Here is a 113,822-nt window from a genome sequence, read left to right as displayed (position 1 = left end):
GTCAGATCGCGCAAAGGCCAAACAACAGGCTGGGCGGGTGGTGACGCTAAAATTGAAACGAGCCGATCACACAGCCCTGACCCGGCGGCTCTCGCTCCGAGATGCGACACAGATGGCGGATGTCATCTACCGGACCGCGCGCGATTTACTGGACCAAGTTGGAAATCAGGGGCCCTACAGGTTACTTGGCTGTGGGATTTCCGATCTGGTGCCGGAAACTCAGGCAGATATCACAGGTGATCTTCTGGACCCACTGGCCACCCAACGCGCCAAAGCTGAACGCGCAACCGATAGTATACGCGAGCGGTTTGGGACGGATGCAATCCGCAAAGGCCGTGCATTGCGCTGATCCAACGCCGCCCCAATGGGGCTTTGCCCCAAATATCCCGGGGGAAGAGCAGGCAGCGCCTGTGATGGGGGTAACGCCCCTGCTATTCTGCAGCCAAGGGCATCTGTTCGCCGTTGATCCTAGAAATCTCGTCAATCACACTATCTAGCAAGGCCTTCAAAGCGGCAAAATTGCCATTGGGTTCTATTTTGTCCTCGTTCATATACAAGGCCCGATCTATTTCGACCTGCACAGCATGTTGCCGACGCGAAGGTCGTCCATAGGCCTGGGTAATATATGCTCCGGCAAACGGCGCATTACGAGAGACCGTCAATCCCGCCCCGATAAATGCCTCCTCTATATGATCCATCACATCCGCACTGGCAGCAGCGCCGAATCTGTCACCAAGGACCACTTCGGGCTTTTGCCCCCCGCAGTGTCCCATCGCTTCGATCGCCTCATGCGGCATCGAATGGCAGTCCACAAGGATTGCCTGTCCAAATTGTGTCTGCGCCTGCCGCAACAATTCCTGTAACGCTTTGTGATAAGGGTGCCAGTACCGATCAATCCGATTCTGAACCTCGCTTTGCGACAGCTTGCCGTGATAAATGGCCTGACCATGCGCAACCACTCGTGGGATCACGCCCAGTCCAGACGCCACTCGCGGGTTTTGTCTCTTCTGCTTTAACCCCTCAACCAGAGCCGGATCCAATTCGTCCGCCGCGCGGTTAAGATCAACAAAGGCGCGCGGTGCCAAAGCTGTCAAAAAGGGAACACCAAACGCCGGGGCCGAGGCAAAAAGTTGATCTACAAAGGCATCTTCCGAGCTGCGAATCTGATGCCTATTTAGAATCGTACGCGATAGGAAGGACTGCGAGTAGTCCGCGCCACTATGAGGAGAGGCAAAAACCACACCTGACTGCAGTTTTTTCGGCGAAAATACGTGAAAAACGGCTTTAGGCATCCTATCTCCAGTGCGTCAGGTTCAATAAACAGCATAGTGCGGAAATTTCTGTGGTCAAAAGCTCTTGCGCCCCTGCACGACTCCTTTTATAGACCCCTTCACCGGCGCGGACTTCCGCGCCCCATTAATTTGGGGCTGGACTAAACGCAGGTATTCATGGGCGCTTAGCTCAGCGGTAGAGCACTTCGTTGACATCGAAGGGGTCACAAGTTCGAACCTTGTAGTGCCCACCATGAATTCATTGTTTTGATCACAAGATCAAGACACCCGTAACCCAGGCGCTGGTTCGCGCCGCAGAACAGGAGATGGCCCATGAAGGTCAAGAACTCACTCCGCTCGCTCAAGAACCGGCACCGGGATTGCCGCATTGTGCGTCGTAAGGGTCGCGTCTACGTGATCAACAAAACTCAGCCTCGCTTCAAAGCACGCCAAGGCTAAGTTCTAGCGCCGCTAGACAGTTTCGAAAACCGCATCTTAGGATGCGGTTTTTTTGTGTTTACAGGTTCTGTTTCTTTTCCGATCAAATTAGTCAGTTTTTAATTGCATCCTCCGTCAGTTTCTATAATTGACTAAATCAGTCGGGAACATATCCCGGACAAATGATTTAAATTGGGACACGTTATGCTGAAATCTTCCACGATCCTCGCCTCGGCACTGACAGCCGCTGTCGCCACTACTGCTGCTGCAGAGGGTGAGCTGAACCTGTATTCGTCGCGCCACTACGACACCGACGAGCGCCTGTATTCTGATTTCGAAGACGCCACCGGCATCACCATCAACCGCATCGAAGGCAAGGCCGATGAGCTGATCGCGCGTATGGAAGCCGAAGGTGTGAACTCGCCTGCTGATGTATTGCTAACCGTCGATACCTCGCGTCTGGCCCGCGCAAAAAACGCTGGCATTTTGCAAGCCACAGACAGCGACACTCTGGAAGCCCGCGTTCCAGCCTACCTGCAGGACGTTGACAACCAGTGGTTTGGCTTCTCGCAGCGTGCGCGCATCATCTTTTATGACAAAGCCGACGTAACCAACCCTCCGCGCACCTATCTGGATCTGGCTGACCCACAGTACAAAGGCCAGGTTTGCATCCGTTCGTCGACCAACACTTACAACCAGACCCTGCTGGCTTCGATCGTGACCCACCACGGTGCCGAAGCCGCCACCAAATGGGCTGAAGGCGTTGTCGCCAACATGGCGCGTGCCCCTCAGGGTGGTGACACTGACCAGATGCGTGGCATTGTGTCGGGCGAGTGTGAAATCTCGGTTGCCAACACCTACTATTTTGCCCGTTCAATCCGCAAAGACGTCAAAGGTCTGTCGGCTGAGCGTGACATGATCGGTTGGATCTTCCCAGCGCAGGACGCCGAAGGCGCGCATGTGAACCTGTCTGGTGCCGGCGTTGCAGCCCATGCACCGAACAAAGACAACGCGGTGAAGTTCCTTGAGTATCTGGCCAGCGATCAGGCTCAGCAGTACTTCTCGGCTGGTAACGACGAATATCCAGCGGTTCCGGGCGTAGCCCTGTCCCCAAGCATTGCTGCTTTGGGCATGTTCAAACCGGATGATGTGAGCTTGGCTGAAGTGGCTGGCAACATCCCTGAAGCACAGAAGATCTTTAACCAGGTGGGTTGGGAGTAACTCTCCCTTCCCCATGGTTTCAAAAATTCAACAAGGCGCAGTCCAACTGCGCCTTGTTTGCGTTGGGGACATATCTTACCCAACTTGGCCACAAAATTTTTCACTTGCTCTGGCAGCGGTCACCGCGTGTAAAGTAACGCAATCGAACCACTCACGCTGACGTCGGGAAAAGGGGTTGGGACAATCATGCAGGTCAATCTGAATTCCACCCTCACCTGCCCACACTGCGGCCATGAAAAGACGGAAGAAATGCCGTCTGATTCTTGCCAGTGGTTCTATGACTGTACCAACTGTGCTGCAGTCCTGAAGCCACTACAGGGTGATTGCTGCGTCTTTTGTTCCTATGGTACCCGGCCCTGCCCGCCCATCCAAAAAGGCGACACCTGTTGCAGCTAGAGTGAACGCTAGCCGCGCCGTGCAACCTGACGACAGATCAGAATAACAGGCAACAGCCCTACGGCCATGATGACCAGTGATGGGACTGCTGCCCCCTCTAGTCGTTCATCCGAGGCTAATCGATAAGCCTGCACAGCCAGAGTGTCATAATTGAATGGCCGCATGATCAGGGTCGCGGGTAACTCTTTCATCACATCGACAAAAACAATCAAAAGCGCTGTCAGCAAACTAGGCGTCAGGATCGGCAGATGCACCCGGCGCAACATTCCAAAGGGCCCTTGCCCCAGCGAGCGCGCCGCTGCATCCATATTGGCGTGCATAGTACTTTGTCCGCCCTCGTAGGCGCCTAGGGCCGCAGCCAGAAACCGCACCATATAGGCGGCCACCAGCAACCAGATAGAACCCGTGATCAACAGACCGGTTCGGATTTCAAAATTTGCCCGCATCCATGCATCCAGCGTATTGTCGAACGCCGCAAAGGGCACCATCAAGCCCACCGCGATCACCCCGCCCGGAACTGCATAACCCAACCGCGCGGAATAGGCCGCTGCCGAGGCCAGCCGACCGGGCTGCAGCCGCAGATAGAAACCGATGCAAACCGCCGCACAAACTGTGAGGAGCGCAGCAACGGTCGCCAGTGTCACCGAATTTTGCAGAAGTGCGATATAGCGGCGGCTAAACAGGTTCTGTTCGGACTCCAACCCCATATTGACGAGAATCACCACCGGCAACAAAAAGCCCAACACCACTGGCGTCGCGCAAAGAGCCCAGGCAAACAGTGCCCGACTGCCGCTTAGCTCAGCTGGTGGCATTTTGGTGTGTTGTTTGCCCGCTTGGTGATAGCGTGCCTTACCCCGTGTGGCGCGTTCAATAACAGCCAGCATCAGTGCAAACCCCAGCAAGACCAGCGCCAACTGCGCTGCACCAGCGCGGTCGCCCATTGAAAACCAACTGGTATAGATGCCGGTCGCAAAGGTTTGTACGCCAAAATAGGACACCGTGCCAAAATCGGCGACGGTCTCCATGATCGCCAGCAATACACCCGATGCGATCGCTGGCCGCGCCATTGGAAGGCTAACGCGCCAGAAGGCTTGCCACGAGGTATTGCCCAGAGCACGCGCCGCCAGAAAGGCACCCGAGCTTTGCTGCAGGAACGCGGCACGCGCCAACAGGTAAACATAGGGGTACAGCACCAGCACCAACATCAGCGCCGCGCCCGCGGTTGATCGAATCTCAGGGAACCAATAGTCGCGCGGTCCCCAACCTGTGACCTGCCGCAAAGTGGTCTGTACGATACCTGGGTGATCCAGAATGAAGGTATAGGCATAGGCCAGAACATAGGCTGGAAAAGCGAGCGGCAGGATCAGTGCCATCTCAAAAAACTTTACACCAGCAAACCGGGTCATCGTCACCAGCCAGGCCGCGCCAACGCCGACCGAGAACGTCCCCAGTGCAACCAAAAGAACCAGCACCACGGTGGTGCCACTGTAGCGGAGTAAAACAGTATCCATCAAATGCGAGATGGTCTCTGTGCCGCCTGTCACTGCAGCAAGGGCCACCGCAACCATAGGCAACAGGCAGGCCAGCGCCACCGTCCAGGACAAGACGGAAAACACGCGGCTGCCACTTTTGTTGCCTCGGCGGCTCCCGTTAGGGGCATAAGTTTTGGTATCGCTCACGGCTGGATTGACCCGGCATTGTTGAATTACAGCCCTCTTATGCGACTATTTCGCTCGGAAACTCCAGATCGAAAGATCAGGGCAGACAAAAAGCCCCAGATGCAGACTACACCCGGGGCTTCTAATTCGATTGTTCCTGCGAATTAGTCGTACTTACGCTGATCCTCGATCACCAACCCATCTTTAGGCAGGCTGCCCGGGGCCACCACATCAACTCTGGCTTTCAACTTCAGAACGTCGATCACTGAACGGGCATAGGCCATGTCATCTCCACCAGATGCCTCGATCTGCACCGCCATCGCATCCATCTCGCCATCCCGAGAAACGATGACGCGTGCTTTGATGATCTCATCATGTTTTTCAACAAGTGCTGCCACCTGCTCCGGACGCACAAACATGCCTTTGATTTTGGTGGTCTGATCGGCACGGCCCATCCAGCCTTTGATCCGCATGTTGGTGCGGCCACAGGGGCTCGTTCCAGGCATCACCGCGCTCAGATCGCCCGTCGCAAAACGGATCAGTGGATAATCAGGGTTCAGCGTGGTGACGACAACCTCGCCAACCTCACCCGGGGCAACAGGCGTGCCCGTTCCCGGAGTGACAATCTCGACGATGACTTTCTCGTCGACGATCATGCCCTCCATCGCTGCACTTTCGTAAGCGATGTTGCCCAGATCCGCAGTGGCATATGATTGCAAGCAAGCGATGCCGCGATCAGCATATTCCTGACGTAAACTAGGGAACAGTGCCCCACCGCCAACGGCCGCCTTGGAGAAGTTGAGTTTGATCCCCATGGTATCAGCCTTATCCAGAATCACCTTCAGGTAATCCGGGGTCCCCGCATAAGCGGTAGCGCCAACATCGCGAGCCGCAGTAACCTGCAATTCGGTCTGGCCAGTGCCTGCCGGCAGAACGGTTGCGCCAACGGCGCGGGCGCCGCTTTCAAAGATCATCCCGGCTGGTGTCAGGTGATAACCAAAGCAGTTCTGCACCACATCGCCAGCCCCAATGCCACAGGCATGCAGGAACCGTCCCATGCGCCACCAATCATGGGTGATGCCACCGGGTTCATAAATCGGGCCGGGCGACTGAAAGACATGCGCAACGTTAGAGACTGCTATGCCCCCAAATGGCGGGTTCTCGTTCTGCCATTTGCTCAGTTCCGATTTGCGTAAAACGGAATACTGCGCAAGGTCCGAGAAGTCCTTGATCTCGGGGCCATCAAGATTACAGGCGTTTTTGGCAGCACGCGCGCGGCTGATCTGGTCGCGCAGAGCGTCCAATTGCGCCGCTGACCGTTCGTCCGCTGACCGCGTTTCAAGCGCATCAAAATAAGTCATTTCAGCACCAGTATCCATTAGCTGAGCCACCGTTTGCGGCGGCGATAAGAGCGCACATCGCGAAAGGACTTGCGGCCTTCGTCGGACATGCCCAGGTAGAATTCTTTGACGTCAGGGTTTTCGCGCAGCTCGGCCGCCGGGCCATCCATTACGATACGGCCCGATTCCAGAATATAGCCGTAATGGGCATATTTCAGCGCCATGTTGGTATTCTGTTCAGCCAGCAGGAAAGTCACGCCTTCCTGTTCATTGATCGATTTCACGATCTCAAAAATTTGCTCAACCAGCTGTGGCGCCAAGCCCATCGAAGGCTCATCCAACAGCACGGTTTCGGGGCGGCTCATCAGGGCTCGGCCCATGGCCACCATCTGTTGCTCGCCACCTGAGGTGTAGCCAGCCTGCGATTTGCGGCGCTCTTTCAGTCGTGGGAAATAGTTATAAACCATCTCAAGATCAGCTGCGATGTTGGCCTTACCATCGGCACGGGTATAAGCGCCGGTCAGCAGGTTTTCTTCAACTGTCAGGTGTTCGAAGCAGTGACGACCTTCCATCACCTGGATCACCCCTTGGCGTACCAGTGCGGCCGGGTCTTCTTCATGTACGTCCTGACCACGGTATTTGACAGACCCCTTGGTCACCTCACCACGCTCGGATCGCAGCAAGTTCGAAATCGCCTTGAGGGTGGTCGTTTTTCCAGCCCCGTTTCCGCCCAGAAGAGCAGTAATGCCCCCTTTGGGCACATTCAGGCTGACACCTTTCAACACCAGGATCACGTGATTGTAGATCACCTCGATGTTGTTGACCTCTAGCAAGGTCTCGGTCTGCACATCACTTGTTTTGGCTGCATCCAGCATCAGAACTTGTCCTCATCCGTTCCGGGTTAGATCCCGGATCTCTTGGCGGAGTTTGGTATGGCGGCGAACCGCCACACCAGTTTCGGTTGGATCCAGAGCACGCTCTGGATCCTGCCGTTTAGTTACAGTTTGGTGTGATCTTGTTTTCTGCAGCATAGGCACCGGAATCTTCGGCAACCAATGCACCAATCACGTCACCGTCTGTTGGTTTGAAGTCAGAAATCAGCGACCAAGTCTTGCTGGACGCATCCCACTGGGTCACACCAACCAGGCCAGGACCACCATGGTTTTCACAGGAAACGTTGAACGAAGGACCAAAGTTGGGCATGCCCAAATCAGCCATTTTCGCTTCGTTGATTTCCAGAGCTTCCATACCATCACGCATCATAGCAGCGTTGATGTCGGCAGTACCGTGGATGCCTTGGGCTGTCTTGGCGGCCTCGGCTGCAAGCATCGCTGCATACATACCGCGGTTATACAAAACAGTACCAATCTGATCGCCAGCGCCTGCTGCCTTGCCAGTATCGACCACATACTTCTGGATGTGGTGGAAGACAGGGAAGTCACGACCAACATTATGGAAGGTCAGCGCCTTATAACCATCAGCCGCATCGCCAGCAGACATCACGTCGTGCTCAGCACCGGACCACCAAACGCCGATGAAATTTTCCATTGGGAAGCGGATGTTCGCAGCTTCCTGAATGGCAACCTGGTTCATCACGCCCCAGCCCCACATGGTCACAAAGTCCGGACGCTCACGGCGGATTTGCAGCCATTGGCTTTTCTGTTCCTGACCAGGGTGGTCAACGGGCAGAGCCAACAGTTCAAAACCGTGTTTGGCGGACAGCTCTTCCAATGTCCGGATCGGCTCTTTGCCGTATGCCGAGTTATGGTAAACCAGAGCAATCTTCTTGCCCTTCAGATCGCCACCGTTGGATTCCAACAGGTAGTTCACAACGCCCGACGCGCCATTCCAGTAGTTGGCAGGGTAGTTGAAGACGTTCGAGAACACTTCACCATTGGCAGCCGAAGTCCGGCCGTAACCCATGGTGTGCAGCGGGATATTGTCAGCGGTCACTTTGGGGATCAGCTGATAGGTGATACCAGTCGAAAGTGGTTGATAAACCAGCGCGCCTTCGCCCTTGGTGGACTCGTAGCACTCAACACCTTTTTCGGTGTTATAGCCGGTTTCACATTCGATCAGCTTGGTCATCACGCCGCCGATGCCGCCATCGCGTTCGTTCAGCAGGGTGAAATAGTCAGCATAGCCATCCGCAAAGGGAATGCCGCCAGCAGCATAAGGGCCAGTACGATAGCTAAGCGATGGAAACACCAGGTCAGCCATTACGGGCCCGGCGGCCATCACGGCGCCGAGCGCCAGAGTGGTCAGTTTCAATTTCATCGGTATTAATCCTCCCATGGTATTATCCGATGTGGATGAAAACGGGGGCTTGATCTTATTATTCCCCCGCAGCTCAGATGCCTGCCCCGCTAGTGCGGGAAAGGCCAAAGTCGTAGTTTTTCTTTTGCGACACGCCATAGCTGTGCCAGACCGTGTGGTTCGACGATCAGGAACACAATGATCAATGCGCCGACAATAACCAGCTGAAAATGCGCAACGATATCTGTTGGCCAGCCCAGAACATCGACTCCAACAACCTTGAGCACCACCGGCAGCAGCACCAGGAAGGCGGCACCGGCGAAGGAGCCAAAGATTGAACCCAGCCCACCAATAATGACCATGAACAGCACCAAGAACGACTTGGTGATACCAAAGGCCTCGCCGACCTCCACCGCGCCCAGATAGACCGAAAAGAACAGCGCGCCTGAAATACCGATAAAGAAGCCTGACACAGCAAAGGCGGTCAATTTCGCCTTCAGCGGGTTCACTCCGATGATTTCAGCGGCGATATCCATGTCGCGGATCGCCATCCAGCTGCGGCCAATGGTGCCGCGTGTCAGGTTGCGGGCAACCAGCGCACAAAGGGTCAGGAAGATCAGGCTGAACATATAGGTCGCCCAAGCCGGTGCGTTGGGGCCAGTGATCAGAATACCAAACACGTCGCGCTCTGGAGCGCTGATCTGACCGGAGGCCGAATAGTTGTAGAACCACGGCACCCTGTTAAACAACCAGACCAGAAAGAACTGCGCCGCCAGTGTTGCCACCGCCAGATAGAATCCCTTGATCCGAAGGCTGGGCAGGCCAAAGACCACGCAAACAATGGCTGTCATGCCCCCCGCCAGCAACACGTGCACAAACATGGACACCTCGGGCATCATGGTCATGAACTTGTAGCAGGCATAGGCCCCCACCGCCATGAAACCACCGGTCCCCAGGCTAACCTGACCAGCATAGCCCACCAGAATGTTCAGTCCGATTGCGGCAATTGCATAGATCAGAAACGGCAGCAGGATCGCGTTGGCCCAGTAGTCATTGATAACAAAAGGCACCACCAGAAAGGCAATCGCCAGAACAGCATAGTAGCGGAACCGATCAAACTTGATCGGGAAGGTCTGGCTGTCTTGTTCGTAGGAGGTTTTGAAATCTCCGGCTTCACGATAGAACATGGCTTAGATGCTCCCCTGTTCCTGCGAACGGTTTAGATCCGCTGCATTATGTTGTTTCGTCTTTGATGCGGCTTTGCCTACGTTGGCAAAACAAGCTGCGAAGATCGGATCGCTTTTAAACCCTTTCAATGATCTTCTCCCCAAACAGACCCTGCGGACGGAACACCAGGAACAGCAGTGCCAGCACATAGGCGAACCAGTTCTCGGTTGCGCCGCCAACCAGCGGGCCAATCCAGAATTCGAACATTTTCTCGCCCACGCCGATGATCAAGCCACCCACAATGGCACCAGGGATTGAGGTGAAACCGCCCAGCATCAGCACTGGCAGCGCCTTGAGTGCGATCAGCGACAGCGAGAACTGCACGCCCGATTTTGTGCCCCACATGATACCTGCAACCAGCGCTACGAAACCCGCAACCGACCAGACCAGCACCCAGATAAAGTTCAGCGAAATACCAACCGACAATGCCGCCTGGTGATCATCCGCCACAGCCCGCATAGCACGGCCCTGCTTGGTGTACTGCGAGAACAGCACCAGCCCGACCACCAACAGTGCCGCAACGACAGTCGCCACCATGTCTAGATTGTCGATAAAGAAGCCGTAGAAGTTGTCACTGCCCAGACCGGCGGTCATATCTTCGATCCAGAACGAGCCACCCTGCGGCAGGCCAACATCCAGTTTCTTGATCTCCGATCCCCACATCAGGTCGGAAACGCCTTCAAGGAAGTAGGCCAGACCAATGGTCGCCATAAACAGAATGATTGGCTCTTGCCCCACCAGATGGCGCATTACCAATCGCTGTACCAGCCAGGCAAAGCCAACCATCACGCCCACTGTTAAAATGATCGCCAGGAAGGCAGGCACGTGCCAGCCAAAGTGATGGATCTCGGTGCCAAACACCGCGTTGATGATATGGCTGAACGGCACCTGGCCATTCATGATCCCCACCAGCGTCATCGCTGCAAACAGCGCCATAACGCCTTGGGCATAGTTGAAAATTCCGGAAGCCTTGTAAATCAACACAAAGCCAAGCGCCACCAGCGCATAGAGCACCCCGGCCATCAGACCGTTGATGAAAACCTCGGTGGCAAATAGAAACTGATCAGGCATCAGTACGTCCTCTCATGTCTGTCAGAAAATCAGTCACTCGACACCCCCAGATAGGCATCAATCACTGCCTGGTTGTTGCGGACTTCGTCCGGGGTGCCATCGCCAATCTTTTTACCGTAGTCCATCACAACCACCCGGTCGGACAGATCCATCACCACGCCCATGTCGTGTTCGATCAGGGCAATGGTGGTACCAAATTCGTCGTTCACATCCAGAATAAAGCGGCTCATGTCCTCTTTTTCCTCGACGTTCATGCCCGCCATCGGTTCATCCAGCAGTAGCAGTTTGGGTTCGGCCGCCAGCGCGCGCGCCAGTTCCACCCGCTTTTTCAACCCGTAAGGCAACCGCGCCACGGGTGTTTTGCGGATGTGCTGGATTTCCAGAAAGTCGATAATCTTTTCTGCAACTTCACGGTTGGCCACTTCTTCGGCCTCTGCCTTGCCCTTCCACAGGGCTTGCGAGAACAGACCCGATTTCATGTAGGACAGCCGCCCGGTCATCACGTTGTCCAGCACACTCATGCCTTCAAACAATGCGATGTTCTGGAATGTCCGCGCGATACCTTGCTGTGCAACCTCATAGGGGCGCATCTGGGGCCGCGGTTCGCCATGGAACCAAACTTCACCTTCTTGCGGCACATAGAACCCAGAGATCACGTTCAGCATTGATGATTTACCGGCACCGTTGGGGCCGATAATCGCGCGAATTTCTCCCTCACGAATATCAAAGCTGATGTCCTTGATCGCCACCACACCGCCAAAGCGCAGGGTGATATTCTTCATCTCCATCACCACGCCGCCGATTTTACGGCCGTCCGCAGTGGTATATCCGTCTTGCATATCCTTCACGACACCGCGTCCTTCATCTTTTCAGAAATACTTCCGCCGGAGGTATTATTGTGCCGCGCAGCGGCCCTCATTCCTGCGATGTTCATTCTGCTGCCACTTTCTGTGCCGCCACCGGCACCACAACGGCATCACCGATATCTAGCGTTGCACTGATTGCGCCTTTGCGGCCATCTTCATAGGTGACCTCGGTATTGGTCGAGATCTGCGCTGAACCGTCATAAAGGGCGGCGATAATGTCGGCGAATTTTTCCTCGACGATCCGGCGGCGCACTTTGCGAGTGCGGGTCATTTCGCCGTCATCCGCATCCAGTTCTTTATGCAGCACCACAAAACGATGCACCTGACAGCCAGACAGCATTGGATCTTCGGCCACGGATTTGTTGACCGTGGACACATGCTCGGCAATGCTTGCCAGCACTTTCGGATGACCCGCCAGCTCCTGATACGATGCATAGGCGATGTTGTTGCGTTCGGCCCAGTTACCGACCGCAGTCAGGTCGATATTGATGAAGGCAACACAGCGATCCTTACCGTTGCCGAACAGCACCGCCTCTAGAATGTCGGGATAAAACTTCAGCTTGTTCTCGACATATTTAGGGGCAAACATGCTGCCGTCGGCCATTTTGCCGACGTCCTTGGCCCGGTCGATGATCCGCAGATGTCCTGACTTGTCTTCAAAGAATCCAGCGTCACCCGTGGCGACCCAACCTTCGGCATCTTTGGTGTCCGCGGTGCTTTCGGGGTTTTTATAGTACTCAACAAAAGTGCCGGGCGAGCGATAGAAAATTTCGCCGTTGTCAGCGATCTTGATCTCTACGTCCGGTGCAGGAACACCAACTGTATCAGCGCGCACTTCGCCGTCAGGCTGCACAGTAATGAACACTGTCGCCTCGGTCTGACCATAGAGCTGCTTCAGATTGATACCCAGCGAACGGTAGAATTCAAAAATCTCAGGGCCAATGGCCTCACCAGCGGTATAACCAACCCGTACTTTGCCAAAGCCCAGCGTATCTTTCAGCGGACCATAGACCAGAAAGTCGCCCAGCGCATATTTCATCCGATCCATAAACCCGACAGGTTTACCATCCAAAATGGCCGGTCCTACTTTTTTGGCATGGGCCATGAAGTGATGGAACATCTTGCGCTTAAAGTTACCGGCATCTTCCATCCGGATCATCACGTTTGTCAGCTGGGTCTCAAACACCCTTGGCGGTGCGAAATAGTAGCTCGGGCCGATCTCCCGCAGATCGGTCATCATGGTTTCAGCGCTTTCCGGGCAGTTCACGCAGAACCCGGTCCAGTAAGCCTGCCCAACGGAAAAGATAAAATCGCCAACCCAGGCCATCGGCAGATAGGCTAGGATTTCGTCGTCCAACCCAAGCTTGTCAAACTCAGATGCGTTTTTGGCGCTTTCAATCACGTTACGATTGGAAAGCACCACGCCCTTGGGCTTGCCAGTAGTACCTGACGTATACAGCATCACACAGGTGCTGTCGTAGGTCAGCTCGTCACGACGTTTTTTCAGTTCAGGAATAAATTCATCATAAGCCGCGCGGCCCTGATCTTGCACATGGCTGTACTGGTGCAGTTGCGAGTGGTCGTATTTCCGCAACCCGCGTGGGTCGAGATACAGCAGATGTTCGAACTGGTGCAATTGATCCTGCACCTCGATCACCTTGTCGACCTGCTCCTGATCGGTAACAACAACAAAGCGCGCACCACAGTGGCTTAGCACATAGGCCATCTCTTCTGCGTTGGCGTCCTGATACAGGGGCACTGGGATCGCGCCGACCGATTGGGCGGCAACCATCGACCAATACATATAGGGACGGTTGCGGCCAATCACGGCGATAAAGTCACCCTTGTTGACGCCAAGGTTGATCAGACCAAGCGCCAAAGCCTCGATTTCTTTTTCCGCCTCAGCCCAGCTCCAGCATTGCCAAATGCCAAATTCTTTCTCCCGGTAGGCGGGTGAATGAGCGAACTGTTTCGCATTGCGTTGAAGCAGCGCCGGCAGGGACAGTAGTCCCTCGGCGCCCGACTGCGTCTGAGCCAATTTATTCTCCTCCCACTCCGGCCCTCCCGGCCGAACTGATCGCATTGCGCGATTCTGTCCCCGATTAGGGACGACACAATGATTGTCCGTCAACTTTTTCGTGAAGTTTTCCCAATTGTTACGAATTGTAACAGCCCGCCCGAGGCACTTGGCAACCTGCGCAATTCTGCCGCGCCCCCTTTGCCAAAGTGTTCAGCGGTGCTAGCCCTAGCGGCGGGAGATCAGGATGGACAAAGCCAACAAGCAAACAACCGCGATGACCATGGCCGGGCTGAACCTGATTGCACAGGCTCTGTCTATCTATGATGACGACTTGAATTTGGCTGTGTGCAACCGCCGGTTCCAAGAAATGTTTGCCCTACCCGATCATCTGGTCACCCCCGGCGCCCGTTTCGACGATACGATCCGGTTTATCGCACTAAGCGGCGAATATGGCCCCGTAGAAGATATCGACGACCTGGTACAACAACGGGTGGATCAGGCCAAAGATTTTGTCCCGCACTATCTGGAACGCGAACGTGGCAACGGCCAGATGATTTCCATTGAAGGTGCGCCATTGCCAAATGGCGGCTGGGTCACTGTTTACACCGATATCACCCATACCAAACAGGTTGAACATCTGTTGCGCGCCCGGTCCGAGGAATTGTCAGAGCAGGTGCTGGCCCACACTGAACAGCTTTCGGCCACCAACCGTGAATTGGCAGCGTCGAATAGTTCACTGGAAGAAATCAAAAGCCAACTAACCGAAATTGAGCGGCGCACCCGATTGACCACAGAAATGATGCCTGCCCATATCGCACACGTTGATGAGGATGGACACTACACCTACACCAACCGACGCCTGAGCGCGGTATTTCCCGGCCGACCCTCCAAGATCCTGGGTCTTCACATGCGTGACGCATTAGGCAGTTCAACCTACGCCCGGATTGAGCCTCACCTGCGCGCAGCCTATCAGGGTAAAAACCCGGTTTTCGAATTCACCGAAGACCACGGCAGTCACCGTATTCGTGTGGCCCTGACCCCCGACCCGTCGGGTGGGGTTTATATCCTGTCCATGGATATCACCGAAGAAACCCAAACCCGTGTTGCCTTGCAACAGGCACGCCGTCGCGAAATGGCGGCACAGATGACCAGTGGACTAGCGCATGACTTTTCCAACCTGCTCACCATCATTCTGGGAATGCAAAGCAAGCTAGAGAAATTGGGGTTACCCCCGGAGTCCGGCGATCTGGTGCAGGCCACATTGTCAGCGGCACGTCGGGGCGGACGCCTGCTGAACCGGATCGCAGATATGACCGGAAATCGTACCCTTCGGCCCCGCGCCACTGACATGCACGCACTGTTGCGTGAATTGAAAATTCTGGCCACGCCGTCCCTGCCGCAAGCAGTTGGATTGAGTGTATTGGATAACACTCCAGACCCGGCGGTCCTGCTGGATCCGGGAATGTTGCAAGACGCGCTGTTAAACCTGATCCTGAATGCCCGTGACGCCTGTGGGACAAGTGGCCAGATCACCGTCAGCGCCCACACTGTCGGTGAAACTTGGTTAGAAATCAGCGTCAACGACACCGGCCCAGGATTTTCTTCAACCGCATTGGACAAGGCACTGAACCCGTTTTTCACCACCAAAGGGGGCGAAGGGTCCGGGTTGGGCCTGCCGATGGTCTATGACACCGTAAAATTGGCAGGCGGCGATATGCACATCGGCAATACGGTCTCAGGTGCCAGCGTCACCCTGCGACTACCCTACCGCGCAGCCCCCGACGCCCGCGGCGGCCTCGCACTACTGGTTGAGGACAGCGAGGATTTGCGCGCAACATTCCGGGATATGCTGATTGATCTGGGATATTCGGTGATCGAGGCCACATCGGTTGACGAAGCCTGCGCGCTGGCCGCTGACTTGCCGGATATTTCTCTGATCCTGTCAGATATCCATCTACAAGGGGATGCAACCGGGCTGGACCTGTTGACCCGCATGCAAGGATCAGATCTGCCCTGCCTGCTGATGACATCTTTGCCGGCAAATGACCCACTGCACCAGACCGCGCTGCGACACGGCCCTGTCTTGCAAAAACCCTTTACCACTGACCAGCTCTCTGCGCTGCTCAACCCGGAGACCACGGCATGACCACGCCCCTGATCACCATTCTGGATGACGAGCCAGAAATTCGACGGATCCTGACCGATGCGCTGGATGAAGCTGGCTTTCGCACCCAGAGTTTCTCGCGAGCCCGCGAATTTGAGGCCTCACTGAAGCGGGTGACGCCTGATGTTTGTTTAGTAGATCTGTCGCTGCCAGATACTGATGGCTTAGCGCTTGTACATAGGTTGGCATTGGAACAGGGCGCGGCAGTAATCATCATTTCAGGCCGGGCACAGGTGCAGGACCGGGTCACTGGGTTGGAACTGGGCGCAGACGATTACATCACCAAACCCTTTGACCCTGCCGAAGTGGTGGCACGGGTCCGGGCAAGATTGCGCAGTGGACCGCGTCAAACCACGCAGTCAGGAAATACGGCCCAGTTTTCCGGCTGGACCGCCCATTTCGACCGCTACATGCTGGAAGATGACAAAGGCGAAGAAACACCATTCTCCCACGCTGAAGGCGAAGTCCTGCGATTATTCCTTGATAGCCCCAAGCGGCTGATCTCGCGAGCGCAGATGCAGGAAATGCTGGGCGGCGCTGCCGGGGACAGCTTTGACCGGGCGATGGATGTACGTATTTCACGGTTGCGGACCAAGCTGCGCGAAGATCCCAAAAATCCTCGCCTTATCAAAACGATCTACGGTGCAGGCTACATTTTCCTTGGGGATGTCAGCTGGAGTTGATTGGACCGTTGCAATGAGTGCCCCCTGAACTATGGTCAGACTGGACTAGTGTCAGCACCTTCAGGACAAAGGTATTTCTCATGCGCCCATTCAGCCGCCAGTTATTTGCAATCACTTTCGCGGCCTTGCTGTTCGGTGTTGCAAGCCCTTCGTTCGCGCAGACCAAACAGCCAAATATCATCTACTTGCTGGTCGATAATTGGGGCTGGGGTGACATATCCGTACAGGGAAGCACAGTTTCAACGCCTGTTATCGATGCCTTTGCCGCCGAGGGCACACGATTTTTGAATTTCAACATCGAAAATCAGTGCACTCCAACCCGCTCGGCTATCCATACAGGTCGCTTACCAATTCGCTCTGGAACCCAGAAAGTTGCAGCACCGGGTGAACCAGACGGGCTTGCCCCTTGGGAATACACCATCGCTGAGCTCCTTTCTGACGCCGGGTACAAAACTGCCCTGTTCGGAAAGTGGCACATCGGGTCCCAGGTTGGTCGCCACCCAAGCGATCAGGGCTATGACGAATGGTGGGGCATCAACGAAGGATCAAACGCTGCGGCCTATACCTCCACCCCGGAATTTGATCCCAAAGTTGCCGCCACGCCCCACTTTTGGGAGGGTAAAAAGGGCGCGCCGTCGTATGAAACCGAGCTCTACGACATCCCGGGCAAGACAACTTTTGACCAGAAAATTACAGATCGAGCTGTCGACTACATCCAGCGCACTGCCAATGGGGATGATCCGTTTTATCTCTATGTCGGGTTCACGCAATTTCACCCTCCGTGGGTGGTTCATCCAGATTTTGATGGGGTTTCGGGCGCGGGATACTATTCGGATATCAAATACGAAGTGGATCACAACATTGGCCGCATCTTGCAAACGCTTGAAGCAGTCAACGCTGCCGATGATACGATTGTCATTCTCACCGGAGACAACGGGCCGGGAACACTCCCGCAGGGTCTTGGCTATGCAACCGGAGAAGTCGGTGGGTCAACGGGCCCGTGGCGTGGCGCACTTAGCACCGGCTTTGAAGGCGGCATGCGGACACCGGGCATGATCCGCTGGCCCGGGCAAGTTCAGGCCGGTGTGGTCACCAACGAAATCATCTCGGTTCTGGACATATACCCCACACTTGCAACTTTGGTTGGCGAAGCGGGGCGCATCCCAACAGACCGTCCGATTGATGGTATTGATCAAAGTGCCTTTATCCTTGGCGAACAGGAGGTCTCCAATCGCGAGCACATTGTTACATTTGTCGGCGATGATGTGTTTGCCGTGAAGTGGCGGGACTTAAAGGTCCATTTTTTCACTGCTGAAGCGTCGTTCTCTGAGATCAAAAAGCACACTTTTCCGCAGGTTTATAACATCAAGGAAGATCCCAGTGAGCAGTTTGAGCTTTGGGGCAACGAAGGCTTTGCGCATGCCTGGGTTATGACGCCGGTGACTGGAATTCTCACGGACCTGACCAAAAGCATGGCCGCCTTTCCCAACATACAACCGGGGCAGGATTTCGATGGATATGACTAATCTTTCGCCTTAATCGCGAACGCTTCTCGTCAGACTTCTTTCGCAGAAACGGTGGAATTCAACACCTCCATGGCTTCTGGGACTTGCTGTCACGAATCGCCCACGTTACGATTCAAGGATGGCCACTTGTCTGCTCTACCGCCAGATCCCTGCACGGATCCCCCGTTTCTATCGCGTTGAACTGGCGATGAACCTCTTTTCTGAGGTCTCGGTTCTGCGCGAATGGGGTGTCGCCGGGCGCAATGGACAAAGTGTCATCAACAACTATGCAAATTTGCGCGACGCCTCAAAAGCGGCCGACCAGTACCGGAACCGCGCGTTGAAACGCGGTTATGCCAGAGCCTGAGCAGCCCCTGCCAAAACTTCTAGTCCCAGAACCAGGTCCGCCTCATCAGTGTCTTCGTCAAAGGCATGACTAATGCCGCCAATCGAAGGCACAAACAACATCGCAACCGGCATCACCGATGCCATGTTCGACGCATCATGCAAGGCACCGGACGGCATGCGACGCCACTGATTTGGGGCTGATTGCCCGGCGGACTTGATTAAGGCGTCCTGCAGACCTGCGTCCATCGCCACCGGCTCGATCCCCATCACCGGACCAAGCGTCACTTCAAGCCCGCGCTCTGTGGCGGTTTCCTTGGCCAAATCGTGAATGATCTGCTCCATTTGCTTTAATCGTGCGGCATCCTCGTCTCGCCATTGCATCGAAAAGGTCACCTGCCCCGGCACGACGGAGGAGGCATTCGGGTGAAGCGACACATGGCCGATGGTCCAGACTGTTGTTGGCGTGACCACATCTGCCAGTCGATTGTTCAGCATAGCATTAAAGGCTGACAGTCCCTGAAACGCATCCTGACGCAAATGCATCGGAGTGGTTCCGGCGTGGTTTTGTCGGCCTGAAAAACTGATCCGCATATCCCGGATACCAACGATATTGCTGACCACACCAATCCTATCATCACTTTGATCCAACGATGGGCCTTGCTCGATATGCATTTCAAGAAACCCGCTGAAACGATCATGGGGTAAAAAGGGCCCTGTCAGGTCAGCCATCCGCCCCCGCGCCTGAGCAAGTGTAAGCCCATCGTTGTCAGTAAACGCATCAGCCTGCTGTAGCGAGACGTTTCCCGACCAGACATCAGACCCCGTGGTCACACCAAAGCGGCCTTCTTCATCCTGAAAACTGACAACCGAAATCGGAGCAGCGCCGGCTTCTTTGGCAGCGCGGGCAATTTCCAAGCCCGCAATCACACCCAGTGCGCCATCCAGCCAACCTCCTTCGGGCTGGCTGTCGCTATGCGAGCCAATCAACAAGGAACGTTCGCCGCCAAGGCCAAACAGATTGCCAAGCGGGTCAAAATGCACGTCCAATCCTGCATCGGCCATACGTGAGGCAAGCCATTCCCGGGACGCAAGATCGGCATCACTATAGGCCTGCCGCACCACGCCCTTGCCAATACCCGAGGCCCCGAAGCTGCGTAGCTTGTGCAAATCGGCCAAAAATCTCTTAGCATTCACAGTCATATCCGGCCTCTTTTTCGATCACTTCAATCCGTTGTTTCATGACGGATTCCCTGTGGCAATGGCTACTCATCTACCAGACAAATTCAAAAGATGTGCAACAAACAAAACGCTCTCTTTCCACTGTTGCAAACCTCGCCTAAGACTTGCCAATCAGTACAGGGAACCGCCGCATGTCTCACATCACACTCATTCGTCACGGACAGGCCAACACCGGAGCCCGAGATGAGGACAGTTATGATAAGTTGAGCCCGCTGGGACACCAGCAGGCGGCTTGGCTGGGCGAGCATCTGAAGGCGAGTGACCTTCATCATACCCGCGTGTTCTGTGGCACTTTGACTCGTCACATTGAAACCGCTCAAGGCATGGGTGTCGCCAGTAACATCACACGCGACCCGCGGCTCAATGAAATGGAGTATTTCACACTCGCTCAGCTTATGGAGCAGCAGCATGGGCTCGAAATTCCCACCGAACGCGAAGGTTTTGTACAGCACCTGCCCCGTGTATTTGCGGCATGGCAAGCGAATGATATTGAAAACCCACCAGAGTCCTGGCGGGACTTTGAGAACCGCGTCAACGGTGCACTGACCGATATCGCCGCGGGGGACGGACCAGCATTGGTTGTAACCTCAGGCGGTTTGATTTCCATCGCGATGCGATTGGCACTGGGGCTGGATACGTTGGCGACGGCCAGAATGGCACTGGCGATCATGAACACCTCCATGCACCGCTTGCACCCAATTGATGGCCACCTTTGCCCAGTTCTGTTCAACGCCGTGCCACATCTGGACAATCCCAATCGCCATTTCGCTCAAACCCATCTGTAATTTCAACACCGTCTCAATATAACAAGGATTTAACATGCAACTGTATTACGCTCCTGGCACCATCTCAGTCGCTGTGGCTATTGCCTTGCAAGAGGCCGGACTTGAGCATGAAGCCATCAAAATTGATTTCTCCAAGAACGAACAGTCTTCGTCTGGATATGCTCAAATCAATCCAAAAGGACGAGTGCCCGCACTTGTTGTTGATGGCGGCATCTTGACCGAAACTGGTGCGCTACTGGAATACATTGCTGATCTAGTGCCACAGTCAAGCCTGCGCCCTTCCGACCCGCTGATGGCCTCGCGCATGCGGGAAGTCATGTTTTATCTCGCTTCAACCATGCATGTCGCGCATGCGCATAAAATGCGCGGTCATCGCTGGGCTGACCAGCCTTCCTCGCATAAAGACATGACCTCTAAAGTTGCCCAAACCATGACTGAGTGTTGCGCTTACATCACCTCAAACGGGCTGCGCGGCCCCTTTGTACTGGGTGATGAACTCAGTCTGGCGGATTGTTATCTCTACCTGGTCTGCACCTGGCTGAACGGCGACGGGGTTGCGCTTGACGACTTCCCCAAAATCAAATCATTCATGGCAGCAATGGAACAACGCGACTCGGTCCGCGCCATTTATGCGGCCGGCATGCTGTAAAGGACATGACTATGACACATCTCTGGGTTCGGGCTGAACAACGGCTCAACGAAGATCGGGTTGGCCTGACACCAAAAGGCGCCAAGGCGCTGATGGATGCCGGGATCAAAGTCACAGTCGAGGAAAGCTCGGTCCGTGCTATTCCATTGCAGGGCTATGTCGATGCGGGTTGCGATATTGCGCCGGAAAACAGCTGGCCACAAGCGCCGGCTGACGCCATCATATTTGGCCTAAAAGAACTACCCGAGGATGGAACACCGCTGCCGCACCGCCACATCATGTTCGGCCACGCGTTCAAGGGTCAGCATTCGGGCAAGGCGCTGCTGGATCGGTTCAAGGCCGGTGGCGGCACGCTGTATGATCTGGAGTATCTGGTCAGCGAAGATGGTCGTCGTGTCGCCGCCTTTGGCTATTGGGCCGGCTATGCAGGTGCGGCGGTTACCTTGAAAACCTGGGCCGCCCAGCAACATGGGAAAAGCTGCGGTTCCGTTGGTGTTTACCCCAACAAAGACAGCTTGCTGGCAGAACTCAGTGGCGAACTGGATGCGACCAAATCCGACCGCCCCAAAGCCATTGTTATCGGCGCGTTGGGACGGGTTGGCACCGGGGCAGCAGACCTGTGCGAAGCCATGGGCGTACAGGTCACAAAATGGGATATGGCTGAAACATCCTCCGGGGGGCCCTTCCCCGAGATCCTGAACCATGATCTGTTCCTGAACTGCATCTTTGCCCGCCCCGGCACCCCGGTTTTTGTCCCGCGCGACGCATTGACCACGCCACGTAAGCTGACCGCCATTGGCGATGTCGCCTGTGACCCGGATAGCGACTACAACCCGGTTCCGGTCTATGATCGCGCCACCACATGGGAGGAGCCTGCCCTGCGCGTGGCAAATGACCCTGTGCTGGATGTGATGGCGATCGACAACCTGCCATCGATGCTGCCTGTTGAAAGCTCCGAAGACTACGCCGAACAACTACTGCCATCTCTGCTGACGCTGGTTGATCTGGATGCAGGTGTCTGGGGACGCGCAGCAATGACTTTTGCAGAGCACACCAAAGACTAGTCAAACACGGCTTTGGCCGCTACAGCGCTTATGAACTTCATATGAGGGGGAAACACCCATGACCATCCACTGGTGCGGCACCGGCCTTTCGGCCATTCCCGGTCTGCGTCGCCTGCTTCAAGCAGGACATGACGTTGCGGTGTGGAACCGTACAACCGCCAAGGCAGAAGAAGCCGTTGGCGATCTGACTCAGAACATCCATGCTTTTGATATCGACAGCCTGGGTGCTCGCGTCGCCAAAGGCGATGTCATTGTCTCGATGTTGCCCGGCGACTGGCATGTGCAACTGGCAGAACTGGCCATCGCCAATGAGGCGCATTTTGTTTCGTCGTCTTATATCGCACCTGAAATGCGCGCACTGAACGACAAGGCCCGCGCCGCCAGTGTCGCCGTGATCAACGAAGTTGGCCTTGACCCAGGCATCGACCACCTGATGGCCCACGCCCTGGTGGATGACTACAAGGCCTCTGCAGCCTATGACGCCAGCAACGAAATCAGCTTTATCTCGTACTGTGGTGGCATCCCAAAGATCGCCAATGACTTCCGCTACAAGTTCAGCTGGTCGCCGCTAGGCGTACTCAAGGCCCTGCGCTCGCCGTCTCGCTCGATCCGCGACCACAAGCCACTGGATGTTGCGCGCCCTTGGGATGCGATCTCCAGCTACACCGCACCACTGCCCACACCGGAAAGCTTCGAGGTTTACCCAAACCGCGACTCGATCCCATTCATGCAGCAGTACGAATTTGGCGAGGACTGGTCAGTCAAGGAATTCGTTCGCGGCACCCTACGGCTCAATGGCTGGGCTGAGGCCTGGGATGGCGTCTTCAAAGAGGTCGAAACTCTGTCCGGACCAACCGGTGACTCACGGCTCAAGGAAATGTCAGACCAATTCTGGAACGACAACGCCTATGACGACGGCGAACCTGATCGCGTTGTGCTCTGCGTTGCGCTAAAAGCTGAAAAAGACGGCGCCGAGGTCTGGCACAAGACCTATGTGATGGATGCCTGGGGCAACGAGGACAGCACCGCCATGGCGCGCCTGGTATCGATCCCGGTTTCCTTTGCAATCGAGGCCGCGATGAACGGCCAGATCGATGCTGGTGTACACGCCGCCCCTAGCGATCCCAAACTGGTCACGCAGTGGATGCAAGAGATTGGCAAACTGGCTCAACATCTCCAGTTGATTGACCATCACGCATAAACCAACAAATCTGGGGCCTGCCAAATGTGGGCCCCGTTCCCCTGTTCATCTCGCCATAAATATCCCGGGGAGTTTGAGGGGCTGGCCCCTCAATTGCGCTGCGGTTACCGCCCATGGCCACGAGGCACGGACTACATTAGATCGTCTTCAACTTCATGTGCTGAAATTCCCAGCGCGTCCAAACCATTTTCCAAATGATCCGCCAAATGGGGTGAGCCCAACAGGTAATCGGCACAGGGGGTCGAAGCATCGCGTCTGGCTGTCAAAATCGCCTCTGCCAGATCTTCGGCAAAAAAGCTCTCGCGACCAATCCACATCACTGCAACCAACTCTGCCTGTTCATCTTCATTCAGACGATCAATAAAGGCCCGCAATTCACCTTCGGCCCGATGCAACTCTCGCGCCATCATCGCCACCTGTGCTACTTTACGGGCTGAAATTCCCAGCATGGCCCAGCTCCTTTTATCTGCATGGATTAAGCATAACAGATAAACCAGTATCCCGGTTAAACTTTGATCTGGAACAATCCAGTCGCGATGAATGATCTAGCCACGGCCGAAGATTTCGATGCCGCCACTGCGCCCGCGTAGCTCAGCGGCTGGCAGCGGGATCCACCCCTGCGACGCGGGCGCCACCGATGCAGCTTGCAACACTGCCGCAGAGACAATGATCCCCTGCTTCTCCTGCTTGGTCAGTTGCTCCAGCCGCGCCGCAATATTCACCGTGTCGCCAAACACCGTGTATTCCAACCGTTGCGGATCACCGACCACCCCGGAAAACACCTCGCCCCAGTGCAGACCGATCCCCACCAATACGGCGTCTTCACCTTTTTCCTGCCGGACATCAGACCAATTCGCCATGCTTTTTTTCAGCGCCGAGGCACAATCAATCGCCCGAGTTGCAGCCTCATCTCCTTCAAACAACACCATTGCAGCATCGCCCATGAACTTATCTATCATCCCACCACTGGCATCCGAGCATCCCTGAACGCGACTGCGGAAATCGGTAATGTAGCTGCCAACCTCTTGTGGATCCCGGCCCTGCGACCAACGGGTAAACCCCCGAATGTCGATGAACAAAACAGCCATATTCTGACGCTCACCGCGGCGCAGGTTGTCCAGGCTGGCCTCAGCAAGTCGATGGGCCAGCTGAGCAGGTAGATACCGCGTCAAATTGGCCTTTTGTTGGGCCTCGGTAATCGACCTGTGAACCAGTCGCCGGGTGCGCCAGGCTGCCACCACCAGAACAACGCCGCCAAGGGCGATCATGGTCACGCGAATGATATTGGGCGGGCCGGATAGCAGGATCTGCGCACGCTCTACTATGAATGGCGTCACCTCTTCTGGTTGCCACAGCGATAGTGCCGCCAAACCGACGGCAATCACAGCGACGCAGTAGGCCTGTAAATACGGGTTAAAGCGCAAAACCGTAAAGCCAAAGATCACGGGCACCAGCCAGGTTGGGGGCAGAATAAATGTCAACTCGCCCGGCAGGCCCGTGTTTGCCAATCCAACCCAGGCGTTGACCAACATGAATAGGCAATCCACCGTGACCAGCGGCCAGACCATCCAACTGCGAATGCGCCCTGTTCGCGCCATCCAGAGTGAGATCATCCCGACCAGCAAATAAGAGCTCATGGTCGCCACTGCAAAAACCCACTGCCTGCGCAGGTAGTTTTCCGGCGAACTGTTACTGCCCTTCACTGCCAGAAAGAACATCGCCAACAGGCCAAGGGCGACCGCAATCCGCAGCAGAGACACGACCTGCTCGGCTTCGACTTCAGCCTTCTTCAGCAGTGCGTTATCTGGCGCGAGTATGCTCATGTTTCAAATGGCCTCAGTGACACAATGGTTCTGCGGTATTTAGGAACGATTTCTCAAAAACCTAGAAAATTACTCGTCTCCCAACAGGTCTGTCACCTGTCGAGCATCACTTTCAACCTGCGCTGGGGTGTTTAGTTCGGATCCGCTCGAAACCACCCCCATGGCCTCGAATTTGCGAACCGAGGGTAGCACCCGCGCCTCCAGCGACCCGACCGCCTTGTTGTAACTGCTGACAGAGGACGACAATGACCGGCCGACCAAGGCCAGATTGTTCGAGAATGTGACCAATCGCTTGTACAACTCCTTAGCCGTGTCCTGCACTTCCAGAGCATTCTCGGCCATCTTTTCTTGCTGCCAGCCATAGGCAATGGATTTCACCAACGCCATCAGAGTTGTTGGTGTGGCGATCAGAACTTTGTTCTCAAACGCATATTCGATCAGCCCCGGATCCACTTCTGCCGCTGCTGATACAAAGGTCTCACCGGGGATGAACATCACCACAAAATCCGGCGTCTCACCCAGTGCATTTTGATAGGCCTTTGACGACAGCTGTTTCACATGGGTGCGCACATGCCGGGCATGGCGTGACAAATGTTCTTGCTGCAGTTCAGGCGTTTCAGCCTCCAGCGCATCCAGATATCCGTCCAATGGGGTCTTGGCATCCACCACGATGCTTTTGCCACCGGGAATGCGCACAATCGCATCCGGACGACGCAACCCGTCATCAGTGCCCAGCGATTTTTCCAGATCATAGTCTACATGCTCGGACATCCCGGCCATGTCGAACACCTGCCGCAGCTGCATTTCGCCCCAACGTCCCCGCGTTTTGGGGGCTCGTAACGCCTGCACCAGCTTGCGTGTCTCGCCGCCCAGTGCCGCTTGCCCGTCCGTCAGCGCCTTCACCTGCTCGCGAATGGCGCCATAGGCTTCGGTCCGGGCCTGTTCGATCTCTTTGATGCGATCACCAAATTGCCCCAGCTTTTCGTCCAAAGGCTTGACCAGACCTTCAATTGCGGCATGGCGCTTGGCCAGGTCCGCATCGGCTGTTTGGGAATGGGTTTTGAACCGCTCGCTGACCAGCGACAAAAAGTTCTCGGAGTTTTGTTTCAACACGCCGGAGGCCATGGTTGAAAACTCGTGCTTCAACTTTTGGTTCATCTTATCCAGCTCTTCAAGACGCACATCATGTTCACTTTTCAGCGCCCGCACTTCAGCCTCGGCCTGATGTCGCGCCGCAACCTCACCGTCGCGCAACTGTCGCAAGGCGGCAAGCTCTCCGTTCAGTTCCGGCACTCGCGCCACCTCTGTTTGCATCGAGGCACAGGCTTGGCGCAGCTCTATATTCTCGCTCCGCAGGTCCTCGACCACAGCGGCTTGTCTGCGCGCCACACGCCAAAGAACCGCGAACAAGACAGCTGTCACGGCAAACACCAATGCGGCGACGGGCCACAGGTTTGGATCAATTTGCACAGATGTGCTCCCTGTTATGAGCCTGGCCGCTTAGGTGCGGCCAAACAGCCGTTCAATATCGGCCAGTTTCAATTCAACATATGTAGGGCGACCATGGTTGCACTGGCCAGAATGCGGCGTCGCCTCCATCTCACGCAGCAAGGCGTTCATTTCTTCGCCGCGCATGCGACGTCCGGACCGAATCGAGCCATGACAGGCCACCCGGCTCAAGATCGCCTCGACCTTGGCCTGTACCAACTGGCTGCTGCCCTGATCATCCAGCTCATCCAGAATATCCTTGATCATCGCCTCGGCGTTGACCTCGCCTAAGATTGCAGGCGTCTCGCGCACGGCGACAGCCCCACCACCAAAGGGTTCAATGCCCAGCCCAAATTTGGCCAGCTCATCCGCGACTTCCAACAGCTTGGCGCTGTCATTGTCGCTCAGCTCGACAATCTCAGGGATCAACAAAGCCTGTGCGGCCACGCCATTTTCGGCCATCTGGTTCTTCAGCTTTTCATAGACCAAACGCTCATGCGCGGCATGCTGGTCAACAATCACCATACCGTCGGCGGTCTGGGCGATGATATAGTTCTCATGCACCTGCCCGCGTGCCGCACCCAGTGGCAGTTGCTCCACCCCGGGCGCGGTGGCCTCTCCCGCATCCGACGTGGGCCCCGGGGCTTCGACCAGTTGACCGCTATAGCTCTCGGCCAGATCAGCAAAGCCCATGCTGGGGGGCAAATCTGCCGGTCTCTGGGCGGCATAAGTTGCACCCCGTGCGCCCATTGACGGGCGATCCATCTGATAGACCCTTGGCGGCATCCCCTGGGTCTCTGGCGTCATTGCCCCCAGTGTTGCGCTGCCCACAGTTGTCGACGCACGATGCCCCGCCTCAGCCAAGGCGTGACGCAGTGCAGAAACGATTAACCCACGCGCGATGCCGGGATCACGAAACCGCACCTCGGACTTGGCAGGGTGAACGTTGACGTCCACCATTTCCGGGTCGCAGTCGATGAACAGCGCCGCCGCCGGGTGACGATCGCGGCTCAGGAAATCGAAATAAGCGCCGCGCAAGGCACCCTGCAACATCTTGTCTTTCACCGGACGGGTGTTGACGAATAGGAACTGCGCCACGGCTGCACCGCGTGAATAGGTTGGCAGCGCCGCATAGCCATACAATCGGATACCGTCACGGGTGGCATCGATTTTCAGCGCGTTCTCGGCAAACTCACGCCCCAGAACCGAAGCCAGCCGCCCGTGCAGCGCGTCGAACAGATCACCACTCAACGGATCAGCGCGAAACGTCACCCGCCCCTGTCCACCGCCCGAGACATCACGCAGGGTGAAGCCAATCGAGGGTTCCGCCATCGCCAGCCGCTTGATCACATCCGAGATTGCCTGCGATTCTGCCCGGTCCGTTCGCATGAACTTCAACCGTGCCGGAGTGGCATAGAACAGGTCTGATAGTTCCACCACAGTGCCGGATCGCAGCGCAGCGGGTCGTACCGCTTCCATCTTGCCGCCTGCTACTTTGATCATTGCCGCATCATGACCTTCGGCGCGACTGGTGATGCTGAGCCGTCCCACCGCCCCTAAACTGGGCAGGGCCTCCCCCCGAAAACCAAAGGTGTGGATGTTCAAAAGGTCTGACCCGTCGATTTTGGAGGTCGCATGCCGCGACAGCGCCAATGGCAGATCCTCGGGCGACATGCCGCACCCATCATCGGTGATGCGGATCAAGGTTTTGCCGCCATCCGCTATCTCAATACCGATCCGGGTTGCGCCCGCATCAATGGCGTTTTCCACCAGTTCCTTAACCGCAGAGGCCGGCCGTTCCACCACCTCACCCGCCGCAATCCGGTTGATGGCAGCGTCGTCCAACTGACGAATGACAGGACGTTCACTGTCGCTGATATGGGGGTCTGGCGTATTCATACCGCTAAATTTAGCAGAGGTGTGAGATTCTACCAGCCCAATAGAAGCCCGCGCCTACACGCCAACCGGTGCACCGCTGCGGGTTCGACACGGACCAAACCGCGCCGCGACGGCCAGAATAACGCCAGATACCGTGGCGATCATCCCCGCGGCGCTAACGGCATCTTGCGCACCCAGCCATAGGGGGCCGTAGCCAGCCAGCACATACCCAAAAACGGCAGACAGTACCGCAAAGCCCACGCTCCACGCGACTTGGCCTTCCAGCTGGTTCGACATCATGCGCGCCGCTGCGGGTGGGCAGATGAACATGGCAATCACGATGATGGACCCCACCGCATCAAAAGCGGCCACAGCAGCCACCGCTGCGGTGATCACCAGTGCCAAACCCAGTAGGTTAGTACGGATCCCCAGAGTGCGGGCAAAGCCCTCGTCAAAGGTCGAAATTTTCAACACGCGCCAAAACATGGCAATGAAGAGCGTGACCGCCAGCAGCGTCAGCGCCATACGTGGCAGTTCGACCGGCAGATGCGCCAGCGCTTGCACGTCCAGAAGTGACGACCAACCCACAGCATCCAACCAGATCAGGCTTTCCAGATTACCATACAGCGCGTGTTCCACATCCAGATGCACCGACGAGGTGTCGGTCTGCTCCAGCAGCAACACACCGCCAGCAAACATGGTGGTGAACACCACACCCATTGCAGCACCGGGTTCGATCCGACCCAAACGGCGGATTGCCTCGATCAGCACCACGGCAACCACCGCCGCGCCAGCAGCACCCAGCATCATTGGCGCGGCCGAAATCGCTCCGGTCAGTAGGAACGCGACCACGATGCCCGGCAACACCACATGGCTGATGGCGTCGCCAATCAGCGCCTGTTTCCGCAGCAACAGGAAATTCCCCGGCAGCGCGCAGGCCACAGCAGCAAAGATGCCGATCAGTAGCGGGGTCAGTGACAGGGGGACAAACTCTTCACCGCTCATGCCAGAACTTCCTTTGGGCCGCCAATTTGACGGTCAATTTCGGTAATTTGATCTTGGGTCAACACAGATTCGATCTGACGCAACCCGTCATACAGCGCCGCGGCGGCCTCATGCGCCTGATCGCTACGCACCACCGCCCAGCGCCGCTCGTCGCGCAGCGCCTTGGCCGCGCGGGCCTTGCCCTTATCTGTGGCAACCCCGTCGGCGCGCACCAGCCCACCGTTGCGCAGCAGCCGCAGGGTCAGCTTTTCATAAATGGGTTGTCCTTGTGCCAGTGCCAGCAGGCCCTGACGCAGATGCACCCGGCGCTGAAATCTAAAGTGACGCAATACCGCCGCCAGCACGCCCCTATTGGGGGCGAACAGCAGTGAGAACAGGAACAGCGCAAAACTCACCAACACGATGATCGGGCCGGTGGGCAGGTTTGGGGCCGAAGCCGACATCGCCGCGCCGATATAGGCCGACAGACCACCTGCTAGCCCTGCCAGCAGCACCACATAATCGGATCGCTCGGTCCAGAACCGCGCAGTCACTGCGGGGATGATCAGCAAGGCCACGATAAGAATCAGACCCACGATCTTGAGACCCACCACGGTGACCGCCATGACCAGCCCCATCATCGCCATGTCGATCTTACTGACCGGCAAGCCTCGGGCGGCGGCATATTCAGGATCAAAGGCCACCAGTGTCATCGGACGTCGGATCAGCAGGATCAGCAGCAACGTCACCGCCCCGCCGACCGCGATTACCATCGCATCGGCCCAGAGCATTCCGGCGGTTGATCCCAACAGAAACCCTTCGAGCCCGGCCTGACGGCCCACACCCAACGTTTGGATCACTGTCAACAGCACAATGCCAAAGCCAAAGAACACTGACAGTACCGACCCAATCGCCGCGTCCTCGGCCAGGCGTGTATTGCGGGTCAGCCAGTTCAAGCACCACAGTCCAACACTGGCAGACGCAGCCGAGCCAAGAAGCAACCCAATCAGATTACGGCCGTCGCCGCCAAAGCTGGCCATCAGTAGGAACGCAATGCAGACCCCCGGCAGGGTGGCGTGCGAGATTGCGTCACTTACCAGTGCCCGCTTGCGTAGAAAAAGAAATGTCCCGGTAACGCCTGCGGAAATCCCCAGCAAGGTCGCACCGATAGCCACCAGCGTGGCGTTATAGCCAAGCTGCAACAGCAGAGCATCAATCAACATGTTACTTATCCCAGCGCCAGAGCGAGCTGATCGACCTGTGCCGTTGCCAGACGTCCACCATAGGCCGCCTGCAAGGTCTCAGCGGTAAAGGCCTCAGCCACTGTACCCTCAGCCACCTTACGAGTGTTGATCAGGAACACGTTGTCGAAGTAATCCGCCACAGTCGCCAGATCGTGATGCACCACCACAACGGTTTTACCCGCTTCACGCAGCGATTTGAGTACGCCGATAATGGCCTTCTCGGTCGCGGCATCCACCCCGGCAAAAGGTTCATCCAGCAGGTAAAGGTCAGCGCCCTGTGCCAATGCGCGCGCAAGGAATACACGCTGTTGTTGGCCACCGGACAGTTGGCCAATCTGACGGGTAGCAAAGTCGCCCATACCCACCCGGTCCAGACAGTCCATCGCCTTGGCCTTGTGGTCGCCTCGCAAGCGGCCCAGCAATCCCAGCTCGCGGTACAGGCCCATCAACACCACGTCGATCACCCGTGTTGGAAAATCCCAGTCTACGCTGGCACGTTGGGGTACATAGGCAATGCGCGCACGCTGTGCGTCCAGTGGTTTACCAAACACCTGAATCTGGCCGGAAACTGGAGGGACAATGCCCAGCGCGGCCTTGAGCATGGTGGACTTACCAGCCCCGTTCGGCCCAATAATCGCTGTCATCTTGCCCGGCTCAACCGTCATGTCTACTGAGAACACAGCCGGCTTTTGACCGTAGGAAACAGTCAGACCGCGGATCGCCAAGGGACTGTTTTCCAAGCTCTGCTCTTGGCTTATCTGCCCGTTTGTACTTGCTAAATCCAACATACTCAGGACCCCGCCGACAGTTTGCCTGCCATACCGCGTTCTGGAACTTCGGCGCCCAGCGCCCCACCAATGGTTGAAATATTGTGGTCCAGCATGCCGATGTAGGTGCCTTCATAGGTGCCATCGGCCCCCATCGCATCCGAAAACAACTCGCCGCCAACCCGGACCTCATGTCCCTGCGCGGCAGCCCCCTCGATCAGTGCCCGCATCGAGCGATCCGAAACCGAGCTTTCAACAAAAACTGCACTGATCTGACGTTCGACCAGAAGGTTCACCAGTTCTCCGATCCGGTTCAAGCCAGCCTCTGACTGGGTTGAAATACCCTGAATACCCAGAACCTCGAACCCGTAAGTCCGGCCAAAATATCCAAAGGCATCATGGGCTGTGACCAGCACCTTATTGTTTTCTGGCACGGTTGCCAGCACAGCTTCACCATATGCGACCAGTTGATCCAGATCGGCCAAGTGAGCCTTAGCATTTGCAGAAAAGGTATCAGCGGCTTCCGGACGTGCATCAGTCAGTGCTTTTTGCACTTCGACAACAACCAGCTTCCACAGTACCGGGGTCATCCAGACGTGTGGGTCATATTTGTCAGCATAGGTATCGTGGCTGCGCAGCATGTCCTTGGGCAGCCCTTCGGCCACTGCAACGACCTGACGCTTACGCTCTAGATCGTGAAAGAAGTCACCCATCTGCGCTTCTAGGTACAGCCCGTGCCACAAAACCAGATCGGCGCGGGTCATCGCAACGATGTCTGACCGGGTTTGACGATAGGCATGCGGATCAACACCGGGGCCCATCAAACCGCGCACCTGAACCAGGTCACCGCCAATCTGGCGGGCCGCATCTGCAATCATACCCGTGGTCGCCACAATTTTCAGCGGTGCTTCTGCACGCGCAGACCCCGCCGCCAATGGCAGTGACATCACAATCATCAAGCCCATCAAGGCAACCTGGCGAATCCACATCATCGAAGTCCTTTTACGATCTTATCTCGACTATATATGAGAACCATTCGCAACTAAGTCAACGCAAATGCGACTTATTCGCAAAAAGAGTTGTTTTTTGTCCAAATAGTCAAATTTTTTGTGCGCATCGCGCGCCAGTTGCTTGCGCAAGGGGTCGCAGTCATGGCACCGTCTCCCCCAAGCTTTCGAGGACGCATGATGGACAGTCAAACAACAGAACGCACCGCGCAGCTGCCGCAGGTGACTGAACCGCGCAATCCCGGCATGGCGCTGGATCTGGACTGGGTGGCAGGGGTGCAGGCCAATACCTCGGCCATTGAACGCCGCGCTGCCAGCCTGCCCGGTCGGCGCAGCGTCAAAAAGGACTACCAAGCGGCTTGGTTGCTCAAGGCGATCACCCTGATCGACCTAACCACCCTGTCTGGCGATGATACCGCAGGTCGGGTGCGTCGTCTGTGCTCCAAGGCGCGCCAGCCGGTTCGGACAGAATTGCTCGACGCGCTTGGCGTTGATGGCATCACCACCGGAGCGGTCTGCGTCTATCACGATATGATCGCGCCCGCAGTTCAGGCCCTGCAAGGGTCCGGCATTCCGGTTGCCGCTGTTTCAACCGGATTTCCGGCCGGACTGTCCCCATTTCACCTGCGGCTGGCGGAAATCGAGGAAAGCGTCGAAGCTGGTGCCGAAGAGATCGATATCGTAATTTCCCGGCGGCACGTACTGACGCAGAACTGGCAGGCGTTGTACGATGAAATGAAAGCCTTCCGCACGGCCTGCGGCGACGCCCACGTCAAGGCGATCCTTGCCACGGGTGAGCTGGGAACCCTGCGCAATGTCGCCCGCGCTTCGCTGATCTGCATGATGGCCGGGGCCGATTTCATCAAGACCTCCACCGGCAAGGAAAGCGTCAACGCAACCCTGCCCGTGTCCTTGGTGATGATCCGCGCCATCCGCGACTACCACGAACGCACCGGGTATCGGGTCGGCTATAAACCGGCTGGCGGAATATCCAAGGCCAAGGACTCGCTCGTTTACCTCTCTCTGATCAAAGAGGAACTGGGCGACCGCTGGTTGATGCCAGACCTGTTCCGCTTTGGTGCCTCATCGCTGCTGGGCGATATCGAACGTCAATTGGAACACCACGTCACCGGCGCATACTCGGCGGGCTACCGCCACGCGATGGGATAAGGGATCAGAATTATGTCAATCAAAGAGATTTTTGAAACCATGGACTATGGCCCTGCTCCCGAAAGCGCAGTTGAGGCACTCGCCTGGCTGGTGGATCAAGGTGACCGTTTTGGCCACTTTATCAATGGGGCCTTCACCCCTCCTGCCGATGGATTTGAAAGCCGCAACCCCGCTACAGGTGAGGTTCTGGCCACCCTAACACAGGCTACCCAATCCGACGTCGACTCTGCCGTCACTGCTGCCCGCAAGGCCCAGCCAAAGTGGGAAACTATGGGCGGTCCCGGCCGTGCCAAATATCTCTATGCGCTGGCCCGCCTGTTGCAAAAGCATTCACGCCTGTTTGCGGTTCTTGAAAGCCTCGACAACGGCAAACCTATCCGCGAAGCCCGCGACATCGATATCCCACTGGCGCAACGGCACTTCTATTATCACGCCGGCATGGCACAGCTGATGGAGGCTGAACTTCCGGATGTTCAGGCGTTGGGGGTTTGTGGCCAGATCATCCCGTGGAACTTCCCGCTGCTGATGCTGTCGTGGAAAATCGCCCCAGCTCTGGCAATGGGTAACACCGTGGTGCTGAAGCCCGCCGAATACACCTCATTAACAGCGCTGCTGTTTGCCGACATCTGCAAACAGGCGGGCCTGCCCGCTGGTGTTGTCAATATCGTCACCGGTGACGGAGCCGTAGGCGAGATGATCGTAGCCGCCGAAGTCGACAAGATCGCCTTTACCGGCTCCACCTCGGTTGGCCGCCGCATCCGCGAAGCCACTGCCGGGTCCGGCAAAGGGCTCACGCTGGAGCTGGGTGGAAAATCCCCCTACATCGTCTTCGACGACGCCGACATTGATTCGGCAATCGAAGGCTTGGTGGATGCGATTTGGTTCAATCAGGGCCAGGTCTGCTGCGCCGGCTCTCGCCTTCTGGTGCAAGAGGGCATTGCCGAAACCTTCCACGCCAAGCTGCGCGCCCGGATGGACAAACTACGCATCGGCAACCCCCTGGACAAATGCATCGACGTAGGCGCCATCGTCGACCCGGTTCAGCTGGACACAATCAGCGCATTAGTCGCCGCCAACACCGCAGGCGAGATGTACCAGCCGCAAATCCAAATGCCCGAGGGAGGCTGTTTCTACCCGCCAACCTTGATCGAAGGGCTGACCACCTCGGACAGTTTGATGCAGGAAGAGATCTTTGGCCCGGTGCTGGTTTCCTCTACTTTCCGCACCCCAGCCGAGGCGGTTGAGATCGCAAACAACACCCGCTACGGCCTCGCCGCCACACTTTGGAGCGAAAACATCAATCTGGCACTGGATATCGCACCAAAACTGGTGGCCGGAGTGGTCTGGATCAATGGGACCAATATGTTCGACGCCGCCGCTGGTTTTGGCGGCGTGCGCGAAAGCGGCTTTGGTCGCGAAGGCGGTTGGGAAGGGCTCAGCGCCTATACCAAACCCAAAGGCAAAACCAAACCGCTGGCTCAGGTCAAACCGTTTAAAGGTGATGGCGCCCCCGCAGATCCTCTGGACCGCACTGCCAAAATGTATGTCGGCGGCAAACAGGCCCGTCCCGACAGCGGCTATTCCCAGGCCGTCTTCGGCAAATCCGGTTCCCTGTTGGGCCACGTCGGACTGGCCAACCGCAAAGACGTGCGCAATGCAGTCGAGGCTGCAGCCGGGGCCACAGCCTGGGGCAAGACCACCGGTCACCTGCGGGCTCAAATCCTGTATTACATCGGCGAAAACCTCTCGGCCCGCGCCGATGAATTCGCCAATCGCATAGACAGCATGACCGGGGCAAAGGGCGGCAAAGCCGAGGTCGAAACTTCGATCCAGCGCCTTTTCACCGCCGCAGCCTGGGCCGACAAATATGACGGCCAGGTACATAACGTTCCCATTCGCGGCGTTGCGCTGGCGATGAAGGAGCCCAGCGGTGTAATCGGTGCGCTCTGCGCAGACGAAGCACCGCTACTAGGGTTAGTCTCAGTGATGGCCCCCGCCATCGCCATGGGCAACCGGGTAGTTCTGGCCGCCTCGCAGCCCTTTCCGCTGGCTGCCACCGATTTCTACCAGGTGCTGGACACGTCAGACGTCCCTGCCGGAGTGGTGAATATCCTGACAGGCAGCCATACCGAAGTAGCCAAACCGCTGGCTGCACATCTGAATGTTGACGCGGTCTGGAGCTTCTCGTCCAGCGACCTGTCCTCAACAATCGAGGCGGCTTCTGCTGGCAACTTGAAACGAACCTGGGTCAACAATTCACAGGCATTGGATTGGTCTTTGGATCACTCCAAGCGTTTTCTGCAGGCTGCAACGGAAGTCAAAAACATCTGGGTCCCCTACGGCGAATAAATGGGGGATCCCATTCATCTAGCAACAAATATCCCGGGGGTGTGGGGGCTGGCCCCCACGCTTGCCCTTCAAAAATCGATTGCGATGCCCTTTTTTTCCCAGTCACCATAGCGCGCCGGGTCCAGCCCATCACGACCACCCAGCTCTTTGGGCGGAGGGGATTTGCCCTCAGCCGCCTTGCGACGTTCCTCCGCTTCAGCCAATGCACGCACAGCGGCAGGTGGCAGGTCGGAGGGTTCAGTTGGAGTTTGATCGCTCATCGCGGGTTCCTTTATGCTAATCCCATGATATACGCCCCTGTCCCGTGGGAACAACCCGCATGCCCTCGCCCGCTTTAGGAGCTGAAGATGTCCAAACCCGCCACCCAATCGGCAACACAGGCGCGCCGTAGCGCCATTTATCTGCTGGATCAGGTGTTGGGCGAAAACCGGTTGATGCCCGAAATCCTATCCGCTGGGGCGTTGGACAAGCTCGCTCCCGAAGACAGGGCACGCGCCCAAAGACTGGCAATGGAAACCCTGCGTGGGCTGGAACGCGCCGATCGCCTGCTAAAAAAGCACCTGCGCAAAGCCACGCCTTTGATGGTTCACAATGCACTTCGGCTGGGAACTGTGGAGTTATGTCAAGGTGCGGCTGCCCATGGGGTGGTGAATTCCATGGTCGAGATCGTCTCCAAGCACAAACGCCACGGCAAACTCAAAGGTCTGGTCAACGCTGTGCTGCGCAAGATTGCGGAAGAAGGCCCGCAAGACTGGTCTAGCTTGCGGGTGCCGCGTCTGCCCAAATGGCTGCGCAGCCCTCTGGCCCAGGCCTGGGGCAATCCTGAAATGCTGGAGATTGAAAAGGCGCATTTCAACGGCGCACCACTGGATATCAGTTGCAAACCCGGCACAGACTTGTCCGCTTTGGGTGGCGAAGCCCTGCCCACCGGTTCGATTCGCATTACTGACGCCGGACAGGTTACTGCGCTGCCTGGCTATAGTGATGGTACATGGTGGATACAGGACGCTGCTGCGGCTCTTCCGGCAAAAGTACTGAACATGAAGGCGGGCGAAACCGCTTTGGATCTTTGCGCCGCCCCAGGTGGTAAGACGATGCAAATGGTTGCGGCCGGAGCCAAGGTCACTGCCGTTGATATCTCCAAAGGCCGCATGGCGCGGGTTCAGGAAAACCTGACCCGTACCGGCCTGGTGGCTTCGCTGGTTGTTGGTGATGCACTGGAACAGCAGGGACAATATGATGCCGTCCTGCTTGACGCGCCCTGTTCTGCCACCGGCACCATTCGCCGCCACCCTGACCTGCCCCACGCCAAAGATGGCAGCGAATTTGGGCAATTGATCGAGTTGCAGGCCCAGATGCTGGCGCATGCCTGGACACTGGTCAAACCTGGTGGAAAGCTGTTGTTTTGCACTTGTTCCCTGTTGCCGGACGAAGGCGAATGCCAAGTCGAAGAGGCGCTGGACATGTTCCCTGATATGTCCGTGGATCGCGATGCATTGAACGTACCCGGCGTTGATGCAGCCTGGATTACCAGCGAAGGCGGGCTACGACTGCGTCCGGATTACTGGCCTGACCGTGGTGGCATGGATGGATTCTATATGGCTTGTCTGCGCAAAGCCGCCTAGGTCTTACTTCCTCACGCATTCAATCGGTGACTTGAGGCTCTGCCCGCGCTATGCTCCAGCCAAACGCCAGCAGAGCGTATGAGGCAGAGAGCATGTCCAGACACGATAGATTGGCGAGTCGGAGTACTCGTTTTATGAACCGCCTATATGCGCGACTGTCCCGCAGACAGCCCGCTGCAACCGGATTCGTATCACAACCCGAACCACGCACCATTGGCAGCTTTGCCCGTGGCCGACAGTTGGTGGCGGGAAACCTGCTGTTTGCCGGATATCTAGTCGAATCACCCACCACCGGGTTGTGGGACGTCGAAGCACCCGACACGGCCTTTGATGCCGAGCGCAACGGCTTTTCCTGGCTCGACGATCTGGCCTCGGTCGGCGACTTACCAGCCCGTGAGAAAGCCCAGAAATGGCTGTGGGGCTGGATCGACTCTCATGGTAATGGCGGGGGCCTTGGCTGGTCGCCGGATCTAACCGGTCGCAGGGTCATCCGCTGGATCAACCATGCCCTGTTCCTGTTACGCGGGCAGGACAAAGAAGCCAGCGAAACATTCTACCATTCCCTGTCGCAACAGACGTGGTTCTTATCCCACCGCTGGAAGGGTGCCTCTCCCGGGTTGCCAAGGTTTGAGGCGCTGACCGGTTTGATTTACGCCGGGTTAGCACTGGAAGGGCGCGAAGAATTGGCTGACCCCGCGATCAAGGCCCTTGCGCAGGAATGCCAGCAGCAGATTGATGATCAGGGCGGTCTTCCAACCCGCAACCCCGAAGAGCTTCTCGAAGTTTTCACCCTGTTATCATGGGCCGCAGCGGCCCTGCACGAGGCAGGACGCACCGTCCCCCCCGCCCATACCGCAGCAATCGAACGCATTGCCCCTACCCTGCGCACTTTGCGACACAGTGATGGCGGGCTGGCTCGGCTTCATGGCGGCGGACGTGGGCTGGAAGGCTGGCTGGACCACGCATTGGCCGCCAGTCATGTCGTCGAGAGTAAAACCGACGGGTTGGCAATGGGATATGCACGGCTTTCAGCTGGGCGTAGCTCCGTTATTATCGACGCCAGCGCACCACCAACCGGTGCGGCGTCAACCAACGCTCACGCGTCAACATTGGCGTTTGAGCTGACCTCAGGGCGGCGGCCTTTGGTCGTCAACTGCGGCTCCGGCGAGGCCTTTGGCGTAGAATGGCGCCGTGCCGGACGGGCGACGCCGTCGCATTCAACTCTTTGTATTGAAGGTCACTCCAGCGCCCGGCTCAGTGCGCCACAAAAAGGCACCAGCCACGAGATACTGATCGAATCACCAGATCAGGTCCCGGTTGAGATGAGCGAAATTGCCAGCGGATTTCGATTCCAAGGCGGGCACAATGGTTTTGACCGCCACTTTGGCCTGACCCACGCTCGCAGCCTTGAACTGTCTTTTGATGGCCGATCGCTGTCAGGAGAAGACATGCTGCTGACGATTGAAGATGAGTCCAAGCACAAGTTCGACAAGGCTATGGATGCGCTATCGCTGGGCGGTGTTGGTTTTGATATACGGCTACATCTACATCCCGAAGTGGACGCCGCACTTGACTTGGGTGGCTCAGCAGTATCCATGGCGCTGAGAAGCGGTGAAATCTGGGTATTCCGCCACGATGGAAACTGCGAATTGAAGTTGGAGCCCAGCGTTTATCTGGAAAAAACCCGCCTGAAACCGCGCGCGACAAAACAGATCATTTTATCCGGACGAGCAATGCAGTATGCGACGCGCATCCGGTGGACGCTCAGCAAGGCGCAAGAGACTGCAATTGCCGTGCGCGACCTGAATCGGGATGACCCCGAGATCTTTGACTGAGCCTGCAAAGGACTGCCCTGCCATGACCGAGTTTCACCCCGTACGCCGTGCGCTGCTTTCTGTTTCCGACAAAACTGGCCTGATTGAGCTGGGCAAGGCGCTGGCTGAGCGCGGTGTCGAACTGCTTTCGACTGGCGGCTCTGCCAAGGCGTTGCGCGATGCAGGCCTGACGGTCAAAGATGTGTCCGACGTAACCGGCTTCCCCGAAATGATGGACGGTCGCGTCAAAACACTGCACCCAAACGTGCATGGTGGATTGCTGGCGCTGCGCGATAACGACGATCACGTCGCTGCCATGGATAAACATGGTATCGCAGCCATCGATCTTCTGGTGGTGAACCTCTACCCGTTTGAGGCCACCGTGGCCAAAGGCGCTGATTATGACACCTGCATCGAAAACATCGACATAGGCGGCCCAGCCATGATCCGCGCGGCAGCCAAAAACCATGGCTTTGTCAACGTTGTGGTAGACGTCGAAGACTACGAAAAGCTGTTGGGTGATATGGATCAGCACGAGGGTGCCACCTGCCCACGGTTCCGCAAAAAACTGGCGCAAAAGGCCTATGCCCGCACAGCGGCCTACGACTCGGCTGTATCCAACTGGATGGCATCCGCGCTAGAACTAGAAGCCCCCAAGCGCCGTGCCTTTGCGGGTGAGCTGAAGCAGACACTGCGCTATGGTGAAAACAGCCACCAAAAGGCTGCTTTTTATACCGATGGATCTGACCGTCCCGGCGTTGCCACCGCAGTTCAGCTGCAGGGCAAGGAACTGTCCTACAACAACATCAACGATACCGACGCCGCCTATGAGCTGGTTGCCGAGTTCGACCCCGCCGAAACCGCCGCCGTTGCAATTATCAAACACGCCAACCCCTGTGGTGTGGCCCGTGGCGCAACTCTGGCCGAAGCCTATCAACAAGCGTTTGATTGCGACCGCACCTCTGCCTTTGGTGGTATCGTCGCCTTGAACCAGCCGCTGGACGCTGAGACGGCTGCAAAAATCACAGAAATCTTCACCGAAGTTGTGATTGCACCCGGCGCATCCGACGAAGCCAAGGCAATCTTTGCAGCAAAGAAAAACCTGCGCCTGTTGCTGACTGATGGTCTGCCAGACACCCGCGCATCCATTGTGGCCTACAAGCAAGTTGGCGGCGGCATGCTGGTTCAGGACAAAGATGTTGGCTACGTCAATCTCAGCGATCTGAAAGTTGTGACTGAAAAAGCCCCGACAGACGAGCAGATGCAAGATCTTCTGTTCGCCTGGAAAGTGGCCAAACACGTCAAATCCAACGCCATTGTCTATGTCAAAGATAACGCAACTGTTGGTGTGGGTGCTGGCCAAATGAGCCGTCTCGACAGCGCCAATGTTGCTGCCTCCAAGGCGCAGCGCATGGCAGATGTTCTGGGACTGGATGAAAGTCTGGCCAAGGGGTCTGCCGTGGCCTCGGACGCATTCTTCCCCTTTGCGGATGGTTTGCTGGAAGCCGCTGCAGCGGGTGCCACCTGCGTTATCCAACCCGGTGGATCGATGCGCGATGACGAAGTAATCAAAGCAGCCAATGACGCGGGCATTGCGATGGTATTCACCGGCATGCGCCACTTCCGTCACTAAAAAGGACAGCAGGGCATGGGCACACGTTGGATGATCTGGGGCGCAGTAATTGCGTTCCTGTTCGATCAGATTAGCAAATACCTGGTGATACACTCGATGGAGTTGTCCCGTGTTCACGCTATCGACGTGTTCCCACCCCTGTTGAACTTTCGTTATGGCGAAAACACTGGTATCAACTTCGGCTTGTTTGGCGACGGGTCTGATGCGTCACGCTGGATCCTGATTGGGTTGTCCTTGGTCATCTGTGTCGTGGTCGCGGTTTGGATCCGGGGCTGGCATCCATCACGATGGATGCAGCTGTCGGCGGGCCTAGTTATTGGTGGCGCTCTGGGCAACGTCGCCGACCGGCTGCTCTATGGCTATGTGCTGGACTTTCTCAACATGTCGTGTTGTGGCCTTCAAAATCCATTTGTTTTCAACATTGCGGATGTCTTTATCTTTGCTGGCGCCGCTGGTTTGGTCTTGTTCGAAGGACGAGGCAAAAAGGCTACGTGACCTTAAGGTTTAAATACTGTAAAAGCGCGTGAAACAGGCAGGAGTACGGGGCCATGCGGATCCCTCTGAGTGTATTTATTCTGACCACAGCCGTGGTTCTTGCGGGCTGCGGTTCAAAAGGGCTGCGCAGCTTGCAGCAACCCAGCACCGGGCCTGATGAATTTCTGGTAATGCCTGCCAAACCTCTGACTGAGCCAGAAAACTACTCAGCATTGCCCGCGCCAACCCCAGGCGGAGCCAATCTAACCGACCAAAACCCCTTGGCTGATGCTGTGGTTGCTTTGGGCGGTAATGCCGCATCACTGAACGCAGGCGGTGCCATTCCAAATAGTGACGGCGCTCTGGTGACTGCCTCCAGCCGTTATGGTGTCGAACCAAACGTTCGGGCCTCACTCGCAACTGAAGACGCAGCCTTTCGCAAGCGCGAAAACAGAACAGCGCGGTTCAAACTGTTTAATGTTGATCGCTACGAAGAAGCTTACAGAAAAGAAGCCATCAATCCGTTCAGGATCAACCATCTGTTCAGGAACTCCGGTTTTAGCACTCCTTCAGCGCCTCCAGGGCAATAACGCTCACGTTTTCGACAGATCAGCCACGTCATAGCTTGACCGCAACCGATAAGACCCTGACATATCACTTGAAACGTCTCTAGGCTGAGTTGTGTGTATTGCAGTTGCAATGACACCTGCAAGCTGGCCTGAGCAAAACAAGGAGGATGCCGCATGATCAAAGGGATCACATGGGCGAGTGCGATCGTCTCGGCCAGCTGGGCTGCCGCCGCTTTCGCAAGCGAAGAACTGGTTTCCAACTTCACGCTTGGCAATGGCATGCAAGTGGTGGTGGTCGAAGATCACCGCGCCCCGGTTGTACAGCATATGGTCTGGTACCGGGCAGGTTCAGCGGATGAGCCAAAAGGCCAGTCTGGCGTGGCGCACTATCTGGAACACCTGCTGTTCAAAGCCACAGAGACGCTGGAATCAGGTGAGCTATCAGCGACTGTTGCCGCCAATGGCGGCAAAGATAATGCCTTTACCAGCTACGACTACACCGCTTACTACCAGCGCGTCGCCGCCGACCGGCTAGAACTGATGATGCGGATGGAAAGCGACCGCATGGTCAATATCCGCTTGACCGAGCGCGACATTGAAACCGAGCGTGAGGTAATCCTGGAGGAGCGCAATCAGCGGACCGACAACAACCCGCGCGCGCTCTTTCGCGAGCAGTCAAATGCGGTGCAATACCACAATCACCGCTATGGCGTACCCATCATCGGCTGGCGCCATGAAATGGAGACTCTGGACATGGAGGATGCGTTATCCTTCTACGGCACCTATTACGCCCCTAACAACGCCATCCTGGTGGTTTCAGGCGATGTTGACCCGGACGAAGTAAACCGATTGGCCGAACAGTATTACGGTGTAATCCCAGCCAACCCCGACTTGCCCGACCGCTTGCGCACCGAGGAACCTCCACAAACTGCGGCACGTCGACTGACCTTCAAAGACGCCCGCGTCGCCCAGCCCTATGTACAGCGCTCATATCTGGCACCAGAACGGGATGCCGGAGATCAACAGCAAGCCGCAGCACTCTTTTTGTTATCCGAACTGCTTGGTGGTGGCACAACGTCTTATCTGACCAACGCCCTACAATTCGAACAACAGGTCGCAGTTTACACCGGCGCGTTCTACTCAGGCATTTCACTGGACGACACAACCTTTTCATTTCTGGTTGTGCCCGCCGAAGGCATATCGCTGCAACAGGCCGAAGAGGCACTGGACCAGACTTATGCTGCCTTTTTGGAAGATGGCGTAGATGCAGAGCAGCTGGACCGGATCAAACTGCAACTGCGAGCTTCTGAAATTTATGCGCGTGACAACGTCGATGGCATCGCTAACCGCTATGGCCGGGCGCTGACCTCGGGACTGACAATCGAGGATGTTCAAGCTTGGCCCGACATTTTGCAGGCCGTTACAGCTGACGAAATTATCGCAGTTGCGAAACAGGTGCTCCGCCCCGAGGTCTCGGTGACCGGCTGGTTGATGCGGGATGAGGAGGCAATCCAATGATGGGTTTCAAACAGGTGATGGCGGCCCTGGCCGCCTGTGTGTTGGCCTTGCCGGCACTGGCTGAGGTGAAAATCAAAGAAGTCACCTCACCGGGTGGTATCACCGCTTGGCTGGTCGAGGATCACTCAATCCCTTTCACCGCACTAGAGTTACGGTTTCGTGGCGGCACCTCACTGGATGCCCCCGGCAAACGGGGCGCCATTTATCTGATGGCTGGTCTGCTCGAAGAGGGCGCAGGCGACCTGATGGCGCAGGACTATGCCAAAGCTCTCGAAGGGCTGGCGGCGTCGTTCTCCTATGACACCAGCAAAGACAGCGCTTCGATTTCCGCCCGTTTCCTGAGCGAAAACCGGGGGGAAGCCATCGCTTTGCTGCGCGACACCATCCATACGCCCCGGTTTGACCAAATTGCTCTGGATCGGGTACGTGGTCAGGTCCTGTCCGGTCTACGCTCGGATGCCAAAGACCCCAATGACATTGCAGGCCGCGCCTTTGCGGCCATGGCCTATGGCGATCACCCGTATGGTACGGATGGTAAAGGCACCATCGAGAGCGTCACAGCGCTCAATCGGCAAGATATCGTTGATGCCCACCAGGCGGTCTTTGCCCAGGATCGGCTCTATGTGGGTGCAGTGGGAGATATTGATGCAGAGCAGTTGGGCAAGTTGTTGGATACATTGCTCGGCGATCTGCCCGAAACGGGCGCTGTAATCCCCGGCCCTGCCGAGGTTACCATTCCCGGTGGTGTCACCGTGGTTGACTTTGACACCCCACAATCGGTGGCTCTGTTTGGTCAGATCGGCATCGACCGCGATGATCCACGGTTCTTTACCGCCTATGTGATGAACCAAATCCTTGGAGGTGGCTCATTTGCAAGCCGCTTGATGAGTGAGGTACGCGAAAAGCGTGGTTTGACCTATGGCGTATATTCTTACTTGGTGCCACGTGATCTGGCAGCGGTCTATATGGGCTCTGTCGCTTCGGCCAACGGCAAAGTCGCAGAAGCGGTCCATGTGATCCGCGAGGAATGGCGCCGGATGGCCACCGATGGCATAACGCCAAAGGAATTGCAGGATGCTCAGACCTATCTAACGGGCGCCTACCCGCTGCGATTTGATGGCAATAGTCCCATTGCCTCGATCATGGTGGGAATGCAGATGCAGGGCCTGCCGATCGACTACATTGCCACCCGAAACGACAAAGTGAACGCCGTGACGCTGGAAGATGTGAACCAGCTGGCCGCTGAATTACTGGATCCTGACGGGTTGCATTTTACAGTGGTTGGCCGCCCCGAGGGGCTGGAAACGTCGTCTGAATAATCCCAAACGGCGGCAGTTCAACCTGCCGCCGTTGCTTCATCTAGCTACAAATATCCCCGCCGGAGGCAGCGGCCCAAGACCGCTCACCCGGCCTTTGTTACAGCCCCAAGACATCAACCATATCATACTGGCCCGGGGCCTTGTCCTGCCCCCACAACGCCGCCTTTAGCGCACCACGGGCAAAGATTGCCCGGTCTGTTGCCATATGGCGCAGCACAATGCGCTCACCTGCAGCAGCAAATAGCACGTCATGTTCTCCGACGATGTCGCCACCACGAATGGCGCTGAACCCGATATCACCCCGCTTGCGCGCGCCAATGATGCCATCACGGCCACTGTCAGACACGTCTGACAGGGTCACACCCCGACCCTCTGCTGCGGCTTCCCCCAGCATCAAGGCTGTGCCTGAAGGTGCGTCCACTTTGTGATGGTGATGCGCCTCGATCACCTCGATGTCGAAATCGTCATCCAATGCAGCCGCAACCTTCTTGGTCAGCTGAACCAGCAGGTTCACGCCCAGGCTCATATTGCCAGCCCGCACAATGGCGGCATGACGCGCAGCAGGTTCAAGCTGGGCAATCTGCGCCTCGGACATCCCCGTAGTCCCGATCACATGCACCGCCCGCGCCTGCGCTGCCAGCGCGGCAAACTCCAGCGTCGCTTCGGGTGCCGTGAAATCAATCACCGCCTGTGCTTTGGAAAACGCCTCTAGCGCGTCGTCGGTCACGTTGACACCAATCGCCGCTCCGCCCATCGCAACACCGACATCCTGACCAACCCAGGCATGACCCGAACGTTCGACGACACCCACCAGTCGTGCCTTGTCGCTGTCCAGCACTGTTCGGATCAGCATCTGCCCCATCCGCCCTGACCCACCGGTAATCACGATCCCTGGCCTATCCGTCATCTGCCCTACCCTTTTCTCTCAAGCTGCTTTTTTCCTAACCGCTCTGGCACCGCTTGGCAAAGTCTCACTTTGTGCTTAAATCGGATGTATGGCTAAGAACAAATTCAATGATGGTGCTCCTTCTCAACGACAACTGCGTGTTGGCGAACTCATCCGACGTGCCTTGTCGGAAGTGTTGGCGCGTGGCGACGTCCATGATGCCGAGCTGAACCGTCTCTCTATCACCGTCGGCGAGGTTCGCACCTCTCCCGATCTCCGTATCGCCACCTGTTATGTGCTGCCACTGGGCGGCAAAGGCAAAGAGGATGTGCTGAAACTGCTCGCCAAGAACATGGGAGAGCTGCGCCGTCTGGTGTCCAAAAAGACCGCGCTGAAGCATTCGCCCGAGTTCCGGTTCCGTCTGGACGAGACCTTTGATCGGATGGATGAAACTGAACGGCTGCTGAACCAGGACGTGGTACGCCGCGACATCGAAGAGTGATCAGGGCGCTGCTGGTATTGCTGGCAGCGCTTGGTGCTGCCCCTGTTGCAGCGCTGGACTGCAATGACATCGCCTATGATGGCAACCGCTTCACGGTGTGCGAGGTCGACGCCTCCACGGAAAAACTCCAACTGTTCCTGCGTGACGATCAAGGCAAGGTATATGGCCAGTTTTCCGCGATCGACGCGGCGCTGGCGCAAGACGGTCAAAAACTCGCCTTTGCCACCAATGCCGGTATGTATCACTCCGACCGTTCGCCGGTCGGTCTATACATCGAAAACCAACAGCAACAGATGCGGCTGATCCCCAACGCCGGCCCCGGTAACTTTGGCCTACTGCCCAATGGCGTGTTCTGCATGCGCCCCGGACGTGCCGATGTCTATGAAAGTCTGCAGTATCGTGATTCGGGCATCAACTGCACCCACGCCACCCAATCCGGCCCGATGTTAGTGATCGACGGCGAGTTGCATCCTCGGTTTTTGGTCGACTCAAATTCCTACTATATCCGCAACGGCGTTGGCACCTCGGAAGATGGCAAACGCGTTGTCTTTGCCATTTCCCGCAACGCCGTCACCTTTCACCAGTTCGGCCGCTTGTTTCGCGACCACCTGAAGCTCCCCAGCGCGTTGTATTTCGATGGTAACATTTCTCGCCTGCACGCGCCCTCTGTGGGACGTAGCGATAACGGGTTCATGATGGGACCAGTGGTGGGTGTGGTTGAGGCAAATGACTAGCCAGTAAGTCGACGGTGCGTGCAAGCACACACCCTACGTTAGCCGAACGGTTGCAGCTCCTGTCAAAGCTGGGCCTGTTTTCCGAACTGGAATTGACAGACCTTCCCCCATCAGCTACCCCGCGCGCCTCACTGTAATTCGGGGAACGACATGGCACGCAAACGCAAAGGCCGCGATATTTCTGGTTGGTTGGTAGTAGACAAACCCGCTGGCATCACCTCGACCTCGGTTGTGAACAAGGTCCGCTGGGCGCTGGACGCCAAGAAAGCCGGCCATGCAGGTACCCTAGACCCCGAGGCAACCGGCGTGTTGGCTGTGGCCCTGGGTGAGGCAACCAAGACCGTTCCCTATATCACCGACGCGCTAAAGGCGTACCGCTTCACCGTTCGGCTGGGTCAAGCCACCAATACCGATGACACCGAAGGAGAGGTAATCTCAACCAGCGACGTCCGCCCGTCAGATGATGAGATCATCGCTGCCTTGCCGCAGTTTTTGGGCGACATCATGCAGGTGCCACCAAAGTTTTCAGCGGTGAAGATCGACGGTCAACGCGCCTATAAACTGGCCCGCGATGGTGAAGATGTCGAACTGGCGGCGCGCGCGCTGTGGGTCGAGGAACTGCTGTTGGTGGATCGTCCCGATGCCGACCACGTGACGCTGGAGATGACCTGCGGCAAAGGCGGCTATGTGCGCTCGATCGCCCGTGATCTAGGGGCTTCGCTGGGCTGTCACGGCCACGTACGCGAATTGCGCCGGGTCTGGTCCGGGCCGTTTGACGTTGAAAACGGGCTGACCCTGGACCGCATCGAAGAGATCGAGCGCACACCAGAGCTGGATACCTTCATCCAGCCGCTGGAAATTGGGCTGGCAGATCTGCCCGAACTGAAATGCACCCCCGAAGGTGCTGCCAAACTGCGCAATGGCAACCCCGGCATGGTTCTGGCCGCCACCGTGGAATACGGCGACGAGGCCTGGGCCTCGCTGGATGGTGAGGCCGTTGCCGTTGGCACCTACAAGGCGGGTGAATTGCACCCAAGCCGGGTGTTTGTGCGGTAAGCTATCAAAACTTGCGCCTTCACGTCAGGCGTGCTTTCAATCTATGAATGTCCGTTTAGGGCGAATGGAATTGGGAGCAAGCGGTGGAGAATTGCCAGACGTTAGCGAATTGCTATGAGTTCCAGCTGTTCAAAGTAATCGCCGAGAATTTCTCGTTATGGCCGATCGTGTTTTTGATCACCTTTCTTGCTTTACTGGTCTGGGCAATTTGGAATCCGGCGCAGTTTTCGGCCTTGTTTAATAGAGTTGAGAGCGTGAAAATCTCAGGCGTCGAAGTCAAGCTAAGCAAGCTGGAAGAGAAGTTTAAGGAAACCAATCTGCAGCTTGTAGAACTGGAAGAAGAAAACAGCCGATTGAATTCGCTTTACACAACTTTTGACCCCGATGTCCCGAAGGAAGCATTGGAAAAAGTTCGGCAGGAATTAAAGGTGTTAGCTGGCAATATGGACGACTCCTCTCCTATCCTTGACGGGCTGCGCAGCGGGGCCGATCCAGAGGATATCTTTGCGGCAGCTGAGATCCTGCGAACAAATCGGGATTTTTCGATGTTCGACCCACTCATTGCCAGTATTGATCGCATAGCGTCAGACCCAAAGCTTGAGGGCCTTAGATACCAAACGGTCTGGAGCCTGGCTTCTGCAGCACACCGGATTATTCTAGCGGCGGTAAAACACTCGGATGACCCCAAACTGACAACAGCTCAGTTAGAGACCGCACGATCCGCTTTAACTAAACTGGGGTCCAATCCACACGTCCAACTAGACCGCCCTGATAGCCCCAAACAGGGTATTCGCGGCCCCGTTGGATATGCCCTGAACTGGATTGAAATTGGGTTGGAAAAACAGTTGAAGGCGAAGTAGGTCACTGGTTGCGAACTGATCCAATTTGGACCAGAACTGCAAGATGATTACCCGCTCCCATACCAAGGGCGACGCGCCCTCAACTGCCGTGTATTCCGATTGCGAGACCTATCGCTATAGCCTGACCCGCGTCTGGAATGAGGCGGGCAAGAAGGTGATGTTCGTGATGCTGAATCCGTCCACCGCAACCGAAGTCCAGAACGACCCCACCATTGAGCGCTGTGAACGGCGGGCCAGATCGCTGGGGTTTGGCGGTTTTCGTGCCACCAATATCTTTGCCTATCGTGCCACCGACCCAAAAGACATGCGCGCCGCTGCCGATCCATCCGGTCCAGACAATGACGCTGCTATCCTGGCAGGAATGGACTGGGCCGATCAGGTGGTTTGTGGCTGGGGCACCAATGGCGAACACCTGAATCAAGGACCACGCGTAGAAGCTCTGCTACGGGCCAGTGGTCACAAACTCTACCAGTTGGGACTTAGCAAAGCAGGTCACCCAAAACACCCCCTCTACATCGCTTATAAGCAAGAACCCCAGCTCTGGATTTGATATCAACCGGATCTCAACTGTTAACCTTTGTTCCCGATTTGTTTTGCCTGATCTTCGACAAAATGCAACACTGATCCCTGTTAATGAGTCTCCATGGGTGTGGGGTGTGTAAATGATCTGGTTGGCAAGTCTCCTTGGCCTGATGGCTATGGGTGGAACCCTGTTCGTTGGCGACGACGACGTTGCAAACAACAATAGCGAAGACGACGAGCCCCGAGGCGGTGGCCAGGTGCCGTCCTCAGGGTCAGGAGAGGTGCAACCTCTGTCCAGCCTTCTTCCCTCGGATACCCCATCCGAGGAAAGTGACATTCTGTCTGGCGGTGATGGTGATGATCATCTGGCAGGTGGGCTTGGTGATGATCAGATCAACGGGTATGACGGCGACGATCTGCTAGACGGCGGTGGTGACAACGATCAGCTCTTTGGAGGTGAAGGCGTTGATACACGCGATTTCGTCAACGGTGGCGAGGGTGATGATACCCTAGTGGCCGGCGCAAACGATGTGCTGACCATGGGGGATGGTGCGGATCAAATCATCGTTGGGGATTGGATTGACGCAGACCAGTCCATCGAAATGATGGACTTCGACCCAACCGAGGACCAACTGGTTCTACTTTGGGATCTGCAGACCCAACCTGACCCGGACATCGAAGTTGAAGCAGACCCGGATAGCCCCGAATACAGCGTGGTTCGCGTTAACGGCACCGAGGTGTTGCGGGTCAATAGTACCGCTAATCTCACAGCCTCCGACATAACCTTGCTGGATCAGGACAGCAGTGACATGATCGGACTTCCTTTTAGCTGATCCATCGACGGGCCCAGACCTCTGCAGCTGGCAGAATACCTTTGCCATTTCTTCCAGAACCGCCTATATCCGCGCATCCGCCATGGATTCGCGCGTTTTTGTGCCGTGCATGGTGGGGACTACTCCATGGGCCTGTGCTGGACGACATCCCGGCCTGCGCCATTCACACAAACCTTACAGGAGACCCCGATGTCGATCACTGTTGAAGAAAAAAACCGCCTGATGAAAGAATTCGCAATCAAGGAAGGCGACACCGGTTCGCCAGAAGTCCAGGTTGCCATTCTAACCTCGCGCATCACTACCCTGACCGAACACTTCAAAACCCACAAGAAAGACAACCACGGTCGTCGTGGTCTTTTGAAGATGGTTGCTCTGCGCCGTAAGCTTCTGGATTACACCAAGTCGAAAGACGTGGCTCGCTACCAGGACCTGATCAAGCGCCTCGGCATCCGCCGCTAAGCTTTTTGATCCATCCGGATCTGGAAACGCCTGCTCCGCAAGGAGCGGGCGTTTTTTTATGCGCTAGTCCAGCACGACCAGAGATGTAGAGGCGTATCGCAGAACGTAAGGTCGTTCTTCTGGTGCACCTTTGGGAATTTCCTTGCCAAAAAAGCCACATAACAATCATAAATCATAAACCCATCTCCCAAGTCTTCCGGCCAACAATAAACAACCACGCCATATTCCGGTCCATCTTCACAGCCGTCATAACGAACGTGCGTACCCGGAGATAAAATTGCCATCACCCAACCTCCAACTCACATTTTCAAATTCAAAGCAGGAACCCTGTTTCTTTGATTCAAGGAAAGCCCAAACTGACGTCCTAAACTGCAATGTGCTGTAGAAGGCATAGATTTTGGCGGCGCACCGTTTGCTGGGATGGGGGTAAGCTGTAATTTGGGATACATTCTGAACACTAGCGACATGCCTCGTCATTCAAAAATCTGGCCCGATTGGGGTTTATCTAACTAACAAATGACCAAAACCCAAAAAGCTGTCCACTAACGGTCCATTTTATATAACAATACAACTCAGAGCAGGAGAGCACTCGGATTTCGTGCTCTGGCTCAGTAAAGTCATTGGCAGGAATAGATATGCACCTTGAACTCTCCATTCTGGCTTTGTTTGCCTTTCTCTACAGTCTCATCGCTGGACGTGTGGAGCGCGGAGCAGCCTCTGGCCCGATGTTTTTTGTCTTTGCAGGCATCCTGATGGGACCATTGGTTCTTGGCTGGTTTGACGGCAATGCCATAAGCAGCCAACTCCGGACATTTGCGGATATGACACTGGTGCTGATCCTGTTCAGCGACGCTGCCAATGTCGAAATTTCAGTGCTGAAATCAAAAATTGCCATTCCAGCCAGAATGCTACTGATCGGCCTCCCTGGCGTCATCATCCTAGGCTTTGGGCTCGCGCTTGTACTGTTTGACATGCTCAATATCTACGAGGCCGCCATCTTAGGTACCATACTGGCGGCGACTGACGCCGCTTTGGGCAAGGCAGTAGTGACCGACGAGAAAATACCAGCCTGGATCAGGACAGGTCTAAATGCGGAAAGCGGTTTAAACGATGGGCTCTGCGTGCCCTTCCTGTTCATCTTTATCGCCATGTCACTTGAGGCCATTGCCCCAACGGGAGATGCAATTCGACCACTGACAGTGGTCCTTGAAGAGATTGGCATTGGCCTGATCGTCGGTCTTGGCCTGACCTACGCCGGGTCTTTATTGCTGCGTCAGTGTTTGGCGCGGGGTTGGGTCACGGAGGTCTGGAAGCAGGTCACCGTGCCTGCACTGGCACTCGCCTGCTTTTCACTGGCACAGCTATGGCACGGCAGCGGCTACATCGCAGCCTTTACCGGAGGCTTGCTATTTGGGCACCTTCTTGATGACACCAAGCATAAATTTGTACTCGCAGCCGAGGGCGTCGGTGAAGCCCTGGCCATGCTGACCTGGCTCTTGTTTGGCAGTTCTGTTGTTGCTGGCGTCATTGGTTTGGTAAGCTGGCAGGTGGTGGTCTATGCCTTGCTCAGCCTCACCGTTGTCAGGGTGGTCCCGATCTTCCTCTCGCTTACCGGGACAGAAGCAACAGTAAAAGACCGCCTGTTTCTGGGCTGGTTTGGCCCGCGCGGCTTGGCCAGCATCGTCTTTGCAGTGATCGTGCTGGATAGTGGCTTGCCCGGTGGGGAATTAATCTCACTGGTGGTTGTCATCACTGTGTTCTTAAGCCTCATCGCACATGGATTTACCGCAAAGCCAATGACCAATTGGCTGGTAAAGCAAAAACCCGGCAACGAAGGGTAAGCCAGAGTTCGAACATCTCGGGCTTACCCTCCACGGCTTATGGCTCCGGTTTGATCTATCCGCTGGGGCCAATACGCTGCATCAGGGCAATCAACCGATCAACATGCTCGTCCTTAGTTCGGAATGACGACAGGCTGATGCGAAATGCAGGGCGATCCTGCCAGACACTGCCGCCAAACCATGATGTACCGCTGTCCTGAACCTGCTGAAGAATGGAACGAGTGGCCGCATCATCTTTACCTCGTACCAAAACTTGGTTCAGTACAACGCGGTTCAGCACCTCAAACCCTGCTTCGGATAATGCCGAAGCAATGCGCTGTGCCTGCAGGTGGTGGGTTTCGACCATCTGTGCCACACCATTTCGGCCCAACGTCCGAAGTGCCGCCCAGATTGGAATGCCCCGCGCGCGGCGCGAGAATTCCAGCGTTAGATTCTTTTGTGCATCTGCCGAAGCACTGGAGTAAGCCGCATCGCTGTTCATCACCCGTGCCAGAGCCTGCGGATCACGACAAATGGCCATCGCGCCATCATACGGCGTGTTCAACCATTTATGACCATCGGTCGTCCAGCTGTCGGCCCCGTCAATTCCATTGGTTAGGCTGCGTATATTTGGCGCCGCTCGTGCCCACAGGCCAAAGGCCCCATCCACATGGACCCAGGCACCTGCTGCTTTGGCTCGTGGAATGATTTCGTCAAAATGATCGAACTCTCCGGTATTCACCTCACCCGCTTGCAGGATCAAGATTGTCTGCGCGTCCATCTCAGGCAGTTGGTCCGGCAAGATCCGCCCCTGCCCGTCCACAGGCGCCTTCTGCACGCGGGCCCAGCCAAACCCAAGTATCTGTAAGGCCTTGCGCACAGTGACATGGGTCGACGCGGGAACAACCACTTTGATCTCCGGCGCGCCCATCAGCCCGTCGTTCACCACGCCCCACCCCAAGCGGTCCAACAAAGCCGCCCGTGCGGCTGCCAAACAGCTTAGACCGCAGGCTGTCGCCGAGGTACCAAAGGCAACAGCACTTTCCCGCGGAAGATCCAGAATATCCAACAACCAGCGCCCAGCCTGTTTTTCCAAGACATCAGCTACAGGGCTGCCATCTTCGGTTGACGCGCATTGATCCCATGCCAAGGCAAGCCGTTCTGCAGCGGATGCTGATGGCAAGCTTGCGCCAATGACAAAGCCAAAGTAGTTCGGTCCATTAGAGGCGACCGTAGCTGGTGAACCCAACGTATCCATCATGGAAATTGTTTCGCTCCCAGGTCTGCCGCTATCAGACAATTCCTCACGAAAGCCCTGCAAAGCTGCCCGCTCTGCATCACCTGGAACCACTCGTCGGTCTTCGATGCCCGCAACATAGGCCTGCGCCCGCTGGTCCGCATCCTGTAGCAACTCAAGCTCATTCATGGCATTCTCCCTGAGATCAACCGATTCTATATCGAGAAAAACCTATATAGGCATCCATCTATATGAACAAGCCGTTGCTAGAAATGTTACCTGCCCTACGTGCACTGGCTACCCCCCAGCGCACCAAGATCATGGATTGGCTGTTGGACCCCCGCGCCCACTTCCCCCCCCAGATCGATGGAGATCTGGTTAACGACGGCGTCTGTGTCGGGGCTATCACGGATAAAACTGGCCTGTCCCAACCAACAGTAACATCCCATATGAAAACGCTGGAAGCCGCCGGTTTGGTGACCTCCCAAAAGATCAAAAATTGGGTTTTCTACAAAGCAGACCCCAGCGCATTGGCCGATTTGGGCAAGGCTTTTGGATCGGCGGCAAACCGTCAAAATTGACCCTCTGCAAGGGCATCGTCGTATTGAACCTTTCTTTTTGCCCAAAAACCCTATAACGCGAGGAAATCTGGAATGGGGCATCCGAGACCCGAGCCCCAGACACGAAGGATAGGGTCGCGAGCAAGGGCTCGCATTTTTCCGGCCAAAGGGGATACGCCCCTGCAGCCTACGTAGGAAACGTTGATGTTTAACGTAACAAAGAAATCGATCCAGTGGGGCGAAGAGACGCTGACACTGGAAACCGGCAAAGTTGCCCGTCAGGCTGACGGCTCGGTTATCGCCACTCTGGGCGAAACCTCAGTCATGGCCAACGTCACTTTTGCCCGCAAGCAAAAACCCGGCCAGGACTTCTTTCCCCTGACCGTGCACTACCAAGAAAAATACTATGCTGCCGGTAAAGTACCGGGTGGCTTCTTCAAGCGTGAGGCCCGCCCCACCGAGAAAGAAACACTGACTGCACGTCTGATCGACCGTCCGATCCGTCCGCTGTTCGTTCCTGGCTTCAAAAACGAAGTTCTGGTGATGTGCACCGTGCTGTCCCACGATCTGGTCAACGACCCAGACATGGTTGCGATGATTGCTGCTTCGGCTGCTCTGACCATCTCTGGTGCGCCGTTCATGGGCCCAATCGCCAGCTGCCGCGTTGGCTTTGAAGATGGCGATTATGTTCTGAACCCAACCGTTGACGACATGCAGGACCTGCGCCTGAACCCTGAACAGCGTCTGGATCTGGTTGTTGCCGGTACCAAAGACGCCGTGATGATGGTTGAGTCGGAAGCATACGAACTGACCGAAGCAGAAATGCTGGGTGCGGTGAACTTTGCTCACGAGCAGATCCAGCCGGTTATCGACCTGATCATTGATCTGGCCGAAGATTGCGCCAAAGAGCCGTTCGACTTTGCAGCACCTGACTACTCAGAGCTGTTCGAAGCTGTTAAGGCCGCTGGCGATGCTGACATGCGCGCTGCATTTGCGATCAGCGACAAGCAAGAGCGCACTTCCGCTGTTGCCGCTGCACGTGACACCATCAAGGCTGCCCTGACCGAAGAGCAACTGGACGACGCGAACCTTGGTTCCGCTCTGAAAAAGCTTGAAGCTGGCATCCTGCGCGGTGACGTTGTTAAAACTGGTGTTCGTATCGACGGTCGTAAGACTGACGAGATCCGCCCAATCGTTTCGGAAACTGGCCTGCTGCCACGGACCCACGGTTCGGCACTGTTCACCCGTGGCGAAACTCAGGGTCTGGTTGTGACCACTCTGGGTACCGGAGACGACGAGCAGTTCATCGACGCGCTGCACGGCAACTTCAAATCGAACTTCCTGCTGCACTATAACTTCCCTCCCTACTCGGTTGGTGAAGTTGGTCGCGTTGGTGGCCCAGGTCGTCGTGAAATCGGTCACGGTAAACTGGCATGGCGCGCGCTTCAGGCTGTTCTGCCTGCTTCGACTGATTTCCCATACACCATTCGCTTGGTGTCCGAGATCACCGAATCGAACGGCTCAAGCTCGATGGCTTCTGTCTGCGGCGGCTCGCTGTCGATGATGGACGCCGGTGTACCTCTGAAAGCACCAGTTGCTGGCGTTGCGATGGGTCTGATCCTGGAAGAAGACGGTTCCTACGCGATCCTGTCCGACATCCTGGGTGACGAAGACCACCTCGGCGACATGGACTTCAAAGTGGCCGGTACCGAAAAAGGTATCACCTCGCTGCAGATGGACATCAAGATTGCAGGCATCACACCTGAAATCATGGAAAAAGCCCTGGAGCAGGCCAAAGCTGGCCGTGTCCACATCCTGGGTGAGATGGCAAACGCACTGACCGAAGCTTCTGACTTCTCGGTTCACGCACCGCGCATCGAAACCATGCAGATCCCCACCGACAAGATCCGTGAAGTTATCGGTTCCGGTGGTAAGGTTATCCGTGAAATCGTTGAAGTGTCCGGCGCTAAGGTCGACATCAACGACGAAGGCATCATCAAGATTGCTTCGCCAAACGGTGAATCAATCAAGAAGGCCTACGACATGATCTATTCGATCGTGGCCGAGCCTGAAGAAGGTGCCATCTACACTGGTAAAGTTGTCAAAATCGTCGACTTCGGCGCATTTGTGAACTTCTTTGGCAAGCGCGATGGTCTGGTACACGTTTCCCAGATCGAAAACCGCCGCCTGAACCATCCGTCAGATGTTCTGAAAGAAGGCCAGGAAGTCAAAGTCAAACTGCTGGGCTTCGACGATCGTGGCAAGGTTCGCCTGTCGATGAAGATCGTAGACCAGGCAACTGGCGAAGAGATCAAACCAGAAGAGTAAGCCAACCCGGGTTTACACTGTTGAGATTATCGAAGGCTCCGCTGGCAACAGCGGGGCTTTTTTCGTTAAGAATTCCGTCGACTTTCCAGCCAACACAAGCGCCGTAAGTGAGACATGGAAGGACAGACCTTTAGCTACTTGAGACTTCAGTTCTGTATTGCCAAAGAGACAGCCAACCGGTTTTGTTTAGCAAAATAGGAGACCAATTAGTGGGTGTTCAATTTCAGCCTACCTGGGAAAAACTTGTCGAATGCCAAGTTTCGCATTTTCGGCAGGGCGTTACTTTTAAATTCAAATCAACTCATAGCGCTGGGGATTTTTATAAGTACGCCTTAGGTGTAAAGCTAGAGCTGAAAAATGACCTTTCCTTCGTGACCATGGACGGTCGAACTTGGGTGTATGGGCGGTGCACTCTGCCCGAAGAGGCGCGGCACGAGGGGCTTAAACTAACTCTCTCTAGAAAGTGGATAACTAATAACTTCATGCACATCGCTGAACCGGACGACATCGAAGATGTTTGGGTGGTGGAAGACGCACAAGGACTTCTCATGAGTTGGGACAAAGAATAGATCCTCTGGTGAAGTAAGGATTTAGCTGCACGATTTCCAAATCAGAAAATCAATTCTGTATTTGGGGTTCCGCCCTATAGTCTGCGCGTCAACAGCCACAATCCGGGCTAGCTGTTACACCGGCATCCACCACGGTCCCATCCTGATCCACGATCACCGGCATACAGGCACAGGCCCGCAGCGAATTCACATAGAACACCGTACCAGCCGCCGCCCCTGTTAGTGCAATCGCTATGGCAAACATCCATTTCACACTCATTCTTCGATCCTTCTAATGCGCGGTCACTTCAACTTAAAACTGCAAATACTGTTTTCGCGTCCAACCCGTTTTGTCACCCCACACAACCGCACACCACTCCTGACCACCCGCACCCGCGACACAATCCAACACCGATACTCTTGCAGTTGGTGAGATAGCTGCCGCAGGTGTAGCCCTCTCATCGGCTTTGGAATACAACATCAAGAACCTGTCGACAGGCACTCCGGTGACCTCAGCCCACTGCAACGGGTGAGGTCGATCACCTTCACGTAAAAAGACAGTCCGAGCATAGCCCCGCAGGCAGCCCCAGGTCACCTGACACCATAGATTGTGGAGGCGTCGCTTGCATTTCCCCTTTACCACTCCGGTGGCCGAACTCGGAAGAACAGCCGTGACAATCGCATTCATCCGGGGCCGTGAATGCAATGTCAGTCCAACCTCCGGCGGAACCCCATCCACAAACAACGCCCCATCCAGCGCAGCGCAGCTGGCATAAGCTTCCTTTGGCAAAGGAGGCGTCAGCTCAACAGGCGGCGCCTGTTCAGCCACGCTGGCACCAGCGGACAAATAAAGGATCAATCCTAAAACGATGTTTTTCATGTTTCTGCTTCAATACCGCTGAAATCTGTTCTCAATCTCTGGTGCCTTGAAGCAATAACGGTTCGTACCACCAGACAGCGCATAAACCTTAGTCCAATCCCCCCCAAAACCAACCAAAAACCAATCGTTTCGCCCTCGCCCCCTCCCCACCTCATCATCACCGAAACCCAAATTGGAGATGAAAAATGGAAAACCTCAAAACACTTACACTGGCTGCTCTGATCGTTGGCGCCCCTGCTCTGGCCGTGGCCAATATCTCAGTTGGGGATACAATTGGAACCACCGAGGCCGAAATCCGGGCTGCGATCGAAGCACAGGGCTATACTGTGCAGGAAATTGAAATCGAAGATGGTGAAATCGAGGTTGAAGTCCGAATGGATGGCGTAGAAACTGAGCTGGAGCTTGATGAAACAAGCGGCATGGTCACCGAAGTAGAGGTCGAAGACGACCACGGTGAGGATGAAGACGACGATGACGACGAATCCGAAGATGACGCCTCTGCAAACGAGAGCGATGACGCGGAAGATGAGTCTGACGACGACGACGATTGATACCGGTCAGCACAGAGGGAGCCAAATGCAGAACAATACGCAACTCTGGCTCTGGCTCTGGCTTCTTTTGGTGGTGCAGGCTCTCTGCGCCACCTTCTTTATGTTTGATGCCGCCTCTGACCTACTCGGCCGCGAGGACGCCGCAAGTTTTCGTCACTACAATAGCTTTGAACTGCTGCTGGCACTGGCCTTGATTGGCAGTTTGTTGGCAACCGTCCTCCAGATCCGCGCACTCGCGCATCGGCAACGGCGACTGCGGCGCCAGCTTGACGTAGCATCTGATGCCTTTGCCGAACTAATCGAACAGCAATTCTCGGACTGGCAGCTTAGCAGCGCGGAACGCGACGTTGCCTTACTGGCGATCAAAGGACTGCCAGTTGCCGATATCGCTGCCCTGCGCCAAACCAAAGAGGGCACGGTCAAAGCCCAATGTGCCGCTGTCTACCGCAAGGCTGGCGTTTCAGGTCGGTTACAATTGCTCAGCTACTTCATCGAGGAACTGTTGGCTGAACCACTGCTGTCAAATGAAGCACAGCCCGCGCACAACAACGAGTCATCATGAAAATCAAACCTTTTGTCATCCACCTCGCCCGAGCAACACAGCGACGTGCGCAAGTAGAGCAATTATTGCAGCGGTTGGGGCCAGACAGTGAAATCATCGACGCCGTTGACGGCGCGGCCCTGTCTCAGGATCAGCTGACACTGGCTTATCAGCCCAATCAGGTCGCTCCCCGCTATCCCTTTGCATTGCGTCCCGGCGAGATTGGCTGCTTTCTCAGCCATCGCAACGCCTGGACTTCCCTGTTGGACAGCGACGCTGATGCGGCTCTGATATTGGAAGATGATGTAGAACTAAACGATGATTTCGACGCGGCGCTTTCGCTCGCGGCGCAGCATTTAACGAAAACCGGGTATATCCAACTGCAGACCCGCACATGCGAAGGTGAAGAACTAGACCATCAGGACAGCTATGCCCTGATCCTCCCAAGGATCACGCCTCTACGCACCTCAGGGCAACTGGTCAGCCGGTCAGCCGCCGAACGTCTGCTCACAGCGACCGCTCCCTTTGACCGGCCAGTTGATACCTTTCTACAAATGCACTGGCATACAAATATCCATATTGCTGTGATCACTCCCGCCTGCCTGACAGATCGCACAGCCGAAACCGGCGGAAGCACAATTGGATCGCAGAAACCGCTATTGGAAAAAATTCAGCGTGAGTGGAAGCGTGCGCGGTACCGGAACAAGGTAAAACACCACTCTAACCGCAATATCAGGTAAGGGACTTTTGCTTTCACCCCGGCCTGTATCTTTCCAGCTTGGTCAGAAGAAAAGGATCCCGTTCTTCATCTAGCCTAAAACATCCTCGGAGGTGAATGTGCCACAGCACCTGGGCTGTGGCACAGAGGAGGCAGACAGCCTCCTCCTTTTCTGCTTCTTTACTGTGGGGCTTTGGTCTTCCGCAGATAGGGGAAGATGGTTTCAAACTCACCAAATTTCGCCTTGGCATCCTCATTGGACACTGCTGGCGGGATGATCACGTCTTCACCTGGAACCCAGTTTGCAGGTGTCGCAACACCTTTACCCGACATCTGCAACCCATCCAGCGCGCGCAGGATTTCGGCAAAGTTACGACCAACCGTCATCGGATAAGTCATCGACAACTTCAGCTGCTTGTCCGGGCCGATGATGAACACCGAACGCACGGTCGCGCTATGGGCCGGGGTACGCCCGTCGGGCATATAGGCTTCAGCTGGCAACATATCGAATGCTTTAGACACCGCCAGACCATCATCCGCAATAATTGGGAAACCAGCAGCAGCACCGCCATAACTTTCGATGTCAGTTTTCCACTTTTTGTGGTCCTCAACACCGTCAACTGATACCCCAATCACCTTGGTATTGCGGGCGGCCCATTCATCCGCCAGCTGGGCCACCGCGGAAAATTCAGTGGTACACACAGGGGTGAAGTCTTTGGGATGCGAAAACAGGATTGCCCAGCTATCGCCAATCCAGTCGTGGAACGAAACGGTCCCTTGGTCTGTTTCAGCGGTGAAATTCGGAACTACATCGTTGATGCGTAAGCCCATGGCACTTTCCTCTCATATCAAAATACAGATCTTATGAACGTCTAAATAGTCACTCATGACCATCGTTGCACCCCTTCTAACGAGGTGCCAGTCGAAAACAGCGTCAGGCGACGATCCTTGATTTGATCAAATTTATTTTTGATCTCTTGCCGCCAGTGAGCCGGAGTGACAGAGTAGCGCCAAATACCCGACCGCATGGTCGGTTACATAATCCGTCGTGGGAGAAATGACATGATCGAAAAACGTGACTTTTACATCAACGGGCATTGGGTGGCTCCATCGCAGGCAAATGATTTTGCGGTGATCGACCCCTCAACCGAGGCACCCTGCGCAGTGATTTCACTGGGCTCCGAAGCTGACACCAATACTGCTGTCGCAGCCGCAAAATCCGCCCTGCCGGGGTGGATGGCGACACCAGTGGCCGAGCGGATCGCATTGGTTGAAAAACTGGTCGAAGCTTACAAAACCCGTGGCGAAGATCTCGCCCAGGCGATGTCGTCTGAAATGGGTGCTCCCATCGACATGGCCCGCAGCCAACAGGTTGGGGCAGGTATTTATCATCTGCAAAATTTCATCCGCGCCGCCAAGAAATTCGAATTTGAAAAACCTCTCGGATCTCATGCGCCCAATGACATGATCATTCACGAAGCTGTTGGTGTTGCAGCCTTGATCACGCCTTGGAACTGGCCGATGAACCAGATCACGCTCAAGGTTGGTGCTGCGGCGATTGCTGGCTGCACCATGGTGTTGAAACCCTCCGAACAAAGCCCGCTGAATGCAATGATCTTTGCCGAAATGATGGACAAAGCCGGTTTTCCAGCTGGTGTATTCAACTTGGTCAACGGTGATGGCGTCGGCGTTGGCTCCACCCTGTCCTCACACCCGGATGTCGATATGGTGTCCTTCACCGGTTCGACCCGTGCTGGTACAGCAATTTCCAAATCTGCGGCTGATACTCTGAAAAAGGTACATTTAGAACTGGGCGGCAAAGGCGCAAACGTCATTTTTGACGATGCCGATGAAAAGGCCGTGAAACGCGGTGTGCTGCATATGATGAACAACACCGGCCAAAGCTGCAACGCGCCCAGCCGGATGCTGGTCCAACGTGGTGTCTATGACGCAGCCGTTGCAACGGCTGCCGAAGTTGCCGCCAAGGTCAGCGTCGGCCCTGCTTCCGAGGAAGGCCGCCATATCGGACCTGTCGTAAACGAACTGCAATGGGGGAAAATCCAAAGCCTGATCCAACAGGGTATCGATGAAGGTGCCAAGCTCGTCGCCGGTGGTACAGGCCGTCCCGAAGGACTGGAGAAAGGGTTTTACGTCAAGCCCACCGTATTTGCGGACGTGAACAATCAGATGGTTGTCGCGCGTGAGGAAATCTTTGGACCGGTCTTAGCGATCATCCCGTTCGACACCGAAGAAGAAGCCGTGGCAATCGCCAATGACACCCCCTATGGCCTGACCAACTATGTACAAACACAGGATACTGCCCGTGCTAATCGCATGGCCCGTGGCTTGCGTTCGGGTATGGTTGAGATGAATGGCCAGTCCCGTGGCGCTGGCGCGCCCTTTGGCGGCATGAAGCAATCCGGCAATGGCCGTGAAGGCGGCAGCTTTGGCATCGAAGATTTTCTGGAAGTCAAAGCCGTTGGAGGCTGGGCGGCCGAGTAAGCCCCCACCCCACATCCAATTTGCAGAAAGCCGCCTCTTCAGGCGGCTTTCTTGAATTACGTGACCCGTCAAACCAGCCGAACCGAGACACCGCCATCCGCCAGTACCGGGCCACCTGTGATGAAACCGGCCCGATCCGACAGCAGGAACATCGCCATTTGGGCAATTTCCTTAGGCTCGGCCATACGTTTCAAGGCATGTAGGCCAGATATGAACGCATGTGTATCGGCATCATCTCCGGCCATCGCTGTCAGCGTCCCACCCGGCAACAGGGTATTGACCCGCACTCCGTCCCCACCATGATCCGCTGCCAATGATTGCGCCAACCCAATCAATCCAGCCTTTGAGGCAGCATAAGCCCCCATGCCCGGCATGCCGCCGTTTGAATAGCCCACGAACGACGAGGTAAACAGCATCGCGCCACCACCGCGTTTCACCAAGGCTGGCATCTGTGCCTTCGCTGCGTAAAAGGCACTGCTCAGGTTGGTTTCAATGACAGAGTTCCATGTACCAACTGACATATCTGCCACTGGCCCCATGTCCCCCATGATCCCTGCGTTATTGAACGCCCCGTCCAATCCGCCATAGCTTTCGGTCGCCAGATCCACCAATGCCTGAGCATAGCCAGCATCCGAAACATCCCCGGCCAGTGCCACAGCAGACCCATTGCTTTGGGTAATCTGCCCAGCCACTTGCTCCAACTCTTTCAAACGGCGTGCGCCTAAAACAACTTTGGCACCCTCAACTGCAAATAGCATCGCCGCAGCAGCACCAATGCCACTGCTCGCCCCGGTGATAATTATGACTTTGTTTTCCAATTCCATTTTGGATTCTCCATGTGTTGATCACAGAGACACAAAATCGATCAGCGATACACCAGGCGACCCGTTTCATGCGGTCCTGGTTTTAGCTCCAGAACAAGGCGCAAGAAACGGGTCGGTTAAGGTCAAGTTGCGGACAGGGGTTCAACAATCAGTTGCGGAACCCCATCCGATGTTTTCTGCACAGAACGACCATCCCAACCAATTCGTCCAGAAACGCGTTGGCGAAGTGCCGAGAAGCTATCAAATTTCACCACATCCACAGGATCATCAAAGTGCAGGGTTATGCACCGGATCTCCCCGTCACCAAGGACCGAAAGACCACGAATGGTCGCAACGTATTTCTGCCCCAGATAGCGACCCTGTACTCGGTCCCCGATTCGCAGGTGCAGTTTGTTGCCGGCCTTAGCCGCCATCGTGTTCCAGTCGCGCATACCGTGCTGCTGGGCCAGTAGCTCCAGCGACTTACTATGCGTAATCTCGTGACCACTGTCGTTTAGTTGTTTGCGCAGGCGTTTTGCCTGCGTTTTCAGCTCACTTAACGGAGCCAGGTTTTGGGTATTCATCATCTTTGCCTCGTCCAATATCAACGGGCGCGTAAACTCTGACGGGGCTCACATTGCCATCAAACGCACCAATATTGGGCGGAAGATGTAGATCAAGTGGGTTTCACCATAGCCAATTGGCCGTGAGCGGCAGGGACCCAAACCTGGGCGCTGACTACGGTACATCGCGCCATCGGTCAAGATAGATCGATTTCCCGCTTGACCTGAAGCCAGGTTGAGCTTGCAGACTAGCTCCAGAAACCGTGTTTCAGGAGCCTAACAATGTCAGCCCCCGACGATAGCCACCCAATTGGCCAACATATTAGCGGCCTCTATGAAACCCATATCCCCGTTCGTGATCTTGAACAGTCCGTGATGTTCTACCGGGACATTCTCGGTCTTCAATTGGCGCGCTGCATTCCAGAACGAAACGTTGCCTTCTTTCGGGTCGGGAATCGCAACCAATCCATGCTTGGTCTTTGGGGCAGCGGATCAGCCCCCATGGGCATGCGGCTTCACTATGCGTTCCGGTCAGACCTCAACGGTGTTTTGTCCCTTCCTGAAAAACTAAGACAGGCCGGACAACAACCCTTGGGTTTCAATGGTGAACCCGTTGACGAACCGGTTGTGATTGGATGGATGCCCGCCGCTTCGATCTATCTGAAGGACCCGGATGAGCACTCTTGAAGTCCTTTCGATACTTGATGAGACGCCAGATTTGGATTTTGGCGTGAGATCTTACTCCGATTGGATAACCAACAGAACGAAAGATGGAGGTGTAGGGTGAAGCAGTTACTGGCGTTGCACTGTAGGAGCGCTTAGTAAGGGCAGTACCAAATCACAAAGGATCGCCGTATGATCACTGCCCGCCTCCATGGTCGTCTGGGCAACCAGATGTTCCAGTATGCTGCAGCTGCCGGGTTAGCAGCACGTCATGGTGTGCCGGTGGCACTGGATATGCGCGGTGCGGTCTTGAACGGTGAGGGCGTGCCAACACGGGTGTTCAACCTGGATCTGGCAGATCCGACCAAGCTGCCGCCGTTAAAGCAGAAGTCCCCTCTGCGGTATGCTCTTTGGCGTGGTCTTGGCTCTGCACCAAGGTTTCGTCGGGAAGAGGGGCTTGGATACAATCTGGATATCGAGAGCTGGGAGGATGGAACCTACCTTCACGGGTACTGGCAGAGCGAAAAGTATTTTTCGCATATCAAAGACCAGATCCGCGAGGCCTTTGTCTTCCCCGATTTCTCAAATACCGCAAACGCCGATATGGCAGAGCGGATAGCAGGTAGTAATGCCATATCGTTGCATGTGCGACGTGGCGATTACCTGACGTTTGCGGCACATGTACTGTGTGATCAGGCCTATTACGAGGCTGCACTTGCCCGCGTATTGAAAGGGTTATCAGACAACCCAACGGTCTATGTGTTCTCTGACGACCCACAATGGGCAAAGGACAACCTGCCTCTGCCTGTCGAAAAGGTAGTGGTCGATTTCAACGGCTCAGAAACCGATTTTGAGGACATGCGGTTGATGAGCCTGTGTGAGCATAACATCATCGGCAACAGCTCATTTTCGTGGTGGGCTGCCTGGCTGAACCAGAACCCGGACAAACGTATTGCCGCCCCGGCCAGCTGGTTTGGTGATCCCAAACTGAACAACCCGGACATTCTGCCCGAAGGTTGGCTAGAGATCAGCAGCTAGGCCAGCCTTTCACCAATGCAACGTCAGGTTGTTTCGCATGCGAAACATATTATGTGAATTTGGCTTGCCAAAGGTGTTCAAAAATTCGGTTGGGCGCGAAATTTGATCGATTGACTGGTTTCGGGATGTTTGACCCGCAACTCCTGCGAATGCAGCATCATCCGGTCATGCTCGCGTGCTTCACCGCTTGCATAGAGTGGATCACCCAAGATCGGATGTCCTAAGGCCAGCATATGAATTCGCAATTGATGGGTTCGACCAGTCTTCGGCGTCAGTCGCACCCGGGTTTCATTCGCGCCGTATTTGACAACATTCCAGTCCGTGACTGATGCCTTGCCCGTATTCTGGCAGACCATCTGACGTGGCCGGTTGGGCCAGTCCACAATTAGCGGTAGGTCAACAGTACCCGCACGAGGCTCTAGCCGACCCTCGAGACGCGCCACATAGACCTTACGGGTGGTACGTTGCTCAAATTGCATGGACAGGTTGCGCTGTGCATGTGGGGTCAGAGCAAAGACAATTACACCCGAGGTGTCGCGGTCTAACCGGTGTACCAATAGCGCGTCAGGAAAGGCCAGTTGCACACGTGTCAGCAAGCAATCAGCGAGGTGTTCCCCCCTGCCCGGCACAGATAACAGCCCGGCAGGTTTGTGCACCGCCACAATCTGGGCGTCGGAATGCAGGTACTCTAACGGGTCCTGCGGCGGGGTATATTCGCTTGATACTGCCATAAACGCCTGCCTAGCGCCTGCAGGCTGCAGGGGCAAGTTCCCGCGACGTCGCGCTTGCCTGACATTGCCCATCATCGCAGGATCACACAAAACGGGAGAACCAAAGATGCATCCAACAATCAGCCGTATGATGGACGTAGTGGCCAAGGGAGACGACGGCCTGATTGCCGGGCTGCTAGCTGAGGATGTCCGATTCCTTCCACCAACCTATTACAAAACCTGGACCGGACGCGAACCTGTAGCAGCCGTGCTGGGCCACGTAGGTCGGGTGTTCAGCAATTTTCGCTATCGCCGGGTCATCGGTGAAGGCAACGATTGGGCACTGGAATTCGAGTGCAAGATTGGCGAACTCGACGCGATCGGAGTGGATTTGATCACTTTGAACGAAGCAGGTGAAATACAGTTGTTCGAAGTGACAATGCGCCCCTACAAAAGTGTTGGCGCACTGCGAGAAGCAATGAATGCGCGGGTGATGACCGATGCACGGTTCCTAAAATTTCGCGACGCGCTGACGTGAACCTGCAGTTACGAACCGTATACCTCCGGTTCTATCGACTCGGTCCATTTACGAAGTTCATCGAGAAACAGCAGCGCGGTTTTACCCCGTTCAGTCAGGCTATATTCCACTGAAACCGGGGATGAATTGATAATCTCTCGCGTGACCACCCCCTGCGCCTCGAGATGACGCAAACGTTCGGTGATCATTTTTTTGCTGGCCGCTGCGATCATGCGCGACAAGTCGTTGAACCTGACTGGACCATATTGCAAATGCCATAAGATAGACCCCGTCCATTTCCCCCCCAGAATTTTCATTCCGTCTTCGATTGGGCAGGGTTTTTCGCAGGCCGACGTTGCGCGGCGGCGTCCGTTTTCATCCTCAATCACACGTGGTTTCATCACGGCCCTCAAAAAAACATCCAGGTTACCAAAAGTATACTGGTTGCTATAGTAAACCTATACCCCCACCTCCCGAGATGTGAAGTGAAAAACAACTAACTTTCGGGAAGATCCAACATGTCGAATATTCTCATCATCAACGGTTACCAGCCTTATGACTTTGCCCCCGGCAGCCTGAACCGGGCATTTGCCGAGCGCGCAAAGGCTTTTTTTGAGACGCAGGGCGATCAGGTGCGGGTAACAACCGTGGTTGAGGGCTATGACGTCGAAGCCGAGATCGCCAGCCATCAATGGGCGGACACAATCATTCTGCAGTTTCCGATCCACTGCATGGCAACGCCGTGGAATCTCAAGAAATATCAGGACGAGGTCTACACGGCGGGGATGGATGGGCGTCTGGCCACTGGTGACGGGCGCAGCGCAGAAGCTCCCACTGAGAACTACGGGATGAGTGGCGCGTTAAAAGGCAAAACCTATATGCTGTCGGTCACGTTCAACGCCCCGGTTGAAGCGTTTAACAACCCAGAGCAAGCTTTCTTTGCGGGCGCCTCGGTCGATACGTTGCTGTACCCTTCCCACCAGAATGGTAAGTTTCTTGGCCTTGAAAAGCTGCCCACCTTTGTCGCCTACGATGTGATGAAGAACCCACAGGTCGAGGCGGATTTTGCACGCTTTGACGCACATCTGCGCGACACATTTGCAAAGGTTGCAGAGCCAGCCGAATAACTCACAAAACAGGCGTCCCCTAACCGGGGCGCCTAGGCTGGTTTAGTCCGCATCTGTTTAATCAGAGACACCGAATAGATCACCAATGCTGCCCAGATCATCGGGAAGGCAATCATGCGAGCGCCGCCAAATTCTTCACCAAAGACAAATACGGCAATCAGGAAAATCATCGTTGGCGCGATATATTGCAGGATGCCGATGGTCGACAATCGCAACAGTTTGGCCCCATTTGCATAGGTGATTAAAGGTATCGCCGTAACCACGCCACAGCCCAGCAATAGCGCGGTGTCTATACCTGTGCCGCCAATATGGCCGGTTCCGGTTGCGGACAGATAGATGACATAGCCCAGCGCCACCGGCATCAGGATCAGCACTTCCAGCATGAACCCCTGATTAGGACCAACTGGCAGGGATTTCTTGAAAAAGGCATAGAACCCCCAGCTTAACGTCAGTCCAACGGCCGCCAGTGGTAGGCCTCCGGCGTCCACAGTGAGCACCACCACTGCCGCTGCGGCCAGAGCAATCGCAAGCATCTGCATCCGGCTGGGTCGCTCACCCAGCAAAACCGCACCAAGAAGAATACTGAACAGCGGGTTGATGTAATACCCCAGCGCCGCATCCAGTGCATGGCCACTGGCAATCGACCAGACATAGATACCCCAGTTGACGGTGATCAGTGCAGCAGTGACGCAACCCATCATCAGTGTTTTGGGACTGCGTAGCGCCGCCTTTAGATCCTTGGTTCGGCGCAGCACGATCAACAACACCCCAGCCACCGGCACCGACCAAAGCACCCGGTGTGCCACCACTTCAGCTGCGGGGATATGCGACAGTGCCTTCATGTATAGCGGCAGCAGCCCCCACATCACATAGGCCGAAATGGCAAAGGCCAGGCCACGTGGGCTGTCGATGTTGTCAGTTTTGGGGGATGTCATTGCGCACTCCTATGGCCGTAGTTATGGCAGGTCTTTGCGCAAAGGAAACCGGGAAATGCCATCCCTGTTCAGGTCAGGGCCACATCCAGCAATAGCGCAGCGATCAGCAGGCACAATGGGGCATAAATTCTTTGATCCAGGCGAGCAAAGGGTTGTTCCGGTACCAGCTCCCCCCAGAAGGACATATAGGTTGCCAACCCACGGGCTGAGAACACCAGGATCATGGCGACCAATAGGATTTGATACATCCGTGGCAACAAGATACCCGGCATCAATCCACCAGACGCCAGAACAATATGGGCCGCTGCTGTCAGCACAATAGCGACACCTAAACTGGCCAAACGCGGTGGCATCTTCTGAATGCCCTTACTGCCAACTACGGTACGCGCCAGTGTTTTCTCATCCCCCACTGGCCAGCTGCTGCCCAGCGCCCACAGCAAATGCACCAATGCGATGGCTAGTAGCAGCAGGACGGCAATAATAGCGCTGAAAGGCATCATCTGGTCGGGTTCCTCTGTATAACCGCTGCCGCATGGCTCTCACCATATGGCAGCGGATACAACAGCTATCAGACCTTCACGCGCTCTGACTTGGGATCATACATTGGCTTCAGCGAGGCCTCGGCCCGGACACGGGTTCCCATCACGTCAATTTCATAGGTCGAAGCCAACACATCAGCGGCACTCTCACCTTCACAGGGCACATAACCTAACCCAATCGCGCCGCCTAGCGTGTGGCCATAGTTACCAGAACTGAGATAGCCGACGATCTTACCATCTCGGATCAAGGGTTCGTTGTGATACAACATGGGTTCAGGATCAGTCAGTTTGAACTGCACCATGCGGTTTGTTGGGCCATTTTCCTTGCGCGCCAACACAGCATCGCGACCGATAAAATCTGGTTTGTCAGTTTTCACCGCAAACCCCAATCCAGCATCAATCACATGATCTTCGCAGGTGATGTCATGGCCAAAGTGACGAAACCCTTTTTCAATCCGGCAGCTGTCCATCATGTGCATCCCGCACAGTTTCATCCCCAAGTCATGACCTGCCTCGGATAGAGTTTCAAACGCGTGGCCCGCCATATCCGAACTGACATAGATCTCCCAGCCGAGCTCACCCACATAGGTCACCCGATGAACACGGGCCAATCCCATGCCCAGCTCAATCTCCTGCGCGGTACCAAAAGGGTTCACCGCATTGGAGAAGTCACCTGGCGACACCCGTTGCAGCAACTCGCGTGACCGCGGCCCCATCACGGCCAACACGCCCTCGCCTGCCGTGACATCGGTCAACACCACCCGATAATCGCCCTGATGACGCATCATCCAGGTCTGATCCGCCAAACGCGTTGTCGAGGGCGTTACAACCAAATAAGCGGTCTCGCTCAGGCGGGTGACGGTGACATCTGCCTCGATCCCGCCACTTGCATTCAGGAATTGAGTATAGACGATCTTGCCTGCCGGTACCGACAAGTTGGCACCACAAACATAGTTCAGGAACGCCTCGGCATCGGGGCCTTCGACGCGAATTTTACCAAACGAAGACATGTCATACATGCCGACGTTTTCACGCACAGCCCGGTGTTCCGAAGCGGAGTTTTCGAACCAGTTTTGCCGCTTCCAGCTGTACTGATACTCACGCTCCTGTCCTTCATTTGCAAACCAGTTGGCCCGCTCCCAGCCAGCGGTTTCGCCCATCACAGCGCCCTGATCCAACAGTTGCTGATGGAACGGAGAGCGACGAACACCGCGCGCGGTGGCCTTTTGCCGGTAAGGGAAGTGATCCGCATAGAGCAGCCCCAGTGTTTCCTTGGAGCGCTCATACAGATAGTGCTGATTACCCTGGAATGGATGCATGCGGGAGATATCAACGTCACCCAGATCAAAGGGCTTCTCGCCTGCGTCCATCCATTGTGCCAGAGCCATTCCAGCGCCACCAGCAGATTGAATACCGATTGAGTTGAAGCCTGCGGCAACCCAGACGTTATCCATCTCAGGGGCTTGGCCCAGATGATAGGCATCGTCCGGGGTAAAGCTCTCGGGCCCGTTAAAGAAGGTGTGGATACCTGCTTCGGCCAGCATAGGCATACGCTCGCAGGCAGCTTCAAGGATCGGCTCAAAATGGTCGAAATCTTCAGGCAATTGGTCAAACTCAAACCGGTCAGAAATACCATCCATGCCCCAGGGTTTGGCATTGGGTTCAAAGGCACCCAGCAAGATCTTACCGGCATCTTCCTTGTAATAAGCACATTCATCCGGCACCCGCAGCACTGGCATCTGGGTCAGGCCGGGAATCGCTTCGGTGACAATGTAAAAATGCTCGCAGGCGTGCAGCGGCACGTTGGTGCCTGCCATTTTACCAACTTCACGGCCCCACATGCCTGCGCAATTCACCACCATGTCGGCTTCGATATGGCCCTGCTGTTCACCATCGTCGCTTGCCCAGTCTACACCCGTGACCCGGCGACCTTGCTTTGTCATGCCGGTCACCTTGATACGCTCCTTGACCAGCGCACCATTCTGACGCGCGCCCTTGGCCATCGCCAGTGCGATGTTGGCCGGATCCGCCTGCCCGTCTGTCGGCAACCAGATACCACCGGTCACGCCATCCAGGTTCAGATGCTCGTAACGCTGCTTGACCTCTGCCGGTGACAGTTCTTCGGCAGGAACCCCAAAGGCCCGCGCCATGGCGGCGCTGCGGTATAATTCTTCGCGTCGCTCATCCGTCAGCGCAACCGAGATAGATCCTACCTGGCGAATGCCCGTAGCAACCCCGGTTTCTTCTTCCAGCCCGTGATACAACTCAGCCGAATACCGCGCCAGTTTGGTCATGTTCGAGCTGGCGCGCAGCTGACCGATCAGCCCGGCGGCGTGCCAGGTGGTGCCCGATGTCAATTGTTTGCGTTCTAGCAGCACCACGTCCTGCCAGCCCAGTTTGGCCAAATGATAGGCTACCGAGCAGCCAATAACACCGCCGCCGATGATGACCACACGGGCCTTGGTGGGAAGATCGCTCATGTCGTCGCTCCAGACTCTGAATTTCTCATCAGCCTGACATGCTTGCGTGACTGGAAATGCACCATTTCCGCCAATTTTTGACAGTTATTCTCCGATCTCAGGATCGAGTGTTGCCCCCTGCCCGCCAGACCGACGCCTTTTGCGCACCACAAGCGGCGTAAGTCCAAACTGCGCCTTATACTGTCCGGAAAAGCCACTGGGGAAACCACAGGCCAGCCCAATTTCCTGTACGCTGAGACTGGTGTTGAGCAACAGGTTGTTGGCTTTGCTTAACCGCATTTCACGATAGAAACTGTTGGGGGTTGTAGCAAAGCTGGTCTTGAACTTGCGCTCAAGTGACCGGGCAGAAATACCGACTTGAGCGACCAGTTCGGAAATAGGCAGCGGATCCTCAATATTGTCCTGCATGATCCGGATACAATGGTCGAGATCGGTGTCTCCGGTCGCAGTTCCCCGTGCGCCGCCAAACGGTTGTCGGGTGGAAAAGTCGCGGATATTGTCGTGCAGCAGTACATTGGCCACTGTCACCAGCGCCGCAGGTGAAATGTGCCGCCCCATCAGTGACAAGACCACATCGACCGTTGCCCCCATGCCGGCACAGGTCACCACAGGCCCATCTTCACTGGCCAATGCGGAACCTGCTTCAAACAATCCACTGCGTTCACGCAACAGGGCAGAGTTTTCCCAATGGGTGGAGAGGTGTACCCCTTTATCACCTCGATCCTGGATGTATCGGCTGGCGGCCTCGGCCAAGAGAAACACCTGCGCGTTGCGATAGGTATAAGCCGAGATCAGCCCCGGTAGCGACAAAGCAGGGGTGTCGGGATCGCTATTGCCGATCACAAAGGCATAATCAGCTGTTGGCCGGTCGACAAAAGGTTGGGAATTGACAAAGGCCTCGCAACGGCTTTCGATCATCCCGCCCTTGGCTGATCGGTAGGTCCAGGAAAATGGCGGTTGCGCGATGATCCGATTGGCAACACGCAGGGCATCGACAATTGCTGCGACTTCAAGCAGGACAAAGCCATCAGCAACAACAATATCAATCTGCCAGCACCGGGACGTTGGCTTTAAGTCGGGTTTAGATCGGCTGTTCATATGGCGAGTCCTAGGGCATCTTCACCAAAATCCGCAACGGTAAACCAAAGCGTTAGGAGGGAGAAACAACAGTATGTTCACCAACCCTTGGGTTCTTACTGCCTTGTATCTTTTTACTATCAACGCCTTAGAGATATTACTCTTGATGCTTGATAAACGTCGGGCACGACTTGGTCTTTGGCGCATATCTGAACGAACCCTGCTGACTGTAGCCCTGGTGGGCGGCACACCGGGCGCCTATTGGAGCCGCCAACTGTTTCGCCACAAGACCCGGAAACAGCCGTTTTCGACACTGTTGCATGCGATTGCCCTACTGCAATTGATAGCTGGGACGGCGATTATCTGGAGCGCCCTAACTGGCAAATACGTCTGACAGGATCTGACCTAGGGCTGTGGCATCTTTCTGTGTAAACGCATCCGGTTGATTGCTGTCGATGTCAAAAACGCCAATCAAACCACCCGAGTTATCAAACACCGGCAACACCAATTCCGATCGAGTGGAGCTGGCACAGGCGATATGACCTTCAAAGCTTTCAACATCTGCAACCAACTGAACTTCTCCCGTTCGGGCCGCTGCACCACAAACACCGCGCGAAAATGGTATTTGGAGACAACCGTGACCACCCTGATAGGGGCCAATTTTTAGCAAATCCGGGTCAGTGACACGGTAGAACCCAGTCCAGTCAAAGCGATCATCGGAAAAGTGGACTTCGCAGGCGACAGTGGCCATCAACGCCACTTGGTCCGTTTCTCCGGCAGTCAGAGAGGCAATGGTTTTTGCAAGGTAAGAATAGTCAACGCTCATAGAGAAACCTTTGATTTAAAGGGGTGGGGGCCAGCCCCCTTTTGACCTGACGGTCAATTCACCCCCGGGATATTTTTGAGCTAGATGAAGATCAGATCCGCTCAATTGCGATTGCAGTGCCTTCACCGCCACCGATGCAGATCGCCGCTATTCCTCGTTTTAGTCCACGTTTTTCCAACGCATTCAGCAAGGTAACGATTATTCGTGCACCTGATGCGCCAATCGGGTGTCCCAGCGCGCAGGCACCGCCGTTAACGTTTACAATATCACGCGACAGGCCCATTTCACGCATAAAGGCCATAGGGACCACAGCAAAGGCTTCGTTCACCTCCCACAAGTCGACGTCTGTATTGGACCAACCAATCTGGGACATCAGCTTTTGCACTGCCGGTACTGGTGCAGTGGTAAACAGGCCTGGTGCCTGCGCATGGCTGGCATGACCGAGGATACGCGCTCGTGTGGTCAGCCCCTGTGCCGCCGCAGATTCGGCAGAGGCCAGCACAAGCGCGGCCGCACCATCTGAGATCGAAGATGCATTCGCCGCCGTCACCGTGCCATCCTTACGAAATGCCGGTTTCAATGTGGGGATTTTTTCAGGACGCGCCGACTTGGGCTGCTCATCCGCGTCACTGACGATTTCTCCTTTACGTGTTTTGACGGTGACCGGGGCGATCTCACCGTCAAAAGCACCGCTTTCTTGCGCCTCCAGCGCGTTTGAAAGCGATCTCAGGGCGAATTCGTCCTGCTCCTGACGGCTGAATTGATAAGTATCGGCGCACTCTTCGGCAAATGTCCCCATTAGGCGACCCTTATCATAGGCGTCTTCAAGCCCATCGAGGAACATATGGTCGATCACCTGATTGTGGCCAATTCGAGCACCGCCGCGCATTTTTGGCAGCAGATATGGAGCGTTGGACATGCTCTCCATGCCACCAGCAATCATGGATTCGGCATGGCCTAGCGCGATCTGATCAAAAGCCATCATCGTGGCCTTCATCCCGGACCCACACATCTTGTTCAGTGTGGTGGCTGGCACCTCTTCGCCCAGACCAGCGGCAAAACCGGCCTGGCGAGCCGGTGCCTGACCTTGGCCCGCAGGCAATACACAGCCCATCAAAACTTCGTCTACGGTGGCAGTTCCTGCACCCGAAAGGGCGGCCCGAATCGCCGCACCGCCCAGCTCAGCGGCAGCGACGCCATCAAATACGCCTTGAAATCCGCCCATTGGCGTTCGGGCAGCCCCCGCAATGATAACCTCTTTCATGCTCTTTCCTCTTCAGCTTTGATCCTGCATACAAAATGGTAAGGTTTGCGGTCTAGTCTGCACAGTAACGAAATGCCAACTGGGGGAAATTATGAGCCTGACCAGCACAACAACGGGCAGTGCCCAAATTGTTACCGTGAACGCGGAACGCATTGATGCAACGATCGCGATTCAATTCAAAGAAGATATGCGCAACGAAACCGAAGGTGGAGCAGACCGGGTCATTTTAGACCTGTCTGAGGTGGAATTTATTGATTCCAGCGGATTAGGCGCCATTGTCGCTGCGATGAAGCAGCTAGGCAGCAGTCGCAAGATGGATCTTGCTGGCCTGTCCCCAATGGTCGACAAAGTATTTCGGTTGACCCGTATGGACACCGTTTTTGATCTTTATGCCTCGCTGAACGAGGCCACTGCCACCAGCAACAGCTAACTGATGGTATCGAAGGCGCAATTTGCGCGGAGTGAAAGCCCAATGGTTAATACTTTTGCCTACTCGTTCCTGGCCACGGAGCTGAATGCCCGCAGTGGCATTGGTTCGGTGGTGGAGCGGTTGCGGACAATGGGGCTTCCCGAAGCCCGGGCAGAAGAGGTGCAGATCGCGCTGGCCGAGGCTGTCAACAATGTTGTTGAGCACGCCTATGCAGGTACCGACCCCGGTGACGTGAACATACGCTGCAATCTGGATGCGGATCAGTTGTGGATTAACATTCACGACGCAGGCCTGCCCTTGCCCGATGACAAGTTACCTGAAGGTAAGCCAGTCGATTTGAACGTTCCTCATGCAGATCTCCCTGAAGGTGGGTTTGGTTGGTTTTTGATTCGTGAATTGACCAGCGATATTCACTACGAACGCAAAAGTGGGAACAATCAGCTATCCCTTCGATTTGAAGTGAGCGCCAGTGCGCCTTTGGGATAATTCACATCCTTCGTGGCTCAACGGCTCGCTCCATTCAGTTTACATCACTCCCACTCCAGCTGCATCATTTCAGCGCTGTATTTCAGAACATCCCAATTAGACCCGTTCATTCCATCAGGACGCCATATTGCTGCCGCAAAATTGGCAAATCTACGCCCAAAGTCTATGCAATTACTTTACATGTAGCTGCACAAAGCTTCCCTCGGCGTCGCGTCAATCTAGCCCCCACCCTGTACGCGCGCCGGGGACTTCTTTCTTCTTTTAAAACGTTGGCTTAATGTACCTAATCGTCATCTATGAGGATTGCTTTCCGGAGCCTAACTTCTAATCTCCCAGCAACACTTGACGGGAGATAACCATGCGAGACTTTCAAATTCCGGGCCGTTCGGCGGTCTTCGCCCAAAACGGAATCTGTGCGACTTCGCATCCGCTGGCGGCGGGAGCCGCGATCGATATCTTACGACGGGGTGGGAATGCAATGGATGCCGCCATTGCCGGCGCAGTATTGTTGGGAATTTGCGAGCCCCAAATGACGGGGATCGGTGGCGATTGTTTCCTGCTTTATACTCGGCCAGGTTCAAATGATATCCACGCCCTTAACGGATCTGGACGTGCTCCCGCAGCTGCCAACGCAGCGGATTTACGCGATCAAGGGCTGGATACTGTTCCCCTAAACAGCCCTCACTCGGTGACCATACCCGGTGCGATAGACGCCTTTTGCCATCTGGCTGAAACAGAGGGCAAACTGGGCCTTGATGCGGTGCTGCAACCCGCCATTCACTATGCGGACACAGGGGTTCCGGTGGCTGCTCGTGTGGCTTTTGACTGGGCTGAAGGGGCCGCCACACTGCAGGGTAGCGCGCGTCGTGATTACCTGTTCAACCGCGAGCCACCGCGTGTAGGACAAGTTTTTCGGTCACCCGGTCAGGCAGAAGTTTTACGTCGGGTTGCGCGTGATGGGCGCGACGCCTTTTACACTGGCGAGGTCGCTGACGATATGTTGGCAGCTTTGACCAAGCAGGGTGGCGTCCATCAAGCGGATGATTTTGCCAGAACCGCCTGCTTTTCTACCACTCCGGTAAGTGGTGACTATAAAGGGATAGATCTGGTTGAGCATCCGCCCAATGGTCAGGGCGCAACCGCGATTCTGATGCTTAACATTCTGAAGCACTTTGACATTGCTGCAATGGATCCGTTCGGGGCGCAACGCACGCATATCGAAGCGGAGGCCGCAAAGCTGGCCTATGATGCCCGCAACCGGTTTATTGCTGATCCGGATCACATGACCCGATTGCAGCATATGCTGGCCCCTGAAACGGCGGCTAAACTGGCAGCGCTGATCAACCATAACCGCGCCATGGCAAACCCGGCACAGCTGAGTGAGGCCGTGCACAAGGATACAATCTATATCACAGTGGTCGACAAAGACCGGATGGCGGTCTCGCTGATCTACTCCATTTTCCACGGATTTGGGTCCGGAATTGCTTCGGACAAATTTGGCATATTGCTGCAGAACCGTGGCGCCGGATTTACCCTGCAACAGGGCCACCCAAATGAACTGGGCGGAAACAAGCAGCCAATGCACACGATCATTCCCGGCATGCTGCGCCAGAATGGACGGGTGGTGATGCCTTTTGGTGTGATGGGCGGAGCGTATCAGCCCAACGGGCATGCGCGACTTGTTTCGAATTTGACTGATTTCGATATGGAGTTGCAAGCCGCAATGGATGCGCCACGCGCCTTCCATGATGGCACTGTTATGAACGTTGAACGGGGGTATTCAAATACTGTCCGGCAGCAGCTAGCAGACATGGGCCATAAGGTGAAAGTGCCGCACACAGCTATTGGCGGGTCACAAGCAATCCGCATTCACGATCATGGGGTTTTGGAAGGCACCAGTGACCCACGCAAGGATGGCTGCGCAATAGGCTACTAATCCGACAGAAGCGTTCAGTGTAGGGTGCGTGCTTGCACGCACCTTCGCCAACCAGGCATTAGTTCAGTTGAAAATGCAGCGGATAGGTGCCGTCTGAAAACGGGCCAAACATATCTGGGATATCCGGGTGGTCCACTGGTTCGCCAGAATAGTCGGCAACCAGATTTTGTTCCGAGACATAGGCCACGTAATAGCTTTGGTCATTTTCGGCCAGTAAATGGTAAAACGGCTGTTCTTTTACGGGTCGGCTTTCTTCAGGGATTGCCTGATACCACTCATCCGTATTGGTAAACTCGGGATCGACATCAAACACCACACCACGAAACGGATGCTTTTTGTGGCGAACAACTTGCCCCAAGTGATATTTTGCGCGTGTTCTTAGCATGTCTCTGCAGCCCCCAGATCTTATTTATACTCTGTGATCACTGACTTTGTCCAACAGTTGAGACCCAATTATGAGAAACAGTCTGTGGGTATTTGTTTAACAGTACAGATAATCTTAGCGCTGCTTACTCTCGAGACAACCAGCAAAATTTTTGACCGAATGTCACTTCGGTTCAGATGATTACACAGATTGTGGCTGCGCCGCTGCTAATAAAATCATATTTGCAAATGTGATTTCATCCACAGGTCATTTTTTGATATGGTCTGCAAAAAAACAAGAAGGCAGAGGCAAATGAGCAGAATCATCAGCGCCTTGATCGCATTGCTGATCATGGCATCCTGCGGCGGTGGCCAGAAATCACCGCCACGTAATCTGGACAACGCCTGCAGCATCATCAAGCAGCGTCCGGACTACCTGAAAGCGTTTAAATCCACCGAACGTCGCTGGGGTGTCCCGGTGCACGTTCAGATGGCGACAATTTATCAAGAAAGCCGCTATCGCGCTGACGCACGCACGCCGCACAAATATGTTCTGGGGGTGATCCCGATGGGACGTGTCTCTAGCGCCTATGGCTACTCACAGGCACTGGATGGCACTTGGGATGAGTATCGCCAAGAGGCCGGCAAGCGTGGAGCCAAACGCAATCGCATACAACACGCCAGTGACTTTATGGGTTGGTACATGAACAATAGCCGCGAGAAAAACGGTATTCCGCTGACCGATGCGCGCAACCAATACTTAGCTTATCATGAAGGCAACACTGGCTACGCCCGTGGCAGCTATCGATCCAAGCCCTGGCTGCTAAGAGTTGCGAATGAGGTCAATGACCGATCAAATATGTACCAAAGACAGTTGGCCAACTGCCGCCAGTTCAACTGATCAGCTTTTAGTGTAGGGCAACCCCACAAGGTGTTGCCCTACGATTGACAGCGAACCCCAATCATACAGTCGGAAACGAAGATTTCGTTGGGCGCTTAATTGCTTGCCGTAGTACTGAACAGATTGGATGGCAGCCGTAATCCGGTTTCCAAAGCGCCAAGTATTACCGTAGTTTGCCCCCCGGCATTGTCGTGAACGACCCACTTTCGCAGCTCTACCGGATCACCAGTGAACATCAACTCGATGCTGCCATAGTCCGGGTGTTCCGGATCCTGCGACCGAACAATCGTTGTGGTTCCATCAAACCTATGTCCAACCACCATATTAGCCTGATTTAAATTCACTTTGCGGGCAAGGATCACCGACAAAGGCGTGCGTTTTAGCGGGTAAGTTTCAGGCGGTTGATTTGACTTGGGATCAAAAATCACAACTGACCCAGCACCGGCGACCACTGTGCCCCCGCCCGGAGTGTCGTATTCAAACCGCATCCGGCCAGGACGGTGAATATACAGCTGGCCTGTCGACAGACTGCCATCATCGTTGATCTGGGTAAAACTGGACTTGGCCGTTTTGATACCATTCAGGTAGCCAGAGATTTCATTCAGGCTCAGCTTTTCTGCGGCCCATGTGGCAGGGGCGCAGACAGTCAGCGCCAGAGCTAATACAATCGGTTTCATAGATCCTACATAAGCCCTGTGCGCTGAATGTGAAGAGGTGTGTTACTGCTGCTCTGGAACCAGAATTTCCCTTTTACCCACGTGGTTTGCAGGAGAAACAAGGCCCTCGTCCTCCATTTGCTCAACCAGCCTCGCGGCTTTGTTATAGCCGATGGCAAGTTTACGCTGAATATAAGAGGTTGAACATTTCCGGTCTTTGATCACGATCTGTACGGCGGTGTCATACAGTGCGTCTTCACCGTTGGTGTTACCACCTGTCAGTCCCAGAACTGCATCAATATTGCTAGCTTTATCGTCATCAGGACCTTCCAACACGTTGCTCATGTATTCTGGCGGGCCAAAGGCCTTGAGGTGGTTGACGATCTCTTCAACCTCTTCATCCGAAACAAAGGGGCCATGACAACGGGTGATCTTGGCGCCACCAGCCATATAAAGCATGTCACCCATGCCCAACAATTGTTCGGCACCCATTTCGCCCAAAATTGTACGGCTGTCGATTTTCGAGGTCACCTGGAAGGAAATCCGGGTGGGGAAGTTTGCCTTGATGGTACCAGTGATCACATCAACCGACGGACGCTGGGTGGCCATGATCAGGTGGATACCAGACGCACGCGCCATCTGCGCGAGGCGCTGAATACAGGCCTCGATCTCTTTACCAGCGACCATCATCAAATCGGCCATTTCGTCCACGACAACCACGATATAGGGCAGCACTTCGGGGGCGAATTCTTCAGTCTCGAACATCGGTTCGCCGGTATCGTCGTCAAACCCGGTCTGGACCGTGCGCGTGAACATTTCACCCTTGTCTAAGGCGTCACGGACCCGTCCGTTATAGCCTTCGATATTTCGCACGCCCATTTTGGACATTTTACGATAGCGATCTTCCATCTCGCCAACGGTCCATTTCAACGCCACAACCGCTTTTTTCGGGTCGGTCACGACAGGCGAAAGCAGGTGCGGGATGCCATCATAAACCGACAATTCCAACATCTTGGGATCGATCATGATCATGCGGCATTCGGACGGTGTCAGCTTGTATAGCAGCGACAGGATCATGGTGTTGATGGCCACCGATTTACCGGAACCCGTGGTACCCGCGATCAGCAAGTGAGGCATCTTAGCCAAATTGGCCACAACCGAGTCACCGCCAATATCTTTGCCCAACGCCAATGGCAGGCTCATCGTGCTATCGCCAAAGCCACGCGATGCCAGAATTTCACGCAAAACAACTTTCTCGCGGTTTTCATTGGGCAGTTCGATGCCAATGACAGAGCGACCAGGCACGGTCGAGACACGCGCAGACAGGGCCGACATGGACCGGGCGATATCATCGGCCAGGCCAATCACGCGGCTGGCTTTCAAACCTGGCGCAGGCTCCAGTTCGTACATGGTCACAACTGGGCCGGGGCGGACCGAGACGATCTCACCTTTGACGCCGTAGTCGTCCAGAACATGCTCTAGCATACGGGCATTTTCTTCGAGAGCCTCATCGCTCAGATGATGCCGCTCAATGTTGTCCGGATTGGACAGCAAGTTCAGAGGTGGCAATTCAAAACCATTTTCGCCGTCTTCAAAGACCAGTCCAGGCTGCGCCTCGGCAATCGCACGAGAGGACGGCACCACTGGTTTCAAAACCGGCTTTTCAACCACAGATTTGCGCGGCTCGGAAATGGGCAGATCCATCGGAGCCCGCGGCAGAGCTGGCTGCGGCGCAACAGGGATTTCTTCTGCAAAATCGATATCTTCTGCAGGGGCCATTGTCGGTGCTGACGCGGGGGTGAAAGGTTGAGCCGACATCGGAGGTTCTGGCGGCAACCCATCCAGTGGGGATTGCGGGTTAAACACCAGCGGCTCGGGGCGGCGGCCCCTCCCCTTGGTCAGTGGCAAATTCGGGTCCTGCTCAGGCGGCAGGTCTGCAGCGCGGCGCTCGCGTACAGCATCAGCGATCCTTGCAGCGATGCGATCATCACCCGGCATACCGTCCACTTCCGCAAAGGACTGCGGTTCAACCAATTCTGGTTCCGGCATTGTCATCGCTTCGGAACGCCGGATTAAGGATGGCATCCGAGATAACAGACCACCGCGTTCTGGCGCAGGTTCCTCAACAACATCTTCTACGGGTGGCGAGGCAGGGACCACCCCGTAGCGATCCATAGTTTCGATCACTTGTGGTTCGGTCTCAGCATCAAGCCTGTCGGCTTCAGCCCGTTCGGCGCGTTGCGCACGGTAATTCATCGCCGCATGCAGGCCACCGGTCGCACCCCGGCCTAATAAGTTAGCCAAAGCGCCGTATACCATGATCACCCCAATCAGCATGAAACGACCAGCACGGGCCAATTCTACCCCTGTAAAACCCAGAACATATGTTCCCAACCAAACCATGCTCATCGCAGCCAGCAGCGTCATAAGTTTAACCGTGATGGCATAGCTAATCGGAGACAGGGTCAACAACACCCCAATAAATGTGTCGCCCACCAATCCACCAAGTCCATAGTTATGATTGGCAAGCCAAGATTCAGCTGGAACAAGAGTGGCTGCATAGATCGAGCAAAAAAGAATAGCAATTGGCGCAAAAACAATCCGCGGCATAGCCCTGTCTTCATCCCAGTGCAGTGTACATCGTGCGCCCCATACCAATAGTGTCAGTGCAATCGCCCATGCACCACCTTTGCCAATTACCATGAACGCCGCCCATGTGAGTGAAGCACCGGGTCGTCCCATCCAATTTTGCACTGGGGCATCGGTCGAAACCCACCAATTGGGGTCATCAGGCGTATAAGAACCAATCATTGCCGCAACCATCAAGCCAGTAATGATCAGCAAGATGCCAACCAGTTCTTTGCCACGTTTTTCGATGGCTGCTTGCATATTACTATCCAACAGCGGGTCGCGACTGCGTGTTTGAAATGCCATGCCTACCTCGGTTCCTCATGTGGGCCATTGCCTGCTGTTTTCGCAGGTCTTGTGCCCGGTCTTTTCTATTGGCGAAACGACAGTCCACTGCTCGGACCATCGAAGCGCAATTTAGTACAGACAGTTGCGCAGCTGTGTCAGCGCAACCTGCATTTGTTCCTTGGGCGCCACCAGTGCCACCCGAATAAACCCTTTGCCCGGATTCTGCTGGCCTTCGCCTTGGGCCAGATAAGCCCCGGGAAGAACCCGCACGCCAGTCTGCTGCCACAGCTTCAATGCTGCATCCTCGCCATCCGCAACAGGCAGCCAAAGGAAAAAGCCTGCTTCGGGCGACTGATAGCCCGGTAGCCCGGCAAAAACCTGATCCGCGATCTCGTACTTTTCTACATAGAGCGCTCGGTTTTGTACCACATGTGCCTCATCTGACCAAACGCGGGCCGCCGCAGCCTGCAAAGGTAGTGGCAATGGGGCACCAGAATAAGTTCGCAGTTGCCTGATCTGAGCCATATTTTCAGGGCCACTTGCGATCAGGCCCGAGCGCAACCCGGGCAGGTTCGACCGCTTCGACAGCGAATTGAACAATACCACACGGTCGGGATCTGCCCCCAGTTCCTGCGCTACAGTCAATGCGCCAACCGGAGCTGTGCCGCAGTAGATCTCTGAGTAGCACTCATCCGCGAAGATTTTGAAATCATAGCGCTCGGCCAGTTGGATCAACTGTGTCCAATAGGCGCGATCAGCCACTGCACCCTGCGGGTTGGCGGGCGAGCAGATATAGGCCACCGCAGTCCGATTTAGAACGGATTCTGGCAGGTTGGCATAGTCAGGCAAATGACCGGTTGCTTCGGTTGCAGCAACAAAAACCGGGTCTGCGGCCACCGAAAGTGTCGCCACCATGTAGACCTGATAAAACGGATTTGGGATCAAAACCGCCGGCTTTTGACCGTTCTTCTGTTCAGGACAGAGCGCCATTGCCGCATTGTACAGCCCCTCGCGGGTGCCATTTAGCGCCATGATCTGGCTGTCTTTGTCCATTGCAACACCGTAACGACGTTGAATCCAGGCGCTGATTTCTCCGCGCAGCTGGTCCGTGCCCTCATTCGGTGGATACTTATTAAAACCCGCGGCATTTTCGACAATCACATCAGTAACCCACTGAGGAAACTCATGTTTTGGTTCACCAATGGTCATGTGCACCACGTCCCCGCCGGGGGTATGGTGATCCAAAAGCGCCCGCAATCGCGGAAACGCGTAAGCCGGAAGGTTCGAAAACCGCTCGGGAAAATTCATTTTCTATGCCTCAAGTCCGGGATCATTTTCGCCCCGTTTATCCACAAGATACAGGTGTGGCGGCTCTCCGTCCAGCCGCCCATTCACAGGCCTTTGATATATGTGGCTTTCAGGCCAAAACCTGCTCGATCGCTGCACCAACCCTCAGCAGTGCCTCTTCACAATCTGGCTGCCCCAAGACCTGCAATCCGCAGCTCGGCGTACCGGCTGGCAGTGACAGACCACACAGCCCCATCAGATTGCCAATCCGAGTGTTGCGCAGCGCCATCAGATTGGCGCGGACATAATAGTCTTCGTCGGTCAGGAGCCGGTGCATATTTGGGGGTAAAATGGGTGAGGTCGGACACAGAACTGCATCAAAACCCGACGTAGCCTGATCCCAGACCATACGGATCTGTTCCAATTTGGCCCATGCAGCCACATAGTCAGCACCCGAGAACGCATCACCTGAACGGAACCGCTCCAGAATGGCAGGGAACATCAGGTCGGGTGACGCCTCGATCACGTCCTTCCACAGCCCGTAAGCCTCGGTGGTAAACAACACACCGCTAAGGGCCATCGCATCCTCTAGGGCGGGCACCTCCAGCGGAATCACTTCTGCACCAGCGAGGCGCAGGCGTTCCAATGCCGAAGCATGTGCATCGCGCACCGGATCATCCAGATCCTGATGCGCTACGGTCTGAAGATCCGCTAACCGCCGTCCTTTTAGGTTCACACCGCGCAAGTCCGGGCCAGACGTCCCTTCAATCACCCCCAGGAATAAACCAGCATCTTCGACTGTGCGGGCCAGTGGACCGACAGTGTCAAATTTCAAACACAGTGGCACCACCCCTTCCAAACTCACCCGCCCCGATGTGGTTTTTAACCCAACCAAATCATTCCAGGCAGAGGGGATGCGTACCGAACCGCCGGTATCAGAGCCAATCCCACAGGCCGCCAGTCCAAAAGCAACCGAGGCAGCCGCCCCAGAAGACGAGCCCCCAGGTACGGCCTCGGCGTCGTTGATACAGGGAGGCGTTTCTTTGACCGGGTTCAATCCCAGCCCGGAAAACGCCAGCTCGCTCATATGAGTTTTCCCCAAACATACGGTTCCCATCGCTGTGGCATTGCGCAGGACCAGTGCATCTTGATCCGGGACCCGGTTCAGCAAAAGGTCAGATCCCGACTCGGTCCCCACCCCCGCGCTGTCAAACAAGTCCTTCCAGCTGATCGGCACCCCATCCAGAAGAGAGCGGCGTTGGCCTGCATTGGCCCGCTCAGCAGCGGCTTTGGCTTCGGCCAGCGCGCGGTCATGGGTCACACGGGCATAAATACGGTCACGCTGTGGGTGGGCATCGATAGCGTCCAGATAGGTGCGAGTCAGTTCTAGCGGATTAATCTCCCCCGACCCAATGCCACGGCCCAGATCCGCAGCGCTCATATTTAACCAATCCTGCATTCTCACCATGCTCCTCCATGTGTTAAAAGCGACGGTAGCGACACCGCAGCCCATGGACAATCCCGAACGCAAGCGCATAGTGCGGCGCATGAAAAACACATCTGATATCTTGATCGTAGGCGGAGGGCTGAATGGCCCTGCACTGGCCTTAGCGCTGGCTCAGACCGGCTTTACCGTCACTGTGATCGATGCATTGCCACAAACGGCGCTACAGGACGAAGACTTTGATGGCCGCGGCTACGCGCTGGCCTTGGCGTCTCAGAGATTGTTGCAACAGGTTGGTGTGTGGCAACATGTTGGTGAAGACAACGCCCAACCCATGTTGGAAATCAAGGTCACCGACGGTCACGCCGGCCAGGGACCATCGCCCTTCTTTATGCATTTTGATCACGCCGAGATTGAAGAAGGCCCGATGGGCTATATGGTCGAAGACCGGTATCTGCGCCGCGCCCTGATCACCGCCTTGGAAAACGAACCCAATATTACAATGATCAACCAGCGCACCGTGGTGGCACAGGACGTGGATGTCAGCGGTGTAACGCTGACATTGGACGGCGGCGACACGTTGCGCGGGCAGCTCCTGGTTGGGTCGGACGGACGCAAAAGCGGCACCGCCCAGCGGGCAGGTATCAAACGCAGTGGCTGGGACTATGGCCAAACGGCCCTGGTCTGTGCCATCGAACACGAAAAGCCACATCACGGAATTGCCCATCAATTCTTTATGCCGCCAGGACCTTTGGCGATCTTACCTCTGCCCGGCAATCGCTCCTCTATCGTTTGGAGCGAGAGCACCGCGACCGCGCAAGCCATTCATGCCCTGGACAACGACGGTTATATCGAGGCCCTTCGTCCACGCTTTGGTGACTTCCTTGGTGACATTAAACTGGCTGGAAAACGGTTCACCTATCCGCTGAATCTGACAATCGCCAACGCCTTTATTGATGAGCGCATGGCACTGGTGGGTGACGCTGCACACGGTATGCATCCAATTGCAGGTCAGGGTCTGAACGCAGGTCTGCGCGACGTTGGCGCACTGGCGCAGGTCTTGACCGAGGCCAGCCGTCGGGGCGAAGATTTTGCATCACTTCTGGTGCTGCAACGGTATCAGCAATGGCGCCGGTTTGACGTCGCAACGTTGGCTGCTGCGACCGATGTGTTCAACCGATTGTTCTCAAACAACAACCCGGTCCTGCGGCTTGGGCGCGATATTGGTATGGGTGTTGTTGGCTCGCTGCCAGGTTTGCGCCGCAGCTTTGTGCGCGAGGCAGCAGGCCTGACCGGAGATCTGCCAAACCTACTGGTGGGGAAAGCAATCTAGGCGCGTCTAGGACAGTTCACTCAGAACAACGCGTGTGTGGCGCGACCTTTCAGCCGCGACATTCCATCAATCCAGTACGCGCGCCTCATCTACCAGCATTACAGGAATGCCGTTGCGGATCGGAAACGCCAAACCTGCGGCCTTGGATATCAGCTCCTGAGAATCGGCGTGATATTCCAGCACGGCCTGCGTCTGCGGACAAACCAGTGCCTCAAGCATATGGCGGTCAAAAGCTGGCGTTTTGGTCTCGTTCATTGAAGTACTTCCTCGTTGGAACCGCCAAGCAGGGCAAATTCTATCAGGGTTGTCAAAGTTTCACGTCTTGTCGCAAGGCCGGGCGCCTCGAGCAAGGCTTGTTTATCCTCCGGATCAAAGTCCAGCATCATCGATAGCGAATTGATCAATAGCTCATCATCCGCATCTTTCAGGGCTTCCCAGTCCGTCGACAGATTACGTGACAAAAAAAACCGTTCGAGCAAGTCCAGAAATTCCAACCGGTCAAATTTTGCATCCGCCTCAACTCTACCCAAATCACGGCTAAAGCCGTCCCAGTCGATTTGGCAACGTCGGTATGGCGTAAAGCCATCGGTTTCATGTTCAATCCGGAATCGTGAAACCCCGGACAGGGTGATCAAATAGCGGCCGTCTTCAGTCTCTGAAAACTGTGTCACCCGGCCAGCGCAACCGATCTCATGCAGGGCATCTTCCTGGAGTTGCCTTGAACAAGGCTGCACCATGCCAATCAATCGCTGTGGCGTTTTCAGGGTATCCTCAAGCATCTGCAAATACCGCGGCTCGAATATATGCAGCGGCAGGCGTGACCGGGGCAGCAACAGCGCCCCGGGAAGAGGAAACACGGGAACCGTGTCCGGTAGGTCAGCGGCTTGGATCATTGAGTTGAGACTAGCCCTGCCCCGTAATTAAGCAAATATCATTGAGCTCAATTTACGGCGACCGTTAAGAACAACCGTATCTTCTGGCTTTAACGCATCAAATATCGTGAACAGCTGAGACTTGGCTGCTCCATCATTCCATTCACGGTCACGACGGAACAATTCCAGCAACTCAGCCACTGCGGCCTCGGCATCATCTGTTGCATGCAGGGCCTGCGCCAGATCAAAACGCGCCTGATGATTATTGGGATCAGCATCCACCTGGGCCCGCAAATCAGCCACGGGACCGGCATTTGCGGCCTGACGAGCGAGCTCTATTTGGGCACGCGCCGCTTCGATTTCAGGCGCTTCAGCGATATCAGCTGGGGCACCGTTCAGCACCGCCTCGGCCTGATCGGCATCGTCCTGGGCCAGATGTGAGCGTGCCAAGCCAGCATAGGCAGCGGCGTTTTTGTCATCTTCACCAATCACTGCTGCAAAAATCTGCGCCGCATCTTCAGCTTCGCCTTCGGCCAACATGGTTTCTGCTGCTTCCAGCGCTTCGCCTAGTCCACCGTCAGCAGATCCACCTCCGGCCTCGACCACTTTGGCAACAAAAGTATCAATCTCGGAAGGGGGCAATGCGCCCTGAAACCCGTCAATCGGCTGACCTTTGTAAAAGGCAAACACTGCTGGGATCGACTGGACCCGCATCTGCTGGGCAATCATTTGGTTTTCGTCAACGTTGACCTTCGCCATGGTCACCGCGCCTTTGGCACGGGTCACTGCGGCCTCTAGCGCCGGGCCCAATGTCTTGCAGGGGCCACACCAAGGAGCCCAGAAATCAACGATCACCGGCGCATTTTGCGACGCCTCGACCACATCCTGCATAAAGGTCGCCTCAGAGACGTCCTTGATCAAATCTGCTGCCGACGCTTCGGCCCCACCAATAATATCCATCATAACCTTGTTCTCCACATCGGACTTGCCCCCTATATGAAAGCTGACGACCAAGAAACCAAGAGAGGAGTTGGCGGATTAGCGTGTAGTCGAATGGATATTGTTTCGTTTTCCTAGAGAATAGCGACAATAGGCGAACAACGTGGGCCAAACATGGCAACCCACTGAGTGTCTATTGCCGTGGCCAGCATGATATGTCGGCTCCATTGACTTGCCGACGCTGGACTATGGGATGATGCTTTAGGCTTGCCCCCATGATTGAGGGCAAGCTGTGGTATGTTGATCGGATGGGTTGCCTGTATCAGGCCACAAAAGGCGTCAATTCAGCCTGACTGCGCTAGAGGTCAAAGGTCGCAAAAACTGGGGCATGGTCGCTGGGCTTTTCCCAACCTCTTGCCTCACGCAGGACGCGGCTGGAATGTGCCGATGCCGAGATGTCAGACGTGGCCCAGACATGATCCAGGCGCCGCCCCTTGTCCGCCGCATCCCAATCTTTGGCACGGTAGGACCACCAACTGTACAACAGGCCCTCAGGGATATCCTGACGCGTGACATCAACCCAGTTTCCGGCTTCCTGAACTTCCGCCAGATGTTCGATTTCAATTGGTGTATGACTGACGATTTTCAGCATTTTCTTGTGGTCCCAAACATCATCTTCACGCGGAGCGATGTTCAGATCCCCTACAAGAATGGCTTTTTCCGGGGTCTCATTGGCAAACCAGTCCCGCATGTCGGTCAGGTAATCAAGCTTCTGGCCAAATTTCTCGTTGATCTCGCGGTTCGGTTTGTCGCCACCCGCTGGGACATAGAAATTATGGATGGTTACGCCGTTCTCCAGACGTCCGGCGACGTGACGCGCATGGTCCAAGCCAGCAAACTGCTGGCTTCCGGTGTCTTCGATTGGCAGTCGCGACAAGATTGCAACGCCATTGTACCCCTTTTGACCGCGCGCAACCATTTGGGTGTAGCCCAGCTCGGCAAAACCTTCGGTCGGAATTTTGTCGACCGGGCTTTTACATTCCTGCAGACACAGCACATCCGGGCCCTGTTCGGCCAAGAATTTCAGCACCAATGGCTCACGCAAGCGGACCGAGTTGATATTCCAAGTGGCAAGGGTAAAGGACATATACGTCTTTCCTGTTCTAAATTCTTAAGCAGCCGGGCTGCGTGATGATGCTGACTTTGTTCCTATCCCAATTTGCACAAAACAGGAACACCCAACATTGATTATCAGGTGATTGGCACCGAGGCTAACCAGCCCAACTGCAACTAGTCATCTATGACTCGCCCGCCTTGCTCACGCAATTTGGCCACTGGACCGGGTTGTAAGGGCTTGATGCCGTTGTTGGCACCTACAATTGCCAATGCGGGTAGCCCTACAAGCGGTGTGAGATCTGAAACCGCTGTTCCCTGCATATTCAAACGCTTCAAATTCACCAGAGAACTTAACCACGGGATCTCAGACACTCGGGTATTGGAGATATCCAACCGGGTAAGAGCGGTCAAATTCGCAATCGGCTTCAACCAGACAACGTTGGTATTTTGCAGTCCCAGGTACTCAAGCGAGGTGTTTTTTTGAAGGGAATGATCGAATCGATCGCCGTGTTGCCCAGAGTAAGGATTTGCAGCTCTGCCATATCGGCCAGCGGTGACAAGTCAGATACCATGGTTTCATCAAAGCTGATTTTAATTAGCCCTTCATTTCCGAAAGCGGTGATATATCAGAGACTTGAGTATTGTTGAGCCCAAGCTTGCTTAGGCCCGTCAGCCCGGCAGGTGGCGACAGGTCCGAAACCGGATTAAACCGCAGGTTCAGCTCTTGTAGTTGCGTCATTTCTGACAAAAAGGACAAGTCTTTGACCGAGGTATTGGCCAAGGACAGAACGCGCAGCCCCGTCAGGCTTGCAATCAGATCTTTGTCCAGAACGGCAACAGAACCCAGGCCCAGCACCTTCAGGTTTGGCAGCTGAGCCAGAACAGAAATATCGTTGAGCGCAGGCCCTTCACGATCACAAGAAATTCTACCGGGTGTACAATATTGCGACCCCAAAACAATTTCCCGCAGGTGTTTTGAGTTAGCCAGCGACGGTGGCAAATACTGCAGGTCTTTTACGTCCCACAGTTCCAGTTTTGGGTAACCCGAAGCGGCATTCTCTGCAATTTTCTGCTCTGCCATCTGGTATGCAGCCATCTCAGCTTGGGATTGGGCCGTCGCTGTCGAAACCAGCCCGAAGCTCAACAAACCGGACCAAATCACCTGACAGAATTTCTGTAGCATCGCGCTTCCTTTTGTTGCCAAGCGCACCCTGCCCACTCAGACAGCGCGATACCAGCCTCAATTTACCCCTTAACGTATTTTGCGACTCTCGTGAAATTTCCTTGCGATTTTTCAATTTCCTGTTCAAGTGGATTTGTCTCTGAATGAGTTGAATCGGAATTCACACGTGCCTGCTGTGTTGGGGCGCCGCCCCGGACACCCTTATAAAAAGGCCTTTGATTGGTGGCCGCCGCCACAGCCTGCACAGCAGGGCTGAGGCCCTAATCCTGATTCCCTAAACACATTCCCTTTGGAGATATCCAAATGAACAACGCATCTTTGCGTCACGATACCGCTATGGTCCACGTTGACTGGCAGGACGGCACCAGCTCCGATTTCCCGTATATCTGGTTGCGGGACAATGACCCGGCAGCATTCCACCCACAAACCAAAGAGCGCACTGGTGATTTGACCTCCCTTTCGCTTGATGTCCTCGCCACCAAAATTGAAACTGACGGAAAAATTCTGACGATCTGGTGGTCTGGCGATGACACAATCAGCACTTTTGATTGTGACTGGTTGCGTAGCCGTAGTCCGGGCCAGCGTGCGGTAGACCCCGCGCATACAGGCTTTACTTATTGGCGGCAGGAACTTGGCGCTGCTGGAGTTCCACGCGTTGTCTCCGATGATGTTCTCAATTCTGACCTAGCCCTAAAAAACTGGTTGGTCAGCACCCAGACGTTTGGGTTTTCAATTGTCGAAGGCCTAGCCAACAATACCCAAGCAGGCATGGACGTCGCGCGGCGCATCGGATTCTTACGGGAAACCAACTTTGGTCGCACATTTGAGGTGCAATCCAAGCCCAATCCCAACAATCTTGCCTACACATCTGTTGCACTGCCGCTGCACACTGATCTAACCAACCAGGAGCTGCCGCCAGGTTTTCAGTTTTTGCACTGCATGGCCAATGAGGCCGAGGGCGGTGGTTCGCTGTTTTGTGACGGGTACGCCATCGCTGAAGACCTGCGTCTGTCCGACCCCGAGGCTTTTGACTTACTTTCAACCATTTCGATCCCGTTTCGGTTTCACGATGAAAATACTGACATTCGAAGCCGTAAAAAAGTTATCAATCTGGATGAAGGCGGTCAGGTAATCGAAATCTGCTTTAATGCACATATCGCAGATGTGTTAGACTTAGATCCCACATTGATGGTTCGGTTTTATCGCGCCTATCGTCAATTCATGATCATGACGCGGGACCCCGCCTATCTTGTCACACTCAAACTGAAAGCAGGTGAAATGGTGGTATTTGACAACCGTCGCATGCTGCACGGTCGTGAAGCCTTTGACCCTCAAACCGGATTTCGCCACCTACACGGCTGCTATGTAGATCGAGGCGAATTTGAAAGTCGCCTGCGCGTTCTACAGCGCTGAGGCGAAAACAAAAAAAGGCCGGGCGCGAAGCCCGGCCAAGTCCAACAGGGAGGTGCATATCATAACCCGGATATGCGCGGGGTCTGTTGGTTAATAAGTATGTCTACATTTGCCTTTTTAAACACCCGGGCCCAATTTTTGTCAGGCAACCAGCCGATATCCGCCTGATTCTGTCACCAACAACCGCGCATTTGACGGGTCCGGCTCAATTTTCTGGCGCAACCGGTAAATATGGGTTTCCAGCGTATGGGTGGTAACGCCGGCGTTATAGCCCCAGACTTCGTGCAACAGCACCTCGCGGGCGACCACGCCTTCGTTCGAGCGATACAGGAATTTGAGGATATTAGTCTCTTTTTCAGTCAACCGGATTTTACGGTCATCGTCAGTCATCAACAACTTCATCGAAGGCTTGAACGTATAGGGGCCCAAGGTGAAAACAGCGTCTTCCGACTGCTCGTGTTGGCGCAACTGCGCCCGGATACGGGCCAGTAGAACCGGGAATTTGAAGGGTTTCGACACATAATCATTGGCACCGGCATCCAGACCCAGAATGGTGTCAGCATCGCTATCATGACCAGTCAGCATCAAGATTGGAGCTTTGACGCCCTGCTTACGCATAAGGCGACACAGTTCGCGGCCATCGGTATCCGGCAAGCCAACGTCTAGAATGATCAGATCATAGAGGGCCTCCTTGGCGCGCTCCATCGCACTCTGCCCATTGTCCGCCTCGAACACGTCGAAATCTTCTGTCATCACCAGCTGTTCGCTCAGCGCCTCGCGCAGATCTTCATCATCATCAACCAGCAATATCTTTTTGAGTTGTGCCATGGGGAACCCTCCTGTCCTGTTGACCACACATGATCACAGCCTGCCCAAACGACAAGATTTGCTGCAACCCTCTCACGCGCACGTGTCCCCTGCGCGGGAATTGTTTCACTTTCCTTGTCATTGAGCATAGGTAAAGCATGTTTATATTTCACGACAGACCGAGACACCGCTGATGAGTTTAATGCCCACTTTGATCGAGTTGCTTGCCCGGGCTCGGGTAGATCTTCGCATGGGGTTGCCAGTGGTGTTGTCAGGTGACGGCATAGCCGCGCTAGCCATCGCAGCGGAAAGCCTAACGGCTGAGCGGCTGACAGATCTGCGCGCTATGGGAACAGTTTCTCTGGCGCTGACTGCGCGCCGTGCCGAAACACTGAAAGCCCAAGTCTACGATGGAGATATCACCCGGATCACACTGCCTGACAGTGCGGACCGTGCCTGGGTTCAAGCGCTTGCGGATCCGGCAGATGACCTGAGCACCCCGATGAAAGGCCCCTTCAATAGTCTGCGAACGGGTAACGCCGAGCTGCACCGGCTGGCAATTGCTTTGGTTAAATCCGCCCGGTTACTGCCCTCTGCACTGCTGGTGCCACTGGAAAACGCCAAGGACTTCGCCGGCCAGAATGGACTGACCCTGATCAACCATTCCGCGGCTGAACCGTTGCTCAGTGAAAGCTCACCACTCCATCCAGTTGCCGCCGCGCGCCTGCCAGTCCAAGCCGCTGGAGCCGGGAGGTTGCATGTTTTCCGTCCCGAAGATGGCGGAGAAGAGCATTACGCTATCGAAATTGGCCGACCAGACCGGAGCCAACCTGTGCTGGCACGATTGCATTCTGCCTGCTTTACCGGCGATGTACTTGGGTCGCTGAAATGTGATTGCGGCCCGCAACTTCAGGCTGCGCTCATGCAGATGGGAGCCGAGGGTTCTGGCGTTCTGTTGTACCTGAACCAGGAAGGCCGTGGTATTGGCCTTGCCAACAAGATGCGCGCTTATTCCTTGCAAGATCAGGGCTTTGACACAGTTGAGGCCAATCACCGGCTGGGTTTTGAAGATGATGAACGTGACTTTCGGCTTGGTTCGGCGATCCTGCGGAAACTGGGATTTGATCAGGTGCGGTTGCTGACCAACAATCCCAAAAAGATCGCCATGATGGAGCATACAGGCATCAAAGTGACCCAACGAGTGCCGCTGCAAGTCGGTGAGAACACATTTAATCGCGACTATCTGGCGACCAAAGCGGCAAAATCCGGGCACATGCTGTGACGCCTTTTGATCTGATTTTGACCCCACGTGGCGTACGATTTTCGGGACGCGTGTTGCCGTGTTCTATCGGCAAAGGTGGAATAACGTCTACCAAACGCGAAGGCGACGGTGCCACACCTGTTGGGCAACATCAGATCGTTGGAATGCTGTATCGACCTGATCGCATCCCCCGCCCCGCGCACTGGGCAAAACCAATTGGCCCAAACGATCTATGGTCTGATGATCAGGGTGACAGCGCCTACAACACGCAGGTTCGTGCCCCCTATGCCTTCAGCCACGAAACTCTGCGACGCAGTGATCCACTCTATGATCTGGTATTGATCATGGATTGGAATTGGCCAAATGCACAACCCGGCCTTGGCTCGGCAATCTTCATCCACCAGTGGCGCCGCCCGGGGTATCCGACGGAAGGCTGCATCGCATTTAGCCGAACTGATTTGCACTGGTTAGCCGCACGGATCCAGCCCGGCACACGTGTGATAGTGCCGTCCCTCGCTTAACGCCTAGCCGCGGGTCCCAAAAATGGCAGATCCAACCCGAACATGAGTCGCCCCTTGAGCAATCGCTGTCTCAAAGTCGCTGCTCATCCCCATCGACAAGCCCTTCAGACCATTTCGCGCAGCAATTTTGGCAAGCAGGGCAAAATGCAGGGACGGCTCTTCCTCGGCTGGCGGAATACACATCAGACCTTTCACCGGAAGGTCCAGTGCACGGCATTCCGCAATAAAATCATCCGCTTGCCCGGGCATCACTCCTGCCTTCTGCTCTTCTTCACCAGTATTCACCTGAATGAACAAATCCGGACACTGACCCAGCTCCTGTGCCAACCGCGCCAGCGTTTTAGCAAGTTTTGGACGGTCGACGGAATGTATGGCGTGGCATAGCTCCATCGCCTGACGGGCCTTGTTGGTTTGAAGCGGGCCGATCAGATGCAAATCAACACCATCATATTGCTGCATGAAGTCAGGCCATTTCCCCGACGCCTCTTGCACTCGATTTTCGCCAAAACAACGTTGACCCTGTTCAAGCACTACCGCAACCCGCTCATTTGGCTGCACTTTAGAAACCGCAATCAGCGTCACCGCACCCGGTTCACGTCCAGCGGCAATTTCAGCTTTGGCGATGCGGGTTTTGATTTCTTCCAGTGACATTTCGGCCCTCATATCTGTTTGAGGCAGAGAAACACTGTTTCAAGGCAAAAGAAAAGGGCGGCCTCTGATGAGACCGCCCTAAGAACCGAGTGGTTCAGGTCAACTTAGAAGTTGAACTGAGCACCGAAGTCGGCACGTGTTGTCGAAACGCCAGAAGTCTTAGCGTTACCAACACCGCCGCGCAGGGATACGCCGCCGCCCAGGTCGTGCTTAACACCGATACCAACGTTCTGTGTGTCGCCTGTACCCGAACCGTCACCGTAGGCGAAGCCAATGGTTGTTGCCGAGGAGATGTCATAAGTAGCCGACAGACCGTAGAAAGTGTCGGAAACACTTGCGTCATATGCACCAGCAGCGTTGTTCACAGTTTCGTCACCGACGAACAGTGTACCGCCGAATGCGCCCCAAGTACCGCCCAGAGTGAAGACAGTCATGTCCTGCGAAACAGTTGTATCTGTTTCACCATAGGCCAGAGCAGCTGTGATGTTGCCAAATGTGTAAGCACCGTGGATGTCCCAACGGTCGCCATTGGTAGCTGTAGCCGAGCCACCAGTCGCTTGGTCGTAGGACGCAGCAACCGCAAAGTCACCAACTGCGTAACGAGCGTAAACGCCGTTATGTGTGCCGCCAGTTGAGGAATAACCAGTGAAGCCATAGTCAGCACCGGAGTACTGAGTCTGCATGCCTTCCAGACCAGTTTCGTAGCCGTAGTAGCCTGGCAGGTTGTCGATCGCGCCAGCAACGTTACCTACGTCAACGCGCAGACCTTCGTACTCAACCGAGAAACGAGCAGCGTTCAGACCAGCTGCGCCGGCGTTACCATTGGCAGCAGTTTCGTCAGCCTGGATACGAACACGAGCCGAGAAGCGTACGCCGCCGTCAGTGGTTGCATCGCCATCGATGCTGACGCGGAAACGGCTTACGATAACTGTGTCGGAAACACCGTTAGTAGTTGCAGTTGCAGCAGCGCCACGGTTTTCAAGATAGCCAATACCAAAACGGCCGTAACCGCTGAAGTTGATGTCTGCAGCAGCCATGCCTGCGGTTGCGATCAGCGCAGTTGATGCGAAGAGAATCTTTTTCATAATCTTTTTCCCTCGGGTTTAGATTTCTATTCAAACAAGAACCAAACGGAACAAGTCTGAGTACGGTCCTCGTTTCGCTCTTTTTGGGGTCTCGGTGCAAGGGTCTGCTAATCTGCCATTCTAATCACGCTAGAGTTGGTGCAAGGATGTCACAGTATGTTAACGCTTCGACGGGTTTGCGCCCTATACATATGTGAGGCTCTTGAAAGAATAGGCTTGTTGCAGCGCCACGCCTTGGCTAGGACTACTGCGCAACCAATCTAGAAACGGAACTGCCTAATATGCGCTGGCTCAAGGTTATTGGACTATTCTCACTACTGACTGCGATCAGCAGCTGTGGCATGTTCAACGGTAAAGGCAAGGATGATGCCTCGACCTATAGTGACAATGTCGTTGGCGGCAATCCACAAGATCCGGAATATCACGAAGGTTCCACCCTTTGGGACATCCTTGGGCCAAACGACTCTGAACAAACCGTACAGGTGAATCGCTATCTCTGGAACGCGTCGCTAGACGTACTGGACTTCTTGCCGGTGCAGTCAGTCGATCCCTTTACCGGGGTGATCATCACAGGGTTTGGCACTCCTCCGGGTGGCGGCCGATCCTACCGTGCAACGGTCCATATTAAAGATCCTGCACTGGATGCGCGGTCCTTAAATGTTTCACTGCACAGCAAGGGCGGCCCCGTTAGCGCCAGCACAACCCGTGCGGTGGAGGATGCCATATTGTCGCGGGCGCGTCAGCTGCGGATTGCAGACAAGAAGTTCTGATCCGCTGCGCTCTGGAATATGACCAGAAATCTCAGTATTACAGCGCCGGGTCTTGCACCCGGCGTTTTTATTCAAAGGACCGCACTGATGTCGCGTTACGAAGCCTCCGAAATCGAAGCAAAATGGCAAGCGGCCTGGGAAAAGGCCGGAATCTTTCAGGCCATGCGCACGGCTGATAAGCCGAAGTACTATGTGCTGGAGATGTTCCCCTACCCGTCTGGCCGCATTCACATGGGCCATGTGCGCAACTACACAATGGGCGATGTGGTGGCGCGATACAAAATGGCGACCGGCCATAACGTGCTGCATCCGATGGGTTGGGATGCTTTTGGATTGCCTGCGGAAAACGCTGCCATCGCAATTGGCGGCCATCCGAAAGAGTGGACTTATAACAACATTGCCGACATGCGTGGCCAGATGAAGCCACTGGGCCTTTCAATTGACTGGTCCCGCGAATTTGCCACCTGCGACCCGGAATATTACGGCCAGCAGCAGGCCTTATTCCTTGATTTCCTTGAAAAAGGTCTGGTCTACCGCAAAAACGCCGTAGTGAACTGGGATCCGGTTGATTTGACCGTTCTAGCCAACGAACAGGTCGAGGCTGGCCGCGGCTGGCGTTCGGGCGCACTGGTAGAGCGGCGCGAGCTGACCCAGTGGTTCTTTAAGATCTCAGATTTTTCAGACGAGTTGCTAACTGCGCTGGACGGTTTGGACAACTGGCCTGCCAAGGTGCGATTGATGCAGGAAAACTGGATCGGCAAATCTCGCGGTTTGCAGTTCTCATTCGAGCGCACAGACGGCGGCGAGCCGATCGAGGTTTATACGACCCGCCCAGACACACTGAACGGAGCGTCCTTTGTAGGCATCTCCCCAGACCACACAATTGCCAAGCAGCTAGAGGCTGACAGGCCAGAAATGGCTGATTTCCTAGCTGAGTGCCGCAAAGGCGGCACCACTGAGGAAGCCATCGAGACTGCACCTAAGCTAGGGTATGATACCGGCATCAAGGTCAAGCACCCATTGACCGGTGCCGAGCTGCCAGTTTGGATCGCCAACTTTATCCTGATGGAATATGGCACCGGCGCGATCTTTGCCTGCCCAGCCCATGATCAACGCGACCTTGATTTCTGTCGCAAATACGACTTGCCAGTAATCGACACCTTCTTTGCCCTCGACAACGACACACCGGTCGGAACCGAAGCTTTTGTGCCTGCCAAATCTGAAAAGGTACGCTGGGTTGATCACTTTGCCGGACTGACCGAGGCCACAGGCGAGGATGCGGTTAATACCACCGTCGATTTTGCCGAAAAGGCTGGCTGGGGCACAGGCGTTACCAAATACCGGCTACGTGACTGGGGCCTGTCCCGGCAGCGGTTCTGGGGCTGCCCGATTCCCGTGGTCCATTGCGAGGCCTGCGGCGTCGTTCCAGAAAAGAAAGATAATCTGCCGATTGAGCTGCCCGATGATGTCACCTTTGACAAGCCCGGCAACCCGCTGAACTGGCACCCAACCTGGCGTGACTGCGCCTGCCCGTCCTGTGGTGAACCTGCCAAGCGCGAAACCGACACCATGGATACCTTTGTTGATTCGTCCTGGTATTTCGCGCGTTTCACCGCCCCTAATGCTGAAACGCCGACCGATTTGGCCGAAGCCGAGTACTGGATGAACGTCGATCAGTACATTGGCGGGATTGAGCACGCGATTCTGCACCTATTGTATTCACGATTCTTTGCCCGCGCGATGCAGATCACAGGCCACCTGCCCGAAAGCGCCAAGGAACCGTTTGATGCTTTGTTTACACAAGGTATGGTGACCCACGCGATTTATCAGACAGAAGGCGACAATGGTCGGCCCAAGTACCACTATCCCGAAAACATTGACCTGCGCGAAGGCAAAGCCTTCCTGAAGGATACTGGCACCGAAGCTCAGGTGATTCCTTCAGCCAAGATGTCGAAGTCCAAGAACAACGTCGTCGACCCACTGTCGATCATCTCATCTTACGGCGCAGATACTGCTCGTTGGTTCATGTTGTCCGATTCTCCTCCGGAGCGTGATGTGGAATGGACTGCCTCGGGCGCCGAAGCCTCGTTCAAACACCTGAACCGGGTCTGGAATCTGTGCGACAAAATCGGCGAAATGGATCCTGCAGCTAAGGGTGATGGCGACGAAGCCTTGTTGCGGGCAACGCACAAAGCAGTCGACGATGTAACCAACGGCATCGATAGTTTTGGCTTCAACGCCGCTATTGCCAAGCTTTATGGCTTCACTAACTTGTTGGCCAAATCCAAGGCCGGCGCTGCAGCGCAAAAGCAAGCGATCATGACGCTAGCCCAGCTGATGTCACCTATGACACCGCACCTTTCTGAAGATATCTGGGCCCATCAGGGCGGCGAAGGTTTGATCACCGTCGCACCATGGCCTGTGGCCGATCCGGCAATGTTGATTGACGACACCGTCACGATGCCAATCCAGATCAATGGCAAGCGGCGCGCAGAAATCAGCGTACCCAAGGACATGGACAAGGCTGAGGTTGAAAAAGTCGCTCTAGCAACAGAAGCTGTACAAAAGGCGTTGAATGGCGCCGCCCCAAAGAAGGTGATTGTGGTGCCCGGACGTATCGTAAATGTCGTTGCTTGATCGCAGAGCTCTGCTAACGCTGCTGGCGCCTCTGGCGCTGGCGGCCTGCGGTTTCACCCCGGTTCACGCCCCCGGTGGAACCGGCGATGCGCTATACGGCCAGATCACGGTCCAGGCGCCAGAAGACATCCCCTCAACCAGCGAGGTTGATTCCTACTTGCTGGTGCAGAACCTGGAACAACGACTGGGCCGTGCAGATGTTGGCGCCTATCAGCTGGATCTGACCCTGCGCACCCGTGACGAAGGTCAAGCAATTACCGAAGACAGCCAGACCACGCGCTATTCAATTGTTGGACGGGCCAGCTATACCCTGACCCGCCTATCCGATGGTAAAGTTGTTGCCAGCGGTGACGAAGAAGCCTTTACCGGCTATTCTGCCACAGGTTCGACGGTCGAAACCTTAGCTGGGGAAAGAGATGCGCATCAGCGTCTGATGGTGATCTTAGCGGATCAGATCAACACCCGCATTCTCTCCACCGCCGATCTTTCAGCAGCCGTGGCTGCGCCCCCACCCGCATGAAACTAAGCCCGCGTGACGCCGAGGGCTACTTTGCCCGACCTGACCCGGATAAAACCGGGGTACTGATCTACGGTGGCGATGCGATGCGAGTTGCATTGAAGCGGCAGCAGGTGCTGGCGGCCTTACTTGGCCCCAGTGCTGAAGAAGAAATGCGGCTGACCCGGATGGCAGGAGGGAGTTTACGCAAAGATCCCGCGCAATTGTTGGACGCCGTGAAGGCAGTAGGTTTCTTTCCCGGCATCCGCGCGGTGTTCGTCGAAGAAGCCAACGATCAGGCTGCCCCCGCCATTCTGGCCGCGCTGGACGAATGGCAGCCCGGCGATGCACAAATCATTGTTACTGGCGGCCAGCTAAAAGCGACGTCAAAACTGCGCAAAGGGTTTGAGGGTCACCGCAACGCCTACGCAGTTGGTATCTATGATGACCCGCCCTCCCGTGCCGAAATCGAGCGCATTCTGGGCGCAGCCTCTATTCGTGACGTCCCCGGCGACAGCATGTCGGCGCTGACCGATATTGCCAATGACATCGGCCCCGGTGATTTCTCACGGATGATAGAAAAACTATCCCTCTATAAACATGGAGATACCAGCCCGCTGTCGCTGGACGACATCGATGCCGTCGCGCCGCAATCCACCGAAGCTGCATTGGATGATGTGCTGAATGTCGTCGCCGAAGGCCATAGTGGTGAAATCGGTCCTCTGATTCGCCGCCTACAATCGCAAGGCACCAATGCGGTAACGCTGTGCATCGGCGCCACACGGCATTTCCGCACGCTATATACCTGTGCTTCACATCCGGGTGGAGCTGCGCAGGGTATCGGCCGACTGCGCCCGCCCCTGTATGGAAAACGCCGCGACCGGGTGTTGCGCCAGGCCCAAAACTGGGGCGTAGACCGGTTGGAAACTGCACTGACTCTCTTAACCGACACTGACTTGCAACTAAGATCAGCCGGACAAACAGCCCCGGCACTGGCGTTGATGGAGCGGGCCTTGATTCGGCTGGCTATGCTGGGCCGCGTACGTTGATCCCTCTTGACCTTGGCGCGTCACCTCGCATTGTGGCGCTCTACATATCAGGGGATCAGAATGTACAAACTCTACGGAACAGTCAGAAGCCGCGCCTTTCGCGTTCTTTGGATGCTGGAAGAACTTGGTGAGCCTTATGAGCTAATCGAGGCTGGGCCACACCACCCCGAGGTTCTGGCGCTGAATACTTCCGGCAAGATCCCAGTTCTGGTAGACGGTGACGCAGTGATCACTGACTCCTCGGCCATGCTCACCTATCTGGCTGACAAACATGGCAAGCTGACCTCTCCGGCTGGCACCGTTGATCGTGCGCATCAGGATGCCTTGACCCACACATTGCTGGACGAATTCGACTCGATCCTGTGGACCGCAGCCCGCCACAACATGAAGTATCTGCCAAAAGAGCATCAGATGCCTGAAATCGCGGCAAGTTCAAAATGGGAATTTGAGCGCAATCTTGGCCGTCTGGCAGACCGTTTTTCCGGGCCATTCCTGCAGGGTGACAGCTTTACCATTGCCGATATTGTGGCCACCCATTGCCTGAATTGGGCGCTGGTTGCCGACTTTCCGGTCAGCGACAAAACCCTGCGCAGCTATGCCAAAGAAATGCGCGAGCGTGAGGGTTTCAAGCGAGCCTTTGCTCACCTGAAGGATTAACTTAGCTTAATCTGAACCAGTCTGGGCGCGCACCAGACTGGCTAACTTTTGAGGTGTTGGGTTCAGGTCAGGGTCTATGGCTCGCTCAGATATTGGGCCGCAGCGCGTCCGGCCCAACGCCCGGTGGCCAAACATCCCGTCAACAGATAACCGCCGGTTGGGGCTTCCCAGTCCAACATTTCTCCTGCGCAGAATACTCCGGGGATCTTTTTCAACATTAACCCGTCGTCCAGAGCCGTCTGCGCGACTCCCCCAGCTGTTGAAATCGCTTCGTCGATAGGGCGCAGTCCGGAATGTTTCACGGTCAGTGCTTTGATCAGCTGGGCCAGTTCTTGTGGAGCTTGCGGTAATGGGCGGCCGAATTCCTGCAACAGCGCGATGCGGGCTGGATCAAGTTTCAACATTTTGCGCAAATGGTTGGCTAAGCTTGCCTTACCACGCGGTCGCGCCAACCGCTGCGCGACCTCGTCCTCTTCCAAATCGGGCAGCAGATCCAGCACCAGTGGCGCTCCCTCCCGCACGCCAGCACTGATGGAATAGATACCGCCGCCTTCGAGACCACGTTGCGAAATCACCGCTTCTCCCCGCGAGACGAGTACGCCAGCTTGCAGTGAAACCCCTTTGATCGGTGCGCCGAACCTGGCTGCCATATGATCTGACCAGTTGACCAGAAGTCCCGCATTTGCGGGCTGAAACGGTGCCAATTCAACACCCTTGCCCGACAAAAGCGATGTCCAAGCTCCATCCGAACCCAACCGTGACCAGCTTGCCCCCCCCAGGGCCAACACAGTGACACTGGCATCGACATTCTGTGACCCACCTGGGGTCTCAAACTTTAAGGCTCCACCATCCCAGCCTGACCAACGCCAACGCGTGCGGCGTTGCACACCTTTCTGATCCAGCTCGAGCAACCACGCACGCAACAGAGGCGAAGACTTCATCACTTTGGGAAATACACGCCCTGTACTGCCGGTGAATATCTCAATTCCCAGGCTGCGCGCCCAAGTCTGCACAGCTGCACCGTCAAACTCGCGCAACATTGGCGTCAGCCACTCTGCAGCCGCACCGAAATTGTGAATCAACTCGTCAAATTCTTCATCTTTGGTAAGGTTCAAGCCAGATTTACCAGCCATCAGCAGCTTACGCGCAACCGACGGCTTAGCCTCACACAGCAACACCGAATGGCCTGCCTGCGCCAACTCATCGGCAGCCATCAGCCCTGCCGGCCCGGTCCCGATCACCACTGCATCAAATTGCTCTGCCATCACCGTCTCCTTGCCAAAGCGTAGCCCGGCGCATTTTTCGTTAGAAGTGAGCCAAGAGGCACACCTATGCCCACCCGGACGAGTAACTTAGGCATCACTGCACATCGACAGAATTTTCTCGGCAATTTCAGGCTTCGCCGCTAAACTGTCTGCCAGCAAATCGCGTGCAGTTTGCATCAACATTGCAGGCTCTACGATTTTATCGATCAGCCCATATTCATAAGCCGTTTGCGCAGTGATCTTCTGGCCAGCCACCAATACCATTTTGGTGCGGGATGGTCCGATTAGCGCCGCCATCCGTTTAACGTCCGAGGGTTGCGGCAAGTAACCGAGCTTCATCACCGGATAGAACACCTTGGCACCGGGCACCGAAATGCGCAGATCGCAAGCCAATGCCATACCGTTAGCCCCTCCTGCTAGGGTCCCGTTCAGCGCAGCTACCGTCAGGCAAGGAAGTGCTAAAATAGCAGCAGAAAGCTGTTCCCATAGGGGGGACAGGGCCAATCCAGCTGCAGCTTCGTCCAGATCGGCACCAGCACTAAACACCCTGCCTGTGCCTGTCAAAATCATCCCGCGTGCCTCGGTGGCGCGGTGAGCAATTTCCAACAACTGCTCGAGCATCACCGTCGTCAGCGCATTGACCTTGTCCGGGCGGTTGATCGTTACAATCCACAGCCCGGATTTTTCGACCGTTAGATCAATCACTCTAAACCAACCCGTTTACGGATCTCATCATCTCGCAAAGAGATTTCGCTGCCAACGAATTCGTCTGCGTCCGGCGTACACATCCATAACAACACCCTGGCCGGCCATTCTACAGGGGCGTGATCTTCCCAGTTCAGCTCGCTCACCCGGTTAATGCCACTCGCCTTGATTTCGCGCTGCATTTCGGTGGCAACCGTGCCGGGAGACAGGCCGATGGCACGGATGCCATTGCCGCGCTCTTCCAGGTCCAGCGCCCTGTTCAACATCGCCGCTCCAGCCTTGGAGGTACAATAGGCACTCCAGCCTTCAAGCGGGTTATGAGCCGCACCTGAGCTCACCGTCAGAACCGTGCCGCCACCAGCAGCCTTCATCAGCGGAACAGCTGCGCGCATGCCGTTGAACACACCTTTGATGTTGATGTCCGAGACCAAACCCCATTCGTCCGGGTCAGCTTCAACCAGTGGAGCCATTGGTTTCAGGACCCCGGCATTGTTGATCAGCACATCTAACGAGCCAAAATGTTCGACAGTCTGCTGCACCGCCGCCTCGACCGCTGCGTAGTCGGCAGCATCACAGGCCAGTGCCAGCGCGTTCCCGCCGATCTCTTCCGCAAGCGTATTCAGACTGTCCGCGCTCCTTGCCAGCAAGGCCACATTGGCACCTGCCGCAGCAAAGATCCGTGCGGTTTCTGCACCGATTCCCCGGCTAGCCCCGGTAATGAGAACCGTCTTGCCCTTGAATTCCATAAATTTTATCTCCAAATCACATCTTCATTTCGTGGTAATATGTATAGGGGGGAACAGTCCAATGTCTGGCCCCTTGACGCAGGATACTCAACTGCCGACCATAGTCCCACCGATTAAAAAGAAAGGTTCTCTTATGTCAGTTTTCCTCGCACGTGGTTACGGTGCAGCGTTTGTTTTGGTCATTTCCGCTCAGGGAGCATTTGCCGATGTAAATGCCCAAGAGGTCTGGGACGATTGGAAAACCTATCTTTCGGGCACAGGTTATGATGTCGGAGGTTCAGAATCTCTGTCGGGGGGGACCCTCACCGTCACTGATGTGACAATGGCCATGCCAATCCCTGATAAAGACGCAACGGTTGGGATGTCCCTGCCCGAAATTCAGTTTGTCGAAAATGGCGATGGCACAGTCAATGTGCTCTTCCCAAAAGAGTTCCCACTCACCATTAGTTTCAAAGGTGGCGGAGATGAAGGATCAGGTGAACTGATCTATACACATGACGGTAGCCCGATGCTGGTGTCCGGCGATGCACAGAACATGAGCTATGACTACGCATCGCCGCTGGTTGAGATCGCGCTGGGTAAAGTGATGGCCGACGGCGAAGCCATGCCCGAAGGGATGGTCAAAGCAACGATTTCCCTGACCGATGTGGTCACCAAAACCAATATGAAAATCGGCGATATCCGCAGCTACGACCAAAATATGACGGCCGCGTCGTTGAACTATGATTTTGGCGCTAAAGAGCCCGGCGGAAGTGATGGCGGATCTGCCAAAGGCAGCCTTCAGGGGGTTAGTTTTGGGGGAACAAGTTCAATTCCAATGGGATTGGATTTTGCTGACATCACTGCGATGCTGGCCTCTGGTTTCGCCTTTGACGGGGCCTTTTCCTATACCGGCGGCAGCGCCTCTATGTCCGGCGTTGATGGTGGCGATACCTTCGGTCTTGAGACCTCGTCAGATGGTGGGAAACTGGCCGTTGCAATGGGTAACGGGCAGCTGTCATATGACCTGTCCCAACTCGCAACTGCAATCAACGTGACCAGCAGCGACCTGCCCTTCCCGGTTTCGCTGAGCCTAGCGGAATATGGTGCAAAACTCGCAATGCCAATCGCCAAGTCCGATAGTGAGCAGGACTTTGCACTGGGCCTGACCCTGCGTGATTTTGCCGTACCTGACATGTTGTGGGGCATGGTGGATCCAACCGGCGTTCTGTCGCATGAACCTGCCACCGTTGAACTGGACCTGTCCGGCAAGGGTAAACTGCTGTTTGATCTGTTCGATCCCGCAGCAATGGAAGCCGTCGATCGTGGCAACCAAGAACCTGGCGAGTTGAACGCGCTGAGCGTCAACAACCTGCTGGTCTCGGCTGCTGGCGCCAAACTGTCTGGCACCGGTGATTTTACCTTTAACAACGATGATCTGGCTAGCTTTGACGGGATGCCTGCCCCAACTGGCAGCGCCAACCTGACACTTGTTGGTGCCAATGTGCTGATGGACAAGCTGATTTCAATGGGCCTTATGTCCGACAGCGACGCCATGGGCGCACGGATGATGATGGGGATGCTGGCCGTACCAGGTGACGGCGAAGATACCCTGAAATCCAAGCTGGAAATCACCGATGATGGCCAAATTCTGGCCAATGGTCAGCGCATCAAATAAGCGCTTTTCAATCGACAACATTGGGCCGCTTCCCCTTGGGTAGCGGCCTTTTTTGCGCCTTATGGTTGAAACTGTACGGCAGAGCAGCTTAATTGCCCCCAACACATTCAAACCAAGTGAATTGAAAGGTTTTTCATGACGTTCAAGACTTCTACGGCCCTGCTGTCTGTTAGCTTTGCAGCCCTGATCGCCGCACCTGCTCTAGCTGATATTACGGCTGACGACCTTTGGAACAGCTATCAAGCGATCGCCGAAACTGTTGGTGGTGAGCTGACTGCGACAACCACCCGGGACGGCAATAAGGTCACGTTTAGCGACGCTAAACTAAACTTCTCGCTGGATTTCCCTGAAGGGTCCGCTTCCGTTGCCCTGTTTTATCCGACCTTGTCATATACCGACAACGCAGATGGCACTGTCGCGATGGATATGGACGGCGATCACCTCTACAAAGTTGTGATCACCGGGTTAAACCCAGACACCGACACGATGTCCGCTGAGTTTGTCTTGAACTATAGCGATGCGGAGCTAATCGCATCTGGTAGCCCAGACGAAATCACGTTCACTTATGCAATGGACGCGTACAGGTTTGGGCTGCAGAATTTAACTGCCAACAATATTCCTGAGCTAGAAGACTTTGCGTTTTCCTTCACTGGTGAGGGATCGGGCCTCAATGGATCCAGCCGGATCACCTTGGGTGATCTGGTGACCATCACCGATCGAGCCAAAGTGTCGAGCCTAAACTATAATGCACAAATGAAAGATCAATCGGGCATCGAGACCGTCACCTCAGCTACATATACTGACATGGCAAGCGATGTGTCGGTCGCTCTGCCAACTGGTGGGATGTCCATCACAAATCTGGCGGCCGCGCTGAAGCAGGGTCTCTCTCTGGATTATTCCGGTACGTACGGTGCAAGCAGTACGCAGACGAGCGCTCAGTTGGATGGTGAAGAAGTCATGTCGCAGTCGATGACGGGCGGAGCGTCAACTGGTCGTGTCTCAGCAAATAAAGACGCCATCCAAATGACCGGAAAAGTCGCTGATGTTTCCATAGACGTGGCAGCCGGAGCCGGATTCCCATTTGATTTGTCTGCTAAGCTGGCTCAACTCGGCATGGATATCAAAATGCCGGTGACGGCTTCTGAGGCCCCGCAGGACTACACAGTGGCCTTGAGCCTTGGTGACCTGACTGTAAACGAGGAGCTCTGGTCGCTGTTCGACCCGGCCGCTGTTCTGCCTCGTGAACCAGCAACTATTGACGTCGATCTGACCGGCCAAACAACTGTGTTCCAGGACTTCATGAACTTCGCCAAAATGATGGAACTATCCGACAACGATGTGCCCCTTGAGCTAAACGCCCTCACCATCAAAAACTTCCTGATCTCAGCCGCTGGCGCAAGCCTGTCTGCCACCGGCGACTTTGCCTTCAACAACGATGACTTGACCAGCTTTGACGGCATCCCTGCTCCCTCGGGCAGCGCAGAGGTTCAAATCTCTGGTGCCAATGGGTTGATCGACAAGCTGATCGAAATGGGCCTGATTGCAGAATCTGACGCCATGGGTGCACGGATGATGATGGGAATACTGACGGTTCCGGGCGAAGGAGAAGACAGCCTGAAGTCCAATCTGGAGATCACAGAGGATGGTCAAATTCTAGCCAACGGTCAGCGCATTAAGTAACTGCACCGTCAAAATATCACAGGAGGGGCTGCCATATGCGGCCCCTTTTTCTATTGCTGCCCTTGCGGTAGCCCTGTGCACTGGTAGGGTCAGCGCAATTCATCTCAGGAGGTCCCCCATGACCCAGTCCCCGCAAGATCTCTGCCACGCCTTGATGGATGCCGCCAGAAAGGCTGGCGCTGACGGCGTTGATACAATGGCAGCCAAAGGACAATCGGTATCGATCGAAGTCCGCGAAGGCGCGCTGGAACATGCCGAGCGTTCAGAAGGTATTGATCTGGGATTGCGGGTATTTGTTGGCAGGCAACAGGCGCTGGTCTCTTCATCGGACGCGCGCCCAGAGACCTTGCTGGCCATGGCAGAACGTGCTGTCGCAATGGCAAAAGAAGCTCCTGAAGATCCCTATTCGGGACTAGCGGATCCCTCACAATTGATCGAAGACTGGGATTTGGCTGCGTTTGAATTAGAAGATCCTGCAGTGGAACCTGCTCCTGAGGCGTTGAAAGACGACGCCCTTGCGGCCGAAGCAGCATGCCAGGCCATCGAGGGCATCACACAGGTGCAATCAGCTGGTGCGTCTTATGGCTCACACTCTGTTCATCTGGCCGCGTCGAACGGGTTTTCGGGTGGGTATCGCCGCACCAGCCGCTCGTTGTCCTGTGTTGGCATTGCGGGTACCGGCACCGGAATGGAGCGGGATTATGATGGCGACTCGCGTACTTATCAAAGTGACCTGCGCGCGGCGGCTGACATCGGCCGCATCGCCGGGGAACGCGCAGTTGAGCGTCTGGACGCCCGCAAACCGGTGACCGGAACCTATCCGGTCCTGTTTGACGAACGGATCTCTTCGTCTCTGATTGGTCACCTTCTTGGCGCAGTCAATGGGGCCTCGATCGCCCGTGGGTCTTCCTGGCTCAAAGATAGTCTGGGCGAGCAAGTATTGCCCGCACATCTGTCGGTGATCGAAGATCCGTTCCGACCACGCATCACTGGCTCGCGCCCATTTGATGGTGAGGGTCTGCCCACTCAGCGGCGCGCAATTGTTCAGGATGGGGTGCTAACCGGCTGGACCCTTGATCTGGCATCCGCCCGCAAACTGGGGCTGGACAGCAGCGGCAATGCTGCGCGTGGCATTGGATCGGTGCCTTCGCCATCGAACTGGAATATTGAACTGACACCTGGGGATCAATCCCGCGAGGATCTGATCCGGGGCATGGGCACAGGCCTGTTGGTGACGTCGATGATCGGATCAACGATCAACCCCAATACCGGCGACTACTCGCGCGGTGCATCAGGTTTTTGGGTGGAAAACGGCGAAATCGCCTACCCAGTGAATGAATGTACAATCGCAGGTAATCTGCGTGACATGCTGATGCGCATCATCCCAGCCAATGACGCCCGCAGCTACCTGTCACGTGTGGTACCGTCACTTCTGATCGAGGGTATGACCCTTGCCGGCAACTGATCTTTCACTGTTAGTTGACGCCGCTCAACGGGCCGGTCAGATCGCAACACAGTTCACCGGACCCGAGGCTAAGCGCTGGGACAAACCCGACGGAGCTGGACCGGTGACCGAAGCGGATTTGGCAGTGAATACCATGCTCGAAGATATGTTGCCCAGCGCGCGCGCCAACTATGGATGGCTTTCAGAGGAAAGCGAAGATAGCGACGCCCGTCTCTCTTGCGACAGCGTGTTCATCATCGACCCGATTGATGGCACCCGCAGCTTTGCCGAAGGTGGACAAACCTGGGCACATTCTCTTGCGGTAGCTGACAAAGGGGAGGTCACGGCTGCTGTAATCTACTTACCTCAACGTGAACTGCTATATTGCGCTGCTAAGGGCATGGGGGCCACGTGTAACGGCGCGCCAATCCACGTCGCGGATTTAGCCGATCTTGATCAAGCTAGTGTGTTGGCGGCCCGCCCCAATCTGGATGGCCGCCATTGGCGCAGCGGCGCAGCGCCGACGTTCAAACGAAGCCTACGCCCATCGCTGGCTTATCGCATGGCACAGGTGGCTGATGGTCACTTTGACGCGATGCTGACCCTGCGGCCCAGTTGGGAATGGGACATTGCGGCAGGCGACTTGATCCTGCGTGAAGCCGGCGGAATATGTTCGAATCGAACAGGGGAACCGCTGAAATTTAACAATCCAAAGCCGCTTCTGAATGGTGTCGTGGCGGCAAATAATGCACTGCATGAAGCAATGATTTCGGCACTTGATCCGACCGGCTCCGGTATTTCGGCTCGTTAGAATGAAATCAACTCGCCGCGAAGTCTGTCGCTTGACCTGCTTAGTCAAAGGCGTAGGTTGCCGCTGATCCGGAAATTGAACGACACTGGAGACACTGCGAAGATGTCCGATTCCATAACCCACTCCTCCCGTTTTCACGGTACTTCGCACGAAGCGATCTCTCCTCGGGAGTTGGGCTGATCCTCATGAGCCGCGCCCAACGCCCCACTGTGGCCACACGGGTCATGTCTTGGCACAAATCCTTTACCACTGGTGGCGTAGCCCTTCCCCAACGCGCACCCGGAGAGTTGATTTGGGCCCATGCCACCAGTGATGAAAGATACCTTGCGCTTTGTGATCTTGGGCAGCGTCTAAAAATGATGCGCCCTGATTTGTCAGTCCTAATCACCAGAGAGCCTGAGCTTTGCACCCTATCGGTACCTGAAGGCTCTCATCTAATCGTTGGGGAATTACCTACCGAACAGGTCGCCGAGATCCGCAGCTTTCTTAATCACTGGCAACCAGACCTTTGTCTGTGGGCAGGTGGAGAACTGCGCCCGGGGCTGATACGAAACTGTTGTGACCGTGGTATCAATGCACTTTTAATCGACATTGAAGCCCACGAGCTCCCCGCTCGTAGAAGCCGCTGGTTACCAGACAAGAGCCGAAAGTTATTAGATAATTTCTCAGCTATTCTCACCCCATCAACCGCCGCACTTACCAAGTTACGTCGTGCGGGCATTGCTGCAGAAAAGATTATAACAACCACGCGCCTTCGTATTTCTGCCACCCCACCAGGATATCACGAGGACGAATTGAGCCGTGTACAAGATAATTTAGGAAGCCGTCAGGTCTGGCTGTCAGCACATACTCGCATCGATGAAATTCCCACCATCCTTGGCGCCCATCGCAACGCATTGCGGCTGCTGCATCGGCTAATGTTAGTTCTGTCGGTCGAGCGTTTTTCGGATTTGGACACGGCGCGCGATGAACTGAGAGAATTTGGGCTGCGTTACACGGATTGGGACGCGGGTGAAGAAGTAGACGACAATACGCAGGTTCTGTTGACCTGTGACGAAGATCTGGGACTGTGGTACCGGGTTGCCCCACTCAGCCTGTTGGCAGGAACCTTGAACGCCCAGGCCAGCGGGCATAACCCACTGGACGCCGCCGCACTGGGGTCAGCCATTTTGCATGGGCCGGGTGTTGGTGGTCACATGCCTCTATATCAGCGTCTAGCCGAAGCCGGGGCTGCGCATATGATACACAACTCAGACGAGTTAGCAGTACAGGTCATCCAGCTTTCCGCCCCAGACAAAGCTGCAGAAATGGCTCTGGCCGGATGGCAAATTGTAACCGAAAGTGCTGAATTGACCGATCAGCTATTGGACAGAGTTCAGGACATTCTAGATCTGCGCGAGTCACAAAATGCGGCCTCCTGAATTCTGGAACAAACCCCCTCAGGCCTTTGACCTGCGCGCAGTTCTGCTTTCCCCTTTAGGTTGGCTGTATGGCCGCGCAACGGCTCGTCGGATTGCGTCTGGGTCACCGGTTGATCCTGGCGTCCCCGTGATATGCGTCGGCAATCTGAACGCTGGTGGCACCGGAAAAACACCGACAGTGATCTGGCTTCTCGAAGCTTTACGGAACATGGGCCACCTGCCGCATGTGGTTAGCAGGGGTTATGGGGGATCACTCAAGGACGTGACGGAAGTTGATCCCAGACGACACCGAGCTGCAGATACCGGAGACGAACCACTATTGTTAGCCGCCTTTGCCAACGTCTGGGTTGCCCGAGACCGGGCGGCGGGCTGTCGCGCGGCTGCAGAGGCTGGCGCGACAGTTATTGTTCTGGACGATGGGTTTCAAAATCCAGCCGTAACCAAAGACCTGTCTTTGATTGTGGCCGACGCCCAACGCGGCTTTGGCAATGGGCGCTGCCTGCCCGCCGGACCGCTGCGTGAAACCGTGGCCACTGGCCTCAAACGCGCGGATATAGTGTTGTCACTTGGTTCGGATGCAACCCAGGCCAGCTTTAGTGCCCAATGGGGAATGCAGTTATATGGGCTACCTCATTTCACTGGTGCCTTGCAGCCCCTGGAAACCGGGATGCCCTGGAAAGGGACCCGAGTTATGGCTTTTGCCGGTATCGGGTATCCTCAAAAATTCTTCGACACTCTACGGGCACTAGGCGCTGACATTCTTAGAAGTGAAGCACTAGAGGATCACCAGTCGCTAACCCCTGCCTTAATGACCCGCTTAGAGGCCGAAGCCAAACTATTGGGCGCACAGTTGGTCACCACCGAAAAAGACGCCGTGCGATTGCCTGCAAGCTTTCGCTCGAAGGTGATCACCCTGCCCGTTCGGTTACAAATTAATCGGGATGCGGCTCTGCGCGAAATGTTAGAAACCGCTACACCACCGCCATCTAGTGGCTAAGCCAAAGTGCCAGCTTATTAAATTCGGTTTGCGTTTGTCATGCGCCCGCCGCAATCAGCGGGCGCATGGACTTTAACCTTCCAGTTCAGCGTCGATCAACGCCTTGAAGGAATCATAGGCTTGGTTTGAAATTGCTGTTCCGTTCAAGATGAACGACGGTGTGGATTCAATGCCATCTTTTTCAGCATTTTCCTGATACCAGCTCACCAGCGTCTGCGCCTTGGCACCATCTTGCAGACAGGCCTCTAGCTGTTCGTTTTCAATGCCGGCCAAGCGACCAATCTTGCGCAACTCATCGACAATCTCAGACGCACCACCGGCACGTGTCCAATCAGACTGCCCCTTGTAGATCAAATCAGAAATGCCAAAGAATTTCTCGGGACCGGCACAGCGTGCAATCATCGACGCCCACAGCCCGTAGCGATCAAAATAGACCTCGCGATAGATGAATTTGACTTTACCGGTATCGATATAGTCCGCTTTGAGCTGCTTATACGGGCCAGCATGAAAATTGGCACAATGAGGGCAAGTGTAAGACGCATATTCGATCAGAGTAACGGGGGCATCTTCGGCTCCCATCACCATTTCGGTAATGGTTGAGGTGTCAACCTCAGCCGCCTCTTGTGCGGTGGCCGCACCGACAAACGGATTGGCAGGTAAGCTGCCAGTCGCACTCGGCCCTATCAGGGCATAGCCTCCCGCAACAACTGCAACCGCAGCAACAACACCAAACATTACACGGGC

The 113,822-nt window shown here is 55.5% G+C and carries 112 protein-coding genes and 1 tRNA gene (2 of these 113 running past the window's edge); 61 read left to right on the top strand and 52 right to left on the bottom strand.

Annotated features, from left to right (window positions below; genetic code table 11):
- A protein-coding gene (locus FEE96_RS10525) for a DNA polymerase IV (protein WP_138162984.1) crosses the window boundary here: on the top strand, positions 1-349 show its 3' portion. 905 nt of this gene lie to the left of the window's left edge; 349 of the gene's 1,254 nt are visible here — the last part of the coding sequence; its start codon lies off the left edge, out of view; the stop codon is at positions 347-349.
- An 82-nt stretch (positions 350-431) separates the two neighbouring features.
- On the opposite strand, the gene FEE96_RS10520 is transcribed toward FEE96_RS10525, so the two are convergent.
- A complete protein-coding gene (locus FEE96_RS10520) occupies positions 432-1,292 on the bottom strand; it encodes an N-formylglutamate amidohydrolase (protein ID WP_138162983.1) in 861 nt (286 codons plus the stop codon).
- Between the two features lie 158 nt (positions 1,293-1,450).
- Between FEE96_RS10520 and FEE96_RS10515 the strand changes: the two genes are divergently transcribed.
- The 4 genes from FEE96_RS10515 (at position 1,451) to FEE96_RS23785 (ending at position 3,326) form a co-directional block, all read left to right on the top strand.
- A tRNA-Val gene (locus FEE96_RS10515) sits at positions 1,451-1,525 on the top strand.
- Positions 1,526-1,604: 79 nt separating this feature from the next.
- On the top strand, positions 1,605-1,730 hold the full coding sequence (ykgO, locus tag FEE96_RS10510; protein ID WP_008205324.1) for a type B 50S ribosomal protein L36: 126 nt from the start codon (positions 1,605-1,607) through the stop codon (positions 1,728-1,730).
- Positions 1,731-1,913: 183 nt separating this feature from the next.
- A complete protein-coding gene (locus tag FEE96_RS10505; RefSeq protein ID WP_138162982.1) occupies positions 1,914-2,930 on the top strand; it encodes a Fe(3+) ABC transporter substrate-binding protein in 1,017 nt (338 codons plus the stop codon).
- A 186-nt stretch (positions 2,931-3,116) separates the two neighbouring features.
- Entirely contained in the window at positions 3,117-3,326 is a 210-nt protein-coding gene (locus tag FEE96_RS23785) for a GDCCVxC domain-containing (seleno)protein (protein WP_138162981.1), read from the top strand.
- Positions 3,327-3,334: 8 nt separating this feature from the next.
- On the opposite strand, the gene FEE96_RS10495 is transcribed toward FEE96_RS23785, so the two are convergent.
- From FEE96_RS10495 to FEE96_RS10460, 8 genes are all read right to left on the bottom strand, one after another.
- Positions 3,335-4,894, bottom strand: a complete 1,560-nt coding sequence (locus FEE96_RS10495; RefSeq protein WP_246079397.1) for an ABC transporter permease — start codon at positions 4,892-4,894, stop codon at positions 3,335-3,337.
- A gap of 254 nt (positions 4,895-5,148) precedes the next feature.
- A complete protein-coding gene (locus FEE96_RS10490; protein ID WP_138163027.1) occupies positions 5,149-6,345 on the bottom strand; it encodes a phenylacetate--CoA ligase family protein in 1,197 nt (398 codons plus the stop codon).
- Between the two features lie 17 nt (positions 6,346-6,362).
- Positions 6,363-7,199, bottom strand: a complete 837-nt coding sequence (locus tag FEE96_RS10485) for an ABC transporter ATP-binding protein (protein ID WP_138162979.1) — start codon at positions 7,197-7,199, stop codon at positions 6,363-6,365.
- A 118-nt stretch (positions 7,200-7,317) separates the two neighbouring features.
- The gene (locus FEE96_RS10480) at positions 7,318-8,601 is read right to left on the bottom strand and encodes an ABC transporter substrate-binding protein (protein WP_138162978.1); all 1,284 of its coding nucleotides are present in this window, start codon (positions 8,599-8,601) and stop codon (positions 7,318-7,320) included.
- Positions 8,602-8,690: 89 nt separating this feature from the next.
- The gene (locus tag FEE96_RS10475; RefSeq protein WP_138162977.1) at positions 8,691-9,767 is read right to left on the bottom strand and encodes a branched-chain amino acid ABC transporter permease; all 1,077 of its coding nucleotides are present in this window, start codon (positions 9,765-9,767) and stop codon (positions 8,691-8,693) included.
- Positions 9,768-9,882: 115 nt separating this feature from the next.
- Positions 9,883-10,878 (bottom strand): branched-chain amino acid ABC transporter permease, encoded by a 996-nt coding sequence (locus tag FEE96_RS10470; RefSeq protein WP_138162976.1) that lies wholly within the window; start codon positions 10,876-10,878, stop codon positions 9,883-9,885.
- Between the two features lie 29 nt (positions 10,879-10,907).
- Positions 10,908-11,717: an ABC transporter ATP-binding protein gene (locus FEE96_RS10465; RefSeq protein ID WP_138163026.1), complete on the bottom strand. Its 810-nt coding sequence runs from the start codon at positions 11,715-11,717 to the stop codon at positions 10,908-10,910.
- A gap of 91 nt (positions 11,718-11,808) precedes the next feature.
- On the bottom strand, positions 11,809-13,782 hold the full coding sequence (locus tag FEE96_RS10460; protein ID WP_138162975.1) for an AMP-binding protein: 1,974 nt from the start codon (positions 13,780-13,782) through the stop codon (positions 11,809-11,811).
- A gap of 226 nt (positions 13,783-14,008) precedes the next feature.
- On the opposite strand from FEE96_RS10460, the gene FEE96_RS10455 reads away from it, so the two are divergent.
- The 4 genes from FEE96_RS10455 (at position 14,009) to FEE96_RS10440 (ending at position 18,483) form a co-directional block, all read left to right on the top strand.
- Positions 14,009-15,910 (top strand): PAS-domain containing protein, encoded by a 1,902-nt coding sequence (locus FEE96_RS10455; protein ID WP_138162974.1) that lies wholly within the window; start codon positions 14,009-14,011, stop codon positions 15,908-15,910.
- Positions 15,907-16,611, top strand: a complete 705-nt coding sequence (locus FEE96_RS10450) for a response regulator transcription factor (protein ID WP_138162973.1) — start codon at positions 15,907-15,909, stop codon at positions 16,609-16,611. The genes FEE96_RS10455 and FEE96_RS10450 overlap by 4 nt, the downstream gene beginning before the upstream one ends.
- Positions 16,612-16,691: 80 nt before the next feature.
- Positions 16,692-18,137, top strand: a complete 1,446-nt coding sequence (locus tag FEE96_RS10445) for a sulfatase-like hydrolase/transferase (RefSeq protein ID WP_138162972.1) — start codon at positions 16,692-16,694, stop codon at positions 18,135-18,137.
- A gap of 118 nt (positions 18,138-18,255) precedes the next feature.
- Complete coding sequence (locus FEE96_RS10440; RefSeq protein WP_138162971.1) at positions 18,256-18,483, top strand: WGR domain-containing protein; 228 nt, start codon at positions 18,256-18,258, stop codon at positions 18,481-18,483.
- Here FEE96_RS10440 and FEE96_RS10435 read toward each other — a convergent pair.
- Positions 18,468-19,664, bottom strand: coding sequence for a hydantoinase/carbamoylase family amidase (locus FEE96_RS10435; RefSeq protein WP_138162970.1), 1,197 nt, complete (start codon positions 19,662-19,664; stop codon positions 18,468-18,470). The genes FEE96_RS10440 and FEE96_RS10435 overlap by 16 nt on opposite strands.
- A gap of 170 nt (positions 19,665-19,834) precedes the next feature.
- Between FEE96_RS10435 and FEE96_RS10430 the strand changes: the two genes are divergently transcribed.
- Genes FEE96_RS10430 through FEE96_RS10415 form a run of 4 tightly spaced genes read left to right on the top strand, consistent with a single transcriptional unit; the run spans position 19,835 to position 23,402 of the window.
- Positions 19,835-20,488 (top strand): histidine phosphatase family protein, encoded by a 654-nt coding sequence (locus tag FEE96_RS10430; protein WP_138162969.1) that lies wholly within the window; start codon positions 19,835-19,837, stop codon positions 20,486-20,488.
- Between the two features lie 34 nt (positions 20,489-20,522).
- Positions 20,523-21,137, top strand: coding sequence for a glutathione S-transferase family protein (locus tag FEE96_RS10425; protein WP_138162968.1), 615 nt, complete (start codon positions 20,523-20,525; stop codon positions 21,135-21,137).
- An 11-nt stretch (positions 21,138-21,148) separates the two neighbouring features.
- The gene (locus FEE96_RS10420; RefSeq protein ID WP_138162967.1) at positions 21,149-22,201 is read left to right on the top strand and encodes a saccharopine dehydrogenase; all 1,053 of its coding nucleotides are present in this window, start codon (positions 21,149-21,151) and stop codon (positions 22,199-22,201) included.
- 58 nt (positions 22,202-22,259) lie between these two features.
- Positions 22,260-23,402 (top strand): saccharopine dehydrogenase family protein, encoded by a 1,143-nt coding sequence (locus FEE96_RS10415; RefSeq protein WP_138162966.1) that lies wholly within the window; start codon positions 22,260-22,262, stop codon positions 23,400-23,402.
- A 131-nt stretch (positions 23,403-23,533) separates the two neighbouring features.
- Here FEE96_RS10415 and FEE96_RS10410 read toward each other — a convergent pair whose 3' ends face one another.
- The 8 genes from FEE96_RS10410 to FEE96_RS10375 form a co-directional block, all read right to left on the bottom strand.
- Complete coding sequence (locus tag FEE96_RS10410; protein WP_138162965.1) at positions 23,534-23,851, bottom strand: DUF3775 domain-containing protein; 318 nt, start codon at positions 23,849-23,851, stop codon at positions 23,534-23,536.
- Positions 23,852-23,947: 96 nt separating this feature from the next.
- A complete protein-coding gene (locus FEE96_RS10405) occupies positions 23,948-25,225 on the bottom strand; it encodes an adenylate/guanylate cyclase domain-containing protein (protein ID WP_138162964.1) in 1,278 nt (425 codons plus the stop codon).
- 69 nt (positions 25,226-25,294) lie between these two features.
- Positions 25,295-26,695 carry a DNA recombination protein RmuC gene (locus FEE96_RS10400; RefSeq protein ID WP_246079392.1) on the bottom strand — a complete coding sequence of 467 codons (1,401 nt, stop codon included), beginning with the start codon at positions 26,693-26,695 and terminating at the stop codon, positions 25,295-25,297.
- Between the two features lie 30 nt (positions 26,696-26,725).
- Positions 26,726-28,612 (bottom strand): DNA mismatch repair endonuclease MutL, encoded by a 1,887-nt coding sequence (gene mutL / locus FEE96_RS10395; protein ID WP_138162963.1) that lies wholly within the window; start codon positions 28,610-28,612, stop codon positions 26,726-26,728.
- A gap of 54 nt (positions 28,613-28,666) precedes the next feature.
- A complete protein-coding gene (locus FEE96_RS10390; protein WP_138162962.1) occupies positions 28,667-29,596 on the bottom strand; it encodes a metal ABC transporter permease in 930 nt (309 codons plus the stop codon).
- The gene (locus FEE96_RS10385) at positions 29,593-30,798 is read right to left on the bottom strand and encodes a metal ABC transporter permease (RefSeq protein ID WP_138162961.1); all 1,206 of its coding nucleotides are present in this window, start codon (positions 30,796-30,798) and stop codon (positions 29,593-29,595) included. The genes FEE96_RS10390 and FEE96_RS10385 overlap by 4 nt, the downstream gene beginning before the upstream one ends.
- A 5-nt stretch (positions 30,799-30,803) precedes the next feature.
- A complete protein-coding gene (locus FEE96_RS10380; protein WP_138162960.1) occupies positions 30,804-31,607 on the bottom strand; it encodes a metal ABC transporter ATP-binding protein in 804 nt (267 codons plus the stop codon).
- Between the two features lie 2 nt (positions 31,608-31,609).
- Positions 31,610-32,575, bottom strand: coding sequence for a metal ABC transporter solute-binding protein, Zn/Mn family (locus FEE96_RS10375; protein WP_138162959.1), 966 nt, complete (start codon positions 32,573-32,575; stop codon positions 31,610-31,612).
- Between the two features lie 198 nt (positions 32,576-32,773).
- Here FEE96_RS10375 and deoC point away from each other — a divergent pair, with 198 nt between their 5' ends.
- Both deoC and FEE96_RS10365 read left to right on the top strand, forming a co-directional pair.
- Positions 32,774-33,763, top strand: coding sequence for a deoxyribose-phosphate aldolase (gene deoC / locus FEE96_RS10370; RefSeq protein ID WP_138163024.1), 990 nt, complete (start codon positions 32,774-32,776; stop codon positions 33,761-33,763).
- A gap of 12 nt (positions 33,764-33,775) precedes the next feature.
- Positions 33,776-36,112, top strand: coding sequence for an aldehyde dehydrogenase family protein (locus FEE96_RS10365; protein WP_138162958.1), 2,337 nt, complete (start codon positions 33,776-33,778; stop codon positions 36,110-36,112).
- Between the two features lie 68 nt (positions 36,113-36,180).
- Here FEE96_RS10365 and FEE96_RS10360 read toward each other — a convergent pair whose 3' ends face one another.
- A complete protein-coding gene (locus FEE96_RS10360; protein WP_138162957.1) occupies positions 36,181-36,372 on the bottom strand; it encodes a DUF1674 domain-containing protein in 192 nt (63 codons plus the stop codon).
- A gap of 87 nt (positions 36,373-36,459) precedes the next feature.
- Here FEE96_RS10360 and FEE96_RS10355 point away from each other — a divergent pair, with 87 nt between their 5' ends.
- The 7 genes from FEE96_RS10355 to FEE96_RS10325 all read left to right on the top strand — a co-directional run bounded on the left by FEE96_RS10355 (position 36,460) and on the right by FEE96_RS10325 (position 45,064).
- Positions 36,460-37,737: an RsmB/NOP family class I SAM-dependent RNA methyltransferase gene (locus FEE96_RS10355; RefSeq protein WP_138162956.1), complete on the top strand. Its 1,278-nt coding sequence runs from the start codon at positions 36,460-36,462 to the stop codon at positions 37,735-37,737.
- A gap of 92 nt (positions 37,738-37,829) precedes the next feature.
- Positions 37,830-39,572, top strand: coding sequence for a heparinase II/III family protein (locus FEE96_RS10350; RefSeq protein ID WP_138162955.1), 1,743 nt, complete (start codon positions 37,830-37,832; stop codon positions 39,570-39,572).
- A gap of 22 nt (positions 39,573-39,594) precedes the next feature.
- A complete protein-coding gene (gene purH / locus FEE96_RS10345) occupies positions 39,595-41,184 on the top strand; it encodes a bifunctional phosphoribosylaminoimidazolecarboxamide formyltransferase/IMP cyclohydrolase (protein ID WP_138162954.1) in 1,590 nt (529 codons plus the stop codon).
- Positions 41,185-41,199: 15 nt separating this feature from the next.
- Positions 41,200-41,679, top strand: coding sequence for a signal peptidase II (gene lspA / locus FEE96_RS10340; protein ID WP_138162953.1), 480 nt, complete (start codon positions 41,200-41,202; stop codon positions 41,677-41,679).
- A gap of 53 nt (positions 41,680-41,732) precedes the next feature.
- Positions 41,733-42,248, top strand: coding sequence for a DUF3035 domain-containing protein (locus FEE96_RS10335; RefSeq protein WP_138162952.1), 516 nt, complete (start codon positions 41,733-41,735; stop codon positions 42,246-42,248).
- Between the two features lie 153 nt (positions 42,249-42,401).
- Complete coding sequence (locus FEE96_RS10330) at positions 42,402-43,745, top strand: M16 family metallopeptidase (RefSeq protein ID WP_138162951.1); 1,344 nt, start codon at positions 42,402-42,404, stop codon at positions 43,743-43,745.
- Positions 43,742-45,064, top strand: coding sequence for a M16 family metallopeptidase (locus FEE96_RS10325; protein ID WP_138162950.1), 1,323 nt, complete (start codon positions 43,742-43,744; stop codon positions 45,062-45,064). The genes FEE96_RS10330 and FEE96_RS10325 overlap by 4 nt, the downstream gene beginning before the upstream one ends.
- Positions 45,065-45,161: 97 nt before the next feature.
- On the opposite strand, the gene dapB is transcribed toward FEE96_RS10325, so the two are convergent.
- On the bottom strand, positions 45,162-45,971 hold the full coding sequence (gene dapB / locus FEE96_RS10320) for a 4-hydroxy-tetrahydrodipicolinate reductase (protein WP_138162949.1): 810 nt from the start codon (positions 45,969-45,971) through the stop codon (positions 45,162-45,164).
- A gap of 88 nt (positions 45,972-46,059) precedes the next feature.
- Here dapB and rbfA point away from each other — a divergent pair, with 88 nt between their 5' ends.
- The 8 genes from rbfA (at position 46,060) to FEE96_RS10275 (ending at position 52,757) form a co-directional block, all read left to right on the top strand.
- A complete protein-coding gene (gene rbfA / locus FEE96_RS10315; RefSeq protein ID WP_138162948.1) occupies positions 46,060-46,452 on the top strand; it encodes a 30S ribosome-binding factor RbfA in 393 nt (130 codons plus the stop codon).
- Positions 46,449-47,186, top strand: coding sequence for a phosphodiester glycosidase family protein (locus tag FEE96_RS10310; protein WP_246079391.1), 738 nt, complete (start codon positions 46,449-46,451; stop codon positions 47,184-47,186). Before rbfA ends, FEE96_RS10310 begins: the two co-directional genes overlap by 4 nt.
- Positions 47,187-47,336: 150 nt before the next feature.
- Positions 47,337-48,242, top strand: coding sequence for a tRNA pseudouridine(55) synthase TruB (truB, locus tag FEE96_RS10305; protein ID WP_138162947.1), 906 nt, complete (start codon positions 47,337-47,339; stop codon positions 48,240-48,242).
- Between the two features lie 83 nt (positions 48,243-48,325).
- A complete protein-coding gene (locus FEE96_RS10300) occupies positions 48,326-49,102 on the top strand; it encodes a hypothetical protein (protein WP_138162946.1) in 777 nt (258 codons plus the stop codon).
- A 43-nt stretch (positions 49,103-49,145) separates the two neighbouring features.
- Positions 49,146-49,652 (top strand): DUF1643 domain-containing protein, encoded by a 507-nt coding sequence (locus tag FEE96_RS10295; RefSeq protein ID WP_138162945.1) that lies wholly within the window; start codon positions 49,146-49,148, stop codon positions 49,650-49,652.
- A gap of 112 nt (positions 49,653-49,764) precedes the next feature.
- Positions 49,765-50,457 (top strand): calcium-binding protein, encoded by a 693-nt coding sequence (locus FEE96_RS10290; protein ID WP_138162944.1) that lies wholly within the window; start codon positions 49,765-49,767, stop codon positions 50,455-50,457.
- Positions 50,458-50,646: 189 nt separating this feature from the next.
- Entirely contained in the window at positions 50,647-50,916 is a 270-nt protein-coding gene (gene rpsO / locus FEE96_RS10285; protein ID WP_138162943.1) for a 30S ribosomal protein S15, read from the top strand.
- 635 nt (positions 50,917-51,551) lie between these two features.
- Positions 51,552-52,757, top strand: coding sequence for a cation:proton antiporter (locus FEE96_RS10275; RefSeq protein ID WP_138162942.1), 1,206 nt, complete (start codon positions 51,552-51,554; stop codon positions 52,755-52,757).
- A 55-nt stretch (positions 52,758-52,812) separates the two neighbouring features.
- On the opposite strand, the gene FEE96_RS10270 is transcribed toward FEE96_RS10275, so the two are convergent.
- Positions 52,813-54,162, bottom strand: a complete 1,350-nt coding sequence (locus tag FEE96_RS10270) for a pyridoxal phosphate-dependent decarboxylase family protein (RefSeq protein WP_138162941.1) — start codon at positions 54,160-54,162, stop codon at positions 52,813-52,815.
- A 62-nt stretch (positions 54,163-54,224) separates the two neighbouring features.
- Between FEE96_RS10270 and FEE96_RS10265 the strand changes: the two genes are divergently transcribed.
- The 3 genes from FEE96_RS10265 (at position 54,225) to FEE96_RS10255 (ending at position 57,430) form a co-directional block, all read left to right on the top strand.
- Positions 54,225-54,554, top strand: coding sequence for an ArsR/SmtB family transcription factor (locus FEE96_RS10265; protein ID WP_138162940.1), 330 nt, complete (start codon positions 54,225-54,227; stop codon positions 54,552-54,554).
- Positions 54,555-54,737: 183 nt separating this feature from the next.
- Positions 54,738-56,861 carry a polyribonucleotide nucleotidyltransferase gene (pnp, locus tag FEE96_RS10260; protein ID WP_138162939.1) on the top strand — a complete coding sequence of 708 codons (2,124 nt, stop codon included), beginning with the start codon at positions 54,738-54,740 and terminating at the stop codon, positions 56,859-56,861.
- Between the two features lie 209 nt (positions 56,862-57,070).
- Complete coding sequence (locus FEE96_RS10255) at positions 57,071-57,430, top strand: hypothetical protein (RefSeq protein ID WP_138162938.1); 360 nt, start codon at positions 57,071-57,073, stop codon at positions 57,428-57,430.
- Between the two features lie 88 nt (positions 57,431-57,518).
- Here the strand turns inward: FEE96_RS10255 and FEE96_RS23465 are convergent, their stop codons facing one another.
- Positions 57,519-57,689: a hypothetical protein gene (locus FEE96_RS23465; RefSeq protein ID WP_171021668.1), complete on the bottom strand. Its 171-nt coding sequence runs from the start codon at positions 57,687-57,689 to the stop codon at positions 57,519-57,521.
- A 33-nt stretch (positions 57,690-57,722) separates the two neighbouring features.
- Positions 57,723-58,289: an SH3 domain-containing protein gene (locus FEE96_RS10250; RefSeq protein ID WP_138162937.1), complete on the bottom strand. Its 567-nt coding sequence runs from the start codon at positions 58,287-58,289 to the stop codon at positions 57,723-57,725.
- A 185-nt stretch (positions 58,290-58,474) separates the two neighbouring features.
- Between FEE96_RS10250 and FEE96_RS10245 the strand changes: the two genes are divergently transcribed.
- Genes FEE96_RS10245 through FEE96_RS10235 form a run of 3 tightly spaced genes read left to right on the top strand, consistent with a single transcriptional unit; the run spans position 58,475 to position 60,121 of the window.
- The gene (locus FEE96_RS10245) at positions 58,475-58,840 is read left to right on the top strand and encodes a PepSY domain-containing protein (protein WP_138162936.1); all 366 of its coding nucleotides are present in this window, start codon (positions 58,475-58,477) and stop codon (positions 58,838-58,840) included.
- Between the two features lie 25 nt (positions 58,841-58,865).
- Positions 58,866-59,402 carry a helix-turn-helix transcriptional regulator gene (locus FEE96_RS10240; RefSeq protein WP_138162935.1) on the top strand — a complete coding sequence of 179 codons (537 nt, stop codon included), beginning with the start codon at positions 58,866-58,868 and terminating at the stop codon, positions 59,400-59,402.
- Positions 59,399-60,121 (top strand): glycosyltransferase family 25 protein, encoded by a 723-nt coding sequence (locus FEE96_RS10235; RefSeq protein ID WP_138162934.1) that lies wholly within the window; start codon positions 59,399-59,401, stop codon positions 60,119-60,121. Before FEE96_RS10240 ends, FEE96_RS10235 begins: the two co-directional genes overlap by 4 nt.
- A 158-nt stretch (positions 60,122-60,279) precedes the next feature.
- Here the strand turns inward: FEE96_RS10235 and FEE96_RS10230 are convergent, their stop codons facing one another.
- Positions 60,280-60,930 carry a peroxiredoxin gene (locus tag FEE96_RS10230; RefSeq protein ID WP_138162933.1) on the bottom strand — a complete coding sequence of 217 codons (651 nt, stop codon included), beginning with the start codon at positions 60,928-60,930 and terminating at the stop codon, positions 60,280-60,282.
- Between the two features lie 231 nt (positions 60,931-61,161).
- On the opposite strand from FEE96_RS10230, the gene FEE96_RS10225 reads away from it, so the two are divergent.
- Positions 61,162-62,601: an aldehyde dehydrogenase family protein gene (locus FEE96_RS10225; RefSeq protein ID WP_138162932.1), complete on the top strand. Its 1,440-nt coding sequence runs from the start codon at positions 61,162-61,164 to the stop codon at positions 62,599-62,601.
- A gap of 68 nt (positions 62,602-62,669) precedes the next feature.
- On the opposite strand, the gene FEE96_RS10220 is transcribed toward FEE96_RS10225, so the two are convergent.
- Together FEE96_RS10220 and FEE96_RS10215 are read right to left on the bottom strand one after the other, a co-directional pair.
- A complete protein-coding gene (locus tag FEE96_RS10220) occupies positions 62,670-63,425 on the bottom strand; it encodes an SDR family oxidoreductase (protein ID WP_138162931.1) in 756 nt (251 codons plus the stop codon).
- A gap of 122 nt (positions 63,426-63,547) precedes the next feature.
- Positions 63,548-63,991 (bottom strand): glyoxalase superfamily protein, encoded by a 444-nt coding sequence (locus FEE96_RS10215; protein ID WP_138162930.1) that lies wholly within the window; start codon positions 63,989-63,991, stop codon positions 63,548-63,550.
- 258 nt (positions 63,992-64,249) lie between these two features.
- On the opposite strand from FEE96_RS10215, the gene FEE96_RS10210 reads away from it, so the two are divergent.
- Positions 64,250-64,654, top strand: coding sequence for a VOC family protein (locus FEE96_RS10210; RefSeq protein ID WP_246079389.1), 405 nt, complete (start codon positions 64,250-64,252; stop codon positions 64,652-64,654).
- Between the two features lie 168 nt (positions 64,655-64,822).
- On the top strand, positions 64,823-65,668 hold the full coding sequence (locus tag FEE96_RS10205; protein WP_138162929.1) for an alpha-1,2-fucosyltransferase: 846 nt from the start codon (positions 64,823-64,825) through the stop codon (positions 65,666-65,668).
- Between the two features lie 77 nt (positions 65,669-65,745).
- On the opposite strand, the gene FEE96_RS10200 is transcribed toward FEE96_RS10205, so the two are convergent.
- Complete coding sequence (locus tag FEE96_RS10200; protein ID WP_138162928.1) at positions 65,746-66,399, bottom strand: pseudouridine synthase; 654 nt, start codon at positions 66,397-66,399, stop codon at positions 65,746-65,748.
- A 106-nt stretch (positions 66,400-66,505) separates the two neighbouring features.
- On the opposite strand from FEE96_RS10200, the gene FEE96_RS10195 reads away from it, so the two are divergent.
- Complete coding sequence (locus tag FEE96_RS10195) at positions 66,506-66,916, top strand: nuclear transport factor 2 family protein (RefSeq protein WP_138162927.1); 411 nt, start codon at positions 66,506-66,508, stop codon at positions 66,914-66,916.
- Between the two features lie 8 nt (positions 66,917-66,924).
- Here FEE96_RS10195 and FEE96_RS10190 read toward each other — a convergent pair whose 3' ends face one another.
- On the bottom strand, positions 66,925-67,296 hold the full coding sequence (locus tag FEE96_RS10190; protein ID WP_138162926.1) for a winged helix-turn-helix transcriptional regulator: 372 nt from the start codon (positions 67,294-67,296) through the stop codon (positions 66,925-66,927).
- A gap of 117 nt (positions 67,297-67,413) precedes the next feature.
- Here FEE96_RS10190 and FEE96_RS10185 point away from each other — a divergent pair, with 117 nt between their 5' ends.
- The gene (locus FEE96_RS10185; RefSeq protein WP_138162925.1) at positions 67,414-68,022 is read left to right on the top strand and encodes an NAD(P)H-dependent oxidoreductase; all 609 of its coding nucleotides are present in this window, start codon (positions 67,414-67,416) and stop codon (positions 68,020-68,022) included.
- Positions 68,023-68,054: 32 nt separating this feature from the next.
- Here the strand turns inward: FEE96_RS10185 and rarD are convergent, their stop codons facing one another.
- The 4 genes from rarD to FEE96_RS10165 all read right to left on the bottom strand — a co-directional run bounded on the left by rarD (position 68,055) and on the right by FEE96_RS10165 (position 73,074).
- A complete protein-coding gene (gene rarD, locus FEE96_RS10180) occupies positions 68,055-68,957 on the bottom strand; it encodes an EamA family transporter RarD (protein WP_138162924.1) in 903 nt (300 codons plus the stop codon).
- Between the two features lie 68 nt (positions 68,958-69,025).
- A complete protein-coding gene (locus tag FEE96_RS10175; RefSeq protein ID WP_138162923.1) occupies positions 69,026-69,457 on the bottom strand; it encodes a DUF3995 domain-containing protein in 432 nt (143 codons plus the stop codon).
- A 68-nt stretch (positions 69,458-69,525) separates the two neighbouring features.
- Positions 69,526-71,976, bottom strand: a complete 2,451-nt coding sequence (locus FEE96_RS10170) for a GcvT family protein (RefSeq protein WP_138162922.1) — start codon at positions 71,974-71,976, stop codon at positions 69,526-69,528.
- 84 nt (positions 71,977-72,060) lie between these two features.
- A complete protein-coding gene (locus FEE96_RS10165; protein WP_138162921.1) occupies positions 72,061-73,074 on the bottom strand; it encodes a GlxA family transcriptional regulator in 1,014 nt (337 codons plus the stop codon).
- A gap of 73 nt (positions 73,075-73,147) precedes the next feature.
- Here FEE96_RS10165 and FEE96_RS10160 point away from each other — a divergent pair, with 73 nt between their 5' ends.
- On the top strand, positions 73,148-73,447 hold the full coding sequence (locus FEE96_RS10160; RefSeq protein WP_138162920.1) for a DUF1294 domain-containing protein: 300 nt from the start codon (positions 73,148-73,150) through the stop codon (positions 73,445-73,447).
- Here FEE96_RS10160 and FEE96_RS10155 read toward each other — a convergent pair.
- Together FEE96_RS10155 and FEE96_RS10150 are read right to left on the bottom strand one after the other, a co-directional pair.
- The gene (locus FEE96_RS10155; protein WP_138162919.1) at positions 73,427-73,879 is read right to left on the bottom strand and encodes a GAF domain-containing protein; all 453 of its coding nucleotides are present in this window, start codon (positions 73,877-73,879) and stop codon (positions 73,427-73,429) included. The two genes, FEE96_RS10160 and FEE96_RS10155, sit on opposite strands and share 21 nt — an antisense overlap.
- Before the next feature lie 91 nt (positions 73,880-73,970).
- A complete protein-coding gene (locus FEE96_RS10150) occupies positions 73,971-75,143 on the bottom strand; it encodes a thiolase family protein (RefSeq protein ID WP_138162918.1) in 1,173 nt (390 codons plus the stop codon).
- Positions 75,144-75,234: 91 nt separating this feature from the next.
- On the opposite strand from FEE96_RS10150, the gene FEE96_RS10145 reads away from it, so the two are divergent.
- From FEE96_RS10145 to FEE96_RS10135, 3 genes are all read left to right on the top strand, one after another.
- A complete protein-coding gene (locus tag FEE96_RS10145; protein WP_138162917.1) occupies positions 75,235-75,573 on the top strand; it encodes an STAS domain-containing protein in 339 nt (112 codons plus the stop codon).
- A 42-nt stretch (positions 75,574-75,615) separates the two neighbouring features.
- Positions 75,616-76,059: an ATP-binding protein gene (locus tag FEE96_RS10140; RefSeq protein WP_138162916.1), complete on the top strand. Its 444-nt coding sequence runs from the start codon at positions 75,616-75,618 to the stop codon at positions 76,057-76,059.
- Between the two features lie 358 nt (positions 76,060-76,417).
- Positions 76,418-77,995: a gamma-glutamyltransferase family protein gene (locus FEE96_RS10135; protein ID WP_138162915.1), complete on the top strand. Its 1,578-nt coding sequence runs from the start codon at positions 76,418-76,420 to the stop codon at positions 77,993-77,995.
- A gap of 58 nt (positions 77,996-78,053) precedes the next feature.
- Here the strand turns inward: FEE96_RS10135 and hspQ are convergent, their stop codons facing one another.
- Positions 78,054-78,380, bottom strand: coding sequence for a heat shock protein HspQ (gene hspQ, locus FEE96_RS10130; RefSeq protein WP_138162914.1), 327 nt, complete (start codon positions 78,378-78,380; stop codon positions 78,054-78,056).
- A 291-nt stretch (positions 78,381-78,671) separates the two neighbouring features.
- On the opposite strand from hspQ, the gene FEE96_RS10125 reads away from it, so the two are divergent.
- Positions 78,672-79,259: a transglycosylase SLT domain-containing protein gene (locus tag FEE96_RS10125; RefSeq protein ID WP_138162913.1), complete on the top strand. Its 588-nt coding sequence runs from the start codon at positions 78,672-78,674 to the stop codon at positions 79,257-79,259.
- 95 nt (positions 79,260-79,354) lie between these two features.
- Here the strand turns inward: FEE96_RS10125 and FEE96_RS10120 are convergent, their stop codons facing one another.
- The 4 genes from FEE96_RS10120 to FEE96_RS10105 all read right to left on the bottom strand — a co-directional run bounded on the left by FEE96_RS10120 (position 79,355) and on the right by FEE96_RS10105 (position 85,577).
- Positions 79,355-79,936 (bottom strand): LolA family protein, encoded by a 582-nt coding sequence (locus tag FEE96_RS10120; RefSeq protein ID WP_138162912.1) that lies wholly within the window; start codon positions 79,934-79,936, stop codon positions 79,355-79,357.
- A 42-nt stretch (positions 79,937-79,978) separates the two neighbouring features.
- Positions 79,979-82,849 carry a DNA translocase FtsK gene (locus FEE96_RS10115; RefSeq protein ID WP_138162911.1) on the bottom strand — a complete coding sequence of 957 codons (2,871 nt, stop codon included), beginning with the start codon at positions 82,847-82,849 and terminating at the stop codon, positions 79,979-79,981.
- Between the two features lie 111 nt (positions 82,850-82,960).
- Complete coding sequence (locus tag FEE96_RS10110; RefSeq protein WP_138162910.1) at positions 82,961-84,139, bottom strand: aminotransferase class I/II-fold pyridoxal phosphate-dependent enzyme; 1,179 nt, start codon at positions 84,137-84,139, stop codon at positions 82,961-82,963.
- Between the two features lie 109 nt (positions 84,140-84,248).
- A complete protein-coding gene (locus FEE96_RS10105) occupies positions 84,249-85,577 on the bottom strand; it encodes an amidase (protein WP_138162909.1) in 1,329 nt (442 codons plus the stop codon).
- An 88-nt stretch (positions 85,578-85,665) separates the two neighbouring features.
- Between FEE96_RS10105 and FEE96_RS10100 the strand changes: the two genes are divergently transcribed.
- The gene (locus FEE96_RS10100) at positions 85,666-86,895 is read left to right on the top strand and encodes an FAD-dependent monooxygenase (protein ID WP_138162908.1); all 1,230 of its coding nucleotides are present in this window, start codon (positions 85,666-85,668) and stop codon (positions 86,893-86,895) included.
- A gap of 66 nt (positions 86,896-86,961) precedes the next feature.
- Here FEE96_RS10100 and FEE96_RS10095 read toward each other — a convergent pair whose 3' ends face one another.
- From FEE96_RS10095 to FEE96_RS10070, 6 genes are all read right to left on the bottom strand, one after another.
- Complete coding sequence (locus FEE96_RS10095; RefSeq protein ID WP_138162907.1) at positions 86,962-87,150, bottom strand: Trm112 family protein; 189 nt, start codon at positions 87,148-87,150, stop codon at positions 86,962-86,964.
- Positions 87,147-87,788, bottom strand: coding sequence for an LON peptidase substrate-binding domain-containing protein (locus FEE96_RS10090; protein WP_138162906.1), 642 nt, complete (start codon positions 87,786-87,788; stop codon positions 87,147-87,149). The genes FEE96_RS10095 and FEE96_RS10090 overlap by 4 nt, the downstream gene beginning before the upstream one ends.
- Before the next feature lie 27 nt (positions 87,789-87,815).
- Positions 87,816-88,730: a thioredoxin family protein gene (locus FEE96_RS10085; protein WP_138162905.1), complete on the bottom strand. Its 915-nt coding sequence runs from the start codon at positions 88,728-88,730 to the stop codon at positions 87,816-87,818.
- 334 nt (positions 88,731-89,064) lie between these two features.
- The gene (locus tag FEE96_RS10080) at positions 89,065-89,853 is read right to left on the bottom strand and encodes an exodeoxyribonuclease III (protein ID WP_138162904.1); all 789 of its coding nucleotides are present in this window, start codon (positions 89,851-89,853) and stop codon (positions 89,065-89,067) included.
- A gap of 143 nt (positions 89,854-89,996) precedes the next feature.
- The gene (locus tag FEE96_RS10075; RefSeq protein WP_171021667.1) at positions 89,997-90,233 is read right to left on the bottom strand and encodes a leucine-rich repeat domain-containing protein; all 237 of its coding nucleotides are present in this window, start codon (positions 90,231-90,233) and stop codon (positions 89,997-89,999) included.
- Positions 90,234-90,417: 184 nt separating this feature from the next.
- Positions 90,418-91,005, bottom strand: a complete 588-nt coding sequence (locus tag FEE96_RS10070) for a leucine-rich repeat domain-containing protein (protein WP_138162902.1) — start codon at positions 91,003-91,005, stop codon at positions 90,418-90,420.
- 303 nt (positions 91,006-91,308) lie between these two features.
- On the opposite strand from FEE96_RS10070, the gene FEE96_RS10065 reads away from it, so the two are divergent.
- Positions 91,309-92,418: a TauD/TfdA family dioxygenase gene (locus tag FEE96_RS10065; protein ID WP_138162901.1), complete on the top strand. Its 1,110-nt coding sequence runs from the start codon at positions 91,309-91,311 to the stop codon at positions 92,416-92,418.
- Positions 92,419-92,559: 141 nt separating this feature from the next.
- Here FEE96_RS10065 and FEE96_RS10060 read toward each other — a convergent pair whose 3' ends face one another.
- Positions 92,560-93,246, bottom strand: a complete 687-nt coding sequence (locus tag FEE96_RS10060) for a response regulator transcription factor (protein WP_138162900.1) — start codon at positions 93,244-93,246, stop codon at positions 92,560-92,562.
- A 172-nt stretch (positions 93,247-93,418) separates the two neighbouring features.
- On the opposite strand from FEE96_RS10060, the gene ribA reads away from it, so the two are divergent.
- Together ribA and FEE96_RS10050 are read left to right on the top strand one after the other, a co-directional pair.
- The gene (gene ribA / locus FEE96_RS10055) at positions 93,419-94,507 is read left to right on the top strand and encodes a GTP cyclohydrolase II (RefSeq protein ID WP_138162899.1); all 1,089 of its coding nucleotides are present in this window, start codon (positions 93,419-93,421) and stop codon (positions 94,505-94,507) included.
- A complete protein-coding gene (locus FEE96_RS10050) occupies positions 94,504-95,007 on the top strand; it encodes a L,D-transpeptidase family protein (protein ID WP_171021666.1) in 504 nt (167 codons plus the stop codon). The genes ribA and FEE96_RS10050 overlap by 4 nt, the downstream gene beginning before the upstream one ends.
- A 3-nt stretch (positions 95,008-95,010) precedes the next feature.
- Here the strand turns inward: FEE96_RS10050 and FEE96_RS10045 are convergent, their stop codons facing one another.
- Together FEE96_RS10045 and FEE96_RS10040 are read right to left on the bottom strand one after the other, a co-directional pair.
- Complete coding sequence (locus FEE96_RS10045; protein ID WP_138162898.1) at positions 95,011-95,658, bottom strand: YggS family pyridoxal phosphate-dependent enzyme; 648 nt, start codon at positions 95,656-95,658, stop codon at positions 95,011-95,013.
- A 104-nt stretch (positions 95,659-95,762) separates the two neighbouring features.
- Positions 95,763-96,743 carry a porin gene (locus FEE96_RS10040; RefSeq protein WP_138162897.1) on the bottom strand — a complete coding sequence of 327 codons (981 nt, stop codon included), beginning with the start codon at positions 96,741-96,743 and terminating at the stop codon, positions 95,763-95,765.
- 281 nt (positions 96,744-97,024) lie between these two features.
- Here FEE96_RS10040 and FEE96_RS10035 point away from each other — a divergent pair, with 281 nt between their 5' ends.
- The 5 genes from FEE96_RS10035 (at position 97,025) to FEE96_RS10015 (ending at position 102,352) form a co-directional block, all read left to right on the top strand.
- A complete protein-coding gene (locus FEE96_RS10035) occupies positions 97,025-97,513 on the top strand; it encodes a DUF3576 domain-containing protein (protein WP_138162896.1) in 489 nt (162 codons plus the stop codon).
- An 87-nt stretch (positions 97,514-97,600) separates the two neighbouring features.
- Entirely contained in the window at positions 97,601-100,150 is a 2,550-nt protein-coding gene (leuS, locus tag FEE96_RS10030) for a leucine--tRNA ligase (protein WP_138162895.1), read from the top strand.
- Positions 100,137-100,670: an LPS assembly lipoprotein LptE gene (lptE, locus tag FEE96_RS10025; RefSeq protein WP_138162894.1), complete on the top strand. Its 534-nt coding sequence runs from the start codon at positions 100,137-100,139 to the stop codon at positions 100,668-100,670. The genes leuS and lptE overlap by 14 nt, the downstream gene beginning before the upstream one ends.
- Positions 100,667-101,695 carry a DNA polymerase III subunit delta gene (gene holA / locus FEE96_RS10020; RefSeq protein ID WP_138162893.1) on the top strand — a complete coding sequence of 343 codons (1,029 nt, stop codon included), beginning with the start codon at positions 100,667-100,669 and terminating at the stop codon, positions 101,693-101,695. Before lptE ends, holA begins: the two co-directional genes overlap by 4 nt.
- Positions 101,696-101,755: 60 nt before the next feature.
- A complete protein-coding gene (locus FEE96_RS10015) occupies positions 101,756-102,352 on the top strand; it encodes a glutathione S-transferase family protein (protein ID WP_138162892.1) in 597 nt (198 codons plus the stop codon).
- A gap of 74 nt (positions 102,353-102,426) precedes the next feature.
- Here the strand turns inward: FEE96_RS10015 and FEE96_RS10010 are convergent, their stop codons facing one another.
- From FEE96_RS10010 to FEE96_RS10000, 3 genes are all read right to left on the bottom strand, one after another.
- Positions 102,427-103,617: a TIGR03862 family flavoprotein gene (locus FEE96_RS10010; RefSeq protein ID WP_138162891.1), complete on the bottom strand. Its 1,191-nt coding sequence runs from the start codon at positions 103,615-103,617 to the stop codon at positions 102,427-102,429.
- A gap of 87 nt (positions 103,618-103,704) precedes the next feature.
- On the bottom strand, positions 103,705-104,322 hold the full coding sequence (locus FEE96_RS10005; RefSeq protein ID WP_138162890.1) for an enoyl-CoA hydratase/isomerase family protein: 618 nt from the start codon (positions 104,320-104,322) through the stop codon (positions 103,705-103,707).
- Positions 104,319-105,068: an SDR family oxidoreductase gene (locus tag FEE96_RS10000; RefSeq protein WP_138162889.1), complete on the bottom strand. Its 750-nt coding sequence runs from the start codon at positions 105,066-105,068 to the stop codon at positions 104,319-104,321. The genes FEE96_RS10005 and FEE96_RS10000 overlap by 4 nt, the downstream gene beginning before the upstream one ends.
- A 61-nt stretch (positions 105,069-105,129) precedes the next feature.
- Between FEE96_RS10000 and FEE96_RS09995 the strand changes: the two genes are divergently transcribed.
- The 6 genes from FEE96_RS09995 to lpxK all read left to right on the top strand — a co-directional run bounded on the left by FEE96_RS09995 (position 105,130) and on the right by lpxK (position 113,078).
- On the top strand, positions 105,130-106,725 hold the full coding sequence (locus FEE96_RS09995) for a DUF2125 domain-containing protein (protein ID WP_342770966.1): 1,596 nt from the start codon (positions 105,130-105,132) through the stop codon (positions 106,723-106,725).
- A 135-nt stretch (positions 106,726-106,860) separates the two neighbouring features.
- Positions 106,861-108,405, top strand: a complete 1,545-nt coding sequence (locus tag FEE96_RS09990; RefSeq protein ID WP_138162888.1) for a DUF2125 domain-containing protein — start codon at positions 106,861-106,863, stop codon at positions 108,403-108,405.
- A gap of 118 nt (positions 108,406-108,523) precedes the next feature.
- Positions 108,524-109,870 (top strand): TldD/PmbA family protein, encoded by a 1,347-nt coding sequence (locus FEE96_RS09985; protein ID WP_138162887.1) that lies wholly within the window; start codon positions 108,524-108,526, stop codon positions 109,868-109,870.
- Positions 109,857-110,660, top strand: coding sequence for an inositol monophosphatase family protein (locus tag FEE96_RS09980; RefSeq protein WP_138162886.1), 804 nt, complete (start codon positions 109,857-109,859; stop codon positions 110,658-110,660). Before FEE96_RS09985 ends, FEE96_RS09980 begins: the two co-directional genes overlap by 14 nt.
- 185 nt (positions 110,661-110,845) lie before the next feature.
- Complete coding sequence (locus FEE96_RS09975) at positions 110,846-112,081, top strand: 3-deoxy-D-manno-octulosonic acid transferase (protein ID WP_246079387.1); 1,236 nt, start codon at positions 110,846-110,848, stop codon at positions 112,079-112,081.
- Complete coding sequence (gene lpxK, locus FEE96_RS09970) at positions 112,068-113,078, top strand: tetraacyldisaccharide 4'-kinase (protein ID WP_138162885.1); 1,011 nt, start codon at positions 112,068-112,070, stop codon at positions 113,076-113,078. Before FEE96_RS09975 ends, lpxK begins: the two co-directional genes overlap by 14 nt.
- A 72-nt stretch (positions 113,079-113,150) precedes the next feature.
- Here the strand turns inward: lpxK and FEE96_RS09965 are convergent, their stop codons facing one another.
- A protein-coding gene (locus FEE96_RS09965; protein ID WP_138162884.1) for a DsbA family protein crosses the window boundary here: on the bottom strand, positions 113,151-113,822 show its 3' portion. Its footprint extends 3 nt past the window's final position; 672 of the gene's 675 nt are visible here — the last part of the coding sequence; its start codon lies beyond the right edge, outside the window; the stop codon is at positions 113,151-113,153.

Source organism: Parasedimentitalea maritima (assembly GCF_005771405.1).
In the GTDB taxonomy this organism is placed as follows: Bacteria; Pseudomonadota; Alphaproteobacteria; order Rhodobacterales; family Rhodobacteraceae; genus Parasedimentitalea; species Parasedimentitalea maritima.
The sequence above is the reverse complement of the archived record's forward strand: the minus strand, read 5'-3'. Positions and strand labels throughout refer to the sequence as shown.

Excerpts from the sequence above, each read along its gene's own strand:
- FEE96_RS10520 (WP_138162983.1), bottom strand. The coding sequence starts at position 1,292 with ATGCCTAAAGCCGTTTTTCACGTATTTTCGCCGAAAAAACTGCAGTCA.
- ykgO (WP_008205324.1), top strand. The coding sequence starts at position 1,605 with ATGAAGGTCAAGAACTCACTCCGCTCGCTCAAGAACCGGCACCGGGAT.
- FEE96_RS10505 (WP_138162982.1), top strand. The coding sequence starts at position 1,914 with ATGCTGAAATCTTCCACGATCCTCGCCTCGGCACTGACAGCCGCTGTC.
- FEE96_RS23785 (WP_138162981.1), top strand. The coding sequence starts at position 3,117 with ATGCAGGTCAATCTGAATTCCACCCTCACCTGCCCACACTGCGGCCAT.
- FEE96_RS10495 (WP_246079397.1), bottom strand. The coding sequence starts at position 4,894 with ATGGTTGCGGTGGCCCTTGCTGCAGTGACAGGCGGCACAGAGACCATC.
- FEE96_RS10490 (WP_138163027.1), bottom strand. The coding sequence starts at position 6,345 with ATGACTTATTTTGATGCGCTTGAAACGCGGTCAGCGGACGAACGGTCA.
- FEE96_RS10485 (WP_138162979.1), bottom strand. The coding sequence starts at position 7,199 with ATGCTGGATGCAGCCAAAACAAGTGATGTGCAGACCGAGACCTTGCTA.
- FEE96_RS10480 (WP_138162978.1), bottom strand. The coding sequence starts at position 8,601 with ATGAAATTGAAACTGACCACTCTGGCGCTCGGCGCCGTGATGGCCGCC.
- FEE96_RS10475 (WP_138162977.1), bottom strand. The coding sequence starts at position 9,767 with ATGTTCTATCGTGAAGCCGGAGATTTCAAAACCTCCTACGAACAAGAC.
- FEE96_RS10470 (WP_138162976.1), bottom strand. The coding sequence starts at position 10,878 with ATGCCTGATCAGTTTCTATTTGCCACCGAGGTTTTCATCAACGGTCTG.
- FEE96_RS10465 (WP_138163026.1), bottom strand. The coding sequence starts at position 11,717 with ATGCAAGACGGATATACCACTGCGGACGGCCGTAAAATCGGCGGCGTG.
- FEE96_RS10455 (WP_138162974.1), top strand. The coding sequence starts at position 14,009 with ATGGACAAAGCCAACAAGCAAACAACCGCGATGACCATGGCCGGGCTG.
- FEE96_RS10450 (WP_138162973.1), top strand. The coding sequence starts at position 15,907 with ATGACCACGCCCCTGATCACCATTCTGGATGACGAGCCAGAAATTCGA.
- FEE96_RS10445 (WP_138162972.1), top strand. The coding sequence starts at position 16,692 with ATGCGCCCATTCAGCCGCCAGTTATTTGCAATCACTTTCGCGGCCTTG.
- FEE96_RS10440 (WP_138162971.1), top strand. The coding sequence starts at position 18,256 with ATGGCCACTTGTCTGCTCTACCGCCAGATCCCTGCACGGATCCCCCGT.
- FEE96_RS10435 (WP_138162970.1), bottom strand. The coding sequence starts at position 19,664 with ATGACTGTGAATGCTAAGAGATTTTTGGCCGATTTGCACAAGCTACGC.
- FEE96_RS10430 (WP_138162969.1), top strand. The coding sequence starts at position 19,835 with ATGTCTCACATCACACTCATTCGTCACGGACAGGCCAACACCGGAGCC.
- FEE96_RS10425 (WP_138162968.1), top strand. The coding sequence starts at position 20,523 with ATGCAACTGTATTACGCTCCTGGCACCATCTCAGTCGCTGTGGCTATT.
- FEE96_RS10420 (WP_138162967.1), top strand. The coding sequence starts at position 21,149 with ATGACACATCTCTGGGTTCGGGCTGAACAACGGCTCAACGAAGATCGG.
- FEE96_RS10415 (WP_138162966.1), top strand. The coding sequence starts at position 22,260 with ATGACCATCCACTGGTGCGGCACCGGCCTTTCGGCCATTCCCGGTCTG.
- FEE96_RS10410 (WP_138162965.1), bottom strand. The coding sequence starts at position 23,851 with ATGCTGGGAATTTCAGCCCGTAAAGTAGCACAGGTGGCGATGATGGCG.
- FEE96_RS10405 (WP_138162964.1), bottom strand. The coding sequence starts at position 25,225 with ATGAGCATACTCGCGCCAGATAACGCACTGCTGAAGAAGGCTGAAGTC.
- mutL (WP_138162963.1), bottom strand. The coding sequence starts at position 28,612 with ATGAATACGCCAGACCCCCATATCAGCGACAGTGAACGTCCTGTCATT.
- FEE96_RS10390 (WP_138162962.1), bottom strand. The coding sequence starts at position 29,596 with ATGAGCGGTGAAGAGTTTGTCCCCCTGTCACTGACCCCGCTACTGATC.
- FEE96_RS10385 (WP_138162961.1), bottom strand. The coding sequence starts at position 30,798 with ATGTTGATTGATGCTCTGCTGTTGCAGCTTGGCTATAACGCCACGCTG.
- FEE96_RS10380 (WP_138162960.1), bottom strand. The coding sequence starts at position 31,607 with ATGTTGGATTTAGCAAGTACAAACGGGCAGATAAGCCAAGAGCAGAGC.
- FEE96_RS10375 (WP_138162959.1), bottom strand. The coding sequence starts at position 32,575 with ATGTGGATTCGCCAGGTTGCCTTGATGGGCTTGATGATTGTGATGTCA.
- deoC (WP_138163024.1), top strand. The coding sequence starts at position 32,774 with ATGGACAGTCAAACAACAGAACGCACCGCGCAGCTGCCGCAGGTGACT.
- FEE96_RS10365 (WP_138162958.1), top strand. The coding sequence starts at position 33,776 with ATGTCAATCAAAGAGATTTTTGAAACCATGGACTATGGCCCTGCTCCC.
- FEE96_RS10360 (WP_138162957.1), bottom strand. The coding sequence starts at position 36,372 with ATGAGCGATCAAACTCCAACTGAACCCTCCGACCTGCCACCTGCCGCT.
- FEE96_RS10355 (WP_138162956.1), top strand. The coding sequence starts at position 36,460 with ATGTCCAAACCCGCCACCCAATCGGCAACACAGGCGCGCCGTAGCGCC.
- FEE96_RS10350 (WP_138162955.1), top strand. The coding sequence starts at position 37,830 with ATGTCCAGACACGATAGATTGGCGAGTCGGAGTACTCGTTTTATGAAC.
- purH (WP_138162954.1), top strand. The coding sequence starts at position 39,595 with ATGACCGAGTTTCACCCCGTACGCCGTGCGCTGCTTTCTGTTTCCGAC.
- lspA (WP_138162953.1), top strand. The coding sequence starts at position 41,200 with ATGGGCACACGTTGGATGATCTGGGGCGCAGTAATTGCGTTCCTGTTC.
- FEE96_RS10335 (WP_138162952.1), top strand. The coding sequence starts at position 41,733 with ATGCGGATCCCTCTGAGTGTATTTATTCTGACCACAGCCGTGGTTCTT.
- FEE96_RS10330 (WP_138162951.1), top strand. The coding sequence starts at position 42,402 with ATGATCAAAGGGATCACATGGGCGAGTGCGATCGTCTCGGCCAGCTGG.
- FEE96_RS10325 (WP_138162950.1), top strand. The coding sequence starts at position 43,742 with ATGATGGGTTTCAAACAGGTGATGGCGGCCCTGGCCGCCTGTGTGTTG.
- dapB (WP_138162949.1), bottom strand. The coding sequence starts at position 45,971 with ATGACGGATAGGCCAGGGATCGTGATTACCGGTGGGTCAGGGCGGATG.
- rbfA (WP_138162948.1), top strand. The coding sequence starts at position 46,060 with ATGGCTAAGAACAAATTCAATGATGGTGCTCCTTCTCAACGACAACTG.
- truB (WP_138162947.1), top strand. The coding sequence starts at position 47,337 with ATGGCACGCAAACGCAAAGGCCGCGATATTTCTGGTTGGTTGGTAGTA.
- FEE96_RS10295 (WP_138162945.1), top strand. The coding sequence starts at position 49,146 with ATGATTACCCGCTCCCATACCAAGGGCGACGCGCCCTCAACTGCCGTG.
- FEE96_RS10290 (WP_138162944.1), top strand. The coding sequence starts at position 49,765 with ATGATCTGGTTGGCAAGTCTCCTTGGCCTGATGGCTATGGGTGGAACC.
- rpsO (WP_138162943.1), top strand. The coding sequence starts at position 50,647 with ATGTCGATCACTGTTGAAGAAAAAAACCGCCTGATGAAAGAATTCGCA.
- FEE96_RS10275 (WP_138162942.1), top strand. The coding sequence starts at position 51,552 with ATGCACCTTGAACTCTCCATTCTGGCTTTGTTTGCCTTTCTCTACAGT.
- FEE96_RS10270 (WP_138162941.1), bottom strand. The coding sequence starts at position 54,162 with ATGAATGAGCTTGAGTTGCTACAGGATGCGGACCAGCGGGCGCAGGCC.
- FEE96_RS10265 (WP_138162940.1), top strand. The coding sequence starts at position 54,225 with ATGAACAAGCCGTTGCTAGAAATGTTACCTGCCCTACGTGCACTGGCT.
- pnp (WP_138162939.1), top strand. The coding sequence starts at position 54,738 with ATGTTTAACGTAACAAAGAAATCGATCCAGTGGGGCGAAGAGACGCTG.
- FEE96_RS23465 (WP_171021668.1), bottom strand. The coding sequence starts at position 57,689 with ATGAGTGTGAAATGGATGTTTGCCATAGCGATTGCACTAACAGGGGCG.
- FEE96_RS10250 (WP_138162937.1), bottom strand. The coding sequence starts at position 58,289 with ATGAAAAACATCGTTTTAGGATTGATCCTTTATTTGTCCGCTGGTGCC.
- FEE96_RS10245 (WP_138162936.1), top strand. The coding sequence starts at position 58,475 with ATGGAAAACCTCAAAACACTTACACTGGCTGCTCTGATCGTTGGCGCC.
- FEE96_RS10240 (WP_138162935.1), top strand. The coding sequence starts at position 58,866 with ATGCAGAACAATACGCAACTCTGGCTCTGGCTCTGGCTTCTTTTGGTG.
- FEE96_RS10235 (WP_138162934.1), top strand. The coding sequence starts at position 59,399 with ATGAAAATCAAACCTTTTGTCATCCACCTCGCCCGAGCAACACAGCGA.
- FEE96_RS10230 (WP_138162933.1), bottom strand. The coding sequence starts at position 60,930 with ATGGGCTTACGCATCAACGATGTAGTTCCGAATTTCACCGCTGAAACA.
- FEE96_RS10225 (WP_138162932.1), top strand. The coding sequence starts at position 61,162 with ATGATCGAAAAACGTGACTTTTACATCAACGGGCATTGGGTGGCTCCA.
- FEE96_RS10220 (WP_138162931.1), bottom strand. The coding sequence starts at position 63,425 with ATGGAATTGGAAAACAAAGTCATAATTATCACCGGGGCGAGCAGTGGC.
- FEE96_RS10215 (WP_138162930.1), bottom strand. The coding sequence starts at position 63,991 with ATGATGAATACCCAAAACCTGGCTCCGTTAAGTGAGCTGAAAACGCAG.
- FEE96_RS10210 (WP_246079389.1), top strand. The coding sequence starts at position 64,250 with ATGTCAGCCCCCGACGATAGCCACCCAATTGGCCAACATATTAGCGGC.
- FEE96_RS10205 (WP_138162929.1), top strand. The coding sequence starts at position 64,823 with ATGATCACTGCCCGCCTCCATGGTCGTCTGGGCAACCAGATGTTCCAG.
- FEE96_RS10200 (WP_138162928.1), bottom strand. The coding sequence starts at position 66,399 with ATGGCAGTATCAAGCGAATATACCCCGCCGCAGGACCCGTTAGAGTAC.
- FEE96_RS10195 (WP_138162927.1), top strand. The coding sequence starts at position 66,506 with ATGCATCCAACAATCAGCCGTATGATGGACGTAGTGGCCAAGGGAGAC.
- FEE96_RS10190 (WP_138162926.1), bottom strand. The coding sequence starts at position 67,296 with ATGAAACCACGTGTGATTGAGGATGAAAACGGACGCCGCCGCGCAACG.
- FEE96_RS10185 (WP_138162925.1), top strand. The coding sequence starts at position 67,414 with ATGTCGAATATTCTCATCATCAACGGTTACCAGCCTTATGACTTTGCC.
- rarD (WP_138162924.1), bottom strand. The coding sequence starts at position 68,957 with ATGACATCCCCCAAAACTGACAACATCGACAGCCCACGTGGCCTGGCC.
- FEE96_RS10175 (WP_138162923.1), bottom strand. The coding sequence starts at position 69,457 with ATGATGCCTTTCAGCGCTATTATTGCCGTCCTGCTGCTACTAGCCATC.
- FEE96_RS10170 (WP_138162922.1), bottom strand. The coding sequence starts at position 71,976 with ATGAGCGATCTTCCCACCAAGGCCCGTGTGGTCATCATCGGCGGCGGT.
- FEE96_RS10165 (WP_138162921.1), bottom strand. The coding sequence starts at position 73,074 with ATGAACAGCCGATCTAAACCCGACTTAAAGCCAACGTCCCGGTGCTGG.
- FEE96_RS10160 (WP_138162920.1), top strand. The coding sequence starts at position 73,148 with ATGTTCACCAACCCTTGGGTTCTTACTGCCTTGTATCTTTTTACTATC.
- FEE96_RS10155 (WP_138162919.1), bottom strand. The coding sequence starts at position 73,879 with ATGAGCGTTGACTATTCTTACCTTGCAAAAACCATTGCCTCTCTGACT.
- FEE96_RS10150 (WP_138162918.1), bottom strand. The coding sequence starts at position 75,143 with ATGAAAGAGGTTATCATTGCGGGGGCTGCCCGAACGCCAATGGGCGGA.
- FEE96_RS10145 (WP_138162917.1), top strand. The coding sequence starts at position 75,235 with ATGAGCCTGACCAGCACAACAACGGGCAGTGCCCAAATTGTTACCGTG.
- FEE96_RS10140 (WP_138162916.1), top strand. The coding sequence starts at position 75,616 with ATGGTTAATACTTTTGCCTACTCGTTCCTGGCCACGGAGCTGAATGCC.
- FEE96_RS10135 (WP_138162915.1), top strand. The coding sequence starts at position 76,418 with ATGCGAGACTTTCAAATTCCGGGCCGTTCGGCGGTCTTCGCCCAAAAC.
- hspQ (WP_138162914.1), bottom strand. The coding sequence starts at position 78,380 with ATGCTAAGAACACGCGCAAAATATCACTTGGGGCAAGTTGTTCGCCAC.
- FEE96_RS10125 (WP_138162913.1), top strand. The coding sequence starts at position 78,672 with ATGAGCAGAATCATCAGCGCCTTGATCGCATTGCTGATCATGGCATCC.
- FEE96_RS10120 (WP_138162912.1), bottom strand. The coding sequence starts at position 79,936 with ATGAAACCGATTGTATTAGCTCTGGCGCTGACTGTCTGCGCCCCTGCC.
- FEE96_RS10115 (WP_138162911.1), bottom strand. The coding sequence starts at position 82,849 with ATGGCATTTCAAACACGCAGTCGCGACCCGCTGTTGGATAGTAATATG.
- FEE96_RS10110 (WP_138162910.1), bottom strand. The coding sequence starts at position 84,139 with ATGAATTTTCCCGAGCGGTTTTCGAACCTTCCGGCTTACGCGTTTCCG.
- FEE96_RS10105 (WP_138162909.1), bottom strand. The coding sequence starts at position 85,577 with ATGCAGGATTGGTTAAATATGAGCGCTGCGGATCTGGGCCGTGGCATT.
- FEE96_RS10100 (WP_138162908.1), top strand. The coding sequence starts at position 85,666 with ATGAAAAACACATCTGATATCTTGATCGTAGGCGGAGGGCTGAATGGC.
- FEE96_RS10095 (WP_138162907.1), bottom strand. The coding sequence starts at position 87,150 with ATGAACGAGACCAAAACGCCAGCTTTTGACCGCCATATGCTTGAGGCA.
- FEE96_RS10090 (WP_138162906.1), bottom strand. The coding sequence starts at position 87,788 with ATGATCCAAGCCGCTGACCTACCGGACACGGTTCCCGTGTTTCCTCTT.
- FEE96_RS10085 (WP_138162905.1), bottom strand. The coding sequence starts at position 88,730 with ATGATGGATATTATTGGTGGGGCCGAAGCGTCGGCAGCAGATTTGATC.
- FEE96_RS10080 (WP_138162904.1), bottom strand. The coding sequence starts at position 89,853 with ATGTCCTTTACCCTTGCCACTTGGAATATCAACTCGGTCCGCTTGCGT.
- FEE96_RS10070 (WP_138162902.1), bottom strand. The coding sequence starts at position 91,005 with ATGCTACAGAAATTCTGTCAGGTGATTTGGTCCGGTTTGTTGAGCTTC.
- FEE96_RS10065 (WP_138162901.1), top strand. The coding sequence starts at position 91,309 with ATGAACAACGCATCTTTGCGTCACGATACCGCTATGGTCCACGTTGAC.
- FEE96_RS10060 (WP_138162900.1), bottom strand. The coding sequence starts at position 93,246 with ATGGCACAACTCAAAAAGATATTGCTGGTTGATGATGATGAAGATCTG.
- ribA (WP_138162899.1), top strand. The coding sequence starts at position 93,419 with ATGAGTTTAATGCCCACTTTGATCGAGTTGCTTGCCCGGGCTCGGGTA.
- FEE96_RS10045 (WP_138162898.1), bottom strand. The coding sequence starts at position 95,658 with ATGTCACTGGAAGAAATCAAAACCCGCATCGCCAAAGCTGAAATTGCC.
- FEE96_RS10040 (WP_138162897.1), bottom strand. The coding sequence starts at position 96,743 with ATGAAAAAGATTCTCTTCGCATCAACTGCGCTGATCGCAACCGCAGGC.
- FEE96_RS10035 (WP_138162896.1), top strand. The coding sequence starts at position 97,025 with ATGCGCTGGCTCAAGGTTATTGGACTATTCTCACTACTGACTGCGATC.
- leuS (WP_138162895.1), top strand. The coding sequence starts at position 97,601 with ATGTCGCGTTACGAAGCCTCCGAAATCGAAGCAAAATGGCAAGCGGCC.
- lptE (WP_138162894.1), top strand. The coding sequence starts at position 100,137 with ATGTCGTTGCTTGATCGCAGAGCTCTGCTAACGCTGCTGGCGCCTCTG.
- holA (WP_138162893.1), top strand. The coding sequence starts at position 100,667 with ATGAAACTAAGCCCGCGTGACGCCGAGGGCTACTTTGCCCGACCTGAC.
- FEE96_RS10015 (WP_138162892.1), top strand. The coding sequence starts at position 101,756 with ATGTACAAACTCTACGGAACAGTCAGAAGCCGCGCCTTTCGCGTTCTT.
- FEE96_RS10010 (WP_138162891.1), bottom strand. The coding sequence starts at position 103,617 with ATGGCAGAGCAATTTGATGCAGTGGTGATCGGGACCGGGCCGGCAGGG.
- FEE96_RS10000 (WP_138162889.1), bottom strand. The coding sequence starts at position 105,068 with ATGGAATTCAAGGGCAAGACGGTTCTCATTACCGGGGCTAGCCGGGGA.
- FEE96_RS09995 (WP_342770966.1), top strand. The coding sequence starts at position 105,130 with ATGTCTGGCCCCTTGACGCAGGATACTCAACTGCCGACCATAGTCCCA.
- FEE96_RS09990 (WP_138162888.1), top strand. The coding sequence starts at position 106,861 with ATGACGTTCAAGACTTCTACGGCCCTGCTGTCTGTTAGCTTTGCAGCC.
- FEE96_RS09985 (WP_138162887.1), top strand. The coding sequence starts at position 108,524 with ATGACCCAGTCCCCGCAAGATCTCTGCCACGCCTTGATGGATGCCGCC.
- FEE96_RS09975 (WP_246079387.1), top strand. The coding sequence starts at position 110,846 with ATGAGCCGCGCCCAACGCCCCACTGTGGCCACACGGGTCATGTCTTGG.
- lpxK (WP_138162885.1), top strand. The coding sequence starts at position 112,068 with ATGCGGCCTCCTGAATTCTGGAACAAACCCCCTCAGGCCTTTGACCTG.